General features: G+C 40.2%; 102 protein-coding genes and 2 tRNA genes (1 of these 104 running past the window's edge). 79 read left to right on the forward strand and 25 right to left on the reverse strand.

Features of this window, described 5'->3' with window-relative positions; genetic code table 11:
• Nucleotides 1-2,351, forward strand: a 2,351-nt coding sequence (locus EZJ28_RS10320) for a T9SS type A sorting domain-containing protein (RefSeq protein WP_207388457.1), incomplete at its 5' end; no start/stop codon positions are given.
• A 68-nt stretch (nt 2,352-2,419) separates the two neighbouring features.
• Here EZJ28_RS10320 and EZJ28_RS10325 read toward each other — a convergent pair.
• A complete protein-coding gene (locus EZJ28_RS10325) occupies nt 2,420-3,562 on the reverse strand; it encodes an acyl-CoA dehydrogenase (protein ID WP_131397567.1) in 1,143 nt (380 codons plus the stop codon).
• Nucleotides 3,563-3,663: 101 nt separating this feature from the next.
• On the opposite strand from EZJ28_RS10325, the gene EZJ28_RS10330 reads away from it, so the two are divergent.
• The 19 genes from EZJ28_RS10330 to EZJ28_RS10420 all read left to right on the forward strand — a co-directional run bounded on the left by EZJ28_RS10330 (nt 3,664) and on the right by EZJ28_RS10420 (nt 29,488).
• On the forward strand, nt 3,664-4,719 hold the full coding sequence (locus tag EZJ28_RS10330) for an anhydro-N-acetylmuramic acid kinase (RefSeq protein WP_347562591.1): 1,056 nt from the start codon (nt 3,664-3,666) through the stop codon (nt 4,717-4,719).
• Between the two features lie 65 nt (nt 4,720-4,784).
• On the forward strand, nt 4,785-6,011 hold the full coding sequence (locus EZJ28_RS10335; protein WP_131397571.1) for a Glu/Leu/Phe/Val dehydrogenase dimerization domain-containing protein: 1,227 nt from the start codon (nt 4,785-4,787) through the stop codon (nt 6,009-6,011).
• A gap of 114 nt (nt 6,012-6,125) precedes the next feature.
• Nucleotides 6,126-6,827 (forward strand): MotA/TolQ/ExbB proton channel family protein, encoded by a 702-nt coding sequence (locus EZJ28_RS10340; RefSeq protein WP_131397573.1) that lies wholly within the window; start codon nt 6,126-6,128, stop codon nt 6,825-6,827.
• A gap of 1 nt (nt 6,828) precedes the next feature.
• A complete protein-coding gene (locus EZJ28_RS10345) occupies nt 6,829-7,221 on the forward strand; it encodes a biopolymer transporter ExbD (RefSeq protein ID WP_131397575.1) in 393 nt (130 codons plus the stop codon).
• 1 nt (nt 7,222) lies between these two features.
• The gene (locus tag EZJ28_RS10350) at nt 7,223-8,047 is read left to right on the forward strand and encodes an energy transducer TonB (protein WP_131397577.1); all 825 of its coding nucleotides are present in this window, start codon (nt 7,223-7,225) and stop codon (nt 8,045-8,047) included.
• Nucleotides 8,048-9,268 carry a folylpolyglutamate synthase/dihydrofolate synthase family protein gene (locus tag EZJ28_RS10355; protein ID WP_242670103.1) on the forward strand — a complete coding sequence of 407 codons (1,221 nt, stop codon included), beginning with the start codon at nt 8,048-8,050 and terminating at the stop codon, nt 9,266-9,268.
• A gap of 177 nt (nt 9,269-9,445) precedes the next feature.
• Nucleotides 9,446-10,270 (forward strand): hypothetical protein, encoded by an 825-nt coding sequence (locus EZJ28_RS10360; RefSeq protein ID WP_131397579.1) that lies wholly within the window; start codon nt 9,446-9,448, stop codon nt 10,268-10,270.
• 242 nt (nt 10,271-10,512) lie between these two features.
• Nucleotides 10,513-10,587, forward strand: a tRNA-Val gene (locus EZJ28_RS10365).
• A 229-nt stretch (nt 10,588-10,816) separates the two neighbouring features.
• Nucleotides 10,817-12,952: a thioredoxin domain-containing protein gene (locus EZJ28_RS10370; protein ID WP_131397581.1), complete on the forward strand. Its 2,136-nt coding sequence runs from the start codon at nt 10,817-10,819 to the stop codon at nt 12,950-12,952.
• Nucleotides 12,953-13,255: 303 nt separating this feature from the next.
• The gene (locus tag EZJ28_RS10375; protein ID WP_131397583.1) at nt 13,256-13,873 is read left to right on the forward strand and encodes a DUF1080 domain-containing protein; all 618 of its coding nucleotides are present in this window, start codon (nt 13,256-13,258) and stop codon (nt 13,871-13,873) included.
• Nucleotides 13,874-13,902: 29 nt separating this feature from the next.
• Nucleotides 13,903-14,754, forward strand: a complete 852-nt coding sequence (locus tag EZJ28_RS10380) for an ROK family protein (RefSeq protein WP_131397585.1) — start codon at nt 13,903-13,905, stop codon at nt 14,752-14,754.
• 270 nt (nt 14,755-15,024) lie between these two features.
• Nucleotides 15,025-18,222, forward strand: coding sequence for a TonB-dependent receptor (locus EZJ28_RS10385; RefSeq protein ID WP_242670105.1), 3,198 nt, complete (start codon nt 15,025-15,027; stop codon nt 18,220-18,222).
• Nucleotides 18,223-18,227: 5 nt separating this feature from the next.
• Nucleotides 18,228-19,976, forward strand: a complete 1,749-nt coding sequence (locus EZJ28_RS10390; protein ID WP_131397587.1) for a RagB/SusD family nutrient uptake outer membrane protein — start codon at nt 18,228-18,230, stop codon at nt 19,974-19,976.
• Between the two features lie 188 nt (nt 19,977-20,164).
• Entirely contained in the window at nt 20,165-23,521 is a 3,357-nt protein-coding gene (locus EZJ28_RS10395; RefSeq protein WP_131397589.1) for a VCBS repeat-containing protein, read from the forward strand.
• Nucleotides 23,522-23,547: 26 nt separating this feature from the next.
• Nucleotides 23,548-25,275: a GMC oxidoreductase gene (locus EZJ28_RS10400; RefSeq protein WP_131397591.1), complete on the forward strand. Its 1,728-nt coding sequence runs from the start codon at nt 23,548-23,550 to the stop codon at nt 25,273-25,275.
• A gap of 53 nt (nt 25,276-25,328) precedes the next feature.
• Complete coding sequence (locus tag EZJ28_RS10405; RefSeq protein WP_131397593.1) at nt 25,329-26,210, forward strand: sugar phosphate isomerase/epimerase; 882 nt, start codon at nt 25,329-25,331, stop codon at nt 26,208-26,210.
• Between the two features lie 42 nt (nt 26,211-26,252).
• The gene (locus EZJ28_RS10410) at nt 26,253-26,924 is read left to right on the forward strand and encodes a gluconate 2-dehydrogenase subunit 3 family protein (RefSeq protein ID WP_131397595.1); all 672 of its coding nucleotides are present in this window, start codon (nt 26,253-26,255) and stop codon (nt 26,922-26,924) included.
• Nucleotides 26,925-26,976: 52 nt separating this feature from the next.
• A complete protein-coding gene (locus EZJ28_RS10415) occupies nt 26,977-28,509 on the forward strand; it encodes a TolB family protein (RefSeq protein ID WP_131397597.1) in 1,533 nt (510 codons plus the stop codon).
• A gap of 97 nt (nt 28,510-28,606) precedes the next feature.
• Nucleotides 28,607-29,488 carry a hypothetical protein gene (locus EZJ28_RS10420; protein WP_131397599.1) on the forward strand — a complete coding sequence of 294 codons (882 nt, stop codon included), beginning with the start codon at nt 28,607-28,609 and terminating at the stop codon, nt 29,486-29,488.
• A gap of 91 nt (nt 29,489-29,579) precedes the next feature.
• Here EZJ28_RS10420 and EZJ28_RS10425 read toward each other — a convergent pair whose 3' ends face one another.
• Nucleotides 29,580-29,981, reverse strand: a complete 402-nt coding sequence (locus EZJ28_RS10425) for a Dabb family protein (RefSeq protein WP_131397601.1) — start codon at nt 29,979-29,981, stop codon at nt 29,580-29,582.
• A gap of 180 nt (nt 29,982-30,161) precedes the next feature.
• On the opposite strand from EZJ28_RS10425, the gene EZJ28_RS10430 reads away from it, so the two are divergent.
• From EZJ28_RS10430 to EZJ28_RS10445, 4 genes are all read left to right on the forward strand, one after another.
• Nucleotides 30,162-31,112, forward strand: a complete 951-nt coding sequence (locus EZJ28_RS10430; protein ID WP_131397603.1) for a polysaccharide deacetylase family protein — start codon at nt 30,162-30,164, stop codon at nt 31,110-31,112.
• A gap of 381 nt (nt 31,113-31,493) precedes the next feature.
• The gene (locus tag EZJ28_RS10435) at nt 31,494-37,997 is read left to right on the forward strand and encodes a SusF/SusE family outer membrane protein (protein WP_165499065.1); all 6,504 of its coding nucleotides are present in this window, start codon (nt 31,494-31,496) and stop codon (nt 37,995-37,997) included.
• Between the two features lie 228 nt (nt 37,998-38,225).
• Nucleotides 38,226-38,570 (forward strand): hypothetical protein, encoded by a 345-nt coding sequence (locus EZJ28_RS10440; protein ID WP_131397607.1) that lies wholly within the window; start codon nt 38,226-38,228, stop codon nt 38,568-38,570.
• Between the two features lie 307 nt (nt 38,571-38,877).
• A tRNA-Val gene (locus EZJ28_RS10445) sits at nt 38,878-38,952 on the forward strand.
• Nucleotides 38,953-39,053: 101 nt separating this feature from the next.
• Here the strand turns inward: EZJ28_RS10445 and EZJ28_RS16025 are convergent.
• Complete coding sequence (locus EZJ28_RS16025; protein ID WP_165499066.1) at nt 39,054-39,197, reverse strand: hypothetical protein; 144 nt, start codon at nt 39,195-39,197, stop codon at nt 39,054-39,056.
• 120 nt (nt 39,198-39,317) lie between these two features.
• On the opposite strand from EZJ28_RS16025, the gene EZJ28_RS10450 reads away from it, so the two are divergent.
• Nucleotides 39,318-40,514: a CapA family protein gene (locus EZJ28_RS10450; RefSeq protein ID WP_242670106.1), complete on the forward strand. Its 1,197-nt coding sequence runs from the start codon at nt 39,318-39,320 to the stop codon at nt 40,512-40,514.
• Between the two features lie 128 nt (nt 40,515-40,642).
• The gene (locus tag EZJ28_RS10455) at nt 40,643-41,146 is read left to right on the forward strand and encodes a VOC family protein (protein WP_131397609.1); all 504 of its coding nucleotides are present in this window, start codon (nt 40,643-40,645) and stop codon (nt 41,144-41,146) included.
• 17 nt (nt 41,147-41,163) lie between these two features.
• On the opposite strand, the gene murF is transcribed toward EZJ28_RS10455, so the two are convergent.
• Both murF and gldJ read right to left on the reverse strand, forming a co-directional pair.
• Nucleotides 41,164-42,462, reverse strand: coding sequence for a UDP-N-acetylmuramoyl-tripeptide--D-alanyl-D-alanine ligase (murF, locus tag EZJ28_RS10460; RefSeq protein WP_131397610.1), 1,299 nt, complete (start codon nt 42,460-42,462; stop codon nt 41,164-41,166).
• 66 nt (nt 42,463-42,528) lie between these two features.
• Entirely contained in the window at nt 42,529-44,223 is a 1,695-nt protein-coding gene (gene gldJ / locus EZJ28_RS10465; protein ID WP_131397612.1) for a gliding motility lipoprotein GldJ, read from the reverse strand.
• Nucleotides 44,224-44,643: 420 nt separating this feature from the next.
• On the opposite strand from gldJ, the gene porV reads away from it, so the two are divergent.
• The 9 genes from porV to EZJ28_RS10510 all read left to right on the forward strand — a co-directional run bounded on the left by porV (nt 44,644) and on the right by EZJ28_RS10510 (nt 53,969).
• Nucleotides 44,644-45,795 carry a type IX secretion system outer membrane channel protein PorV gene (gene porV, locus EZJ28_RS10470; RefSeq protein ID WP_131397614.1) on the forward strand — a complete coding sequence of 384 codons (1,152 nt, stop codon included), beginning with the start codon at nt 44,644-44,646 and terminating at the stop codon, nt 45,793-45,795.
• Between the two features lie 82 nt (nt 45,796-45,877).
• Entirely contained in the window at nt 45,878-46,360 is a 483-nt protein-coding gene (cdd, locus tag EZJ28_RS10475) for a cytidine deaminase (protein ID WP_131397616.1), read from the forward strand.
• Between the two features lie 108 nt (nt 46,361-46,468).
• On the forward strand, nt 46,469-47,470 hold the full coding sequence (pdhA, locus tag EZJ28_RS10480; RefSeq protein ID WP_131397618.1) for a pyruvate dehydrogenase (acetyl-transferring) E1 component subunit alpha: 1,002 nt from the start codon (nt 46,469-46,471) through the stop codon (nt 47,468-47,470).
• Between the two features lie 3 nt (nt 47,471-47,473).
• Entirely contained in the window at nt 47,474-49,117 is a 1,644-nt protein-coding gene (locus tag EZJ28_RS10485; protein ID WP_131397620.1) for a pyruvate dehydrogenase complex dihydrolipoamide acetyltransferase, read from the forward strand.
• A 63-nt stretch (nt 49,118-49,180) separates the two neighbouring features.
• The gene (locus tag EZJ28_RS10490) at nt 49,181-50,149 is read left to right on the forward strand and encodes a M20/M25/M40 family metallo-hydrolase (protein WP_131397622.1); all 969 of its coding nucleotides are present in this window, start codon (nt 49,181-49,183) and stop codon (nt 50,147-50,149) included.
• Entirely contained in the window at nt 50,149-50,832 is a 684-nt protein-coding gene (locus EZJ28_RS10495; protein ID WP_131397624.1) for an SDR family oxidoreductase, read from the forward strand. The genes EZJ28_RS10490 and EZJ28_RS10495 overlap by 1 nt, the downstream gene beginning before the upstream one ends.
• Before the next feature lie 3 nt (nt 50,833-50,835).
• Nucleotides 50,836-51,435: a SprT-like domain-containing protein gene (locus EZJ28_RS10500; RefSeq protein ID WP_131397625.1), complete on the forward strand. Its 600-nt coding sequence runs from the start codon at nt 50,836-50,838 to the stop codon at nt 51,433-51,435.
• A 4-nt stretch (nt 51,436-51,439) separates the two neighbouring features.
• The gene (locus EZJ28_RS10505) at nt 51,440-52,528 is read left to right on the forward strand and encodes a mannose-1-phosphate guanylyltransferase (RefSeq protein WP_131397627.1); all 1,089 of its coding nucleotides are present in this window, start codon (nt 51,440-51,442) and stop codon (nt 52,526-52,528) included.
• A 4-nt stretch (nt 52,529-52,532) separates the two neighbouring features.
• A complete protein-coding gene (locus tag EZJ28_RS10510; protein WP_131397629.1) occupies nt 52,533-53,969 on the forward strand; it encodes a DUF389 domain-containing protein in 1,437 nt (478 codons plus the stop codon).
• Here the strand turns inward: EZJ28_RS10510 and EZJ28_RS10515 are convergent, their stop codons facing one another.
• Both EZJ28_RS10515 and EZJ28_RS10520 read right to left on the reverse strand, forming a co-directional pair.
• Nucleotides 53,970-54,734 carry an ABC transporter ATP-binding protein gene (locus EZJ28_RS10515; RefSeq protein ID WP_131397631.1) on the reverse strand — a complete coding sequence of 255 codons (765 nt, stop codon included), beginning with the start codon at nt 54,732-54,734 and terminating at the stop codon, nt 53,970-53,972.
• Nucleotides 54,735-54,736: 2 nt separating this feature from the next.
• Nucleotides 54,737-55,474 (reverse strand): ABC transporter permease, encoded by a 738-nt coding sequence (locus EZJ28_RS10520; protein ID WP_131397633.1) that lies wholly within the window; start codon nt 55,472-55,474, stop codon nt 54,737-54,739.
• A gap of 117 nt (nt 55,475-55,591) precedes the next feature.
• On the opposite strand from EZJ28_RS10520, the gene pafA reads away from it, so the two are divergent.
• Entirely contained in the window at nt 55,592-57,223 is a 1,632-nt protein-coding gene (pafA, locus tag EZJ28_RS10525) for an alkaline phosphatase PafA (protein ID WP_131397635.1), read from the forward strand.
• Between the two features lie 3 nt (nt 57,224-57,226).
• Here the strand turns inward: pafA and EZJ28_RS10530 are convergent, their stop codons facing one another.
• The 4 genes from EZJ28_RS10530 to gcvP form a co-directional block, all read right to left on the reverse strand.
• Complete coding sequence (locus tag EZJ28_RS10530) at nt 57,227-58,075, reverse strand: glycosyltransferase family 2 protein (RefSeq protein ID WP_131397636.1); 849 nt, start codon at nt 58,073-58,075, stop codon at nt 57,227-57,229.
• A 51-nt stretch (nt 58,076-58,126) separates the two neighbouring features.
• Entirely contained in the window at nt 58,127-58,648 is a 522-nt protein-coding gene (locus EZJ28_RS10535) for a methyltransferase domain-containing protein (RefSeq protein WP_131397638.1), read from the reverse strand.
• 1 nt (nt 58,649) lies between these two features.
• Nucleotides 58,650-59,708, reverse strand: a complete 1,059-nt coding sequence (locus tag EZJ28_RS10540; RefSeq protein ID WP_131397640.1) for a 3-oxoacyl-ACP synthase III family protein — start codon at nt 59,706-59,708, stop codon at nt 58,650-58,652.
• A 126-nt stretch (nt 59,709-59,834) separates the two neighbouring features.
• On the reverse strand, nt 59,835-62,684 hold the full coding sequence (gcvP, locus tag EZJ28_RS10545) for an aminomethyl-transferring glycine dehydrogenase (protein ID WP_131397642.1): 2,850 nt from the start codon (nt 62,682-62,684) through the stop codon (nt 59,835-59,837).
• A 131-nt stretch (nt 62,685-62,815) separates the two neighbouring features.
• Here gcvP and EZJ28_RS10550 point away from each other — a divergent pair, with 131 nt between their 5' ends.
• Nucleotides 62,816-63,655, forward strand: coding sequence for a hypothetical protein (locus tag EZJ28_RS10550; protein ID WP_131397644.1), 840 nt, complete (start codon nt 62,816-62,818; stop codon nt 63,653-63,655).
• On the opposite strand, the gene EZJ28_RS10555 is transcribed toward EZJ28_RS10550, so the two are convergent.
• From EZJ28_RS10555 to EZJ28_RS10575, 5 genes are all read right to left on the reverse strand, one after another.
• Complete coding sequence (locus EZJ28_RS10555) at nt 63,621-63,881, reverse strand: hypothetical protein (RefSeq protein ID WP_242670108.1); 261 nt, start codon at nt 63,879-63,881, stop codon at nt 63,621-63,623. The two genes, EZJ28_RS10550 and EZJ28_RS10555, sit on opposite strands and share 35 nt — an antisense overlap.
• Before the next feature lie 11 nt (nt 63,882-63,892).
• Nucleotides 63,893-64,444: a sigma-70 family RNA polymerase sigma factor gene (locus EZJ28_RS10560; RefSeq protein ID WP_131397648.1), complete on the reverse strand. Its 552-nt coding sequence runs from the start codon at nt 64,442-64,444 to the stop codon at nt 63,893-63,895.
• A gap of 97 nt (nt 64,445-64,541) precedes the next feature.
• Nucleotides 64,542-66,572: a M3 family metallopeptidase gene (locus EZJ28_RS10565; RefSeq protein ID WP_131397650.1), complete on the reverse strand. Its 2,031-nt coding sequence runs from the start codon at nt 66,570-66,572 to the stop codon at nt 64,542-64,544.
• A 206-nt stretch (nt 66,573-66,778) separates the two neighbouring features.
• Nucleotides 66,779-67,264 (reverse strand): 5-(carboxyamino)imidazole ribonucleotide mutase, encoded by a 486-nt coding sequence (gene purE / locus EZJ28_RS10570; protein ID WP_131397652.1) that lies wholly within the window; start codon nt 67,262-67,264, stop codon nt 66,779-66,781.
• Between the two features lie 4 nt (nt 67,265-67,268).
• Nucleotides 67,269-68,432, reverse strand: a complete 1,164-nt coding sequence (locus EZJ28_RS10575) for a 5-(carboxyamino)imidazole ribonucleotide synthase (RefSeq protein ID WP_131398025.1) — start codon at nt 68,430-68,432, stop codon at nt 67,269-67,271.
• 122 nt (nt 68,433-68,554) lie between these two features.
• Between EZJ28_RS10575 and EZJ28_RS10580 the strand changes: the two genes are divergently transcribed.
• The 3 genes from EZJ28_RS10580 to EZJ28_RS10590 are packed head-to-tail and all read left to right on the forward strand — an operon-like array spanning nt 68,555 to nt 71,262.
• Nucleotides 68,555-69,667 carry an adenylate kinase gene (locus EZJ28_RS10580; RefSeq protein ID WP_165499067.1) on the forward strand — a complete coding sequence of 371 codons (1,113 nt, stop codon included), beginning with the start codon at nt 68,555-68,557 and terminating at the stop codon, nt 69,665-69,667.
• 6 nt (nt 69,668-69,673) lie between these two features.
• Complete coding sequence (obgE, locus tag EZJ28_RS10585) at nt 69,674-70,681, forward strand: GTPase ObgE (RefSeq protein WP_131397656.1); 1,008 nt, start codon at nt 69,674-69,676, stop codon at nt 70,679-70,681.
• 59 nt (nt 70,682-70,740) lie between these two features.
• Nucleotides 70,741-71,262, forward strand: a complete 522-nt coding sequence (locus tag EZJ28_RS10590; RefSeq protein ID WP_131397657.1) for a DUF4136 domain-containing protein — start codon at nt 70,741-70,743, stop codon at nt 71,260-71,262.
• Nucleotides 71,263-71,353: 91 nt separating this feature from the next.
• Here the strand turns inward: EZJ28_RS10590 and EZJ28_RS10595 are convergent, their stop codons facing one another.
• From EZJ28_RS10595 to EZJ28_RS10605, 3 genes are read right to left on the reverse strand one after another with little or no spacing between them, the layout of a single operon-like run.
• Nucleotides 71,354-73,030, reverse strand: coding sequence for an OmpA family protein (locus tag EZJ28_RS10595; protein ID WP_165499068.1), 1,677 nt, complete (start codon nt 73,028-73,030; stop codon nt 71,354-71,356).
• Between the two features lie 12 nt (nt 73,031-73,042).
• Nucleotides 73,043-73,975 (reverse strand): type IX secretion system membrane protein PorP/SprF, encoded by a 933-nt coding sequence (locus EZJ28_RS10600; protein WP_131397659.1) that lies wholly within the window; start codon nt 73,973-73,975, stop codon nt 73,043-73,045.
• A gap of 24 nt (nt 73,976-73,999) precedes the next feature.
• Nucleotides 74,000-78,949 (reverse strand): gliding motility-associated C-terminal domain-containing protein, encoded by a 4,950-nt coding sequence (locus EZJ28_RS10605; protein ID WP_131397661.1) that lies wholly within the window; start codon nt 78,947-78,949, stop codon nt 74,000-74,002.
• Between the two features lie 180 nt (nt 78,950-79,129).
• On the opposite strand from EZJ28_RS10605, the gene EZJ28_RS10610 reads away from it, so the two are divergent.
• The 8 genes from EZJ28_RS10610 (at nt 79,130) to EZJ28_RS16030 (ending at nt 87,012) form a co-directional block, all read left to right on the forward strand.
• Nucleotides 79,130-80,008: a lipopolysaccharide assembly protein LapB gene (locus EZJ28_RS10610; RefSeq protein ID WP_131397663.1), complete on the forward strand. Its 879-nt coding sequence runs from the start codon at nt 79,130-79,132 to the stop codon at nt 80,006-80,008.
• A gap of 51 nt (nt 80,009-80,059) precedes the next feature.
• On the forward strand, nt 80,060-81,412 hold the full coding sequence (gene murC / locus EZJ28_RS10615) for a UDP-N-acetylmuramate--L-alanine ligase (RefSeq protein ID WP_131397665.1): 1,353 nt from the start codon (nt 80,060-80,062) through the stop codon (nt 81,410-81,412).
• 60 nt (nt 81,413-81,472) lie between these two features.
• Nucleotides 81,473-82,171 (forward strand): DNA repair protein RadC, encoded by a 699-nt coding sequence (gene radC, locus EZJ28_RS10620; protein WP_131397667.1) that lies wholly within the window; start codon nt 81,473-81,475, stop codon nt 82,169-82,171.
• A gap of 12 nt (nt 82,172-82,183) precedes the next feature.
• Nucleotides 82,184-83,473: a polysaccharide deacetylase family protein gene (locus EZJ28_RS10625; RefSeq protein WP_131397669.1), complete on the forward strand. Its 1,290-nt coding sequence runs from the start codon at nt 82,184-82,186 to the stop codon at nt 83,471-83,473.
• On the forward strand, nt 83,460-84,149 hold the full coding sequence (locus EZJ28_RS10630; RefSeq protein WP_131397671.1) for a YjjG family noncanonical pyrimidine nucleotidase: 690 nt from the start codon (nt 83,460-83,462) through the stop codon (nt 84,147-84,149). The genes EZJ28_RS10625 and EZJ28_RS10630 overlap by 14 nt, the downstream gene beginning before the upstream one ends.
• Before the next feature lie 76 nt (nt 84,150-84,225).
• Nucleotides 84,226-84,741, forward strand: coding sequence for a hypothetical protein (locus EZJ28_RS10635; RefSeq protein WP_165499069.1), 516 nt, complete (start codon nt 84,226-84,228; stop codon nt 84,739-84,741).
• Nucleotide 84,742: 1 nt separating this feature from the next.
• Nucleotides 84,743-86,152 (forward strand): DUF5723 family protein, encoded by a 1,410-nt coding sequence (locus tag EZJ28_RS10640; RefSeq protein ID WP_131397675.1) that lies wholly within the window; start codon nt 84,743-84,745, stop codon nt 86,150-86,152.
• A complete protein-coding gene (locus EZJ28_RS16030; protein WP_165499070.1) occupies nt 86,149-87,012 on the forward strand; it encodes a hypothetical protein in 864 nt (287 codons plus the stop codon). The genes EZJ28_RS10640 and EZJ28_RS16030 overlap by 4 nt, the downstream gene beginning before the upstream one ends.
• Here EZJ28_RS16030 and EZJ28_RS10650 read toward each other — a convergent pair.
• The gene (locus EZJ28_RS10650) at nt 87,006-88,280 is read right to left on the reverse strand and encodes a replication-associated recombination protein A (protein ID WP_131397677.1); all 1,275 of its coding nucleotides are present in this window, start codon (nt 88,278-88,280) and stop codon (nt 87,006-87,008) included. The genes EZJ28_RS16030 and EZJ28_RS10650 overlap by 7 nt on opposite strands.
• Before the next feature lie 79 nt (nt 88,281-88,359).
• Between EZJ28_RS10650 and EZJ28_RS10655 the strand changes: the two genes are divergently transcribed.
• Nucleotides 88,360-89,094: a rhomboid family intramembrane serine protease gene (locus tag EZJ28_RS10655; RefSeq protein ID WP_131397679.1), complete on the forward strand. Its 735-nt coding sequence runs from the start codon at nt 88,360-88,362 to the stop codon at nt 89,092-89,094.
• Here EZJ28_RS10655 and rlmB read toward each other — a convergent pair.
• The 5 genes from rlmB to EZJ28_RS10680 all read right to left on the reverse strand — a co-directional run bounded on the left by rlmB (nt 89,091) and on the right by EZJ28_RS10680 (nt 99,539).
• Nucleotides 89,091-89,825: a 23S rRNA (guanosine(2251)-2'-O)-methyltransferase RlmB gene (gene rlmB, locus EZJ28_RS10660; protein ID WP_131397681.1), complete on the reverse strand. Its 735-nt coding sequence runs from the start codon at nt 89,823-89,825 to the stop codon at nt 89,091-89,093. The genes EZJ28_RS10655 and rlmB overlap by 4 nt on opposite strands.
• Nucleotides 89,826-89,922: 97 nt before the next feature.
• Complete coding sequence (locus EZJ28_RS10665) at nt 89,923-91,293, reverse strand: SusD/RagB family nutrient-binding outer membrane lipoprotein (RefSeq protein ID WP_131397683.1); 1,371 nt, start codon at nt 91,291-91,293, stop codon at nt 89,923-89,925.
• A gap of 6 nt (nt 91,294-91,299) precedes the next feature.
• Nucleotides 91,300-94,512, reverse strand: a complete 3,213-nt coding sequence (locus tag EZJ28_RS10670) for a SusC/RagA family TonB-linked outer membrane protein (protein ID WP_131397685.1) — start codon at nt 94,510-94,512, stop codon at nt 91,300-91,302.
• Nucleotides 94,513-94,867: 355 nt separating this feature from the next.
• On the reverse strand, nt 94,868-96,292 hold the full coding sequence (locus EZJ28_RS10675; protein WP_131397687.1) for a SusD/RagB family nutrient-binding outer membrane lipoprotein: 1,425 nt from the start codon (nt 96,290-96,292) through the stop codon (nt 94,868-94,870).
• A 10-nt stretch (nt 96,293-96,302) separates the two neighbouring features.
• Nucleotides 96,303-99,539 (reverse strand): SusC/RagA family TonB-linked outer membrane protein, encoded by a 3,237-nt coding sequence (locus EZJ28_RS10680; protein WP_131397689.1) that lies wholly within the window; start codon nt 99,537-99,539, stop codon nt 96,303-96,305.
• 434 nt (nt 99,540-99,973) lie between these two features.
• Here EZJ28_RS10680 and rpsL point away from each other — a divergent pair, with 434 nt between their 5' ends.
• The 30 genes from rpsL to rpsD all read left to right on the forward strand — a co-directional run.
• Nucleotides 99,974-100,348, forward strand: coding sequence for a 30S ribosomal protein S12 (gene rpsL / locus EZJ28_RS10685; RefSeq protein WP_010230128.1), 375 nt, complete (start codon nt 99,974-99,976; stop codon nt 100,346-100,348).
• A 23-nt stretch (nt 100,349-100,371) separates the two neighbouring features.
• Nucleotides 100,372-100,848, forward strand: coding sequence for a 30S ribosomal protein S7 (gene rpsG, locus EZJ28_RS10690; protein ID WP_131397690.1), 477 nt, complete (start codon nt 100,372-100,374; stop codon nt 100,846-100,848).
• A 9-nt stretch (nt 100,849-100,857) separates the two neighbouring features.
• Nucleotides 100,858-102,969, forward strand: a complete 2,112-nt coding sequence (fusA, locus tag EZJ28_RS10695) for an elongation factor G (protein ID WP_131397692.1) — start codon at nt 100,858-100,860, stop codon at nt 102,967-102,969.
• Nucleotides 102,970-102,979: 10 nt separating this feature from the next.
• Entirely contained in the window at nt 102,980-103,285 is a 306-nt protein-coding gene (gene rpsJ / locus EZJ28_RS10700) for a 30S ribosomal protein S10 (protein ID WP_026915146.1), read from the forward strand.
• Between the two features lie 149 nt (nt 103,286-103,434).
• Nucleotides 103,435-104,046 carry a 50S ribosomal protein L3 gene (gene rplC, locus EZJ28_RS10705; RefSeq protein ID WP_131397694.1) on the forward strand — a complete coding sequence of 204 codons (612 nt, stop codon included), beginning with the start codon at nt 103,435-103,437 and terminating at the stop codon, nt 104,044-104,046.
• Nucleotides 104,046-104,672 carry a 50S ribosomal protein L4 gene (rplD, locus tag EZJ28_RS10710; protein WP_131397696.1) on the forward strand — a complete coding sequence of 209 codons (627 nt, stop codon included), beginning with the start codon at nt 104,046-104,048 and terminating at the stop codon, nt 104,670-104,672. The genes rplC and rplD overlap by 1 nt, the downstream gene beginning before the upstream one ends.
• A 9-nt stretch (nt 104,673-104,681) precedes the next feature.
• A complete protein-coding gene (gene rplW / locus EZJ28_RS10715) occupies nt 104,682-104,972 on the forward strand; it encodes a 50S ribosomal protein L23 (protein ID WP_131397698.1) in 291 nt (96 codons plus the stop codon).
• A gap of 9 nt (nt 104,973-104,981) precedes the next feature.
• Nucleotides 104,982-105,821 carry a 50S ribosomal protein L2 gene (gene rplB / locus EZJ28_RS10720; protein ID WP_131397700.1) on the forward strand — a complete coding sequence of 280 codons (840 nt, stop codon included), beginning with the start codon at nt 104,982-104,984 and terminating at the stop codon, nt 105,819-105,821.
• 3 nt (nt 105,822-105,824) lie between these two features.
• Nucleotides 105,825-106,103, forward strand: a complete 279-nt coding sequence (gene rpsS / locus EZJ28_RS10725; RefSeq protein ID WP_083643383.1) for a 30S ribosomal protein S19 — start codon at nt 105,825-105,827, stop codon at nt 106,101-106,103.
• 8 nt (nt 106,104-106,111) lie between these two features.
• Nucleotides 106,112-106,519, forward strand: coding sequence for a 50S ribosomal protein L22 (rplV, locus tag EZJ28_RS10730; protein WP_083643382.1), 408 nt, complete (start codon nt 106,112-106,114; stop codon nt 106,517-106,519).
• An 8-nt stretch (nt 106,520-106,527) separates the two neighbouring features.
• Nucleotides 106,528-107,244 carry a 30S ribosomal protein S3 gene (gene rpsC / locus EZJ28_RS10735; protein WP_131397702.1) on the forward strand — a complete coding sequence of 239 codons (717 nt, stop codon included), beginning with the start codon at nt 106,528-106,530 and terminating at the stop codon, nt 107,242-107,244.
• 19 nt (nt 107,245-107,263) lie between these two features.
• A complete protein-coding gene (gene rplP, locus EZJ28_RS10740) occupies nt 107,264-107,683 on the forward strand; it encodes a 50S ribosomal protein L16 (RefSeq protein ID WP_131397704.1) in 420 nt (139 codons plus the stop codon).
• A 10-nt stretch (nt 107,684-107,693) separates the two neighbouring features.
• A complete protein-coding gene (gene rpmC, locus EZJ28_RS10745) occupies nt 107,694-107,885 on the forward strand; it encodes a 50S ribosomal protein L29 (RefSeq protein WP_131397706.1) in 192 nt (63 codons plus the stop codon).
• 18 nt (nt 107,886-107,903) lie between these two features.
• A complete protein-coding gene (rpsQ, locus tag EZJ28_RS10750; protein WP_083643378.1) occupies nt 107,904-108,161 on the forward strand; it encodes a 30S ribosomal protein S17 in 258 nt (85 codons plus the stop codon).
• Between the two features lie 2 nt (nt 108,162-108,163).
• Nucleotides 108,164-108,532 carry a 50S ribosomal protein L14 gene (gene rplN / locus EZJ28_RS10755; RefSeq protein ID WP_131397708.1) on the forward strand — a complete coding sequence of 123 codons (369 nt, stop codon included), beginning with the start codon at nt 108,164-108,166 and terminating at the stop codon, nt 108,530-108,532.
• A 12-nt stretch (nt 108,533-108,544) separates the two neighbouring features.
• Nucleotides 108,545-108,856 (forward strand): 50S ribosomal protein L24, encoded by a 312-nt coding sequence (rplX, locus tag EZJ28_RS10760; RefSeq protein WP_131397710.1) that lies wholly within the window; start codon nt 108,545-108,547, stop codon nt 108,854-108,856.
• Between the two features lie 2 nt (nt 108,857-108,858).
• Complete coding sequence (rplE, locus tag EZJ28_RS10765; RefSeq protein WP_131397712.1) at nt 108,859-109,410, forward strand: 50S ribosomal protein L5; 552 nt, start codon at nt 108,859-108,861, stop codon at nt 109,408-109,410.
• Between the two features lie 2 nt (nt 109,411-109,412).
• Nucleotides 109,413-109,682 carry a 30S ribosomal protein S14 gene (gene rpsN, locus EZJ28_RS10770; protein WP_131397714.1) on the forward strand — a complete coding sequence of 90 codons (270 nt, stop codon included), beginning with the start codon at nt 109,413-109,415 and terminating at the stop codon, nt 109,680-109,682.
• A 56-nt stretch (nt 109,683-109,738) separates the two neighbouring features.
• On the forward strand, nt 109,739-110,137 hold the full coding sequence (gene rpsH / locus EZJ28_RS10775) for a 30S ribosomal protein S8 (protein WP_131397716.1): 399 nt from the start codon (nt 109,739-109,741) through the stop codon (nt 110,135-110,137).
• 19 nt (nt 110,138-110,156) lie between these two features.
• Nucleotides 110,157-110,699 carry a 50S ribosomal protein L6 gene (gene rplF, locus EZJ28_RS10780; RefSeq protein ID WP_131397718.1) on the forward strand — a complete coding sequence of 181 codons (543 nt, stop codon included), beginning with the start codon at nt 110,157-110,159 and terminating at the stop codon, nt 110,697-110,699.
• Between the two features lie 12 nt (nt 110,700-110,711).
• Nucleotides 110,712-111,068: a 50S ribosomal protein L18 gene (gene rplR, locus EZJ28_RS10785; protein WP_131397720.1), complete on the forward strand. Its 357-nt coding sequence runs from the start codon at nt 110,712-110,714 to the stop codon at nt 111,066-111,068.
• A gap of 5 nt (nt 111,069-111,073) precedes the next feature.
• Nucleotides 111,074-111,598 (forward strand): 30S ribosomal protein S5, encoded by a 525-nt coding sequence (gene rpsE / locus EZJ28_RS10790; RefSeq protein WP_131397722.1) that lies wholly within the window; start codon nt 111,074-111,076, stop codon nt 111,596-111,598.
• Between the two features lie 13 nt (nt 111,599-111,611).
• Entirely contained in the window at nt 111,612-111,794 is a 183-nt protein-coding gene (gene rpmD, locus EZJ28_RS10795; protein ID WP_207388458.1) for a 50S ribosomal protein L30, read from the forward strand.
• 10 nt (nt 111,795-111,804) lie between these two features.
• Nucleotides 111,805-112,257: a 50S ribosomal protein L15 gene (gene rplO / locus EZJ28_RS10800; RefSeq protein WP_131397726.1), complete on the forward strand. Its 453-nt coding sequence runs from the start codon at nt 111,805-111,807 to the stop codon at nt 112,255-112,257.
• Nucleotides 112,258-112,268: 11 nt separating this feature from the next.
• On the forward strand, nt 112,269-113,606 hold the full coding sequence (gene secY, locus EZJ28_RS10805) for a preprotein translocase subunit SecY (RefSeq protein WP_131397728.1): 1,338 nt from the start codon (nt 112,269-112,271) through the stop codon (nt 113,604-113,606).
• A 2-nt stretch (nt 113,607-113,608) separates the two neighbouring features.
• The gene (gene infA, locus EZJ28_RS10810) at nt 113,609-113,824 is read left to right on the forward strand and encodes a translation initiation factor IF-1 (RefSeq protein ID WP_072553873.1); all 216 of its coding nucleotides are present in this window, start codon (nt 113,609-113,611) and stop codon (nt 113,822-113,824) included.
• 116 nt (nt 113,825-113,940) lie between these two features.
• The gene (gene ykgO, locus EZJ28_RS10815) at nt 113,941-114,057 is read left to right on the forward strand and encodes a type B 50S ribosomal protein L36 (protein WP_010519235.1); all 117 of its coding nucleotides are present in this window, start codon (nt 113,941-113,943) and stop codon (nt 114,055-114,057) included.
• A 2-nt stretch (nt 114,058-114,059) separates the two neighbouring features.
• Nucleotides 114,060-114,434, forward strand: a complete 375-nt coding sequence (rpsM, locus tag EZJ28_RS10820; RefSeq protein ID WP_131397730.1) for a 30S ribosomal protein S13 — start codon at nt 114,060-114,062, stop codon at nt 114,432-114,434.
• 8 nt (nt 114,435-114,442) lie between these two features.
• Complete coding sequence (gene rpsK / locus EZJ28_RS10825) at nt 114,443-114,844, forward strand: 30S ribosomal protein S11 (RefSeq protein ID WP_131397732.1); 402 nt, start codon at nt 114,443-114,445, stop codon at nt 114,842-114,844.
• A gap of 84 nt (nt 114,845-114,928) precedes the next feature.
• Nucleotides 114,929-115,343: the 5' portion of a 30S ribosomal protein S4 gene (gene rpsD, locus EZJ28_RS10830; protein WP_131397734.1), read on the forward strand. Its footprint extends 191 nt past the window's final position; the window shows 415 of its 606 coding nt (coding positions 1-415); it begins with the start codon at nt 114,929-114,931; the stop codon falls past the right edge of the window.

Genomic DNA, 115,343 nt, shown 5'->3' on the forward strand with positions numbered 1-115,343 from the left:
AGTCTGATGACACGAGTGTAGCGACCATTAATAATGATGGTGTTGCTACAGGTGTTAAAGCAGGCACGGCTACGATCACTTATACAGATGCCAATGGATGTTCTGGTACGGCTACAATTACGGTTAATGCGAATCCTGTAGTGGCAAATAAATCGGTATGTGTGGGCTCGACGGTAGACTTTGGTCCGAGTGGAACATACCAGTCTGATGACACAAGTGTAGCGACCATTAATAATGATGGTGTTGCTACAGGTGTTAAAGCAGGCACGGCTACGATCACTTATACAGATGCCAATGGATGTTCTGGTACGGCTACAATTACAGTTAATGCGAATCCTGTAGTGGCAAATAAATCGGTATGTGTGGGCTCGACGGTAGACTTTGGTCCGAGTGGAACATACCAGTCTGATGACACAAGTGTAGCGACCATTAATAATGATGGTGTTGCTACAGGTGTTAAAGCAGGCACGGCTACGATCACTTATACAGATGCCAATGGATGTTCTGGTACGGCTACAATTACAGTTAATGCGAATCCTGTAGTGGCAAATAAATCGGTATGTGTGGGCTCGACGGTAGACTTTGGTCCGAGTGGAACATACCAGTCTGATGACACAAGTGTAGCGACCATTAATAATGATGGTGTTGCTACAGGTGTTAAAGCAGGCACGGCTACGATCACTTATACAGATGCCAATGGATGTTCTGGTACGGCTACAATTACGGTTAATGCGAATCCTGTAGTGGCAAATAAATCGGTATGTGTGGGCTCGACGGTAGACTTTGGTCCGAGTGGAACATACCAGTCTGATGACACAAGTGTAGCGACCATTAATAATGATGGTGTTGCTACAGGTGTTAAAGCAGGCACGGCTACGATCACTTATACAGATGCCAATGGATGTTCTGGTACGGCTACGATTACGGTAATTCCTTTACCAGTAGCACCACAAATCCAAACCCAGTTAGCTGATTGTATTGGAGGAGACGGTTCTGCGGCTTTTTCGTATGACGATCCTGAGATCACTCAGTTTTATTATAGGTATAAAGATGCAAACGACGCTGGGGCAGTATTTACAAGTTGGACACTATATACCGGAGTTGTTTCACTTCAACCTGGTTCCTATACTTTTGAAGTAAAATATACTGAAGATGGTTGTATAAGCGATGAATTTACTGTTAATATAACAAAACCTCAGGACACAGTGGTTACCCTCACTCCAAGTGTAACGCAGCCAGATTGTGCAACATTCCTGGGTACTATTGAGATTACTAATGCAGCTGCATTAGGTGATTTGAATTATACTGTGTATAACGAGGAAGTACCTCTTGCAAGTTATGATGATGTAAAATATCCTTCAGGCGGTTTTACTGGTTTGGAAGCTGGAGTTTACTTGATTACCGCAGTTAGTGATAATGGCTGTGAATTTGGTAGTGTGGAAGTTACACTGTTAGAACCACAATGTGTTGAATGCGGAACTGCTTTTGGTAAGGATGATGATGGAGCAGCCACCTGCTTTGAGGATGTCCCTAATGCTGAAACACTCATCCCAAATGAGAATAGATGGGGTTGGACTAATTATTATTCTTTTGGAGGTGGATCGGGTCAGGATGTTAATACTCTTGAGCTTTATCAAGGAGCTGCTCATTGTGAAGGTGGAACCTTTGTAGGAACCGTTACCTTGACTAGAGATGGAAACACCCTTAGTGCCAAGTTTGAGGCTGCCGGAAATTATTATTTCAGTACCATTCATCTTTATGTAGGTGGAGAACCATTTATGTATAAGGAAAAAGGTAAGAATTACGAATTCACTGTAGCACCTGGGCAGTATAATGAAAATCCACCAAGTCTCCCTTCAGAATATGTTACTGAATATACAATAAGCGATATTATTCTAACCGGAGATTACTATGTGATTGCTCATGTAGATGCCTGTACAAGTGAATTCCCGAATATCAATGAAGACAATATCAGTAGTGCAATAACTGGGTTCTATGAACCAAACAAGAGATTTGCAACTATGTTGCCAGCTATTGATGATGATAGCTCTAGTAAAATTTCTATTAGTAGTACCTCTTTGACTGAATCTTCAGACCCATTATTCAGTATTGCACCTGTGCCATTCAGCAATGAGTTGAATATTGGATATCTGTTCGATTATACTTCAGATGTGAACATTCAGGTCTTTGATATGAACGGACGCTTGTTGAGGACCTATTTTGATACGGCCGTTAACTCAGAGTCATTGTCTACATTTAGCGTTGACTTTAAAACAAGGTCGGGTCAGGTCTATATTGTTAGGATGACCACAGATCGTGAGATCTTTACTTCGAAGATTATTGCAGAATAATTATTAACCAACCAAAAAAGGAAGAGCAGCCAGTTGGCTGCTCTTTTTGCTTTATATTTTCCCGGAAGCTAGTCCTTAAGTATACTTCTGGAAATCACGATCTTCTGAATTTCAGAGGTTCCTTCATAGATCTGGGTGATCTTGGCATCCCGCATCAGTCTTTCCACATGATACTCCTTAACATAGCCGTTTCCTCCGTGAACCTGTACCGCTTCAATGGTCACATCCATTGCGGTTTGCGAAGCGTGAAGCTTGGCCATGGCACCTGATAGGTCGTAGTTCTGTCCCTGGTCCTTATCCCAGGCTGCTTTCATAACAAGGTGACGTGCTGCCTCGATTTGTGTATGCATATCTGCCAGTTTAAAGGCGATCGCCTGGTGATTGCAGATCTCAGTTCCAAACGCTTTTCTTTGTTTAGAGTAAGTTTTAGCAAGTTCATAAGCACCTGAAGCGATTCCCAATGCCTGGGCAGCGATCCCGATTCTTCCACCAGAAAGGGTCTTCATCGCGAATTTGAATCCGAATCCGTCTTCTCCTATTCTGTTCTCTTTAGGTACCTTTACATCGTTGAAATTCAGGGAGTGTGTGTCACTTCCTCTGATCCCGAGTTTTTGTTCTTTAGGACCTACTTCAAAACCTTCCCAACCTTTTTCTACAATAAAGGCGTTGATACCCTTGTGTTTTTTCTCTTTATCGGTCTGGGCGATCACAAGATAGAAATCTGCTGAACTTCCATTGGTGATCCAGTTCTTGGTTCCATTTAGCACATAATGATCTCCCTTGTCTATCGCCGTGGTGCGTTGAGAAGTGGCATCACTTCCTGCTTCGGGTTCAGAAAGGCAGAAGGCTCCAAGTTTTTCACCGGTAGTAAGTTTGGCAAGATATTTTTTCTTTTGCTCTTCAGTTCCAAATGTGTCAAGTCCCCAGCAAACCAGGGAGTTGTTTACAGATACCATAACTGAAGCTGAAGCGTCTATCTTAGAGAGCTCTTCCATTGCCAGTACGTAAGAAACGGTATCCATTCCACCACCACCGTATTCCGGCGATGCCATCATTCCAAGAAAACCAAGATCTCCCATTTTCTTTATAAGTTCCTTTGGAAATTCCTGTTTTTCATCTCTTTCGATTACTCCCGGTAATAATTCGGTCTTTGCGAAGTCCCGGGCCGCATCGCGTATCATTATATGTTCTTCGGTAAGTGTGAAATCCATCTGAAAAGAAATTTGTAAAAAATTAATTTTTGGATGCCAAAGATAGCTTTTTGATACCTATTTTTCAATTGATATTGTTTATTTTTACGAATATGAAAAAAATGAATTACAGAGTTATCGGTGTAATGTCTGGTACCTCTCTTGACGGAATTGATCTTGTTTTGACAGAGATCGATTTTCAAAATGATACCGATTTCAGGATAATAGTCGCGGAAAGCTTTCCGTATTCCCGTGAATGGCAGAAAAAACTGGAGGGTTCTATTGATCTGAACCCCGAAGACCTTAATAAACTTGATAATGAATACACGGTTTACCTGGCAGAGGTCATTCGGCGCTTTATTCAGAAATATGACATAGACCTTATAGACGCTGTTTGCAGCCATGGTCATACCGTAAAACACCGCCCGGATCTGGGTGTGACATTCCAAATAGGGAATCTGCCTAAAATTGCAAGCCTTATTAATGCTCCGGTAGTATGTGACTTCCGTGTTCAGGATGTGGAACTTGGTGGCCAGGGTGCACCACTGGTGCCAATAGGGGACAGGCTGTTATTTAATGAATATAAGTATTGCATTAATCTTGGAGGATTTGCCAACGTTTCTCTCGAGGATGGTTCTGAGAGAATTGCCTATGATATCTGTCCTGTGAATACCGTGCTCAACTATTTCATGAGGAAACTGGACAAGGATTATGATGAAGATGGAAAACTTGCCAGGACCGGAGAAGTAGATGAAGAGCTATTGAAGACTCTGGATTCACTCGGCTTTTATAAAAAGAAGCCGCCAAAATCGCTTGGGATCGAGTGGGTGAATAGTGAGATCATTCCACTTATAGAAAAAAGGGATCTGGAAATCCCCAATATCCTAAAGACGTATTCCGTTCATGTTGCCAGGCAGATAGCCATGTGTCTTGATAACGACCCCCAATCAAAGGTTTTACTCACTGGTGGCGGAACCTTTAATACTTTTCTGATTGAAGAGGTCAGGTCCCGATCAAAGTGTGACTTTATTGTACCTGAAAGACAGTTAATAGATTTCAAGGAAGCCCTGATCTTCGCGCTACTGGGAGTCCTTAAATTAAGAGGGGAAATAAATGTCCTGCATTCGGTTACGGGGGCACGAATGGATCATTCTTCCGGACGTATCTATGAGCCCTGAAAATTTTATCAAATTCGGAATATAGCCTCCTTTGTTTTTTATATTTGCTTCAAAATTTTCCAAAAATGAAAGAATTACTCAAATTATACGAGAATAAAGACCCTGAAATTGTATTCAACTGGAAAGATTCTGAGACAGAAGCTGAAGGCTGGACAGTGATAAATTCTCTTCGTGGCGGAGCTGCGGGAGGAGGAACCAGAATGAGGCAGGGACTGGATATGAATGAGGTACTTTCCCTGGCTAAGACCATGGAGGTTAAATTTACCGTTTCTGGCCCTCCTATTGGCGGTGCTAAGTCAGGTATTAATTTTGATCCGGCCGATCCCCGTAAAAAAGGAGTTCTGGAGCGTTGGTACAAAGCCGTTTCTCCACTACTGAAAAGTTATTATGGAACAGGAGGAGACCTTAATGTAGATGAGATAAACGAAGTGATCCCGATTACTGAAGATTGTGGGGTATGGCATCCACAGGAAGGCGTATTCAACGGACATTTCAGGCCTACAGAAGCCGATAAGATCAACAGGATCGGTCAGCTTAGACAGGGAGTTATCAAGGTTCTTGAGAATACTAATTTTTCACCTGATATCACCCGTAAATATACTGTTGCCGATATGATCACCGGTTATGGCGTTGCCGAGGCGGTTCATCATTATTACAGGATCTATGGAGGTGAGATAGAAGGAAAGAGAGCTATCGTGCAGGGCTTTGGGAATGTTGGTTCTTCAGCTGCCTATTATCTCGCACAAATGGGAGTGAAGATCGTGGGTATCATTGATCACGATGGCGGACTCATAAACGAAGAAGGCTTCAGTTTTGACGAAATAAAGGAAATGTTCCTGAATAAGAAAGGAAATACCCTTAGTCATAAGGATATTATTCCTTTTGAAGATATCAATGAGAAAGTATGGAAGCTTGATGCGGAGATCTTTGCACCCTGTGCTGCCTCCCGCCTTATTTCCAAAGACCAGATCACAAGTCTTATAGACCGTAAACTTGAAGTGATTTCCTGTGGGGCAAATGTTCCGTTTGCCGATAAGGAAATATTCTTTGGACCTATCATGGAATATACCGATGAACGTGTAAGCCTGATCCCGGATTTTATTTCGAACTGCGGGATGGCGAGGGTGTTTGCATACTTTATGGAAAGAAGGGTTCAGATGACCGATGAAGCTATCTTCAATGATACGTCCATGACAATTAAAAACGCTATTCAGAATACTTTTGATAATAACAGCAGTAAAACGAACATCAGTAAAACTGCTTTTGAAGTTGCTCTAAAACAACTTGTTTAAAAGTTTGTGTAAACATTCTTGAAATATTGCCATGAGCGTCCTGCTGATTATTTAAATTTGGTTTACAATTAAAATCACATTAGCACGTTACATTAAAAAACCTATTTAAAACATATGCTTAACTTTTTTCAGCAGGACGAGGTGGCTGATGCTGCTCAGGCAGCAGAGCCGGTCGTAGAGGAAAAGACACTGTCATTATTCGAACTCATGTTCAGCGGTGGTCTTGGAGGTCAGATCATTATTATTATCCTTTTTGTTTTATTATTTGCCGCGGTCTATATCTATTTTGAAAGGCTTTTTGCTATTAAGGCAGCCGGGAAGATAGATAAGAACTTTATGCTTCAGATCAAGGATAGCGTGCTTAATGGCAATATAGAATCGGCCAAAATAAGATGTGCGCAAAGTGATTCACCGGTGGCAAGGCTTACCGAAAAAGGAATATCCCGTATAGGAAGTCCTCTGGAAGATATCAATACCGCCATAGAGAATGCCGGCCGACTTGAGGTCTATAAACTCGAAAAGAATGTTAGTATTCTTGCGACTATTGCAGGTGCAGCACCTATGATTGGTTTCCTTGGAACTGTAATTGGTATGGTGCTTGCATTCCATGAACTGGCTACAAGCAGTGGTCAGGCGCAGATGGGAGCCCTTGCTGAAGGTATTTATACTGCAATGACTACTACCGTTGCCGGTTTGATAGTAGGTATTATAGCCTACATCGGGTACAACCACCTGGTGGTGAAAACCGATAAAATGGTTCATCAAATGGAAGCAACCGCAGTTGACTTCCTGGACCTTCTAAACGAACCTGCTTAATATGAATTTAAGAGGAAGAAATAAAATAAGTCCGGAGTTTAGCATGAGCTCGATGACAGATGTGGTATTCCTGCTGCTCATCTTTTTTATGTTAACCTCACCGGTGATCACTCCGGAGGCTTTGGATCTTATACTTCCAAAAGCAAAGGGAAAGACTACTACCAAGCAAACCCTTTCGGTAAGTATTACCAAGGATCTTCAATTTTATATTAATAGTGAAAGAGTAAGTAACAGCGCTTTGGAAAGTACCCTGAAAAGCCGTTTGGCAGGAGAGGAAAATCCGACTATTATATTGAGGGCTGAAGAAGGTGTGCCAATTGAGAAGGCTGTTAATGTAATGGATATTGCCAATAGAAATAAATACAAGATCGTACTGGCAGTAAAACCTGAGTAATATGTCGATGCTGGAAACAAAACATGAGAAGAAATCCTTTACTATCACGGTGGTACTACATGTGATACTGATACTTCTTTTGATATTTTTCGGCCTTACATATCTTGATCCACCGCCAGAGAGCGGGATTGCGATCAATTTTGGGACTTCTGAAGTAGGTTCGGGAAATGAGCAACCCAAAGAACCTGTGAAATCTGCGCCTAAACAGAGTACCGCTCAGCCTGTGAAGTCTGAGCCGGTGATAGAAAAAGAGGTGGTTACACAGGAAATTGAGGAAGCCCCGGTAATTGAAAAGAAGAAGAAGGAGCCCACTCCGGTAGAAACGAAGCAACCAGAACCTCCAAAGGAAGAACCCAAACCTGTAAAAAAACCAGAACCAAAACCGGATAAATCTACCAATGATGCTTTAAGCAGTATACTTAACGGACCGGAAAAATCAGGAACCGCTACCGGAGGTGAAGGGAATGATAATGTAGCAGGGGATAAGGGAAGCCCTGATGGCGATCCAAATGCAAGTTCATATTATGGACAGGGAGCTGGCCTTGATGGTGATGGTAATTACCGTCTTGGCGGGAGAAAAGCCCTGAATAAGGAAAAATTTGTTCAGGATTGTAATGAATCGGGAATTGTGGTTGTTCGTATTGAAGTGAACAGAGAAGGAAGGGTTATAAATGCTACTCCGGGGGTGAAAGGAACTACAAACAATGCCGCATGTCTTACAGATCCTGCCAGGAGAGCCGCTATGGCGACAAGATTTAATAGTGACTCTAATGCTCCTTCCAGACAGGTTGGAACGATCATTTACAATTTCAAACTTACCGAATAAGTGAAATCTTATAAAGAAACTGTTGACTGGATGTTTCAGCAGTTGCCCATGTTTCAGCGCATTGGTAAAGATGCTTTTAAAAAAGATCTTTCCAATACCCTTAAGCTGGCAGAGCATCTTGAGCATCCTGAAAAGAAATTCAGAGCCATACATGTCGCCGGGACCAACGGGAAGGGCTCTGTAAGCCATATGCTCGCTTCTATCTTTCAGGCAGCGGGATATAAAACAGGTCTTTATACTTCTCCACATTTAAAAGATTTCAGAGAAAGAATCCGGATTAACGGAGTGGTCATTCCGCAAGAACAGGTAATCTCCTTTATTGAGGAGAATCAGACCTTTCTGGGATATAACCGATTAAGCTTTTTTGAAATGACCGTTGGTATGGCCTTCGATTATTTTGCAAGGGAAGAGGTAGATATAGCTATTATTGAAGTAGGGATGGGAGGGAGACTTGATTCTACGAATATAATAAGACCTGAACTTTCAGTGATCACTAATATTGGGCTGGATCATACAGCTTACCTGGGAGATAATCTTGCGCAGATCGCCGGTGAAAAGGCCGGAATAATTAAAGAAGGGGTGCCCGTAGTGATTGGAGAAAAACAAAAGGAGACTACTCCTGTTTTTGAAGAAACCGCCAGAAGTATGAAAGCGGAACTTTTTTTCGCTCAGGATTATAAATTTCCTAAATATCATATCGATCTCAAAGGAGAGTACCAGAAGAAGAATTTAAGGACTGTTCTTACCTGTGTTAAGCTGCTTGGTGAAAATGGTTGGAATGTTCCTGAAGAAGCTGTAATAAATGGTCTGAACAATGTTAAGCTCCATACAGGGCTGCAGGGCCGATGGGATGTAATAAGGGAAAAGCCAAAAGTCATCTGTGATACCGCCCATAATACCGAGGGGCTTAAACTTGTTATGAAACAACTTAAAAAAGAGGAATTTCAGCATTTACATATTGTTTTAGGAGTAGTAAACGACAAAGACCTGACCACGATACTTCCTCTTTTTCCTAAAGATGCCTATTTCTATTTTGCAAAACCTGAAGTGCCCAGAGGTCTTGACGCCCAAATATTGCAGGAAGAGGCGGCGAAATTCGGTCTTGAGGGCAGGATTTATTCTACGGTGAGTGACGCTTTTTTAGCCGCTGAGGAGGAGGCTCTGGATGAGGATCTTATCTTTATTGGTGGCAGTAATTTTACTGTTGCTGAGGTTTTGTGAGCGAAAAAAGCTCTACTTATTTCCTAGATTAAAAAATTCACTTATCTTTATAAAGCTCTGAAAACGAGATTCTTTCAGTTGCCTCCCCTTTCTTTTGATTTTACCCCTTGCTATTCCCCAACATTATGAGTCAGCTATTTTGGCTATGATTTTTCATTAACTAAAAAACCAACTAAAATGAAAACAATTGCAAAACTTTTAGTCTTCAGCTTTATTATTTCTCTGTTCGGAGTAGTAAATGCTCAGGAAGAAAATCAACAATCACAGGAAGAGGCCTATGAGCCTGTTTATATTACCATGACTACCAATCATTGGAGTGGTGATCCTGATACCGATTTTTCAGATTGGCTGGAAACGGAAAAGAAGTATTTTGAAAATATAACAATGAAAAATGATCTCATCCTTAACTCCGGGGTCTATACTCATTATTTTACGGCAGATAATTCTGAAATAGTTCTGGTTAATGTATATAGAACCTGGGCCGATATAGAAAAAGCTGGTGAGATTAACCAGAAGTTAATCGAAGAAGCCTGGCCTAATGAGGAAGAAAGACGGGCATTTTTTGATAAACAGAGCAGTTATTATGCACCGCATCATAATGATGAGATATACCAGTCTGTTCAATATATGATTCCTACCGCAGAGGCTTCTACAGAACCCAGGATATACTATGTAAGAACCAGTGAGCTTGCTATGAATGGAGAGGGCTCTCCAGAAAATTTCAAGCAATATTTTGAAAAAGTAACCAAGAAAAGCAAGAAATTAAAAGGTTACTACACTCATAGACATTTATGGGGTTCTAATAGCAGGGAATTTGCGGAAGTATTCGTTTTTGATAAACTGGGTGAAATTGAAGAATTTTTCGAGGAACAGGATGAATTGTTATCAGCGTCATGGAAAGACGAGAACGAAAGGAACACTTTCATGGAAGGTATGAATAAATTATTTACGGGCTGGCATGCAGATTATGTATATCGCAATGTGCCGGAACTAATGAAATAACTAAATGGTTTAGGAGGCAGTCTGGAGGACTTTTAAAAGATCAGGTGACACATGTATGAACTTTCATATTTGTCTCAATGTTAAATTTGTTTTAGCCAAAAGATAATTTAATATGATTTTCAGTCGTTTAGATTGCCTCTTTTTTATGGTGTTTTTTAAGGGGAGAAAATAAATTTATTTTTTTCTGGAATTGTTTTGTGTAATTGAAAATGTAGTCTATATTTGCATCCGCAATCACGCAAGGGCGCGTAGCTCAGTTGGTTCAGAGCACTTGGTTTACACCCAAGGGGTCAGGGGTTCGAATCCCTTCGCGCCCACATAATTTTGAAAAAAGGCTTCCAGAAATGGAAGCCTTTTTTTTGTTTTTCATTTCTGGTTTAGCGAAAGATTCCCTCCATATTATGCTGGTCGTTTTCGGTAGTTTTTTACATAGTTTATAAACCGGTCAGCCTATGAATGTTTTTCTTTTTCCAGGTCTTATATCTTTTGAGAAATTGTTTTCTTAAAACTGTATATTGTAGCTCAAATTAGGAGTAAATCTATCATATGTTTTTAAGAGGGGCATTTCTTTTTCTCATGGGTGTTTTTTTGATTTCATGTAATTCAGAGGAGAAGTCTGAATCTTCAGAAGGATTTAAAAACCGTCTTTCTAAAGCAAGTAATCCATATTTAAAGGGGCATGCTGATAATCCGGTTGACTGGTATGAGTGGGGTGAGGAGGCTTTGAGGCGCGCCAGAGAAGAAAATAAACCAATAGTGGTAAGCGTTGGTTATTCGGCCTGTCATTGGTGTCATGTGATGGAAGAGGAGAGCTTTATGGATACTGCGGTGGCTGCTGTTATGAATAAGAATTTTATTTCCATAAAGGTGGACCGTGAGGAAAGACCTGATATTGATAAAATTTATATGGATGCAGCCCAGTTGTTAAATGGAAGCGGGGGCTGGCCTTTAAATGTTATAGCCTTGCCAGATGGAAGGCCTTTTTTTGCCGGAACCTATTTCCCGAAAGACCAGTGGATAAAATTGTTGAAGCAGGTAGCTCAAACCTATAATGAAGATAAAGAAGAACTGGTGAGAACGGCCGATGCTTTAGCTAAAGGAATACGTGAAGGTAATTCGCTTGACAGTCTTCAAAGCGACAGTTCAGAATTAAGCTCGAAGGAAAATTATTTAAACCTGATCCAGCCCTGGAAAGAGGAATTTGACACCTATAGAGGAGGGTATAAATCTGAACAGAAATTCCCTCTTCCTGTCTCCTGGGATGCTCTTCTTCAGTATTACTATTTAACAGGGGATCAGGAAGTCCTGGAATTTGTGGAAGCTACCCTGGGGAATATGGGCGAAGGCGGGATTTATGATCATTTGGGAGGTGGATTTGCACGATATACCACAGATTCAAAATGGTTAGTTCCTCATTTCGAAAAAATGCTTTACGATAATGCTCAATTAATAAGTTTGTATGCCCGGGCGTACAAGCTTACAGGGAAAAAGGAATATGCGAGTATTATAAGAGAAAGCCTGGATTTTGTGGAGAGAGAGCTTTCAAATGGAGAAGGAGGTTATTACTCTTCTATTAACGCCGATAGCGACGGGGAAGAGGGTGAATATTATGTGTGGACAACTCAGGAAATAAACGATGTTTTAAGCTCAAAGGAAGCCGATCTGATTCTGGATTACTATAATATTGAATCTTACGGTAACTGGGAGAATGGAAAGAATATTCTCTATCGCAATTACGATTTAAAGGAGTATGCAGATGAAAGGGCTCTGGATCTATCTGAGCTAAACAATATATTGTCCCGGGCAAAACAAAAACTCTTTACCTATCGTAATAATAGAAAAAGACCGAGTACGGATAATAAGATAATTACCTCCTGGAATGCCCTTATGATACAGGCATATATTGATGCTTTTACTGCCTTGAAAGATGAGCGTTATCTAAAAAGAGCAGAAAATACCGCGGGTTTTTTAATTAGTAATCTAGGCGATCCTGAACATGGTCTTAAGAGGAGCTATATGGACGGTGAAAAGGGTAAAGCGGCCTTTTTGGATGATTATAGTTATTTAGGAAACGCTTTGATTAACCTTTATCAAATTAATTTTGATAAAAAATGGCTTACTACTGCTAAAAATATTACAGATTATGCCATTACCCATTTTGAGGATGATAGTTCAGGGATGTTTTTCTACACCTCAGATAATGCAGATCAATTAATCACAAGGCAATTTGAAATAGACGACAATGTATTACCCTCATCTAATTCGGTAATGGCTTTAAACCTGTTTTTGCTCGGTGAATTGACCATGGATAAGAAATACTCTGAAAGGAGTGAAAGAATGCTTACAAAAGTTTTGAATCGGGTTAAGAAACAGCCTTCGCATTATGCTAACTGGACCAAATTATGGGGATATAAGGCATATGGTATTTATGAAGTAGCTATTTTGGGGGAGAAGGCGATTGAAAAAAATATCTTACTTCAAAGCGAATATTTCCCTACCGCTTTATTTATGGGAGGAACAGCAGAAAATCTTCCGTTGCTTGAAGGTAAGCTGGTTCCTGGCTCCACACTTATATATGTGTGTCAGAATAAAACCTGTAAGTATCCTGTAGAGGAGGTCTTGGAAGCTAAAAACATGTTGAATTCCAATCAGCAATCCTTTTCCGGCTTTACGAACTGGTAACTTTTCGCAGTCGGTATTGGGAGTTTACTTTTCAGTCTTTAATCTCCTCCGAATTATGTCTTCTTAAATATTTTTACGCAAGTATTGTTTTTAATCTAAAAAAATAGATAAAATTTTGTACATTAGGCAAAATTATTATCTTGTAAATGAAAAATTGTCCTCTACTTTAAAAAAAACAGGACTGGCCGGTGTATATTCTACAGGAGGTTTACAAGGTGGTGCCGCGACCATTTTTCTGGCGGTTATATAGGGTAATCATGGTGTGGATACAAGGATAAGAAAAAAATTAATTCACTGTAAATAATGAGAATATTAATTAGATTTTTTGTTTTGATGGGAGTTTTCCTTCAGTTAGGATGTAACGCTGGAAAAGAATTATTTAACGAGAACAATCTCGATGGGTGGGAGATATATGGGACCGAAAAGTGGTATGTTGAAGATGGTTTGTTGGTAGGGGAAAGCGGTCCTGATGAAGAATATGGATATCTGGCGACAGAGGATAGTTTTAAGAATTTTGAAATAGAGCTGGAGTTCCTGCAAAAAGCAAATGGTAACAGTGGTGTCTTTTTTCGTTCAGATATTGAAGGCACAAAAATTACGGGGTGGCAGGTAGAAGTGGCTCCTCCCGGTCATGACACTGGAGGGATTTATGAATCCTATGGTCGTGGCTGGTTAAAAAAGCCCGAATCTTCCAAAGATGATGTCTTGAAATTTGGAGAATGGAACAGGTTGAAGATAAGAGTAGTGGAAGATGTCGTTACAACCTGGTTAAATGGAGTGGAGATGGTAGAGTTGCAGGATGAAAAGATTGGAGATGCCAATGGAAAGATCGCCCTTCAAATTCATTCAGGCGGAGGAATTAAAGTCTACTGGCGAAACATCGTGATAAAGGAAATTTCTAACGATTCTTATTCAAAGTGAAGTAATAAGGCTTCTATCGGTTATCATTTATGAAAAAAACTATAATAGGTATGGATATAGGGGCCACCAAGATCCATATTGGTGCTATACAGGGTGGCCGGGTAATGCGTGATTTGGAAATACCAACTTCCGCTAATGCGCCGGAAGATCAGATTATAAAAGAAATAATAGAGGCTGTTGAAACTTTAGCCGGAGATGATTTTAAGGCAATCGGAATTGGAGTTCCGGGGCTGGTAGATGTGAAGAAAGGGATTGTGTATGATTTATGGAATATTCCATCCTGGAAAGAGGTTTTCTTAAAAGATCACCTGGAAGATCATTTTGGGAAACCGGTAAAAATTGTAAATGATGCAAATTCCTTTTCGCTTGGTGAAAATAAATATGGCAAGGGGAGGGAGTATGATAATTTTGTTGGTGTTTCTTTAGGTACGGGTTATGGTACCGGGATTATTATAAATAATGAACTTTATTCCGGTGTACTTTCGGGAGCAGGTGAATTAGCTAATATTCCTTATCTGGATAAGACCATTGAAGATTACTGTAGTAGTAAATTCTTTAAATCCCATTACCAGGAAGAGGGTCGTCAATTGTTTCTCAAAGCCCAGCAGGACGATCCTGAAGCCCTAAAGGCATTCAATGAATTTGGAGCGCATCTTGGGGAGAGCCTTAAGATGATCCTTTATATTCTGGCTCCGGAAGCTATTATACTGGGTGGCTCTATAAGTAAAGCTTATGTATTTTTTGAGGCTGCTCTTATGGAGAGCCTGGATACTTTTCCTTTTAAGAGGGTTTTGGAAAATATTAAAATACTTCCCTCCGAAATGCCTCATGTTTCTCTGTTAGGTCCTGCAGCTTTATTTGATGAAAATACTGAAGAGTAGCCTCTTTCTTAATAAAAAAAAAGATGTGATAGGGCGTCTTTATTGGGAAGAGGATGATTTGCTTTTTGGATAGACTGAACCGGAAATTATCGGGAAGTCCCAGCTATTTGTTAACGTGAGCTGTGAATAAGTAAAATATTAATTATTAATGATTTGTAAATATTTTTTGTATTATTGGATTTTTTATAACAAAAAATTTCAATCATCACTACTTTTTTAAGTCTTTTTAAGATTTATATATATTTAAGCTAAACTAAAACTAAATTAATTATGGATGTAAAAATTACTACTACTCGTGTAGGTTTCTCTCCGGGTTATGTGAAAAATATGCTCTTATATTTTTCCATGGCCTTCATGCTTTTTGCAGTTGGAAGTGGTCAGTCTGTGTATGCTGCTACAGATGGAAAGATTTATGCACAAGAAACGATTTCAGGGATGGTGACCGATGAAAATGGTGTGCCTCTGCCAGGAGTAAATGTATTTGTAAAAGGAACTACGGTTGGGACACAAACCGACTTTGATGGAAATTATAGTCTTGAAGCACCTGTGGGTGAAACGCTTGTCTTTAGTTATGTAGGATACAAAACTCAGGAAATAGTAGTGGGAGATCAGCAGGTGATTGATATTACCCTTCAGGAGGATGCCAGCCAGCTTGACGAAATTGTAGTAATGGGTTATACCCAGCAGACTCGTGGAGATGTAACTGGATCTGTTGCCTCTGTTGACGTTGAGGAAGCTACCAAGGCTCCTATAGTGAATGCTGCAGAAGCACTCCAGGGTAGGGTGACCGGTGTAACAGTTCAAAATGATGGAACTCCGGGTGCATCACCAATAGTGAGAATCCGTGGATTTGGAACCAGCAATAATAATAACCCGCTTTATATAATAGATGGTGTTCAAACTGATGATCCTTCTATTCTGAATAGTATAAATTCTAATGATATCGCCCAGATGAACGTTCTGAAGGATGGAGCTGCGGCTATTTATGGTGCAAGAGCATCAAACGGTGTTGTTATCATTACTACTAAAGGTGGTGGTTATAGCATGGCCGGACCACGTATCTCTTTGGACGGATATGTAGGCTTCGCTCGAGCTGCCAACCTGCCAGATCTTTTAAATCCCCAGCAACATGGAGAAATGATTTTCCAGAGTTGGCGAAATGATGGTGCTGTTCTTGATCATCCACAATATGGACAAGGGCCGGACCCAGTAGTGCCGGATATGATTAGAGGTGTGCCGGTAGATGTTACTGTCCCTCAAGGCGGTACTAACTGGCTTGACGAGATATTCCGTAATGGATTGACCTACAACACTTCTTTAAGTATGGAGAATGGGAATGAACATGGTAAATACCTATTATCTGTAAACTATCTTGACAGGGAAGGTATCCAGTTGGAGACCGGATATAAGAGGGCTACCACCAGGTTAAACTCAGAATTTAAAATAGGAGATAAGCTAAGAGTTGGAGAGCATCTTAATGTTTCTTTTAGTAATACCCGTGCCAATAACCAGATCAATTTTGCCTTAAGAGCTTCCCCGCTGTTACCGGTACGTGATGATAATGGTAATTATACCGGGGCTTATAATGCGGCTGCAGGATTAAGTAATCCTGAAAACCCGGTGGCCATTCTGGAGAGGGCTTCAGATAATTACAGCAAATCTCTTCGTTTATTCGGGGATGTCTACGCATCTCTTGAAGTATTTGATCATTTCAATATCAAAACTTCGATTGGTGCCGATATCAATACTTATGACGGGAGGTTCTTTCTTCCTAAGAACCCTGAACATTCGGAACCTCGTACTACAAACACCCTTACCGAACAGGATGCAACTAATTATGAATGGATCTGGACTAACACCGTAAATTATAATGATAATTTTGGAGAACACAGCATTAACGCAGTTGCCGGTATGGAGGCTCTTTCTCAAAGAGGAAAAGGAAAAGGAATAAACAGGAACGATTATTTATTCGAAACTCCAGACTTTTATCTACTAAGCAATGGGTCCGGAACACCGGTTGTTGATTATGCTTACGATGGCACTTCCACATTATATTCACTTTTTGGTACGGCCAATTATAATTTTGCTGGTAAATATTATTTGTCCGCAACGGTTAGAAGGGATGAATCTTCAAGATTTCGTGGAGATAACAAGAGTGATATATTTCCGTCATTTAGTGCAGGATGGGTGATAAGTAATGAAGATTTTTATCCTACAGACGCACTTGTGAACAGGCTAAAACTAAAGGCTTCCTGGGGGGAGTTAGGTAACCAGACCCTGCCCGCAGAGAACCCGACAATTAATATTTCGAGTTTGAGTGAGCAGTATGGTAATTATCCTTTTAATGGTAGTGGTACGCCTACCACAGGGGCTATTCTTACCCAGGTGGCGAATCCAAATCTGAAATGGGAGACCAGTGTAACCAAAAACATCGGTTTGAATGTCGGGATGTTTGATGACAGGCTGGATGCCAGTATAGAAGTATATGAAATCACTACCAAAGACCTTATTACAAGGGACAATAGTTTAATTAGTACTACGGCTATTGATGCCCAGGCGCCTCTTGTGAATTTGGGATCCATCCAAAATACGGGTGTAGATTTCAGTCTTGGTTATCAGAGTGAAGCTACTTCCGATTTTCAATATGGTATCAATCTCAATATATCACATTATAAGAATGAGGTTACCGATCTTATCAGTGAATTTCAAACCGGTAATACAGGTTTCAGAGGTGGAGCCATAACCAGGACTTCTGTAGGTCAGCCATTATCTTATTTTTACGGGAGAAAGGTTATCGGGATCTTTGCTTCAGAGGCTGAGGTTTCTGCAGCGGCAGATCAGGGCTTTGCCACGCCGGCTGAAGGTGTAGGCCGATTCCAGTATGCCGATGTAAATAATGACGGAGTGATTAACGATAATGATAGAACTGAAATTGGATCTCCTCATCCCGATTTCACCTATGGTTTGAATCTTACAGCTGAGTATAAAGGTTTTGATATGTCTGCCTTCTTCTCAGGTTCACAGGGGAATGATATTTATAATTATCAAAAAGTGTTTACAGATTTTCCACTTTTCTTTAATGCAAACAGAAGTACGAGAGTCTTAGATTCCTTTACACCGGATAATCCGGATGCTGCGTTACCGGCTCTAAGTGCAACCATTCGTAATAATGAAACCAACCCTAACTCTTATTTTGTAGAAGATGGTTCTTATTTAAGATTAAAGAACCTTCAGATAGGTTATAATTTTGCTGATAATATAATAGATAAATTAAGAGTTCAGGATTTGCGTATTTATGTTCAGGGAACTAACTTGTTCACTATTACCGGTTATGATGGCCTTGATCCTGAGATAGGTTCCTTTGATAGCCTTACCTTAGGAGTGGATGGTAATGTTGCTGGTGGCGGTCTTTTAACTGTCTATCCAGTATCACAGTTATATACATTAGGTGTTAATATTAAACTATAGTAATAATGAGAAAGAAAATATTTTATTATATCCTGCCTATTTTTGCTTTTATAGCATGTAGTGAGGAGTTTACAGAAAACCCGGCGGTAGGAGCTCTGAGTGATCAGGCCTTACAGAATGCTGAGGGAGTAGATCTTTTGTTAACCGGAGCTTATTCTGCGCTAACCGGAGCCGTAAATAATAATGGGGGGAATCAGTTTTCTGTGAGTCCCGATAACTGGTGGTTTGATGTAATGTCAGATGACGCTCATAAGGGTAGTACAGATGGTGACCAGGCAGATTTGTATAATCTTGAAACTTATACCTTCACACCTGCTAATCCCTATATACTGGGAAAATGGGAGGCCTTATATGGTGGTGTGAACCGGGCTAATGCCGTGATAACTGTGATTGAAGGTATTGAAGGTGAAGATTTTAGTGAGAAATTAGCTGAAGTACGATTTATTAGAGGATATCTGAACTTTGAACTTCAAAAGATATATGGAAATCCAGCTTTTATTTCGGCTGAGAATTACGCCAATAGTGAATTTAATCAGCCTAATCCGGGTCCTATATGGGAACAGATTGAAGCTGATCAGAAATTTGCCATAGAGAACCTTCCGGATACTCAGGATGATGCCGGAAGACCGACCTCCTGGACAGCCAAGGCCTTTTTAGGAAAGACTTATCTTTTCCAGGAAAAATGGCAGGAGGCCTATGATATCTTACAGGATGTTATCCAAAATGGACCTTATGGCCTGAATGAGGAGTTTGTGTCCAATTTTAGAGCGGGAGGAGAAAACAGTAAAGAATCTGTTTTTGCTATCCAGTTTGCCGCGGATGATGGTCTTTCCTATAACGGGAATGTTGGCGGGACATTAAATTTTCCAAATGAATCTAATGTTCTTGGCTGGTGTTGTGGGTTCTATGTTCCAACTCAGGACCTTGTGAATGCATACAAAACCGGTGCAGATGGATTACCGCTGTTGGATAACTACAGTGATACCGATGTGGTTAATGACTATGGTTTAAACTCCTATAAAACTGATGGTGATGGGAATGTTTTAGAAGATGCAAATGGAGATCCCATACCTACTGATTTTACACCGGAGACGGGTCCGCTTGATCCGCGTTTAGATTACACCGTAGGGAGACGTGGTATAGATTATAACGGTTACGGAATAAATCCTGGTAAAGCCTGGGTTCGTAATAGCTTTTCAGATCTTTCGGGACCTTACCTGCCTAAAAAGAATGTATATTATGCGGGTGAGGAGGTTAATATGGGAACCGGTTCCTGGGGTCAGCAACATTCAGGTATCAATTACAATGTGATGAGATTTGCAGGCGTTTTATTAATGGCCGCTGAGGCTGCGGTAGAACTGGATGATCTGGATACTGCCCTTGATTATGTAAATCAGGTAAGAGAAAGAGCAAAAAATTCATCATACGTACAGGCTGAAGATGGATCGCCAGCTGCTAACTATAACATTGAGCCTTATGATTCTTTCCCTGATAAGGAATTTGCTTTAAAGGCGGTTAGATTTGAGAGAAGACTGGAGCTTGCCATGGAAGGGCACAGATATTTTGATCTTGCTCGTTGGGGACCTACATTCATGAAAAATACGATTGATGAGTATGTTGCTAATGAAACGGAAACCATTCCAAATTTTGGTCCTAAAGTATCCCCGTTCAAGGAGTATATGGTTATAATGCCTATACCAACTACGGCAATAGATCTTTCGGGGAATGTTTTAGAGCAAAACCCACAATACTAGAATTACTTGAATCAAATAAGTTATACAACATAAGCTTGTATATTTTATAGAAATAAATAGAATAATTAAATGTTTAAGGGCTTGTCTAAAATAGGTGAAGACTTATTAAGGCGGGCTCTTAAACTTTATATCAAACAGTTTTAAGAATCAATCCCCTACCAGAATTTATGAAAAGGCAAATGTCGAAAATGAAAACAGCGAATTTATTTGTGTTGCTTTTGGGTTGCACAATTTCTTTACTTAGTTCGTGTTCATCGGATCCTGATGATACAGGACAGAATATTAAAAATTTTACCCGGTTATCTTCAGAAGATACGGGTATTGAATTTCAGAATGATTTAACAGAGAACGATAGTCTGAATTATTTTAGTTACTCGTACCTCTATATGGGTGGAGGAGTTGCTGCCGGGGATATTAACAACGATGGGTTAACAGATCTGTTCTTTGTGGGTAATATGGTACCCAATCGCCTGTATCTTAACCAGGGTGATTTAAAATTTAAAGATATTTCCGAACAGGCCGGAGTTAGTGGTGATAGCAGATGGTTTACCGGTGTTACCATGGTTGATATCAATGAAGATGGTTATCTCGATATATATGTATCAGCCTCTGGAAAATTTGAACCCCGGGACAATTTGTTATATGTGAATAACGGAGATGGCACCTTTACTGAAAAGGCAGAAGAATATGGTATTGCAGATAAAGGACATAGTGTTCAGTCTACCTTCTTTGATTATGATATGGATGGTGATCTGGATCTCTACGTAGCTAACTATCCTCCAACACGTTTTGATGCTCCTAACAATTATTACCTTTTTAAAACAAACAATGTTAAAGATATAGAAACCGATAATCTATATAGAAATGATCAGGGACGTTTTACGAAAGTTACCAATGAAGCTGGAGTAAGGTCCTTCGGTCTTTCCTTAAGCGCCACTGTGGGCGACTTGAATGAAGACGGATGGCCCGATATTTATGTTTCCAATGATTTTAGTACCCCCGATTATATGTACCTGAACAATCAGGATGGGACATTTACCAATGTACTGAAGACAGCTACCGAACAGACTTCCTTCTACGGGATGGGAGTTGATATTGCCGACTATAATAATGATGGCCTTCTGGATATCCTTCAAATGGATATGGCGGCTAAAGATAATCGCCGTGCAAAAGCGAATATGGCAAGTATGAATCCCGCAATTTTCTGGAGTACCGTTAACGCTGGTTTCCATTACCAGTATATGTATAACTCTCTGCAGACCAATGCAGGAAATCTGCATGGGGATACTCCGCATTTCAGTAATACTGCAAATCTGGCCGGTGTGCAGGCTACAGACTGGAGCTGGGCTCCATTATTTGCTGATCTGGATAATGACGGCTGGAAGGATATATTTATATCCAATGGTACGCGACGAGAAATTAACAATAAGGATTATTTCAATAAGCTTAAAAAGAAACCTGTTCAGAACGATAGTCTATTGGAAAGGTCGCTCGATATTCCATCTGAAAAGGTAGATAATTTTGTGTATAGGAATAAGGGAGATATGACCTTTGAAAAGGCCAATACCAAATGGGGTATTGTTTATGAAGGATTTTCCAATGGTGCTGTGTATGTAGATTTGGATAATGATGGTGATCTGGAGATCGTAACTAATAATATAGATGATAAAGCTTCTGTATTTAAGAATAATAATTCTGATAATAATAGTTATTTAACTATTGGTCTCAAGGGACCTGAGAAAAATAAATTTGGACTGGGAACCCGTGTTTATCTTAAAAATGGATCAAGATCCCAAATGCAGGAACTCAGTCTAACTCGTGGTTTTCAATCTTCCGTAGAGCCAAAACTTCATTTCGGGGTGGGTAGCAGTGATAAGATCGAAGAGGTAAAAGTAGTCTGGCCAGATAAGAAAGTACAGATATTGAAAGATGTTTCGGCTAACCAGCATTTAGTTGTTGATTATTCGAATTCAGAAGAACCTCTTGCTCCTTCATCTGATAACTCTCCGGAAAAGTTGTTCCTAACTGTAGCTTCAGATTCACTGAACCTTAATTATAAGCATACCGAGAACAGCTATGACGATTTTGAAAAGGAAATACTTCTTCCACACAAGACTTCCATGTTTGGCCCGGGAATGGCTACTGGTGATCTGAATGGAGACGGCCTGGAAGATCTATTTATTGGTGCAGCTTCGCAATATCGTCCTGGAATTTATTATCAAACCGGGAGCGGTGGTTTTGAGAAGAAAGAGTTTGATGCTATATACAATGATAACAAATATGAGGACCTGGGAGCACTGATTTTTGACGCTGATAATGATGGAGATAACGATCTCTATGTAGTGAGTGGAGGAAATGAATTCGATAAAGATTCAGAAATGTTACAGGACAGGCTGTATATCAACGAAGGAGGAGATTTTGTTAAATCGAATTCTGCGTTGCCAAGAATGATTACCAGTGGATCACGAGTTTATGCAAACGACTATGATAAAGATGGTGATCTGGATCTTTTTGTAGGAGGAAGACTGGTACCCGGGAATTATCCCGCTCCCGCTAATAGTTATCTGCTGGAGAATCAATCTGAAAAGGGACAACCCAAGTTTGTGGATGTAACAGCGAAATTAGCTCCTGATTTTGAAAAACTTGGATTGGTAACTAGCGCCAGCTGGGCCGACTTTGATAATGATGGTTGGACCGATCTGGTGATTGCCGGGGAGTGGATGCCTCTGAAAGTATTTAAAAACGATCGCGGAGATTTTATAGATGTTTCAAAACAGCTGGGACTTGGCGATACTACAGGTTGGTGGTTTAGTATTCAGCAAGGAGACTTTGATAATGATGGGGATATGGATTTCATTGCCGGAAACTTAGGCCTCAATTATAAATATAAGGCTAGTGAAGATGCCAGTTTTGATATTTACTATTCAGATTTTGACCGGAACAATACAAAAGATATCGTTCTGAGCTATTTTAATGATGGTGAGAAATTTCCTGTAAGAGGTAGGGAATGTTCTTCTCAACAAATGCCTGGAATTAAAAAGAAGTTTGAAGACTATAATTCCTTCGCCAATGCAAATCTGGAAGAGATCTATACCACAGATTACCTGGAAAACGCGCTTCACTATCAGGTGAAGTCATTCGCCAGTATTTATATAGAAAACAGGGAAGATGGATTTAAAATTCACCGTCTGCCTGTGGAAGCTCAAATATCCAATATCAATCAGATTTTAGTGGAAGATTTTAATAATGATGGAAACCTGGACGCTTTGATAGCCGGAAACCTATATGCTTCAGAAGTAGAAACTCCCCGGGCTGATGCCGGTATTGGACTTTTACTTGAAGGAAACGGGAAAGGAGATTTCAAAGCTGTGAAAGCAAGAGAGAGTGGCTTCTTTGTTCCGGGAGATGTAAAGGATATGGCTATACTCAATACCCCTACAGGGAAGTTTGTAGTATGTGCCAAAAATAATGACTATTTACAATTAGTAAGGTTGAAAAACCCTGCTGCAAATAATGACAACAACGAAATAGCTGCTACTCATTAAGCCTGTTTCAGAAAAATTATAATAATATGGAAGGCTCCGACTTAAAGAAAAAGTATGACGCTATTGTTATTGGCACTGGAATTACCGGAGGCTGGGCAGCAAAGGAACTAACCGAAGGAGGTTTGGATACCCTGGTATTGGAACGGGGAAGGATGGTAAAACATGTAGAAGACTATCCTACCATGAATAAAGACCCCTGGGATTTTCAGTTCAGAGGTCAGGCAACCTACGAGGACAGACAAAGACAATTAAAGCAGGCAAGAACTGGCTATACAACAGGGGAAGCCAGTAAGCATTGGTTTGTTGATGATATTAAGCATCCATATAATGAGGAAAAGAGGTTTGACTGGATTAGGGGTTATCATGTTGGGGGAAAATCCCTTATGTGGGCACGGATGTCTTTCCGTTGGAGTGAAATGGATTTTGAAGCAAACAAAAAGGATGGGCATGGAGTAGACTGGCCAATTAGATACAATGATCTGAAACCCTGGTATGAAAAGGTGGAAAAATATATTGGTATTAGTGGAAAGGCTGAAGGTTTACCTCAGTTGCCGGACAGTATATTTACGCCGGAGATGCCCCTTAATTGCGTTGAGCAGGAATTTAAGGATGGTGTCGATACCAAATTTGACGATCGAACAGTGATCAATTCCAGAGCGGCTAATTTAACAGATCCTGAAGGCCGTGAGGGCCGTGGACCCTGCCAGTATCGTAACCGATGTATAAGAGGTTGCCCATACGGAGCATATTTTAGTAGTAATTCCTCTACACTTCCTGCTGCCCAGAGAACAGGTAAAATGACTTTGAGACCACATTCAATAGTTCATGAAATAATCTATGACCAAAAGCAGGGGAAAGCTGTAGGTGTAAAACTTATAGACTCCGAATCTAAGGAGAAATTAGAGTTCTATGCAGATGTGATATTTTGCTGCGCGGGAGCCGTACCCTCAACCTCAATTTTAATGCAGTCTAAGTCGGAAAGATTTCCCAATGGCCTTGGAAATGATAGTGGAGAGCTGGGGCATAATTTAATGGACCACCATTTTAAGGTGGGTGCCACCGGAATATCTGATAATTACCAGGAAGATTATTATAAAGGAAGAAAACCTGCAGGATTCTTTGTACCCCGTTTCCGGAATATAGATGAAAAAAGCACCATGAAAAGCTTTGTAAGAGGTTATGGTATGCAGGGAGGAGCCAGTAGAACTGACTGGACTGAAGCTGTAGGGGAAATGAGTTATGGTAAGGAACTGAAGGAAGAATTGCTGAAACCGGGAGACTGGAGAATAGGGATCAACTGCTTTGGGGAATGCTTGCCTTACCACGAAAATAAGATGACCCTGGATTATGATAAACTGGATGAATGGGGCCTTCCTACGGTGACCTTTGATTGTGAATATAAGGAAAACGAAATGGCCATGAGAAAGGATGCGAAAGAACAGGCGGTAGCCATGCTTAAAGCAGCCGGGTTCAGGGATGTGGAAGGTTATGAGGATCCTTGTTTTCCTGGGAATGGTATCCACGAAATGGGTACAGCAAGAATGGGAAGAGATCCTGAAACCTCTATTTTAAATAAGAATAATCAAATTCATACGGTTCCCAATGTGTATGTTACAGATGGTTCCTGTATGACTTCTTCAGCCTCTCAGAACCCGTCATTAACCTATATGGCTATTACGGCCCGGGCTGCGAATCATGCAGTTAAAGAATTTAAAGCGGGCAAATTCAAGACGGGGGAGGTCAAAGAGGTCTAATCATCGGCCCTGGAGGGGGTATAGAAACTAATGTTTAACCTAAAACTGGCACAATGATCAAAAGAAGAACTTTTATTAAACAATCTGGTTTGGCACTGGCTGCCACCGCTGTTTTACCCAGTATTTTATATTCATGCGATAAGGATCACCCCTTAGGCCTTCAGCTCTATTCATTGAGAGAAACTATAGGAGATGATGTGCAGGGGACAATTCAGAAGATTGCCGGTGTAGGTTTTAAAGAAGTTGAAACCTATGGTTATTCTCCTAAGAATGGATTTTGGGGTTTAAGTGTTCCTGAATTCAAAAATCTCCTAAATAATAATGGGTTAAATTCTCCAAGCGGTCATTATGGGTTGGAAGACTTTTTAAGCAAAGAAGGTACAAAAAGTGATTTGACCTCTACCCTTGAAGTGGCAAAAGGTCTGGATCAGGAATATGTAATTATTCCTCATATTTCTAATAAGCTTAGAACTTCCATAGACGATTATAAGCGATTGGCAGACAAGCTGAATGAAGCCGGTGAAATGTGTAAGGATGCCGGATTGAAACTGGCATATCATAACCACGCTTTTGAATTTGATGATTATAACGGGCAGAACGGCTATGATATATTCCTTAATAATACAGATAAAGATCTTGTGGTTTTTGAAATGGATATTTATTGGGTCGTGAGGGCAAAAAAAGATCCAATAGCTCTATTTCAGGATAATCCGGGAAGATTTCCATTATGGCATGTGAAGGATATGAGTAAAGCTAACCGGGAATTGAACACTGAGATAGGCTCTGGCACCATCGATTTTCATAGAATATTTGAAATGGCAAAAGAAGCTGGAGGGAAACATTTTATCTTGGAACAGGAAAATTTTGAAATGGATCCTTATAAAAGCCTTTCCCAAAGTTACAGCTATATAAAGAACGACCTGCTTAATTCATAAAAAGCCAAATATCTTTAATCAGAATAAAAAATACATTAAGTTATGAATAGAAGACAGGCATTAAGAAGTATAGGGCTTGGAGCAGGAGCAATTGTGATTGGACCCACCACTTTAAGCTTACTGCAAAGTTGTAAGAATGATCCGGAATATGACTGGACCCCTGAATTCCTGAGTGCTTCTCATGGCATGGTTCTAAAGAACATTCTTGAAGTGATGATTCCTACCACTGATACCCCTGGAGCTAATGATGTTAATGTAGCCCAATTTATTGATGCATATATGCTAAAGGTTGCTTCTCCACAACAGCAGGCAGATTTTAAAAATGCGGCAAATGCCTTTGCCCAGGCCTTCGAAAATTTTATTGAAAAGAAAACGGACGATGGGGAGTCAGCAGACTTTGAAAGGATAGTAGAAAGGTTTTTACGTGCTACTCCGGCTGAAAAGGAAAACTTTGCAAAAAGAACCGGTGAAACCCAGGATCCAATGGATAAGGCTCCAGAAACCGATCAGGATGGAGAAAAGGTGTTTTCAGATGAAGAAGCTGATGCATTGGCTTTCGGATATTTGAAAAATGTTCGTGATATGGGAATCTGGGCATGGAAAACAAGTGAGGAGATAGGGGAAAATGTACTTTGGTATGACCCTGTTCCAGGTGAATATATTGCCTGTACTCCTTTAGAGGAACTGGGTAACGGTAAAGCAATGTCACTTTAGCCAATTCCATATTTTTTATAAAGTGAATTTATTCTAACCTAACCAGCCTTGTATGCGTTCTATAATAATTTTGCTTCTAATTTTTTGGACTAACCTGATCTTTTCCCAGAACACCAATCTGGGGATTTTTCAGTATAATGAGGATATTGGTAATCCAAAATTAGGAGGGGAAGCAGTATACGATGAAAACTCCCAGACCTATACCTTAACGGGATCTGGTTATAATATATGGTTTGAGAGGGATGAGTTTAACTACCTCTACAATAAGGTGCAGGGTGATTTTATTATTACTGCGAATTTCGAATTTACTGGAAAAGGGGTAGATCCACATCGTAAAGTAGGTCTTATGGTCAGGCAATCCACAGCCGATAGCTCAGCACATGTTAGCGCTGCCTTACACGGTGACGACCTAACTACCATGCAGTGGCGGAATACAGCGGGCCAGCCTATGAATAGTACTGATAACGAAATTTTATCTCCTAAATTCAATTATGAGATTCTTCAGCTGGAACGTAATGGAGACAGACTGATCATGAGGGCGGCGCATTGGGGTGAAGATCTTCAGGAAATAGGATCTCATGAAATGAAGGGTTTTGGTGAAGAGGTTCTTGTAGGCTTATTTATTAATTCTCATAATGAAGAGGTCAAAGAAACCGCCAGGGTATGGAATGTTAGACTGGATAAACCTGTACCCGATAATTACAATCCTAATGAAGAAGGATGGATAGGATGCAGGCTGGAAACTATAGATATTAGTAACGGAAAAAGAAAAGTGGTCTATAAAAAGAACAGTCGTTTTGAAGCTCCTAATTGGATGCCAGATGGAAGGAAACTGCTTTTTAATATGGATGGTTCTTTATATACTATTCCCGTTGAAGGCGGCGATATTGTTAAATTTGATACGGGCTTTGCAAATAACCTGAATAACGATCATGGTATCTCATTTAATGGAGAGCTACTTGCACTTAGTCATCACCGTGAGGATGTTTCCGGAGGAGGTTCTGCGGTATATGTGATGCCTATGTCTGGGGGTACTCCAGAGCTTGTTACGCCGGAAACACCCTCTTACTGGCATGGCTGGTCCCCAGATAATGAAACAGTAGCTTATGTGGCAACAAGGGAAGATAACCCTACTTATGATATCTATCAAAAATCCATCCGGGGCGGGGATGAGGTTGTATTAACAAATACCCAGGAGGGAGAACATGTAGATGGACCTGAATATTCTCCAGATGGAAAGTATATTTATTATAATGGCAGCTCTTCCGGAACTATGCAAATATGGAGAATGAAACCTGATGGATCTCAAAAAGAACAACTTACTTTTAATTCCCGTAATGACTGGTTTCCCCATATATCTCCAGATGGAAAATGGATAGCCTATATTTCCTTTCCTTCAGAAATACCTGTAAATGACCATCCTTCCTATAAAAAGGTAACATTGAACTTAATGCCTGCAGAAGGTGGGGCGCCAAAGGTTATAGCTTATTTGTATGGAGGGCAGGGAACCATTAATGTTCCTTCCTGGTCTCCGGATAGTAAATATTTTGCCTTTGTAAGTAACTCAGGAGAAAAGCCGGAATAAGAGATGTAATTTCTTTAAATGAGATAAAGTTTTATAGCAGGTAGTACAGAATTGTTCTTCCAGATCTTCCTGGGCATATACTTTGAAGTAAATTTTAATGAAAGTAAACGCACTTTTACTTTGGGTCGGAAGGATTGTCCTTTTGATCATTCTTTATATTCCTATATGGATGTTAGGGACTGTGGCTATAACCCAATTGGATCTTGATATACCTGCAGAGCCTGGTTTGGTCAGTCCGGAAGCAGGTATCCTTGTACTCAGCGTTGTAAATACGCTATTGATCGTTGCTTTAATTCGTATTTCAAAACTCAGGGGGCTACGCCTGGCAATATCTTTAGCTATTGCTTACTACGGGATATTCACTTTCCTTACACAAATTGAAACCTGGTATTTTCTCGGGGACATAAATGTTTCAAAAGAACTTTTGTTTGAATTATTCTTAATGGGGTTACCTGTTCCTTTTCTGTTTATACCTTTAGCGGTGGTTATTTGTAGGCGATGGAAAACCAGTCAGGAAACGAGTAAAAGGGTTGATCTTCCCTTAAGGCAGTTGGTCCTGAGGATCTCGCTCTTAGCCTTTATATATGTAATAATATACTGGTTGGCGGGCTATTTTATAGCATGGCAGATTCCTCAACTCCGGGAATTTTACGGTAGTCCCGGGGAAATTTCACCTTTCTGGGAGCATACATGGAAATCACTCAAAACCGATCCGGGCTTATTTGCGCTCCAGTTGTTCAGAGGTACTGTTTTCACCATAATAGTTTACAGTCTAATTCGCTATTTTAAAGAAAACTTGTTGGTGACTGCATTGCTGATAGGTTTTTTTCTTGCCGTCCCCCATTTCGGACATATTATTTCCAATCCATTAATGCCTTTTGCTAGTATTAGATTAAGCCATCTGATAGAGACAGCATCCTCCACTTTTCTGTATGGAGTCATTATCGTTTTAGTAATGCAGCCAAAAACAAATAAATAAGAAATAATTGAGTTTTTTGTTAGCCATCTAACTTATCAATTCTTTTGTTGCAGGTCTGAGGGAAAAACTGACCAGACTTTTAGTTTTATGATTATTTAATTCCTGCCGAATCGTAAACCAGTACTTTCTTCCATAAATGTTCAGACTCTTCTATAAATAATAAATGAGCAGATTCCTTTTGGTATAAATCCTGAATTTCTTTGGAAGGGAAGCTTAAAATTAGTGAATAGGTATAAGAATTATCAACCACCTCACGGGGAGTGTTTGCAGGGGTGCCTATAAATTTCGTCTGTGCATATTTACTATTCTTTAGAAACTTTTTTAATGAAACCTCAAAGTCATTGCGGTCCTCTGGGTTATCCGGGTTTTCCAGCCAGAAATAAACTACATGGGTGAAATTTTTATCAAGTTCCGTTGTATTCTGCTCCTGACTATAAAGAAAGGAAGTACTGAAAACGAAGATTATGAATGCTATTTTTAATGTCTTTTTCATATTTGAAGTTTATTTTTTCAATGTACAATAAATTACTATCGAGTTACAAATGCACTCCTAGTTAGTTTCTTGAAATTTGAACCTATTTATTCTGTTAAAGAAGTTGGACAAGGGGCAAGTCTTATTATTCCTTTAATCGAAAATTTTCGTTATCTTGAAATTATTGATAAAAACTTTAATATGAAACCTCTTACTTTTAAAATTATATTTTCGATTCTGTTCCTTACTGGTACTGTTGGTCTGGCTCAAACTAGTGATCAGACTATAGCTGAGAAATTAGGATATCCTGCCGAGGCCAAACTATTAATTATTCATGCCGATGATGCGGGAATAAGTCATTCAGAAAATATTGCGACAATTCAGGCAATGGAGGAGGGGGTGGTCAACTCGGCCAGTATTATGGTTCCATGCCCATGGTTTCCGGAAATTGCTGAATACGCCAGGGAGAACTCTGATGAAAAGGATTTTGGTTTGCATCTTACGGTCACCAGTGAGTGGAAGAATTACAAATGGGGACCCACCAGCTCAAAGAATGAAGTGCCCAGCCTTATAGATGAAAACGGTTACTTTTTTCATTTGGAAGACAGTATTCGGGTGAACGCCAATGCCGCAGATGTTGAGAGAGAGATTACCGCTCAGATAGAAAAGGCACTGGATTACGGGATTGACGTAACTCATTTGGATGCCCATATGGGTGCTATAAGGACAACTCCGGAGCTTATGGAAGTTTATATAAAAAAGGGCCGTGAATATAATTTACCTGTTCTGTTAAGTCATGATATGTCTACCCTTGAAGCAGTCAGAAAAAATATCGATTTCACCTCTAAAGATATAGTTGTAGATCACTATTATCAGGCTAATCCTGAGATATTCTCTAAGGGTATGGAAGAGTATTATGAAGAGATTCTTAATAATCTTAAACCCGGATTATCAACTATTATCTTGCACGTTGCCGAAGATAATGAGGAAATGAAGGCAGTCACTATTGATCATCCTAACTGGGGGAACGAATGGAGGCAGCAGGACCTTGATTTTTTTACAAGTGAAAAAGCGCGCGATTTGATCAAAAAGAATGACATCATTATGGTAACCTGGAGAGAAATTAGAGATAAAATAGTTAGAGCTGAGTAGGTTTCTTAAAACTGCCTATAGATATTTCCCAAGGGCTTCCATAGAAAGGAAGCCTTTTTTGGTACCCCAATTCTAATAGTAGCTAAATTTTTAATCTTAATTATATATTCAGTTTTATTAAAAGCTATGAACTAAAATACCTCTAAAGGGGTATTGTGGTTAATATATAATACCGATAGTTTTACCAATGTGATTTTTTCGTGTATCCTAAGTGTTTTGTTTTCAGGCTTATTACGAAGAAAAACCTCCCAAACTACTTTAAAGGAACGGGCTCCCTATAGTCAAGGTTCTTTAGTCGGCTTATCTGTTTGGCTTAACTATTAACCAATACTATACCTTATGATTACTCCCCCCGTTTTTAAGAGGAAAATCTTTCTCTTATTGCTAATTATTTTTTCATTTCAGGCAAATTCTCAATCTGTTTCCGAAACTGTAAGTATACCAGATCCAAATTTCGAACAGGCATTAATTGATTTGGGAATTGATAGCGATGGCACTATGAACGCAACAGTATTATTAAGCGACGTTCAGAATATTGAGGTACTCGAAGTTCAGAATAGAAATATCTCTAGTTTAGAAGGGCTTTCGGCTTTTTCTAACCTTAAAATCTTAAGAGCATGGGATAATCAATTGACGAGTCTGGATGTTTCTTCTAACCCAAACCTGGTACATCTGTCTGTGGCCAGAAATCAAATTACTGGTCTTGATCTGACTAATAACACGGCTGTAATTGAATTATATGCATATGAAAATAATCTCAGCAGTTTACTCATTCCTTCCAATGATCAGTTAAAACATTTGGCTGTACATAATAACCAGTTAACGACATTAGATCTAACCGGTAGTTCTGCGCTTGTAGACATTAATATAAGTGAAAATAATTTATCAGAAGTTAGTCTTGGGTCGCATCCTGATCTGGTAAATTTGCATGCGGGTGGAAATTCCATTAACGCTCTTGATGTTTCTAATGCACCTTCTCTCAGATTATTTCTGGTTTGGGGAAACAATCTTTCAGAAATTGATTTTACTAATAATCCTTTATTAGCAGAAATAGACCTAAACGTTAACAATCTTTCGCGCTTGGACCTGTCTAATAACCATAACCTTAAATTTGTTTTATGTAATTCAAATAAACTTGAATATTTAAATATTGCAAATGGAAATAATGCCCTAATGGCTTCCCCAGATTGGGGCGACCTTTCCTTGGATGCACACAATAACCCTGCATTAAGATGTATTAAGGTGGATTCCGACATGGAAGGAACAACTCGATCTGATTGGAAAGCAAATCCTGGAGTCCTCTTTTTACAGGATTGTACCAATCTTCCCACAGTTTACATCCCGGATGCTAATTTTGAACAGGCCCTTATTGAGCAGGGTATAGATAGTGACGGGATAATTAATCAAAGTATTTTGGAGGTTGACGCAGCAGTTACTACATGGCTGGAACTATATAGTCCGGAGAACGGATATGGCATTCAGGATCTAACAGGTATAGAGGCATTTGTGAATTTAACAGGGATTAATTGTAGTAACAACCAGATAAGTAATCTGGATTTTAGCGCAAATCCTAAACTTCAATATATATATGCCAATGAATCCGAAATACAAACGATCAATGTGGTAAACAATCCAAACCTGATAAACCTGCATTTATTTAACAACAAAATTTCTGAGCTGGATGTTCGTAGCAATCCTCAATTAAAAGAGCTAATAGTCCAAACAAATAATATCACCTCTTTGGATTTATCTGCCAATACAAACCTAACCATGGCCTATTGTGCAGACAACCGATTAAATAGCTTGAATATAGCTAATGGCAATAATCTAAATTTTGCACCTCCTGAATGGGGAAATTTGGCCTTTAATGCTGATGCAAACCCGAATCTTTTTTGTATCCAGGTCGATGATACTGTCCTGGGAAATACTCCGAGTGACTGGCAGAAAGATGCCCACGCTGTTTATAATGCTGACTGTGGTACGTTTGTTCCAGAAGTTACCTGGGGAATAGTTGGTAGCGCTACCCCTAATGGTTGGGAGGGGCCGGATATTCCCATGAAATATGATAAGCAATCCAATACCTGGTCTGTTTCCACTGAACTTAATAATGGTGAAATTAAATTCAGGTTAAACGATGACTGGAGTTTTAACTTTGGGGATGGAGAATGGGAGAATAGGATTCTGGATGGAATTCTTGATAGAGATGGAGCCAATATTCCGGTAACTGCTGGTCAGTACAATATCTCAATAAACCTGGATACATATGAATACACACTTACGAGATTAAATACAAATCCTTCAACTATAGCCGGAAAATGGATTATCGCGCCTGAACCTGGAGCATTAAAAGTAGGTCCCACACCTGGTTCTGATGGATGGTGGTACCTTGAAAAGGACGAAGGTGAAATTCTTAGAAGAGCATGTTATATGGATGATGTATATGAATTCTCTGAGGATGGTACCTTCAAAAATATTCAGGGGAACGAAACTATACTGGAACCTTTCCAGGGGGTTGAAACCCAAATATGTGGGGAACCTGTTTCTCCCCACAATGGATCCATTCCGGCCAACTACCAATACGACCCAGAAAATGGAACAATCACCTTGAACGGGAAAGGTTCATTTCTAGGGATTTCAAGTGGTGTAAATGGAGGATCGTTACCGAATGTTCCTATCCCGGAATCAATTACCTACAATGTTTCCTTTTCTGAAAATGGAAATGTTATGTATGTATCTCTGGATATCGGGAATGGCTTTTGGACATATAAGCTTGTTAAAGATGCAGTATTTATGCCGGATAGTAATTTTGAACAGGCATTGGTGGATCTTGGGATAGATAGTGATGGCATAATTAATCGAAAAATTCTAAGAAGTGATGCCGAGGCTGTGTCTGGTATGCTGAATGTTTCTAATAAAGGAATTTCTGATCTCACCGGTATTGAAGCATTTGTAAATATAACAGAATTGCAGGCCGGAGACAATGCTTTAACCTCTATAGATGTTTCCCAAAATTTGAAATTGGAAAAAATTTGGGTTTACTCAAACAGTTTAATTGAATTAGATCTATCTGCCAATGTCAATATGCAGCGAGTTTCAGCTCCAACTAATCAGTTGGAATATGTAAATCTAAATGGTTTAAAAAATGTTCATACTGTACTTTTAGCACAGAACAATTTAAAATCCCTGAATCTATCTGGCAATCCAGGATTAGTTCGGCTGGCTTTGAATGCAAATCCAATTGAAAGTCTGGATGTAAGAAATGGAAATAACAGTAATGTTGAATATTTCTATATGCCAGATACGCCAAACCTCACCTGTATAAACACCGATGAATCAATTTCCCAGGTGATGATCGATTCTGGGAAATCGTTTAGTAATGATTGTGGGGATTTTGTACAGATTCCAGATTCTAATTTCGAGCAAGCCTTAATCGATATGGGAATTGATAGTGACGGAGTAGTAAATCGAAGTTTGCTGAGATCCGATGCTGAAACTACTATTCAATTAGATCTCAGAAATCCAATATATTTTGAGTATGGAGAAAGCAACTCAAACATTATCAATGTTACCGGGAAAATTTCAGATCTGTCTGGTATTGAGTCCTTTATTAATCTTGAGAGTCTTTTTTTGGATCGGAATCAATTGGGGGTTTTAGACTTGAGTAATTTAAATAATTTAAAAGAAGTCTTCGCCAACGAAAATGAGATTTCTGAGTTAATTTTATCTCAAAGTGAAGTTTTGGAAACTATTTCGTTAAACAAGAATCAATTAACATCTGTTGATTTTTCTAAGACTTCTAATATCAAAGACTTACGAGTTTCCTATAATAATCTTTCCGAATTAAACCTAACCGCTAATTCAGTTTTGACTTCATTAAGTGCATCTGGAAATAATCTTTCACAATTGGACATCAGTGGTTTCCCAGATCTAACTTATTTAGGAATAGCTGATAATCAATTGACAGAATTGGATTTAAGCGTGAATTCCAAACTCTTGACCTTGACTGTTAATAATAATTTATTGACTGAGCTGGATATCTCTAATAATCCTGATATAAGTCAATTATCAATTGATGGACTCCCCTTAAGTACAATTGACCTTAGCGGTCTTACAAATTTGCAAAGATTTTGGGCAAGTAATACAGGACTACAAAAAGTAGATTTCACTAATAATCCAAATCTGATCCAACTATGGATGGATAATGCTCAATTTGAATCTCTAGATCTTAGTAATAATCCTAATTTATTTGCAGTTCTTCTTAGGAACAATAGAAATTTGAAGCATCTCGATATGAGAAATGGTTCAAATTCTAAAATTAATTTCTTTTGGCTTCATAATACTCCACAACTTAGCTGTATCAATGCCGATGCTAATGTTTCCCAGGCGATGTTAGATTCTGGGAAAAGTTTCAGTGAAAATTGCGGTGATTTTGTTTATATCCCGGATCCTAATTTCGAGCAATCTCTTATTGATCTTGGAATTGATACTGATGGAGTGATCAATACTTCGATTTTAAGAGAAGATGCTGAAGCTGTTACGGAATTGAACCTGAATAATCCAAAATTCGACGAATCTAACTTTGCTAATAAAGAGATAGTGAATGCATTCGGGAAGATCGCCGACCTTACAGGAATTGAAACCTTTGTGAACCTGGTTTCCTTAGAGGCTGCATACGGAACCTTAAGTGAAGTAGACCTTTCAAATAACACCAGGCTTGAAGAACTTTTTTTAAATGACAATCAACTTTCGGGTGTTGACGTTTCCATGCTTCCGAATTTGAAAAGGTTTGGAATTATGCGTAACCCGATCACTTCAGAAATTAATCTTGCTGGGAATCCCGCACTGGAAGAACTCTTTGTTCATTACACGGGAATAAGTTCTATAGACCTTTCTGCTAATCCTAATCTTTGGAATTTATTCATTCAGAATAACCAGCTTACGAGCCTTGACCTTTCAGCAAATAGGGTGCTGAAGAGAGTGAGCGCCCAGCACAATTTACTTTTGGAACTGGATATTACCAGCCTTTCATTAATTGAGAGGATCGATGCCCAGTACAATACAAGCATGACGCTTATAACCGGAGCCAACGGGAATCCAACCTTAACTTCCTTAAACCTTTCTGGAACCGGCTTAAGCAATTTCAACGGTGCTACTTATCCAAATCTCGAATGGTTGTTACTTAATGATAATAGTCTGAGCAATTTTAACGGGAATAATAACCTTAACCTTCAGAATCTTTTCCTTAATAATAATGCGATCACCAAGCTGGGGCTTGCAGGTAACACCCAACTTGCCCAGTTGCAGGTTATGAATAACGGAATGGAAGAACTGGATCTAAGAAATGGAAATAATTTTAATTTAATTACGATGAAGGCAACCGGAAACATTTTGACCTGTATCTCGGTTGATGACCCGGCAGATGCCACTATGCCTTATGGAGAATGGAATTTGGATCTAGGGGTTCAAATAAGCTTAAATTGTAAGCAGGCCGAAGAAGTGGTAATCATTCCCGATCCTGCCTTTGAGCGGGCACTTATCGAATTAGGTTATGATACAAATGGAGGTGATGAAATTACCGGGAATATCTTGTTGTCTGAGGCGGAGGCTGTTAATGTGCTCAATGTGGGCGGCAAGAATATCACCGATGCAACAGGGTTAGAGGCATTTGTGAATCTTAATGAACTTGATATGAGCAATAATGCCCTTGCAGAGATCAACCTTCAGGAAAACACAAATCTTGTTAGTTTGAATGTTTCAGGAAACGGATTGAGCGAGTTATTCATTAGTAACGGGAAGATCATGACTAATCTCAATGCCGCCAATAATATTCTTTCTGCATTGAATTTTGCCGACCTTACTAATCTTCAAACTCTTAATATTTCTGGCAATAATTTCCAGACTCTCAATTTCAGCGATTTTAGGGTTATTACCTCTCTCGATGTAAGTAATAACCAATTGGTAAGCCTTGATCTTAGGAATGGTAATAATTCGGCATTAAGCAATATGAATGCATCCGGAAACCTTCTAATTTGTATTGGGGTAGATGATGCAGCAAGTATTCCGGCAGGATGGTCCAAAGATGATAGTGCCGATTATACAGCTACCGGCGATTGTGAAGCGCCCTTAGTCCTCACCCGTGATATTACAGTTTACCTGGACAGGGATGGTTTTACAGAGATCACCCCTGCGGATATCAATAATGGTTCTTATGATAATGTAACCGAACAAAGGAATCTAATTTTCGAACTGGATATGGCGCAATTTAATTGCGATAACCTGGGGGAGAATGATGTTAATCTATTCGTAACGGATGAATCTGGAAATGTTGGTGTAAATAATCTGCCTGCCATTGTGAGGGTGGTGGATGAGATTGCCCCTGAAGCCTCCAGCCTTAGGTCCATCACTTTAGATCTGAATGGAGGTGCTTCCGTTCAGTTGGATCCAAGCGTTATTAATGATGGTTCCACCGATAATTGCGGAAACCTTGAGTTTGCAGTAGATCAGGCCAGTTTTAGTTTCCCTGGGAATTATACAGTTGAGTTTACTGTTTCAGATGCTTCCGGGAATTTTTCCTCTACTATGGTAGATGTTGAGGTGGTGGATACCAGTAAAGATCTTACTGCATTAAAGTTTAAAAAGAATCTTGTCGCTACGGTATATCCTAATCCATTCGTAGATTATTTTAGAATTGGATTTTCCAGGGACATTGATATGAATACGATAAAAGCAGAGGTATTCAGTTCGGGCGGTTCAAATACATCTTTAGAATTTGTGATTGAAGGGAATGAGCTTAAAAGCAATGGTACGTTACCAGTGGGTGAGTATTTTCTCATGCTCACCATTAATGGAGAAACACAGTCAACTATAATTTCTAGAGGTGAATAAGTTCATAGGAGTGATAACTTAAGGGGCTCTAGTAGCCCCTTTTTTAGTTGAAAAATTTGGTTAAATGCTTATAATTACCAAAGGGACGACTTTGATTGAAATAATTTGGGATAAGAATACAACAAAAAGGGTATTGTAATTACTCAAATAACCTCCTAGATTTACACAACCCTATTTATAGAGATTAATTGCCCCAAACAGAGCTTAATTAATTCACCTATTTAATTTATGATGAGAATAAAATCAATTTTTCTCTATGCAATTCTATTTGCAGGAGTTTTAAACATTTTAGGCTGTTCAGCTGAATCTGAAGATGAACTCGGGGTATCTGAACTAACTGCTACTGCATGTCCTGATTTTCAAAATAGCTTCCAGGAGGTAATGAAAGAGTATATGACCTACTCTCAAAACCCAAGTGAGGAAAGCTGTGAAGACTATAAGACCGTCTTGATGAAATTTTACGAGGATTATAATAAATGTCCTACATGGAGTATGCATTACCAGAAGTTCGTTGATGACGCTAAGATCCTGGATTGTTCAGAAGAATCCAGGGGAATAGTATTACCTAAGTAAACCAGGCCTTTTTTATACGAAAAGGTTATATAATAACTCCCAAAGGCTTTTTTTAGATATGTGTATGCATATTTAAAAATACTACTAAACTTTATAGCCAATTACCTTTGGGAGTATTTTTTATCCATTTTTCTTTCTTCCTTACTAATCTCTATGTTTTTTGATTTTCATCCTTGAATTTCGATAATAGACTTACTATAGGCTTTTATAAGATAATGGAGGTAAAGCTCATAGAGATAAGACTAAATTCTTATCAATAAAAACTGCTGACAGAAATTGTCTTTTTAATATATTAGCAGACTGGAAAGAGTGATTAGCTCAGTTGGTTCAGAGCACTACCTTGACAGGGTAGGGGTCACTGGTTCGAATCCAGTATCACTCACGAGAACATTTTATAAAACCCTACAAGCATTGAGTTTGTGGGGTTTGTTAATTTAAATAGTTCTGTTTTTTTTCTTTATGACTATAGTAGGGATTAAGAGGTTACAACTGAGCAAGAGCGAATGCTGCAAGGGACAGCGAAGCAAGGATAATGCTTACGATAAGTATCTTTTGTTCCGTTCTGTTTCTAATTGTTTTCAAATCTTTTTTACTTTCAGTATACAAGAGTACTGCTAATTTCATCATCTGCTTAACGTTTATGGTTCTATTCTTAACGAATTGCATATTTTACCAGTGATTTATCGTGCTGTATTTCAGCAGAATATAAAGATTTTATTTAATTTATATAAGGCAAAAGAGAAGGTTGTGAGGGCAATTTTAGCAGGTCTTATTTTTCTATATTTCTGCTGTGGGAATTCCACCTCTCAAAATACAAATATGACCATGAGTCAGCGGGATAACAGGCTTATTCTTTTCCTGGCAGGAGATGTGATGACCGGTCGCGGAATAGACCAGGCTTTGCCATATTCCGTTCCACCCATTCTGTATGAATCCTATGTAAAAGATGCCCGGGATTATATACATATTGCTGAAAGCGAGAATGGGAACATAAAAATTCCGGTTTCTTATGTTTATCCGTGGGGAGATGCCATGGAAGTTTGGAAAGAAGAAAAGCCCGACCTTAAATTTATCAATCTCGAAACCAGCATTACCACTCATTACGAGGCCTGGCCTCGGAAAGGGATCCATTACCGGATGCATCCTGCAAATATCGAATTACTCAAATCTGCAGGAATAGATCACTGCAGCCTTGCAAATAACCATATGCTGGACTGGAGCAGACCGGGGCTTGAAGAAACTATGAAAACTATTGGAAAGGCCGGGATCAGATTTTCCGGAGCCGGACTGGATAAAATAAACGCTGTTAAGCCGTCGATTTTTTATAAGAATGGGATTAGGATCCTGGTATTTTCTTATGGAGCAGCTAATAGTGGAATTCCTTCGGCCTGGGCAGCCGATCAATCTCAGTCCGGGATAAATTATATCAGTGGTTTTGGGGATAATGAAGTTGAAGAAGTAAGGAAGAATATTCTATCCTATAAAAAGACAGAAGATCTGGTGATCTTTTCCATTCATTGGGGTGGAAATTGGGGATATAAAATTCCAAGAGAGCATATGGATTTTGCCCATCATCTGATTGATGAGGCAGGAGTAGATCTTATCTTTGGTCATTCTTCACATCATCCTTTAGGAATGGAAGTTTATAAAGGAAAGCTTATAATTTATGGAGCAGGGGATTTTATTAACGATTATGAGGGTATCAGGGGGCATGAGGAGTATAGACCTGAATTAAGCCTGATGTATTTTCCGGAGATTGCCCCTCAAAATGGGGAACTTATTAAATTGAAAATTATTCCTATGGAGATAAGAAAGTTCCGTCTGAATCATGCAAAACAGGAACAGATCCGGTGGGTTCGGGAGGTCCTTACAAGGGAAGGAGAGCAATTTGGAAATAAAGTGGAGCATGGAGATGTAGAGAACCTGTTTCTAAAATGGAAATAAGAACCCTGAGCGGGAATTTTGGTTACAGTAACCCCAAATTCCGGGAGGCTTTCAGAATTACAGCAAAGCATAATAAGTTTTTTGGTATTTTCGCTATCTGGAGCTCACTCTGACAGAGCTTATAGCAAATGAATAAAAAGTCCTTTCTAAACCTGATCTTTCTGATCCTGGTGACCACCGCTTTCTCACAAGCTCCGGTAGAGAAACCTCACGATTGTTTTAATGAACTTAAATTTGAGTCGGGATTCATTGCTATCACCACTCATTATAATAGTGAACTTGCGAAATGGTATGAAGAAAGTTTTGGAATGAATTCCATAAAGGAATTTACATCAAAGGACGGCAGATCTTTCGGGATCATTCTGCGCAGGGATCAGTTCGTAGTTGAAATAATTCACGCCAAAGAACTAAAGGAAAACCAGGGGCCTTCTTCTGAAGTTAGAAGCGGTCTTTTGAAATTTGGAGTGTATGTTAATGCTGATCTTTTTTCCTTAAAAGACTGTTTGCTGAAAGAAGGAGTGAAGGCGGGGAGAATTTTCAGAGATGAAGAGCTGGGAGAAGAACTTTTACTTGTAAGGGATCCAGAGGGGAATATGATCGAGATAATCAGCCGACTAATGCCGGCTGAATAATAAAATCTTTATATTAATTATTTTCCTTTTATAATTGATTCCAGAGCTCTTTCCAGGGCCATTCCTCGTGAACCTTTAATTAGAAAATAACAGTTCTCAAAATTGGTTTCTTCCAGATGTTGCTTGAGGCTGTCCATACTTTTAAATTTAAAGATGAAGTCACTGCTGGTATTTGTTCTTTTGAAATTATCACCAAGGAGGTAAGTCTCAGAAAAATTACTGTTTTCCACAAAATTTGCTATCACCTGATGTTCCGTTTCTGCTGCGCTTCCTAATTCAAACATATCGCCCAGGATCGCTATCTTCTGCTTGCTGGTCTTAAGATCCTTAAAGTTTTGGAGGGCTGCATGCATACTGGTAGGATTCGCATTGTAGGCATCCATAATAATAAGGTTGCTTCCGCTTTCAATTACCTGGGAACGGTTATTTTGTGGACTATATTCCTGAATCGCCTGTTGTATTTCCTCGAATTTTACCTTAAAATAAAGGCCTATACATAATGCAGCAGCAATATTAGTAGTATTGTAGTCTCCCGTAAGCTTGCTTTGGAATTCGGTTTTGTTGTATAGCACCTGGGCAGTGGGTAGACCCCTTTGATATTTCATTTTAACATCGGCCAGTCGGCTTTCTCCAAAAGTGAAGGTGTGCTTGTAGTTATGATGTTTCTTCTGTATCTCATCATCCAGATTTAAAAAAATAAGCTTGTTCTTCTCCTGCAAATGCTTGTAGAGCTCTGTTTTTCCTTTAATCACGCCTTCCAGGCTGCCAAAACCTTCCAGATGGGCTTTTCCGAAATTGGTGATATAACCATAATCAGGATTTGCGATACTGCATAGAAATTCTATTTCAAGTTGATGGTTGGCACCCATTTCCACAATGCCAAATTCGGTTTCCCCATCCATGGAAAGGAGGGTGAGAGGCACACCAATATGATTGTTAAGGTTGCCTTTGGTTGCTATGGTTTTGAACTTTCTGGAAAGTACCGCCTGCAGCAATTCTTTGGTAGTGGTTTTACCGTTGCTTCCGGTGATACCAAGGATTGGTAACCCAAGGTAATTACGATGAAAAATGGCAAGTTTCTGCAAAGCTTCCAGCACATCCTTCACCACTATATAATCTTCCTTGTTTTCTGCGTATTTCTTATCATCTACCACAGCGTATCGGGCTCCTTTTTGAAGAGCTTCCGCGGCAAATTTATTGCCATTGAAGTTATCTCCTTTAAGGGCAAAGAACATACTGTCTTTTTTGATCTTTCTTGTGTCTGTGTCCGCGCCGGAACAAAGAAGAAAGCGCTGATGGAGTCGGGCTGAATTCATAAATTAAAACTATAAAAAAAGCCCTAAACAAGTTAGGGCTTTAAGTTTATTTTATAATGCTTCCTGCTAATTGTTGCTTCGAGCAGTCTTATTTTTATCAAGAGATTTTGAACCTACTCTGGACATCGCATTTCTAAAGCCGATATAATCGGTAGCCATATCCTGAGGGAAGTAACGTCGCTGAGCCGGATCTAACCAGTAAGCTCTGTCTCTCCAGCTACCCCCTTTATAAACTCTTACCTCATTACTTATAAGGGTGGTCCTTTTTTCCTTGTCATAACCTCTTTCTTCCAGTGTAGAGGTTGCACTGCTGTCACTATAAGTGAAATTATCATAAGTGGGGGAATTGTACATACGTTTTCCAGGATCGTCAACCTCCTGGAAAGGCTGGTAATACCTGCTTGAGCTCTTATCTCCGTCACGGTAGTCTCTTTGATCGCTTTCGGTGAAATTCGTTCTCATATAAGTGTCCTCATCTGTCACCGGTACCTGAGCTATTTCACCTGGAAGATTCCTTGCTACAAGTTTACCATTACTTAAGGTGTCGTATACAATATCTTCTGTTCCAACCACCTTCACTGTTCCGTCTTCTGTGATAGCATGTTTGGTGTAAACGTTACCACGGTAATAGTTGAAGTCGTTAAACTCGTCATCTACTATTGGTCGGTATACATCCGCTACCCATTCTGCAACATTTCCGGCCATATCGTAAAGTCCAAAATCATTAGGCTCATAAGATTTTACTTCGGCAGTAATATCTGCACCATCATCACTCCATCCGGCGATACCACCATAATCACCATCTCCCTGTTTGAAGTTGGCTAGCTGATCGCCCATTCTCTTAACGTCTCCATTTCGGGTATACTGACCATCCCATGGATATTTCTTTCTACCTCTGTAGGTGTTATAATTTCTAATTCCGGTAAGTCCAAGCGCCGCATATTCCCATTCAGCTTCGGTTGGAAGCCTGTATTCAGGATAGATTAGCCCGCTTTCACGTCCCGGGTATACATTTTTTATAGTTTCGCCGGCTTCATTGGTTTCATTCAAGCGGTCCTGAGCTTCATCTCCTCCCTGACTAATCTCGGTATTTCCACCATAGGCCTTGCTCGGGGTATGAATATAAGTTTCAGTATTAAAGGTAGAAGATGCATCAACATCTGTAAGGTGAGCGCCTTCCTTGATAAAGCCTTCGTCCTCCAGTCTGTATTCGTTAACACGATCTGTTCTCCATTTACTGAATTCCACTGCCTGGATCCAGCTAACACCTACAACCGGATATTCAGCGTAAGCAGGGTGGCGAAGATAGTTAGTGACCATGGTTTCGTTATAACCCAGTCTGTTTCTCCATACCAGAGTATCTGGCAGGGCTCCGTTATAAATATTCCTGTAATTCTCTTCACTTGGAGGGAAAACCCTTCTTAACCAGTCAAGATATTCGAGATACATCTTGTTGGTTACCTCAGTCTCGTCCATATAAAAGGACTGCACATGCTGCTGGGTTGGTGTATTGTTCCAGTCGTGCATAGGATCATCCTGCACGCGTCCCATGGTGTAAGTTCCTCCTTCTACAAATACCAGTCCCGGAGCAGCTTCCTGTTCTTTATAATCCGTATTATACTGAAAACCTCCTTCATCCGAATTGATATCCCATCCGGTTGCACGGGAAGTATTTTTGTAATTGTTGGATTTATTACAGCTTAGTAAGCTAACGCCACAAACAACAGCAATAACGGCTTTTAAAGCTACATTCAATTTCATATTATTTCCTTCTTTATGATAGAAATTTAGGCCTTGCAATATACTAATTAACGCTAAATGTACAAGATTATTTTGTTATTTCTAAAACGCTAAACAATTGTATAACTGTCTGATATGCTACTACCTGAGATAAATTTATATCGGTTTAAGTATTAGGCTTTTAGACTTTTTCCAGATATACCGATTTACTAACGGCGGCAATTGGCTTAAATTGTACAACCAATAGAGGTTTTATCGAATATTTATGTCTTTTGTCTGTTGGCTGCAATAAATTCGCCTATTTTAAGTTATATTCATTAACCCCTGGCCTTCTTGTAATCTTAAATTTTTAAGTTAAATCCTTATAAGAAAGCATTTTCATTAATTGCTTCTTTCTTAACAGGAATATTACTATATATTTGTTTATCATTAACTGCTATAATGAAAAAAATTACATTCTTTCTGATAGGGGCAATCATACTTGCCGATTTCTCCATGTTTGCCCAGGAGCAACGAGACAGGGTTATCACCACAGCAGTTCCTTTTTTATTGGTAGCTGCCGATGCCAGAGCGGCGGGACTGGGAGATCAGGGGGTTGCGACTTCACCAGATGCTTATTCACAACAATGGAACCCGGCAAAATATGCTTTCTATGAATATAAAAACGGTGCAGGAGTAGGTTATACTCCTTACCTAAGCCGAATAGTTAATGATATTTTTCTGGGGGGTCTTAGTTATGTGCAAAAGCTTAATGATAGAAGTGCATTTGCTGGTAGCCTGAGGTATTTTAGTATTGGATCAATAGAAATACGAGACTCTTTTGAACAGATTCAACCTCTTATTGCTAATCCCAACTCCTTTACATTAGACCTTTCATATTCACTTAAACTGAGTGAAGATTTTTCAATGGCTGTAGCCGGGAGATATTTAAGATCTGATTTGGATACCGGCGGTAATGATGATGTGGCGGGGTCTACTTTTGGAGTGGATGTGGCTGCTTACTATCAAAGTAAACAAATAACCTACAGTTCTTTTGACGGTAGATGGAGATTGGGTGCGAATATTTCCAATATAGGGCCTAAAATTAAATATGACGATGCCGGCCAGGAAAACTTTATACCCACCAATCTGAGCCTGGGTGGTGGTTTTGATTTTATTTTTGATGCAGAAAATAAATTAGGGACTTATCTTGAGTTCAATAAATTACTGGTTCCTACACCTCAGGATTTTAATGGTGATGGAGAGATTAATAATTTGGATGATGAAATTTATAATGATATAGGTTCCATAGAGGGGATTTTTAAATCTTTCGGTGATGCGCCCGATGGCCTTTCGGAAGAAATGAAAGAGATCACCGTGGCTTTGGGTGCCGAATATTGGTATCAGGATAAATTTTCGCTCAGGGCAGGATATTTCAATGAAAGTGAAGAAAAGGGCTTTAGAAGGTTCTTCTCTTTAGGAGCAGGTTTCGCTTATGAATCTGTAATAATTGATGCATCCTATTTATTTTCAACCTCTTCTGTTCCAAGTCCGCTGGAGGGAACGCTTCGATTTGGTTTAAGTTTTAATTTTGGTGATAATTTCAGCAATTAAACAGTTCTAAATTCTTAAAACTCTCTTATTAAGGTTTGAAACCGCTATGGTTTCTCTTACCTTGCCTTTCCAATAGAAATATATGAAGCCACTTACAATTACTTCCCGGCTGGAAGTTTATGATACACCGGAAGAGCTTCCGGAGGATGTACAGCGATTAATGGAAACCGCCGCTGAAGCACGAGAAGCTGCATATGCTCCTTATTCGAGTTTTAAAGTTGGCGCAGCCATATTGCTGGAGAATAAGGAAGTGATAATTGGTAGTAACCAGGAAAACGCTTCTTATCCCTCAGGCTTATGCGCCGAAAGAACCGCGGTGTATGCTGCAGGTGCCAAATATCCGGATGTTCCCATTCTTAAGGTGGTGATAACTGCCAGATCTATGAGGCATCAGGTGGTTTCTCCTGTGCCGCCATGCGGGGCGTGCCGGCAGGCGCTGGTAGAATATGAAGTGAAACAGGATAGCCCGATGGAAGTCTATTTTATGGGTGAGACAGGAAAGGTTGTTAAAGCAGATTCAGTAAAGGATTTGCTGCCTCTTGTTTTTGATAATTCCTGCCTATAAGGTTTTCGTATTTTTGCCAGAAAACAGTTTTCGTTTCTTATTGAAAATAGTATTTTTGTTATCCGCTTGGCAAAACCAATCTGTCTGGCCTTAAAATATAGATTTTAAATGAAGAAAATAACAAAAGCCACCTACTTGAAGTGGTACGAGGAGATGCTGTTCTGGCGCAAATTCGAAGATAAACTTGCGCAGGTTTATATCCAACAGAAAGTTAGAGGATTTTTACATTTATATAACGGGCAGGAAGCCATTTTGGCAGGAGCACTGCATGTAATGGACCTTGAAAAGGACCGTATGATCACGGCTTATCGTAACCATGTTCAGCCAATCGGGATGGGAGTTGATCCAAAACGAGTAATGGCCGAGCTTTATGGAAAAGGTACCGGGACCTCTCAGGGGCTTGGTGGTTCCATGCATATATTTTCAAAAGAGCATAGATTCTATGGTGGTCATGGGATCGTGGGAGGACAGATCCCTCTTGGAGCCGGGATCGCTTTTGCAGATAAATATCACAAAAGAGATTCGGTAACCTTAACTTTTATGGGTGATGGTGCTGTAAGACAGGGTTCTCTTCATGAAACTCTTAATATGGCGGTAAACTGGAATCTTCCGGTTGTTTTCTGTGTTGAGAATAATGGTTATGCTATGGGTACTTCAGTGGCACGTACCTCTAAGGACCCTGAAATATGGAAATTAGGTAAAGGCTATGAAATGCCTTGCGGACCTGTAGATGCTATGAATCCCGTGAAGGTGGCCGAAGCATTTGACGAGGCGATCAAAAGAGCGAGAAAAGGTGATGGTCCTACTTTCCTTGAACTGAAAACATATCGATACAGAGGTCACTCTATGAGTGATGCCCAAAAGTACAGAACCAAGGAAGAAGTGGCAGAATATCAGAAGCTGGATCCAATTACTCAGGTTCTGGATGTTATTAAGGAGAAGAAGTACGCTTCAGAAAAAGAAATTAAGGAGATAAATAAAAGGGTTAAAGACAGGGTTGCAGAATGTGAGAAATTCGCAGATGAATCTGATTTCCCTGAAAAAAGCGTAATGTACGATGTGGTTTACGAACAGGAGGATTATCCTTTCCTATCACATAAATTAGATTAGACTATGGCAGAAGTTATCAAAATGCCACGTTTGAGCGATACCATGGAAGAAGGTACGGTTGCAAAGTGGCTTAAACAAAAAGGAGACAAGGTAGAAGAAGGAGATATTCTTGCCGAGATCGAAACCGATAAGGCAACGATGGAATTCGAATCCTTTTATGAAGGAACTTTGCTTCATATTGGTATTGAAGAAGGTGATGGTGCACCAGTTGATGCCCTTCTTGCCATAATTGGAGAAGAGGGAGAAGATATTTCAGATCTTTTGGATGGCGGAGCTGATGATTCTGCTGAGAAAAAAGAGGATAAAAAAGAAGAGTCTGAGAAGGAAGAATCTAAAGAGGATTCTGATTCTGACGAAGAAGATAATGATGGAGAGATTCCTGAAGGTGTAGAGATCATCAAGATGCCTCGTCTTAGTGATACCATGGAAGAAGGTACCGTGGCCAGCTGGCTGAAGCAGGAAGGTGATAAAGTGGAGGAAGGAGATATACTTGCCGAGATCGAGACCGATAAGGCTACTATGGAATTCGAATCCTTCTATGAGGGTACACTTCTGAAAATTGGTATTCAGGAGGGTGAATCGGCCAAGGTAGATAGTCTTCTTGCTATTATAGGTCCTGAAGGAACCGATGTTTCCAAGATCGATGTGTCCGGAGGATCTTCTAAAAAAGCGAAGAAATCGGAATCTAAGGAAGATAAGAAAGACGATACTAAAGAGCAGAAAGAGGAAACCGGGTCTCAGGCCGAAGGAAAAGACGGTGGAAGGATATTCGCTTCTCCTTTAGCGAAAAAGATGGCTGAGGATAAAGGTATAGACCTTGCTGATGTAAAAGGCTCTGGTGAGAACGGAAGGATCGTTAAGAAAGACATCGAAAACTTCAAAGGAGCAGAAAAACCTGCTGCTAAAGAGGCTGAAAAGGCCGAAGAGACTACGGCTTCTTTGCAGCCGTACGTTCCTGCGGGAGAAGAGAGCTTCGAGGAGCGCAAGAATTCGCAAATGCGTAAGATTATTGCCAAACGACTTGGTGAATCCAAATTCACGGCGCCACATTATTATCTCACCATAGAGGTGGATATGGCAAACGCAATGGCTTCGCGTAAACATATCAATGAGATGCCAGATGTTAAGGTGTCTTTTAATGATATGGTGATAAAGGCTTCAGCTATGGCACTTAGAAAGCATCCTCAGGTAAACAGTCAGTGGACCGGAGATACGATGAAGCTTGCCAAGCATATCCATATGGGGGTTGCAGTGGCGGTTGAAGAAGGACTCGTGGTTCCTGTTCTGAAATTTGCAGACCAGATGTCGCTTACTCAAATTGGAGGCAATGTGAAGGACCTTGCCGGTAAGGCGCGAAATAAAAAGATTCAACCTTCTGAAATGGAAGGTAGTACCTTTACGGTATCTAATCTTGGAATGTTTGGGATTGTTGAGTTTACAAGTATTATAAACCAGCCTAACTCGGCTATCCTTTCAGTAGGAACTATCGTGGAAAAACCGGTAGTAAGGAACGGTGAGATCGTGGTAGGTCATACTATGAAGCTTACACTTGCTTGTGATCATCGTACAGTAGATGGGGCAACTGGAGCTGCATTCCTGCAAACATTAAAAACCTATCTTGAGAATCCGGTAACCATGCTGGCATAATCAAGATATCTGATAAATATTTCGAATCCCGCCTAATCGCGGGATTTTTTTATCTTTAGCAGTATGAGAAAAAAATTGCATTTACCGGTTTTAGCCGGATTCTTCATGATGATTCTTTCATCTCTTCCTGTTGGTGCCCAGAGGGCTCAGCATCCCGAAATTGAAATTTCCCGAAATACGATCCGAGAGGCCATGGAATACCTGGCTTCAGATGAACTTGCAGGCCGGAATACGGGTTCTGAAGAGATTGATATGGCTGCCAGTTTTATTGAAGGTAAATTCAACGAATTCGGTTTGAAGCCTTATTTCAAAACATACCGTGACAGTTTTGCTATAGGTGAGCTTCAGGCATATAATATAGTAGGAGTAGCAGAGGGGATCGATGAGGAGCTTAAAGATGAGTTTATAATTATAGGTGCTCATTACGATCATGTGGGGAAGATTAAATCGGTAAATGGAGATGAGATTGCCAATGGAGCAAATGATAATGCTTCAGGTACAGTTGGGGTCATGGAACTTGCTAAATATTTTGGTGTCCTCAGAGAGAATAAACGTAGTGTAATGTTTGTTCTGTTCTCCGGAGAAGAAAAAGGGCTCAGGGGCTCTAAGCATCTGGCAGCAAAACTTAAGAAAGATGGTATTGATCTGTATGCTATGGTGAATCTGGAAATGATAGGAGTTCCCATGAAGGATAAAGATTATCTTGCTTATGTGACCGGATATGAGAACTCTAATCTTGCAAAAAAGTTCAATGAATATTCCTATGAAGAGAATGTTCTGGGATTTTTTCCCCAGGCTAAACAGCTCAACCTTTTCAAAAGAAGTGATAATTATCCTTTCTACCAGGAATTTAAAGTGCCCGCTCAAACCATTTGTACCTTTGATTTTTCGAATTATCCCTATTACCACCACGTAGATGATGAGGTGGGCCTCATGGATTATGAACATATGGCAAATCTCGTGGAAAATCTTCTGCCAGGACTTATGAAAATGTCTACAACTGAAATAAAAGAAATAAAACTGACTGAGTAATGAAGAATGTCGTAATTACAGGAACGAGTAGGGGAATAGGCTTTGAAATGGTCTCGCTCTTTTCAGAAATGGGGCATAATGTGCTTGCCTTATCACGAAATAAGAAACCCGTAAAAGATAGAAAACTGGCAAATGTAAATTCCTTTTCCTTTGATATTACGGACGAGGACAGTCATTTAAGAGCCATAAAGTTTATTGAAGACAACTGGAATTCTAAAGTGGATATCCTGATTAATAATGCAGGAGCCCTTTTAAACAAGGCTTTTGGAGAAACCACCTCAAATGACTTCAGGGCGATTTATGAAGTGAATGTTATTGGGGTGGCTGCTGTTAGCCGTAAACTCCTTCCTTTTATGAGCAAGGATTCACATGTGGTGAATATAAGCAGTATGGGAGGTATTCAGGGAAGTTTGAAGTTTCCGGGCCTTGCCGCCTATAGTTCCAGTAAGGGAGCTCTTTTAACCCTAACCGAATTACTCGCGGAAGAATATAAAGAAACAGGCCCTTCTTTTAATGCTCTTGCACTTGGCGCGGTACAGACCGAAATGCTTGAAGAAGCATTTCCCGGATATAAGGCCCCGGTTACAGCCGAAGAGATGGCTGAATATATAGTTGATTTTAGTCTTAAAGGACATAAGCTTTATAACGGAAAAATCATGCAGGTTTCGAATAGTACTCCCTAACGAATGAAGGATATTCTTAAAAAATATTTACCAGTAAATTCGGTGGAGCCGGTGTCTGCACTTATTAAAATGAATGGGGTTCATTTAAAGATCGTAAACGAACGCGTGACACGGCATGGGGATTATAGAAGAATGCCTGACGGTTCCCAGCAAATCACCATTAATGCCAACCTTAATAAATATAGATTCCTCATAACCACTATTCATGAAATTGCACATTTAGTGGCATTTCAGAAATACGGCAGGCATATAAAGCCACATGGTGATGAATGGAAACACTGTTTCAGGAGTTTGATGCTGCCGTTCATAAGGCCCGAAATATTTCCGAATTCTCTGCTTCCTTTGATCGCGAATCACTTCAGGAATCCCAGGGCAAGCAGTGATACCGATGCCAGATTATCTGTCGCTTTAAAAGAATTTGATCCTCAGAATGATAAAAACTATATTTTTGAAATCCCTTTTGGTAGTCTGTTCAAGATACATAATGGGAAAACATTTAAAAAGGGAGCCAGGAAGATCAAGCGTTATGAATGCCTGGAAGTAGATACTGGCAAGATCTATCTGTTTCAGCCAAACGCTGAGGTACATTTATTAAAGATTTGAGTCTATGATTGGAAAGAAAAAGGATAATTATTATGCGATATTAATGGCTGGTGGAGTGGGATCCAGGTTCTGGCCTTCCAGCAAAGCTTCCAGTCCCAAGCAGTTTATCGATATTCTGGGTGTTGGCGAAACCCTTTTCCAAACCACTTTCAAGAGATTGTCCAGGCTAATTCCTATTGAAAATATCTATGTGCTTACCAACGAAAAGTATGTTGAAGTGATAAAGGAGCAGGTTCCCAAGATAAAGGATGAGCAAATTGTTCCTGAACCGGATATGAGGAATACAGCTCCCAGTATTCTGCTTGGCGCCATGAAGATTTTTAAAAAGGATTCCAGTGCAATTACGCTGGTAGCTCCAAGTGATCACTGGATTAAAGATGAGGATGAATTTTTGGAGACTATTCAGTTGGCCTTTGAAAAAGCAGCAGAAGGTAATCGACTTCTTACTTTGGGAATAGAGCCGGACTCACCTAACACTGGATATGGATATATAAAATATAATAAGGCGGAAAAGTCTACTATTAAAAAGGTTGAAAAATTTACTGAAAAACCAAATCTTTCACGTGCTAAAAAGTTTATCGAGGCTGGTAATTATGCCTGGAACGCCGGTATTTTTATCTGGAGTGCGGGTTTTATAATAGAAAATTTCAAAGAACATCTTCCAGATATGTATGCTCTTTTCAAAAAAGGTGAAGAAGTTTGGAATACCAGGCAAGAGAAGGAGTTTCTTGAAAAGAACTATGGAAAGGCCAGTAACATCTCTATAGATTACGGGATCATGGAAAAGGCTGATTCGGTTTATGTAATGCCTGTGGATTTTAGCTGGAACGACCTTGGGACCTGGACTTCTGTTCAGAGCGAATTGCCTTCTGATGAGAATGGAAATACCCTTGTAAATACAAGGTTGCACAGTAAAAATGCCAGCGGAAATATTATTTCAAGCAATAAAAAGATCGTGGCCCTTATGGATATTTCAGATTATATAATCGTTGAAGATAAAGAGGTGCTGATGATAGTTCCAAAATCAAAGGAACAGGAGATCAAAAAATTAAGGGAAGAGGTGATGGAGAAATTTGGAGAAGAACTCGGGTAAAAATATGGCAGAAACAAATAACAATAAAAATGCTTCTAATGCTAATTCAGACAGGGATAACCTGGCCGAAGATGCCAAACAGATGCGTGATCACGCAAGAAGCTTTTTTAGTCGCTTGCTGGATATAAGACCAGATACCGACCGGGAATCGACTCTTGAGGCGGTTCAAAAAGATATATCATTTAAAGGCCATAATGCCTGGATTCTGATATTTTCCATTTTTGTAGCTTCCATAGGCCTTAATGTTAGTAGTACGGCAGTGGTAATAGGCGCCATGCTTATCTCTCCGCTTATGGGGCCTATTGTGGGTGTAGGGATGGCCGTTGCCATCAATGATGTGGATACCCTTAGAAGGTCCTTTGTTAACCTTGGGATTATGGTTGGCCTAAGTGTACTCACCGCTACCGTATATTTCTTTATTTCTCCGGTCAAGAATGAAACCCCAGAGCTGGTGGCCCGTACCTATCCTACTATTCTGGATGTGTTGGTAGCCATTTTTGGTGGTCTTGCTCTAATAGTCGCCAAGACAAAAAAAGGAACTATTGCCAGCGTGATTCTGGGGGTTGCCATAGCAACCGCCCTTATGCCTCCATTATGTACGGTAGGATATGGAATTGCAACTGCGAAATGGCAGTTCGCCCTTGGAGCACTTTACTTATTCTCAATTAATGCGGTCTTCATTGCCCTTTCCACTTTTGTAGTCGCAAAACTGCTAGGGTTTCCATTGGTAAGATATGCTAATAGCCGAAGACGTCGGAAAATTGCCCAGGTAGCCTCTACCATTGCAATTATTGTGATGATCCCCAGTGTAATCCTTTTTGTGAATCTGTTAAGACAACAGGTTTTTGAAAGTAAGGCAGATGAGTTCTTCGATGAAACCGTTCAGTATGCCGGGGCCGAAACGATAAAGGCAACCAGGGACTATAAGACCAGAACACTGGAAGTATATTTAATAGGTAACCAGGTTCCGCAAGGTACTATCGAGACTTGGGAGCAGCGAATGAGGGAAATTGAAGCACTAAAAGAATCTCAGCTCATCGTGCACCAGGGAAAGGACCAGACCCAGGATATAAATCGCCTGTCTACGGAGCTTAGAAGTGGGATCCTGGAGGATCTCTATGTAAAGAATCAGGAGGTACTTGAAAATAAAGATAAGCGAATTGGACTTCTGGAAACCGAACTGGCCAAATACAGAGGTGATCAATTCTCCTTTTCAGATCTTAGCCGGGAAGCCAAGATCAATTATGAGAATATTGAAGAAATAGGATATTCTAATTTGATTACTACCAATTTCCAGAAGCAGGATACTATTCCAACTTTTACAGTAACCTGGAATTCCGACTTAAGAAATTCTGAGTTAAAAGAACAGCAACAAAAATTTGAGAGCTGGATGAAAGTTCGATTAAAACTTGATACGATTGCTATTAAGAATGTAAGGTGATCATTGTCCCTGCTGCTGGGCGTCTCTCACTTTCTGGAAAAGGTCCGATGAATAAACGAAATCGGTCACCGCTTCGTCCTTGGTTTTGAAGATTTCATGTTTGGTACCCTTCCATGCCAGCACACCGTCTTTTAAGAAAGCAATACGCTCTCCTATCTCCAGTACCGAATTCATATCGTGCGTAATAAGAACGGTAGTGATATCATTTTCATGGGTTAGATCCTGTATAAGATTATCTATCACCGTGGCGGTCTTTGGATCCAGACCGGAGTTAGGTTCATCACAAAAGAGGTATTTTGGTTTATTTACGATGGCTCTTGCGATGGCCACTCTTTTCTGCATTCCCCCACTTATTTCTGAAGGCATCTTTTTTCCGGTTCCTTCCAGGTTGACCCTTTCCAGAACTTCATGAACACGGGAAAGCATTTCTTTTCTTCTTTGTTTGGTAAACATTCTAAGCGGAAACATAACATTTTCTTCCACGTTCATGGAATCGAACAGCGCTCCGCCCTGAAATAACATGCCTATTTCTTTCCGGAGTTCTCTTTGTTCCTCGTCTGAAAAGGAAGAGAAGGGTTTTCCATCATAGGCAATGGTTCCTCTGTCAGGTTTAAATAAGCCCAGCATACATTTTAAAAAAACACTCTTTCCTGAACCTGACTGGCCAATGATAAGGTTAGTCTTTCCTCTTTCAAAGACATAGTCTATTCCTTTTAGCACCTCCTGCCCTTCAAATCCTTTATATAAATCCTTTACTTCGATCATCTTTAGCTTAATAAGAGTTGTGTTACAATATAGTTCGTAACAATAAGCACTACGCTGGTCCATACAAAAGAGGTAGTGGCGGCTTCACCAACCTCCAGGGCTCCGCCTTTCATATAGTAGCCATGGTAAGCGGGTACCGTGGCAAGAATAAAGGCGAACATAAAGGTCTTTATAAAAGCATAGGTGAGGTGGAAGGGTGTAAAATCCTCCTGAAGACCGGTTATAAACTGGTCTGAAGTTACAAAACCTCCAAGCACGGCAGCAGTATAGGCACCACTCATTCCCAGGAACATAGATATCGCAATAACAAAAGGGTAGGTGAGCATAGCTATGATCTTGGGAAAGATGAGATAATTCTTGGAATTTATCCCCATTACTTCCAGAGCATCTATCTGTTCGGTTACCCGCATGGATCCAATACTGGAAGTTATATATGAGCCTACTTTACCGGCCATGATTATGGAGATGAAAGTAGGTGAGAATTCCAGTATTACCGATTGTCTGGCGGCATAGGCCACAAGCGTTTTTGGAATAAGAGGATTGTTGAGGTTAAGTGCTGTTTGGATTGCAACTACTGCCCCGATGAAGAAGGATAGAAAAGCGACTATCCCCATAGATCCCATTATCAGATCATTTATTTCTTTAAGGATCAGATTCCGAAGCACAGAAGTTTTCGTCATTCGGCCAAAAACTCCTTTAAGCATTAAAAAATATTCCCCAATGGAGTGCAGGTAGGTCATTTATTGCAAATTGAAAGGCTAAAATACTAAAATTTCATTCGAAAGTATTTAACGTCTAATTAAAGTTTAGCGTTTCAACTTTAGTATTTTTGACCTGAATAAATAAAATTTTGATTAATGAAACGATATTTTTTGGCTTTTATAATGCTTATAAGCTTCTTCAATTCAGAGGCTCAAATTGAAGAAGATAAACCTAAACTCGTAGTGGGAATTGTAGTGGATCAGATGAGATACGACTACCTTACCCGTTTCTGGAATAAATTTGGTGAAGATGGTTTTAAAAGGTTAATCAATGACGGGTTTTCATTTAAGAATAACCATTTCAATTATATTCCTACCTACACCGGTCCCGGTCATGCCTCCGTTTTTACGGGAACTACACCAGCCGCTCACGGCATCATTAGCAACAGCTGGTTCAATAAGTTTGAGGATAAGGTAGTGTACTGTGCGGGAGATGATTCTGTGGAGTCAGTGGGTACAGAGAGCCCTGTTGGTAAAATGTCGCCTCACCGGATGTTGTCTACGACCTTTGCCGATGAAAATAGACTTCATACTCAAATGAAGGGTAAGACCATAGGAATAGCCTTGAAAGATCGGGGTGCCATACTTCCGGCGGGCCATACAGCTAATGCTGCTTACTGGTTCCATGGGCAGGATGAGGCTAAATGGATCACCAGTACTTTTTATATGAATGAATTACCCCAATGGGTAAAGGATTTTAACAATTCTGGAAAGGCTAAAACCTATTTGAAACCCTGGAATACCTTGCAGGACATCACTGCTTATACCGAAAGCGGTGATGATGAAACCAATTTTGAATTCGGTTTTCAGGGTAAGGAGACCGCCACTTTTCCTTATAACTTGCCAGAACTGGCCTCCAAAAATGGCCAATATGAGATCATTAAAGCTACTCCCTTCGGAAATGATCTTACTGCCGAATTCGCAAAAGCAGCTATTGAGGGAGAAGCCCTGGGACAGGATGGGATCACCGATGTACTTACTTTAAGTTTTTCCAGTACCGATTATGTTGGGCATAACTTTGGCGTGAATTCTAAGGAGATACAGGATACCTATTTACGACTTGACCTGGCTCTGGCCGATTTTCTGAAATATCTTGATCAAAAGATAGGAGAGGATGAATATACGGTCTTTCTTACTGCAGATCATGGGGGAGTGGATGTTCCGGCTTACCTTAATACTCGCCGTATTCCTGCCGGTTATTTCAATGATATCAAGGCAAAGGAGTTATTGGAGGCTTATGTGAAAAATGAATTTAAGGCAGATAGCCTTATTCAAAATGTCTCCAACACCCAGGTATTTCTGGATTATGATGTGCTGGCGCAAGAGGATCTTGATTGTGATAAAGTTCAGGAGAAGATCGCTCATTACCTGCTTCAGCAGCCTTATATTTCACGTGTTTATACGAGGGATCAATTACAAACCGGCGCTTTCACTAATGGGATTGGTTATCTAATACAGCAGGGTTATCACCAGAAACGCAGTGGAGATGTACTGTTTGTGCTGGATCCGGGTTATATAATTTATCCTGAAAAAGGGACTACCCATGGTAGCGGCTTCCTTTATGATACCCACGTGCCGCTGATATTCTATGGGAAAGGGATTGAAAAAGGAAGTACTTATGAGCGTTCCGAAATTCCGGATATAGCTCCTACAATATCTTCTTTCCTGGGGATATCTTTTCCTAATGCAGCTACGGGTAAACCATTAACTGAAATTTTAGAAAAATAAGATTCAGGCGAATTTCTTTCTGATATTCGCCCAGCGAAGTTTTCTAATAAAACGGCCTTCTTCTTCAGAAACGAGAAAAGGTCGTTTTTTATTTTTAGCTTTAAAATATCCTGCCATATAATGCAGAAAAGCAAACGGATTGGCTTTCATTGCTGCAAGTTTTGCTGAAGCGATAAGGCTCAGTAGAGTCCCGTATCTTAATCGGTAAAATGCTTCTCCCTGTTTCCGGCCGGAATGCTCAAAATAATTCATCCCTGTGGGACGCAAATGTTTTACAAGCAGGCGTTCGTCAGTTATCACCTTCCAGCCATGGAATCTTGCCAGTAATTCATCAGCAGTATCCCAACCCATAGCCGGTTTAAGTTCCCCAATCTGAATGAAACAATGTTTGCGATAAGCCTTAAGGGCTCCCCGTATATGGTCTTTCCCGGTAAGGTTTTCAGGTGTCCATTTATTCTTTCTCTGTACACTGCAAAATCCTCCGACCATGCCTGCCTGTGGATCTTTTTCGAAATAGGCTGCAATACTTTCCAGGTAGTTCTCTGGAAAAATAAGGTCCGCATCAAATTTACAGATCACATCAAAGTCATCATCCAGCTGGTAATAACCTTTGTAAAAAGCATTAATAACTTTACTTCCCGGCGCATGCTCGGTAGAAGAATGGTTTTTTATAACCTGAATAAAGGAATGTTTTTGCGCATATTCCTCTGCCGCAGCAAATGTTTCATCGGTAGATCCATCATCCACAACTACCAGTTTATCTGGCTTAAGACTTTGTCGGCTTAAGGAATTCAGGGTTTGGCCAATAAAGCGGGCCTCATTGTGAGCGGGTATTACAATATAGATCTTCAAAGGAACTATTATTCTTGAACAGGGCTAAGATATGGTTTTGGCAATAGAAGCCTATATTCTTTCGGCATAAACCGCATAATATCGTGGAGTGAATTTTCTTAGAACAGGTCTTACCCCCAATTTGTTTACGGGATTAGCCCATTTTATACTTCTTTTGATTTCCCATCCGCTTTTTTCCAGTAGCCAATCGAACTGCCAGTCTTCGAATTCGTGATAATGCCGGTCCCATTCATCTGTTTTACTCCTGTATGCGGAGGAGAACCATAATTTGAGTGGCACACTCGCCACTAGTTTTTTGGCTCTTATTTCCTTCAGGATATTATAGGGAGCGAGAAGGTGTTCGAAAATCTCGAAAGCGGTTACCAGATCGAACTCTCCGTTTTGAACCGCGGTAAAATCCTCATCCAGGTCTTCTCCGGTAGTGTTATGCACATTGTAACCCTCTTCTTTCATGAGGTAAGTGAAAGGGTTTTTAACGCCCAGATCCAGTACTTCTGCCGGTGGAGGAGCTACTTCTTTTAAAAAATCCAGTGTCTTTTGATAGCGTTTTTTAGGAAAGCTCTTCTCGTACATTCTAGATCTGATAGGTGATCGCATTAATATTCATTCCCGCACCAACACTCGCAAACATTACAATGTCTCCTTTATTTAAAGTCTGATTTTCAATTTTACCTCTAAGAACGAGATCAAATAATGTTGGGACGGTTGCTACACTGCTATTCCCCAGTTCGTGAATCGTCATGGGCATTACATCTTCAGGAGCTTTCATCCCGTGAAGTTTGTAAAATCTGTCTATAATTGCCTGATCCATTTTTTCATTGGCCTGGTGGATAAATACCTTTTTAAGATCTTGTACAGATTTACCGCTATTTTCAAGACATTCTTTCATGGCTTTAGGCACATTCATAAGAGCAAATTCATAGATCTTGCGGCCGTGCATTTTTATATATTTTACATCTTCAGGCGCGGAAGAATGATTCGATTTTCCAAAATAGATATATTCAGCTTCCTGAAATGAATAGGTAGCCGATTCATGAGAGAGGATGCCTCCTTCTTCATCGCTTGCCTCAAGAATTACTGCTCCGGCTCCGTCTGAAAAGATCATTGAGTCACGATCATGCTTATCTATCACCCTGGATAAAGCTTCGGCACCAATTACAAGACATTTTTTTGCCATACCGGCCCTGATGAAAGCCTGAGCCTGTATCATTCCTTCTATCCAGCCGGGACATCCAAAAAGCACATCGTAGCCAACACATTTAGGATTTTTGATTCTTAAATGGGATTTGATCCTGGTTGCAAGGCTGGGTACGGTATCGCTTTGAATGGAACCATTTTTAACATCACCGTAGTTATGAGCTACAATGATATAGTCCAGGGTTTCAGGATCAATACCGGCACTTTCAATCGCTTTTTGGGCTGCGATCACAGCGATATCTGAAGTATTGAGATTTTCATCCAGGTATCTTCTTTCCTCTATACCTGTAATGGCTTTGAATTTTCTAATTGTGGTTTCATTGTCGTGAGGAAATGAGGAACCATCAAGATTATAGAATTCATGCTGATCAAAATCGGCATTTGTAGTAACGACATTAGGAATATAACTTCCCGTTCCGGTAATTTTGCAGTTCATGGGCTCTTCTTTCTTGGCTCACAATTTAATTAATTAGTCACAAAATTCCTTTTAAATCCTGAAAATATTAATCCAAAAAAAAGACCGGCAATAAGCTGGTCTTTTTTTACAGGATTTAATAAGTTTCTAGGCTTCAGCATATTCCTCGGTAGGAGGGCAGGTGCACATCAGGTTTCTGTCACCAAAGGCTTCATCCACTCGTCTAACGCTGGGCCAGAACTTATTTTCATGAAGATGACTCAGTGGATACGCAGCTTTTTCCCTTGAATATGGCAATTTCCATTCATCTGAGGTCAGCATGTGAATAGTATGCGGTGCATTCTTCAATACGTTGTTCGCATCGTCAGCCGAAACTTCATCTATCTCTTCACGAATAGAGATCAAAGCATCACAGAAGCGATCCAGCTCAGCTTTGCTCTCACTCTCGGTGGGTTCTATCATAATAGTTCCTGCCACCGGGAATGATACCGTTGGTGCATGGAAACCATAATCGATAAGTCTTTTGGCGATATCGGTTACCTCAATTCCTTTTTCCTTGAATGGACGACAGTCAACGATCATTTCATGAGCGGCGCGTCCTCTTTCTCCTGAATACAAGGTTTTGTAATGGTCCTTTAGTCTTTCCTTAATGTAGTTAGCATTCAGAATTGCATATTCAGTGGCCTTCTGAAGCCCGCCGGTTCCTAGCATCTTTATGTATCCGTAAGAAATAAGACAAACCAGGGCAGATCCCCATGGAGCCGATGAAATAGCCCCAATAGCTTTTCCTCCGCCGGTTTTTATAACCGGGTTACCGGGAAGGAATGGTTTTAGCTGTTCAGCGACACAAATAGGCCCAACTCCGGGACCACCCCCTCCGTGCGGAATGGCAAAAGTTTTATGAAGGTTCAAATGACAAACATCGGCACCAATACGTCCCGGATTGGTTAATCCAACCTGCGCATTCATGTTAGCCCCATCCATATAGACCTGACCTCCATTCTCGTGGATGATATTTGTGATCTCACGAATGGCTGATTCGAATACTCCGTGGGTTGATGGATAAGTTACCATCAGTGCGGCAAGATTATCTTTATATTTTAAAGCTTTTTCCTTAAGATCTTCAACATCAATATTACCGTTCTCAGAAGCTTTAGTTACAACTACCTTCATCCCGGCCATTACTGCAGAAGCAGGATTGGTCCCGTGAGCTGAAGATGGGATCAGACATACATTTCTATGTCCTTCACCATTAGCTTCGTGATATGCACGAATTACCATCAGTCCGGCATATTCTCCCTGCGCACCAGAATTCGGCTGTAGGGAAGTGGCAGCAAAACCAGTGATCTCGGTAAGCTGATGCTCGAGTTCCTTAAGCACAATTTGGTAACCTTCGGCCTGATCAACCGGCACAAAAGGGTGTAAATTCCCCCATTGTGGATTGCTTAATGGTAGCATTTCCGAAGCAGCATTAAGTTTCATGGTACAGGATCCTAATGAGATCATAGAATGATTCAGCGAAAGGTCCTTGCGTTCCAGTTTCTTGATATAACGCATTAATTCGGTTTCCGAATGATAAAGATTGAAAACCTCATGTGTAAGGAACTCAGTTTTTCTCTGCAGTTCCTGCGGAATTGCGTTTCGTGTTGAAAGCTCGTCAATTTCAGTCTTGTCTTTTCCCGCCAGTTCAGTGAATACGGCAACGATGGCATTCAGATCGTCGGTGGTAGTTGTTTCGTTTATTGAAATACAGGCACTTTCTTCATCAGGATAGTAGAAATTGATCTCATTTCTTTCAGCGATCTCCTTCAGTTTATTGGCATTGGCCTTAACATGTAAAGTATCAAAATAAGAAGAATTCAACTGCTCGAATCCAAGATCCTTGAGTTTGTCCTCCAGGCTCACGGTTGAAGCGTGAACTGTATCTGCAATGTATCTTAGGCCATTGGGACCGTGATAAACCGCATACATTCCGGCCATTACTGCAAGCAATACCTGTGCTGTACAAATATTGGAAGTAGCTTTATCTCTTTTTATGTGTTGCTCCCTGGTTTGAAGAGCCATACGTAGTGCATTGTTACCGTCAAGATCTTTAGTAATACCAATAATACGCCCTGGAAGGTTACGCTTGTATTCTTCTTTGGTCGCAAAATAAGCGGCATGCGGGCCTCCGTATCCAAGTGGTATTCCAAATCTCTGGGTAGTTCCTACTACCACATCAACGCCCAGTTCTCCCGGGGCCTGCAGCTTAACAAGACTAAGGATATCCGCGGCCACGGCTATTTTTATATTAGCATTCTTGCAGCTTTCTACGAAGTTTGAATAATCAAATACCTGTCCGAATTTACCGGGATATTGTACCAGGGCTCCAAAATATTCTTCTGAGAAATCAAATTCTTCATGGTCTCCTACTACCATGTCAATTCCCAGGAAGTTGGCCCGGGTTTCCATTAGAGAAATGGTTTGTGGGAGCACCTGTTGAGAAACAAAGAACTTATTCACATTATCTTTCTTCTGCTTTCTGTCGCGTACTGCATATAAAAGAGCCATGGCTTCTGCTGCTGCGGTAGACTCATCAAGCAAAGAGGCGTTGGCGATTTCCATTCCGGTAAGATCGCTTACCATGGTTTGGAAGTTCAGTAATGCTTCCAGTCGTCCCTGAGCAATTTCAGCCTGGTAAGGAGTGTAGGCAGTGTACCAACCTGGGTTTTCCAGAATATTACGCTGGATCACAGCTGGTAAAATGGCCTGATGATAACCCAGCCCTATATAGGTCTTAAATACCCTGTTCTTTTCTGAAAGCTTTTTGATATGTTCTGCATACTGATTTTCGCTCATTGCTCTTGGAAGATCAAGCGGCTTGTGAAGGCGAATATCATCCGGAATAGTTTCGTATATCAATTGCTCAATAGACTCGACGCCGATTGTGTCCAGCATTTCCTGTAAGTTTTCTGCTTTAGGGCCTATGTGACGTAATGCGAAAGAATCTGTTCTCATTAAAATATAGTTGTGTTTTAGTGCTGCGAAAATACATAATTTCATACTAATTTTTTACAGTTTTGTAGCATACAGTTGTTAAGATTTGTACTCCCAAATCCATAAAGGGATATTATATGTAATTTAGCAGGATGAGGTATTTAAAAAATGCTTTTGAACTCTACATAAATAGCAGTATTCATGTCTCCCTTGCAGTGGTCGCATTTACGCTGATCACTTTTTTTCAATATAATGGGAAGATAGATATAGAGTTAATTCTATTCATTTTTTTTGCCTCTGTTACCGGTTATAACTTTGTGAAATATGCAGGAATAGCGAAACTTCATCACCTGAGTCTAGCAAAGAATCTGCGCTATATTCAGGTTTTCTCCTTTATCTCCTTTATTGCTCTCATTTATCTTGCATTCCAGCTGGAAATGAGGCTTATTATTGCCTCCGGGATATTAGCCATTCTAACCCTTTTCTATGCAGTACCTTTTTTAGGGGAAAATAAGAATCTTAGGAGCCTGCCTGGTATCAAGATTTTTATAATTTCTATAGTATGGGCTGCAACCACAGTCTTTTTACCGCTTATTCAGGCTAAAGAATATCTCGAAACCGATATTCTTGTGGATTTTATTCAGCGATTTATGCTGGTGATCGTTCTAACTCTTCCGTTTGAAATAAGAGACCTGAGATACGATGATGAAGGCTTGGGAACGATTCCTCAAAAATTGGGTGTTTATAAGACCAAAGTATTCGGGTTTTCGCTTTTAGGTATTATATTCTTTGCAGAACTTATTCTGAGTTCATTCAGCACCAGTAATTTTTTGTCTTTGACACTCATTTTGTTATTGAGTGGGATGTTACTTTGGAAATCGAGGAAGCAACAGAAAAAGTACTACTGTTCTTTCTGGGTGGAGGCGGTGCCGGTATTCTATTTAGGGATTTACTGGGTTATTGAACATTGTCTTCCGCAAATTCCTTTTTAATCTGTTCGCGCCAGGCTTGTTTTTGTTCTTCGGTGCAGGATTGGAGATTTGATTTCTGGATAGCCTCGGTAAGCTTTGAATTTTTGGTAGAAAATTTTCGACATGCCCTGCAAAATGCCAGGTGAAAAAACAACATCATTTTTTCCATGGGCCGGGCTTCTTTATATTGAGACTTGTTGCAGCATTCGGCCGCCTTGGAACAATCGATAAAAAAAAGTTTACTCATCCTACTCATAATTAGAACCAATTTTTTTCCAAACAGGCAGCGAGGGCAGTTCGGGCTCTGTGGATAATAACCCAAAGGTTAGACGGGGTGATATCAAATTCATTACAGATAGCTTCAGTATCTGCATCGTCAATCGTTTTTCTTTTGAAAATGGCCGCATGCTTTTCGTTGATACTGTCCAGGCACTCCAGGATGGCAAGCCCCAGTTCATTATTTTCCATTTCATCTTCTGCAGTGCGGTCAAATTGATCGGCTACTTGTTCCTCCAGCCATTCACCATCATTGTAGTCGTCAGAATAGTTTATCTTGACTTCGGCCTGTCCCTTGCGGGAATTAATTTTACGATAGTAATCTATTATTTTACGCTTTAAAATGGAAATCAGCCACGTGCGCTCACTTGCCTCTCCCTTGAAATATTTGGCTGATTTCAGGGCTGCCAGAAATGTTTCTGATATAAGATCGTTGGCCACCTCGCGATCATTTACTCGAACAATCGTGTAATTGAACAGGTAATCTGAATATTTATCAACCCATTTATTAGGATCGAGTTCGTTGGCTGGCATGATCTAGATCTATACGGTTCTAATCAAAAATAGCAAAAGAAAGGCTATCAAAAGTTATAGAAACGATAAGATTTGCACCGCCAGCCTTTGATTCTCACTATTTTGAAATCAATCCCGCCCGTCTTAACAGGGCCTCAGGTTTTGGTTCCTGTCCACGGAAGCGTTTATATAGATCCATAGGATGTTCGGTTCCTCCTTTGGAAAGGATGTTTTCCCTGAATTTATCAGCAATGTCCTTACTGAAGATGCCATGTTCGCTGAAATATTCAAAGGTGTCGGCATCCAGAACTTCAGCCCATTTATAGGAATAATATCCTGCAGAATAGCCACCCTGAAATATATGGGAGAATGCAGTGCTCATACAACTGGAAGGAACATCAGGATAAAGTTTTGTAGGCTCAAAAGCTTTTGCCTCATGTTGCTTTACATCTTCAATATCTGAAGGATCAGTTGCATGCCAGCTTAGGTCCAGCATTCCAAAACTTAATTGCCTGATAGTGGCCATTCCTTCAAGAAAATTCGCAGATTCCTTTATCTTATCAATATACTCCTGCGGAATCGCTTCTCCGGTCTTATAATGCCTCGCGAAAAGCTCAAGGGATTCCTTTTCATAACACCAGTTTTCAAGAACCTGACTGGGTAATTCCACGAAGTCCCAGTATACATTTGCTCCAGAAAGGCTAGGATAGGTCGTATTTGCAAGCATACCGTGAAGAGCATGACCAAACTCATGAAATAGGGTGGTCACTTCATTGAAAGTAAGAAGCGAAGGTTCTTTTTCAGTTGGTTTAGTGAAATTACATACTATGGAGATATGTGGTCTTTCATTTTTACCCTTCTGAACATACTGTTGTTTATAGATAGTCATCCAGGCACCATCCCTTTTTCCAGGGCGGGGATGGAAGTCAGCGTAGAACAGCGCAACCGTTGCGCCAGATTTGTCGGTTACCTGAAATGTCTTTACATCTGGATGGTATTTATCAATATCATGAACTTCCTCGAAATGGAGTCCATATAGTTTCTGAGCAACAGTGAATACTCCGTCGATGACGTTTTCAAGTTTAAAGTATGGTTTTAGTTTCTCATCGTCCAGATTGAACAGTTTCTGCTTTAGCTTTTCACCATAAAAAGCAGCGTCCCATTTCTGGAGCTGGTCTATGCCATCCAGATCTTTAGCGAAATTCTCCAATTCCTTGAATTCCCTTTCGGCCGCCGGTTTTGCTTTCTCCAGCATTTCATTTAGAAAAGAATCAACTTTTTCCGGAGTTTCCGCCATTCTTTCTTCTAATACGAAATGAGCGTGAGAGTCAAAACCAAGCAGTTTTGCTCTTTTGTATCTTAGTTTTGCAATTTTCAGAACATTCTCCTGGTTGTCCAGTTCATCGTTATGGAAACCGCGGGATCCAAAGGCAAATGCCAGTTCCTTTCTCAATTCTCTGTCTTCAGCATATTTCATGAAAGGAAGGTAACTTGGGTATTCCAAAGTAAATATCCAGCCATCCTTGCCTTTTTCTTTAGCTACAGATTTAGCTTCATTTTTAAAGCTTTCAGGTAGACCTTTTAAGCGTGTTTCATCGGTAACCAGTAATTCATAACGATTGGTTTCAGCCAGTACGTTTTCTCCAAATTTAAGTTTGAGTCTGGATAGCTCCTTATCTATTTCCCGGAGTTCTTTCTGCTTTTCTTCCGGGAGGTTGGCCCCGTTTCTTGTAAAGGCTTTGTATTTTTTCTCAAGCAATGTGCTCTGTTCCTTGTTAAGATCAAGTGAATCTTTTTGCTGAAAGACATTTTTGATTCTTTCAAAAAGAGCTTTATTGAGTATTACATCATTCTTGAATTCGGAAAGCACCGGAGATACTTCCTGTGCTATCTTCTGAATTTCTTCGTTGGTCTCTGCCGAATTTATATTGAAAAAAATACTGGTAACCCTATCCAGTTTTTGACCTGAATATTCAAGGGCTTCAACGGTATTTTGAAAGCTTGGCTTCTCTGCGGAATTTGCAATTCCGTCTATTTCCTTCTTCGCAAGCTCCACGCACTCCAGAATTGCCGGTTTATAATCTTCGGTCTTTATCCTGGAAAAAGGAGCATAATCAAACTCTGTTAATAATATATTCTGAGAATCCATTTAATAAATTTAGTTAACGTTATCGACAAAATTTTTTAACGCAAAAGCGGGGTTTTAAGTTATTTTAACTATTTTAGTCGTTGATTAATAGGTAATTAACTTAAAATTCACATAGTAGTTTACAAAGTTCTGGTTTTATATTTAGAATGGTTAATAAATAATAATACCGATTTAAACTACTAGAAGGGCCGCTACTGCGGCCTTTCTTATTTTTTCAGGGATTTTGCGCCTTCTATGACTTTTTCTTTCAGGCCTTCCTTGTATACCAGTATTTTATCCAGCACACATTTATCTGAAGAACCTATTATCTGGGCGGCCAGAATACCCGCGTTTTTTGCTCCATCAAGGGCAACAGTAGCTACCGGGACACCGCCGGGCATTTGAAGAATGGATAGTACAGAGTCCCATCCGTCTATTGAATTTCTTGATTTTACGGGAACGCCTATAACCGGTAGGGGAGACATGGATGCAACCATTCCGGGTAAATGAGCAGCGCCACCTGCTCCGGCGATAATAACCTTAATACCCTTTTCGTGGGCAGTTTTGCTGAACTCAAAAAGCTTTTCAGGGGTTCGGTGGGCCGAAACTATATCGACTTCAACTTCAATATCAAAACCTTTTAAAATATCTATGGCTTCCTGCATTACGGGCATATCGCTTGTGCTGCCCATTATTACTGCTACTTTTCCCATTCTATTATTTATTGTCGCTTATTACTTTAATACTGTTCTTTACCTTTTCGGCAATCTTTCTGGCTTCTGCCAGGTCCCTATTCACAATGGTAACATGTCCCATTTTTCTGAAGGGTCTTGTGATCTTCTTTCCATAAATATGCGGGGTGACTCCCTCCATTTTCATGATCTCCTCGATATTCTCGTACACGACATTCCCTTCATGATCTTCAGCGCCTACCAAATTTACCATAATTCCGCCTACTTTACTATCTGTATTTCCTAACGGAAGATCAAGAATGGCTCTTAAATGTTGCTCGAACTGATTGGTATACGAGGCTTCAATACTGTAATGTCCACTGTTGTGTGGTCGCGGGGCGACCTCGTTAACGAGGATCTCATCATTCTCTGTCTGAAACATTTCTACCGCCAGTAATCCAACATGCTGAAATGCTCTGGAAACATTTTCTGCTGTTTTTCTGGCTTTTTCGGCTACTTTCTCTTCTATTCTCGCCGGGCAGATTACATATTCTACCTGGTTTGCTGTGGGGTGAAATTCCATTTCTACCACAGGGTAGGTTTTTACCTCTCCGGAAGGATTCCTGGCAACTATCACTGCAAGTTCATTCTTGAAAGGGATCAGTTTTTCGGCAATGCATTCCCCTTCAGAGAGTTCATTGAGATCTTCCTGTTTTTTGATAACAGAAACTCCTTTCCCGTCGTAACCGCCCGTGGCACTCTTCCAAACGAAAGGGATAGTTAGACTTCCATCCTCGATCGCAGTTTTAAGATCAGAGATAGAATCAAAAACTTCAAATTCAGCCGTTGGAATTTCATTCTTTCTGTAGAATCTTTTCTGAGTAGCCTTATTTTGAATTTTTTCGAGTGTAGCAGCTGAAGGATAAGTTCTGACTCCTTCAGACTCCAGTTTTTTGAGTGCATCTACATTCACTCCTTCGATCTCAAAGGTCACCACATCAGCCTTCCGGCCAAAATTGAGAACTGTACCATAATCCATAAGGTCTCCCTGCTCGAAGTAATTGCAGGCGATCTTGCATGGGGCTTCCGCACTGGGATCCAGAACAAGGGTGTGAATATCATATTTTCGGGTGTCGTATAACATCATTTTCCCGAGTTGTCCTCCACCAAGGATTCCAAGTTTAAAGTCTGAAGAAAAATAATTTACCATAATTTCGATAGGCTTTTCGCAAAAATAACCTATTCGTAATTCCTGCAATGCATAATCCATAAGAAATCGGGATGGGAGGCTTATGTAGATTCCTTATCTTTGCCACTTTAAATCTGGAAATTTTGATAAAACTGCATGATCTTGAATTTGAACCTTTTATTTCTGAAGGAGAAATTACAAGCACGATAGAGAAGATTTCGGAACAACTTAACCGGGATTTTGGAGATAAAAAACCGGTATTCCTTGGGGTACTGAATGGATCTTTCATGTTCGCTTCTGAAGTGATCAAAAGATTCAAGGGAGATTGCGAGATAAGTTTTGTAAAAATGGGTTCTTATGAAGGTACAGAAAGTACGGGCAAAGTTAAAACTCTGCTTGGCCTCAATCAGGAACTTAAAGGCAGAACTGTGATCCTGCTGGAGGATATTGTAGACACTGGAAATACGCTGGTAGAAATTGATCAGATTTTAAAACAGGGCGAAGTTAAGGATTACAAGGTGGTTACCTTGTTTTACAAGCCGGAAGCCTATAAAAAGAACATTCCTTTAGATTATATAGGAATGGAGATACCTAATAAATTCATTGTAGGTTACGGGCTGGATTATGATGGTCTTGGACGTAATCTTACTCAAGTTTATAAACGCAAAGAAAGTAAAATGACAAATTTAGTATTGTTTGGGCCTCCCGGCGCAGGCAAAGGGACACAGGCAACAATTCTTAAGGATAAATATGATCTGGTACACATTTCTACAGGGGATGTCTTCAGGTTCAATATTAAAAATCAGACTGCACTGGGGCTTAGTGCCAAATCATACATAGATAAAGGTCAGCTGGTGCCAGATGAGGTAACCATCAATATGCTGAAGGCTGAAGTTGAAAAGAATGAAGACGCCAACGGTTTTATTTTCGACGGATTTCCACGTACCGAAGCTCAGGCCGACGCGCTTGAGGAATTCCTGGAGTCTAAGGGGACTATGGTGCATGCGATGATAGCTCTTGAGGTGGAAGATAATATTCTGGTTGAGCGTTTGCTTGAAAGAGGAAAAACCTCGGGAAGACCCGATGATGCTGATGAGGCTGTTATAAGAAATAGAATTAAGGTTTATTACGATGAAACTGCTATTTTAAAGAATTACTATCAGAAGCAGGATAGGTATTATGGAGTTGACGGAGTAGGAAGTATTGAGGAGATCACAGAGCGTTTGAGCGTTGTGATCGATAAGCTAATGAAATAAAAGAGAATGACTGAAGGGAATTTTGTTGACTATGTGAAGATGCATATTTTTTCCGGAAAAGGAGGGAAGGGTTCTGCTCATCTCCACCGTGAAAAGTATATTGCTAAAGGAGGACCGGATGGAGGTGATGGTGGCCGTGGAGGGCATGTAATTGTGAAGGGCAACAAAAATCTCTGGACCTTATATCATCTCAAATTTCAAAGACATGTTAAAGCTGAGCATGGAGGCGATGGAGGTAAACAGAGAAGTACGGGAGCAGATGGTTCAGATGCCTATATAGAAGTTCCACTTGGAACCGTTATACGGGATTCCGAAACAAATAAGATCATTAAAGAGATTACCGAGGACGGTCAGGAATTTATTGTGGCTGAAGGTGGAATGGGAGGACGTGGAAACTGGCATTTTAAAAGTTCTACCAACCAGACACCTCGCTATGCACAACCGGGAATTGACGGACAGCAGCTCGATATCACCCTGGAATTAAAAGTTCTGGCTGATGTAGGACTGGTTGGATTCCCTAATGCCGGTAAGTCTACCTTGCTTTCTGTGATCACAGCGGCTAAGCCCAAGATAGCCGATTATGAATTTACTACGCTTAAACCTAACCTGGGAATCGTAAAATATCGGGATTTTCAAACTTTTGTGATTGCCGATATTCCTGGTATAATTGAAGGTGCTGCAGAAGGAAAAGGACTTGGTCATAGATTCCTAAGACATATTGAAAGGAATTCCACACTTCTGTTTCTGATCCCGGCAGATGCACCAGACATCAAAAAACAGTACGATATTCTTCTGGATGAACTGAGGAGGTATAATCCTGAATTAATGGATAAAGACAGACTTATCGCTATTTCCAAAAGCGATCTTCTGGATGCTGAATTGAAAGAAGAGTTGGCCAATGAACTGGACGAGAATTTAAAGCTTTCTTATTTATTTATTTCTTCGGTAGCCCAGAACGGTCTTACCGAATTGAAGGATAAATTATGGCAAATGCTTAATAAAGAGCCTGTTTAATTCCTGTTAAACCACTCAAGTCTGGAACTGATTTTGCGTAATTTTAGTAAAAATCAGTTATGCGACTACTTAAATATTCTTTCTTTTTATTGTTTTTAGCAGCCTGTAATACTCCTCAGGCTGTATACGATTACGATCAGCAGGTTAACTTTTCTAATTACTCAACCTATGCGCTCTTTCCGGAATTTCAATCCGGCCTCAGTCAGTTAGACGAAAGCAGGTTGATCCAAAGTCTTAATAATAAGATGCAGGCAAAAGGATTCTCTAAGGCTGATGATGCGGGAATCTATGTTAATGTCTATACTGAAAGGTTTGAGCAGGATAACAGAAGCCGTGTAGGAGTTGGTATTGGTGGAGGCGGCGGAAATGTTGGTGTAGGGGTTTCTGGTGGGATTCCAGTTGGCCAGATGGATACTTATCTGAAACTCACATTTGATTTTATTGACGTTGAAAAGGACGCGCTGGTCTGGCAGGCGGTTGTTGAAAGTCCTTTTAATATAAATGCGGCTCCGGAGCAACGGCAGGAACGATTTGATAAGATAGTTGAAAAGGCCCTGGCAGGATATCCTCCTAAGAAATAGAATTTATTATTTCTTCTAAATAGAAAAGCCCCGGAATAAAAATTCCAGGGCTTTCACTTTTTGATTGGTTAGTTAGTATCGGTTAGAAAACTTAGTTTTCTTCCTCATTTTCCATTTCTGAACCTTCTTCCATTTCGGTGTTCTTAGAAGATCCATTATTTGATACAACGAAGGTACTTCTACGGTTCTTAGCGTATTGTTCTGCCGTACATCCGGTTGGCTCAGTACAGTCATTTACCGGTCTGCTCTCACCAAATCCTTCAGAAGTTAATCTGCTTCGGTCAATACCGTTTTCTACAAGGTAGTCAACTGTGGCAGCAGCCCTTCTTTCCGATAGATCCATGTTGTATTGGTCGGTACCTCTTGCGTCAGCATGAGATTCAACCTTCACTCTAATGTTAGGATAGTCGTTCATATAAGTAACAACAGAATCAAGTACCGGCTTAGACTCTGGCTTGATAGTAGCCTTGTCAAAGTCGAAGTAGATCTTGCTTCCATCGATAGGAATGATATCCTGACCGCTAGTCTCGTCGGTTACAGTAGGAGCTTCAATGATTTCGTTCTCTTCTCTAACGAACTGGTAAAGATTATCTGTGCCCCTTCTGTTAGAAGCGAAGAATCCTTCTTCTTCTCCTTCTTTGATCACAAAAGCGAAGTCATCATGACCGCCGTTGATGGAGGCTCCCAGGTTTTCAGCTTCAGAGAAATCACCTTCGGTTCTGTAGATATCTAGGTTTCCGAATCCCTGATGTCCGTCAGAAGCAAAATAAAGAACATCTTCTTCACTAATAAAAGGGAATTGCTCTCTGTGAGGAGTGTTCACTCCAGGACCAAGGTTCTGAGGAGAACCGTAGGTTCCATCTTCATTAACATCTACCACGTAGAGGTCAAATGAACCACTTCCGCCTGGCATATCACTGGCAAAATAAAGTTTGGTTCCATCTGCACTAAGGCTTGGATGCTCAACCGAATATTCTTCACTGCTAAAAGGCAGTTTTGTGATATTTGTCCATTCGCCGTCTACCTTTTCGGCACGATAAAGACTAATATGTGCTATACGAACATCATCTTCATTCTTAACTCTATCTTCATTAGTCCTGTCAAAGAACATAACATTTCCGTCCTGGCTAAAAGTAGCAGAACTTTCGTGCTGATCTGTATTGATCGCATCAGAGAAAAGTACGATATCGGTCATTTCACCTTCGTCGTTCATTTCTGCACTATAGAGATCAAGAGTAGGAAGTTTGTTCCATGGATAGATTGGACGCTCCTGGTTTCTGGTAGAAGCGAAGGCCACTCTGTCTCCATAGAATGCAATCCCGAAGTCTGAAGAAGACTGATTGTTCATTACCTGATCATATTTGAATTTGTGAGGAACAAGAGTGTCTAATGTTTCTGCAAATTCTTCATGGTTCCAGTTTTTACCAGTTACCTGGTTCATGTACTCATCAGCTTTTACATAATTCCCGGCAGCCATCAAAGCATGCGCATAACGGAACTTGTATTCGTCTGCTACGTTCTCAGAATGTCTCAGGAACAATAATTCATATACCTCAGCTGCGTTCTGCATCTGATTTGTATAGAAGTAAGAGTCTCCCAAATTCTGAAGAACTTGCTGGGACTTGTCGTTTACGTTTTCATAAGCGTCTGCCGCATCTATGTATGCTGCCTGGGCGAAAAATTTATTTCCGTCCCTGATGTCTGACTTCTGTGTAAAGGCAGAAACGCTTATAGAAATTATTAAAAGTGTACTATATAATTTTTTCATGTTAGTCGGGTTTTAGAAGAATCTCGGTGATTTGTCATATCCTTTTTTAAGTCCAAATAGATCAAGATCAAATAAAAGCATGATCTCATGTGACCCATCGTCGCTTAAATCGTAGGTCGGATAATCGTAAGCATACCCTATCCTTAAAGAAGGACTGATTCTGAAATTGATCAGGCCGGTAATGCTTTCGTCAAATCTATATCCAACACCAGCTTCCAAACGATCGTAAAGAAGAACGTTAGCATTCACATCTACCGAAAGAGGTGATCCTTTAACTCCTCTGGCCATGAAAGAAGGCTTGAGTTTAAAGTTTTCACTTAATCCGAAGACATATCCCCCAGTAAGGAAGTAATGCACTTCCTCTGCTCCAAGATCCTGAAGTCCTGAACTGTTTTCAATATGTTTTGAAGTGAACAGGTTAGGGGCTGAAACACCAAAGTAGTGTTTATCTCCAAACCAGAATGCACCCACTCCGAAAACCGGAAAGATCTCGTTCTGGTCTTCAAACGCTGGATCTACAGGCGTGTTAAGCGGAATATTTGAAAGATTAGCATCCCAGGTAGTTAAACCGGCCTTTGCTCCAAATGATAGTTTGGTAGTTTCACTGGCTGGAATTACATAAGCAAAATCGGCAGTTATGTTATTTTCCTTTACCCAGCCACCAATTTCATCATGGACAACTGTTAGGCCTAACTCTACACGCTCACTTACCGGAGTATGGGCGAAGAAGTTGAGGGTGCGTGGCGCACCTTCAACATCTACCCACTGAGCTCTGTAGATTGCTCCCATATCCAGCATACCGGGTTCATCGGTAGCATAGGCTGGATTTATTACACTCATGTTATACATATACTGAGTGAAGAGCGGATCTTGTTGAGACATACCTTTTATGGAGAAAAGGATAATGCCTGCGAATATTAGATATTTTGTGATTATTTTTTTCATTACTTTCTCGTGTTTATCCTTTTATTATCTACTTAAGTATACTTTTCCTTTTCTTGGAGCAGTAACCCCGTCATTGAAATCTAGGAGATAGAAATAAACTCCAACAGGCAGAACATCGTCACCTAAAGAACCTGACTGGTTGGCTGATCCATCCCAGTCCGGAGTGTTGGCGTTTCCTTTGTATACTACATCTCCCCAACGGTTGTAGATCTCAATAGTATAATTAGGATATTCTCTTTCTATGTTTTCGATATCGAAAGTGTCATTTCTACCATCGCCGTTAGGTGAAATACCTTCAGGGAACAACAGTGGACAATCTTCGATAGTCACGGTCACCGCAAGTCTTTCAGAGCTGTCACAGTCGGTCTCTACATCATACAGGGAAGCATAATAAGTTACGCCATCCTGTAGGGCAGTTCCGGTGCTAAGAGCTTCAGTACCATCAGCGGAACTGTACCATGTTACATTTGATGTTTGATCTACTGCATCGTTAAGATCGGCGATCGTAGGATCATCGTACTCGCAGAAGCTTGGATTAGCATCATCTATAGTTGGTGTGCCTGGATCTGAAATAGTTACATCAATCGCAGTTGCGTCAGACTCACATCCGGCGTCGTTGGTTTGAGTTACATAATAAGTTCCAGCAACAAGTTCTTCCTCAGCTGTTAGCATCATAGAAAGATCTTCATCTGTATAGAAAGTCAGGTTATCGTCATCTCCCATAAGATCTGCTCCTGTTGGAGATTGGATAGCGCAGTATGAAACTGCAGTCGCTACATCTGGTGCATCCGGAGTTTCCTGAACAGTTATATTAAATGTTGCAGTGTCATCCCCACAATCATTAATAGCTGTTACAGTATAAAGGACTTCGTAATCCCCTGCATCGAAAGTAGAAGGATCCATCATTCCGTCTGTGATCACATTACCATCCAGAGTAAATTCACCATCAGTATCTGCATCTGCCGAAAGGAAATCAAACAGATTTTGAACACCAGCGTTCATACAAACGCTGAGATCCATATCAGATCCTGCAAAAGCAGCATCGGTCACAGTGATAGTGAAACTAGCTTCACCAGCGGCACAATTTCCAATATCCATTACTGAATAGGAGATGTCAAATGAGCCTTCTCCCTCAACAGCAGGATCGAACATCCCATCAGTATATCCATCAAACTCTCCCGTCATATCTGCTCCATCAGGAAGTAAAGTGAATAGATCAAGTGCATCGTCACTTACACAAACGCTTTGATCAGCGATAGTTCCGACGTTAATTACGTCTGCTGGATACACAGACGCTGTTAAGAAAGCTGAATCAGAGCAATCACCTGAAGTTAAAGTATAAGTAGTTGAGAAGTCGCCAATTCCATCTTCATCTGCATTGTAAATAGTTATTATTTCCTGAATAGAAGGTGAGAAGGTACCATTGGTAGCTACTCCGTCTTCAAGCAGACCTAAGAAAAAGTTTCTTACACTTGTGTTATCAGGGAATAAAGTTTGAACTTCTAGTTGACATATATCCAAAGTCTGATCTGCTCCTGCATCAGGTCCGTCAGTACAATCTGGGTCGGAAGTGATGGTTACTGTTACGGTAGCGGAATCAGAACATGCACCGTCTGTTACGGTATAAGTAAATACCCCCGGTGTATCGGTTGCCGGATCAAAAGTTCCGGCCGGATCCCACGTTCCATCTTCATCAGGAGTTCCCCCAAGGTAATCGAAAAGGTTTATTGGATCTGCATCGGGAGCTAATTCCACCGTAGCATTTTCTCCAGCGTCTGCATCGCCTTCGTTCACTGTAATAGTGAAAGTAGCAGTGTCTGTAGACCCTGATAGTACACATGAGGATGAATCATCTACAGTGTAAGTAATACTGTAGGTTCCTGCACCCTCAGTGGAAGGGCTGAACGTTCCCTCAGAATAACCATTAAAGGTTCCATCCATATTAGCTTCTGCAGAAATATAACCGTAGAGGTTAACATCCACATCTCCTGTACAGAAAGTCAAAGCCATATCTTCTCCTGCATTGGCTTCTTCCGGAGCAATAACTCTAGCAGTAAGCTCTGCTGAATCTGTACATCCGTCAATGGTAACGGTATAAGTCGTAGTGAAATCACCAAGTCCGTCGGCATCAGCATTATAGATATCGACCATTTCTTCGATTGTTGGATCGAAAGTTCCATCGGCCGGTACTCCAGAGTCTTTAAGGCTTAGGTAATAATTTCTAACGGCGTCATATGACGGGAATAAAGCAGCCACTTCATCTTCACAAATGATTCCGATATTATCGGCTCCCGCTACAACATTCGTACAATCGTCTGAAGCGATAGTAACAGTTACTGTAGCCGAATCAGAACATGCGCCATTTGTTACGGTGTAAGTGAATACTCCTGGTGTATCTGTTGCCGGATCAAAAGTTCCTACCGGATCCCATGTTCCATCTTCATCAGGAGTTCCTCCAAGGAAATCATAAAGATTGACTGGATCGGCATCGGAGGCTAGCTCTACAGTAGCATTTTCTCCTGCATTTGCATCACCTTCGTTAACGATTATAGTGAACGTAGCAGTGTCACTGTCACCCTCAATAATACACGAAGTAGAATCATCCACTGTATAAGTAATAGTATAAGTGCCGTTTCCTTCAGTTGATGGACTAAAAATTCCTTCAGGATATCCAGAGAAGGTTCCATCTGTTTGAGCACCATCTGCTATATAATTATAAAGATTTTGATCCTCATCCCCTGTACAGAATTCCAGTTCTACGTCATCCCCTGCATTTGCTGCTTCACGGGCAATTACTCTAGCAGTAAGCTCTGTTGAATCCGTACATCCATCTATTGTTACTGTATAAGTCGTAGTAAAATCACCTAACCCATCTTCATCAGCATTATAAATATCAACCATTTCTTCGATTGTTGGATCGAAAGTTCCATCGGCTGGTACTCCAGAGTCTTTAAGGCTTAGGTAATAATTTCTAACGGCGTCATATGACGGGAATAAAGCAGCCACTTCATCTCCACAAACAATCCCCACATTATCAGATCCGGCTTCATTACCAGTACATTCCGAGTCTACAGTAACAGCAACTACTGCGGAGTCTGAGCATCCATATTCGTTAGTGATACTGTAAGTATAGTTTCCAGAAGTGCCAGTAGAAGGATCAAAAGATCCATCAGTATTACCAGGACTCCAGGTTCCTCCCGTGTCCGGAGTTCCATTTAGATAATCAAATAAATTTACAGGAGCATCGGAAGAACTTAAATCAGCAGTTCCGTTTTCTCCGGCATCAGGAGAAGGATTTACTGTAATATCAATAGTAGCTTCATCTGAACAACCTGGCTCTCCCACGAAGTAAGAAGTAGAATAAACTTGTGGAAGTCTATCATTAGCAAGATCATCTTGATATTGAATATATATGGCATTTAAGTCGTCTGTAAATACCCCATCAGTATCTCTTCCATCTGCTAAATAAGAATTTAATGTTGTAATAAAATCGGTTGGATTCTCAAGGTCTGAGCTACATACCGTTTCGTTAATATCTGTTCCAGCATTAGGTTCCTCAACAGATATAAAAAATTCTGTGAAATCAGTTCCGTTTATACAGTCTCCTGAAGTGTCGTCGACCGTATAGGTGATGGTATAAGTGCCTTCCCCAATAGCAGGATCGAACATATTTTCTGAAACACCCGTTCCAGAAAATGTACCTCCGGATTGTGCAGCCGAATTGTTGTTTGAAAGGCTTGTTAGATCGATCATTGATGCGCTGGAACAAACCCCAGTAATATCATCAAAGTCTCCGGCTTCAGCATCACTGTTTGCGATTACACTTGCAGTTAACTGAACAGAATCTTCACAACCTGGTTCTCCGATCGTATAGGTAGTAGTAAAATCTCCAAGTCCATCGGTATCAGCATTATAAATATCTACCATTTGTTCAATGGTAGGATCGAAAGTACCATCTGAAGGTACTCCCGGATCCAATAATGATAAATAAAAATTTCTAACGGCATCATAGGATGGAAATGTGTCAGTTACATTTTCTTCACAAATAATACCCGAATTGTCCATGCCAGCATCTGGCCCAGGAGTTAATGTAACCACAACAGCTGTTCTATCTGCCATTGGCGTTTCACAAGGAGGGAATGGGTCATTACGGTCGTTTACAACCTGACCGGCAAAATAATCTTCTCCATCAATTAAAGCAACGTTGTCTGCCAATGGGGTGCTGGAATTTCTATTTCTATACCATCTGATGGCTTGAGTGTTTGGTTCTGTTCCGTTAGCAACTAAATCAGCTACCGTGGCGCTTTCACAAAAAGTTTGATTAGCATCTGCGGTAGGACCCGGTGCCTCTGTAGGATCGTATCCAACAGCAGCTCTGGTAGAAGGACAGTTCCCTGAGACAGTTGAAACCTGTCCCACAAAATAGCTTTCCCCTGGTGTAAGCTCAGCAGTATCGTCAGTTAGGGCATCTGTTCCAGATTCACTGTCGTAGACCTCAATTTGGTAATCTAAATTATCAGCATTAAATAAATTCCTTAGTTCTCCTACTGTAAATCCGGAAGATACACAAGGTGATAAAGTAAAGTCGTCTCGACTGTCGGTTATAGTATTCTTTGGTGTTAAAGCTGCCTTTACAGTAATAAAGACAGCTACTCTGTCACAATCTTCGGTTGTGCTTCCTACATAATAAGTAACTTCATTTGTAAGTAGTTCAGCTGAATCGATAGGATCAGTGTCATTAACAGTATCCGAAGTTTCAAAGATCGCAGTATTCGTACCACCACTGGTACCATTATTGATTAGATCTTGAATTGTCTGTAAGTAGCAATACTCTTGCTGATTACCAGCAGTGCCGGTATCATCATCTGCCACTGTCGCGCAGTCCTGCCCAAAGGAGGACAAGGTTCCGATAAGAAAAAATGAGGCAAGGAGGTAAAAGATTTTCCCCTTAAACCTCAAAGTAAAATTTTGCATAGGCTAGGTGTTAATTTCAATTAGTATTAGGTTAAAACTCATTAAAAGTTGCACAAATATTAAAATAATTTTTAATATGCCGAGTTGTTTTAAGTAACATCTTAACAATTATTAGCATATTAACCCAATTAGATTGGTAAACAGGGTCTTAATTGGATTAAATTTAAGAAAAATTTATCTATGTTAACAAACTTTAAGCACCTCGTCGGTTTATTTTACCTTTTTGTAGGTATGTCATTCGCTCAAACCAGTATGGCTGATGGGGAAAGCAAGCTCAACAATGGAGAAATCGATGAAGCTAAAAAAATATTTCAGAACCATGAAAATAAGCCGAAAGCTATAGAGTTTTTGGGAGATATCGCCAGTTTTAATAAAAACTGGGATGAAGCCATAAAGCATTATAAAAACCTGGTGGAAAAAGATCCCGAAAATGCCATGTATAATTTTAAGCTGGGAGGTGCAATGGGAATGAAGGCTTATTATGGTTCTAAATTCCAGGCCGCATTGCTCCTCGGTGATATAAAAAAGTATTTGAAAAAAGCCGCTGAGCTTGATCCGCAACATACCGAGACAAGGAGAGCTCTGGTTGAGCTGTATATGCAGATTCCCAGTTTTATTGGGGGAAGTAGAGCAATAGCGGAAAGCTATGCTTCTGATCTGGATCGCTTAAATGAAGTTGATGCGCTTTTGGCTGACGCTTACATCTATAAATTTGAAAAGTACAGGGAACTTGCAGCTAACAAGTATAACGAAGCTATTAGGGCTGCCGTGAGAAAGCCTAATTTACTTACCAGGAATTATCTTAAATACGAATTGGGAGAGGCTGCGGCTATCTATGAAATACAGCTGGAGGAAGGAAAAAGGTTGTTGACCGAGTATATCCAAAATTACGGTTACAAAGACCTTAAAAGCCCTGCCTGGGCATACCTCCGTCTTGCTCAAATTGAAAGAGCGCAGAATAACCGGCAAGCTGCCTTAGATCATATTGAAAGATCTCTTGCCATAGATCCTGAATTCGAAAAAGCACTGGCTGAAAAACAAAAAATCCAAAGACTCTAATAATAGTCCTCTCGGCTCTTTCAAAATTTTATCTTTGCACAAATTATTTCCATGAAAATTCACTTTATTTCTATTGGAGGGAGTGCCATGCATAGTCTGGCCATCGCCTTGAAAAAGAAAGGTCATGAAATTACGGGCAGCGATGATGCCATTTTTGAGCCTTCAAGATCAAAACTTGAAGCAAATGAATTGCTGCCGGAAAGTATGGGTTGGTTTCAGGAGAATATCACTTCGCAACTAGATGCAGTGATCCTCGGGATGCATGCGAAAGCCGATAACCCGGAATTGGAGAAAGCCAAAGAATTAGGTCTTAAAATATATTCCTACCCTGAGTTCTTATATGATCAGTCCAAAAACAAAACCAGGGTTGTAATTGGAGGTTCACATGGAAAGACCACAATTACTTCTATGATTCTTCATGTGATGAATTATCATGAAAGAGAAATCGATTATATGGTTGGGGCAACGGTGCAGGGACTGGAAAACCCTGTTAAGTTGACCGATGAAAATGACTTCATCTTAATAGAAGGGGATGAATATCTTTCTTCAGCGATAGACAGAAGACCGAAATTTCATTTATATAAGCCTAATATCGCCCTTTTAAGTGGCATTGCCTGGGACCACATAAATGTTTTTCCCACTTATGAGAATTATGTAGAGCAGTTCAGGATTTTTATAGATTCGATTGTGAATGGTGGGATTCTGGTTTACAATGAAGAGGATCCGGAGGTAAAGAGGCTGGCTGAAGAGTCTCAAAATCCCATCAGGAAACATCCTTATCACACACCCGATTATCATACCGAAGGCAATGAGACAATTCTTGATGTGCCGGAAGGTGAATTGCCACTGGAGATATTTGGAAGACATAATCTTAATAATCTTGCCGGGGCCAAGTGGATCTGCCAGCATATGGGGATTGATGAAGATGATTTCTTTGAAGCGATTGCTACATTTAGAGGTGCTTCCAAACGTCTTGAAAAAATTGTCGAAACCGGGTCTACTATTGTTTTCAAGGATTTCGCACATAGTCCATCCAAAGTTGCTGCAAGTACCGCCGCAGTAAGGGAGCAATACCCTGAAAAAAAGCTTGTAGCCTGTCTGGAATTGCATACATACAGCAGTCTGAATTCGGAGTTTCTGAAGGAATATAAAAATAGTCTGGAGCCGGCAGATGAAGCACTGGTGTTTTATTCACCAGATGCGGTCGCCATTAAGAAACTGGATCCCGTCACTATAGATCAGATCAAAGATGCATTTAATAAAAATGGTCTCAAGGTTTTTACTACCTCCGAAGGCTTTAAAGAAGAATTGAATAACCTTTCACTGGAGGATACCGTTTTATTACTGATGAGTAGTGGTAATTATGGAGGTTTGGATCTGGAGGAATTAAAATCGGTTATTTAGTTAATTCATTTTCAATAGGTTTTGCTTCAATTTCGATCCATTGTTTATCTTTAGCATAAGATGAATAATGAAAGAATAAACCTCAGTATTAAGAAATGGGCCGAGGATGACCGGCCCAGGGAAAAGTTGCTTCAGAAAGGAAAAGCCAGTCTCAGCGATTCGGAATTAATAGCTATTTTACTTGGCTCTGGGAGCAGGAATGAAAGTGCTGTTGAATTAAGTAAAAGAATTCTATCATCAACCCACCACAACCTGAATGAACTCGGAAAACTTTCCGTTAACCAATTGTGTAAGTTTAAGGGGATTGGACCTGCCAAAGCGGTAACAATTGTAGCAGCTCTTGAATTGGGAAGGCGCAGAAGACTTGAAGAAACTCTGGAACAGAAGAAAATAACTTCCAGTAATTCTGTGTACGAGATCATGCTACCTATTCTGGGAGAATTGCCACATGAGGAATTCTGGATCATCTACCTCAATAACAGCAATAAGATTATTGAACAATTTCAGGTGAGTAAAGGAGGTATTACCGGGACTTTGGTAGATGTGAGGATAACGCTTAAGAAAGCTCTGGAGCTTGGGGCTGTCTCGCTTATCCTGGTGCATAATCATCCGTCAGGGAATTTGAAAGCCAGCGAAGCAGATAAGCAGCTTACAAAAAAACTAAAAACTGCGGCAGAAAGTCTGGACATCAAAGTTCTTGACCATCTTATTGTAACTGAAAAATCCTACCTTAGCTTTGCCGATGAAGGTATGCTTTAAGATAGCTGTTGAATGTTATTAATCTACACCCAGAAAGTTACACCCAGAATTATGTATGTGTTCAAACATATTTGTACACATCTTTTGGGTATTCCTATTAAGTTCACTTCAAAAATTGAAGAATTTATCGCTCATGATGGGGCGAAGCTTTCTTACGGCAGGCAGGCTTTGGGTAACGAATTCTTTATACAAAAGGTAGACCTTTTGATGGAACAGGGCTTTTCAGAACTGGAAATTAAAGTGCAGCCATGGGATGACACCCTATGTTTTTTCCCTGTTCCCGAAGCCAGTGATCTTCCTTTCGATATTTTTGCTGCTTCTTTTTATTTATTAAGCAGATATGAAGAATACCTACCCCATGTGAAAGATGAAGCCGGACGCTTCCCGGCTGCTGAAAGTCTGGCATTCCAGGAAAGTTTCCTGCACAAGCCGGTAGTAGATATCTGGGCTCAGAAGTTCAGTGAGATATTATTAGATCGTTTTCCTAACCTCCAGGTGACTCAAAGAAAATTCAAATCGGGTTCCATTATAACCTGTGAAAACACATTTGTCTTTAAGAACAAAGGGTTTTTGAGAAGTTTTATCGGGATGCTCCTTGATCTCGTCAGTCTTAATTTAGGCAGGGTGATTGACAGACTTCAGGTATGGTCCAGGCTAAAAGATGATCCTTATGACATTTTTGATGATCTCATAGCTCTAATCAAAGAGCATAAGGTATATATGATGTTCATGTTTCAACTGAGTGACTTTTCGATTTACGATCGCAATATTAGTCATAACCGTATCCCTCACAGAGCGGTGATCAAATCGGTGGCAGATTATACCAAGGTAGGACTGCTGATGGGTTACTATGCTATGGAAGAGATAAAAAGCCTTAGAAAGGAAAAACTCAGGATGGAAGAGATTGTGCATAGTCCTGTGGAGCATGCCATGAACTCAAAATTCAATCTAAGGTTGCCAGAAAATTATAATGACCTTATCGAACTTGAGATAAATAATGATCATTCAATGGGTTATCCTGATGTGCCTGGTTTCAGGGCGGGGACCTCTACACCCTTTCTATTTTACGATATAAATATGGAAATCACCACACCCTTAAAAGTGCATCCGTATGCATTTCACTCATCGGTGGTCCAAAGCATTCCGGAAAATAAACTGCGCGAAGACCTTAAACGAATGCTCCTGGAAGTAAAACAAGTAGGAGGAATTTTCAGGGGTGTATTTTTAAATCACGATTTTTCCAGTTATTCCAATAAAAATTTATATTATTCCTATTTAAAGCAGATTCATGAAATTGAATGATATAGAACATATTTTTTTCGACCTGGATCATACTCTGTGGGATTTTGACCGGAATTCTGCGCTTGCCTTCAGGGAAATATTTAAGAAGCAATCCCTGGAGATAGATCTGGAGGGTTTTCTGGAAGTCTATAAACCAATAAACTTTAAATACTGGGAGCTATATCGTAATAATTCGGTAAGTAAGGAAGCATTGAGATACGGGCGGTTGAAAGAAAGTTTTGATTCCCTTCGGTTTGAAGCCTGCGATACAACTATCAATTCCATTGCCGACGATTATATAGAATATTTGCCAAATAATAATCATCTTCTTGAAGGTAGTATTGAAATTCTGGAACATTTAAGCAGAATCTATAAACTTCATATTATCACCAATGGTTTTGAGGAGGTTCAGCAAAGAAAGATGGTAAACTCTGGTATATTCGATTTTTTTCAGACTGTCACCACTTCCGAAGAGGCCGGAGTGAAAAAGCCACATCCGCAGATCTTTGAAAAGGCCTTGCAGAAATGTGAAGCTTTACCTCAAAAATCGGTTATGATTGGCGATAATCTTGAGGCCGATATTGTAGGGGCCTCACAATTCGGTTTGCACGCTATTTACCTTGATATCACTGATCAAGTTTCTCAAAATCAGTTTCCCCAGATCAAAAAGTTAAAAGAGCTCCTTAATTATTTATAACAATAAAGAATGGGTATTTTCGTTTGGCAAAGAAAGCCTGATGTTACCCCATAGACTGAAAATCATACCAATATTAGTGGCAGGATTGAGCCTTTCACTGATTTCCTGTTTCAAGGATGTTGATTTTGGTCAGGCTAAGGATATAGAACTGACACCCGATCTGGATGTCGATCTGCTCTTTTATCAGCTTAATGAAAATGATTTCCTTGATTCTGAAACAAATGCATATTCCCCTGTAATTCGTGATACCGTAAGACTTGAATTTCTTGATGACGACTATATTCAGGATGGTCTTATGTATGCTGAATTCCATTTTCGGCATGAAAATAGCTTTCCGAACGAGATAAAAAGTAAAATCCGGTTTTTAAACAATAATGGCCGCGAACAGTTTAGTGTGAATTACACTATTCCTGCGGGGGCTACAGATTCTATCGCGGTGATGGATACGATACATGTCATGGAGGGAAGCAATATTGTTAAGGTGAGGCGATCTATCCAAATGCTTGTGGAACTGGAGATGATAGATGGAGGAAAGGATATTGAAGGCAAACTTGACTTTTCTTCAAAAGGTCTGTTCAAGTTTGAATTTTAATATGCGGAATAAGATCCTGATATTATTTCTTTTTACTTCAGTTTTGTGTTTTGGTCAGAACAGACCCTTGCTGTACAATGTAGATGATCTTCCTCAGGCTCTTTTGCAAAATCCAGGTACCAGAATTGACTTTACAAGGCATATAGGAGTTCCTTTTTTTTCCCAGATCCATATTTTTGCCGGTTCAACTGGGGTCACTGCTCATGATATTTTTAGTGATGAAAACCCCAATGTTAACCAGCGGGTTCAGAATGTAATGCAGAGGATAACTGCTGGAGATTACTTTTCGGTTAACGAACAGTGGGAGATCCTTTCCTTTGGATGGAAGGTGGGAGAAAGGGGCTACGTATCAGCCGGGTTGTATCAGGAGCTGGACGTATTTGCCTATTTCCCTAAAGATCCGGCAGTACTCGCTTTTGAGGGAAATGCGGATTATATAGGGCAGGACTTTAATTTTTCTGATGCTAATTTTACGGGTGAAGTGCTTACTACTTATCACCTGGGCTATAATTATAAGGTGGATCCCAAACTTTCGGTAGGAGCACGGGCAAAGTTATATTCAGGAATCTTTAATGTGGAAAGCACAAAGAATGACGGTGCTTTCAGAACAATTGAAACTCCCAATGGGCCAAATTTTTACAGGCATGAGCTAGATGGCCTTGATGTTCTTGTGAATACGTCTGGATATGCCTCTTTAAAGGAACGGGATAGCATGACGGTAGATCAGGCGGTAGCAGAACTTTTGAGTCGGTCTTTTTTCGGACAGAATGTTGGAGTGGGAATAGATCTTGGCTTCAATTACAGGGTCACCGAGCAGTTTGCAATCAACGCATCTATTCAGGACCTTGGTTTAATGTTTCACCAGAAGGATGTTGAAAATTACCATTATTTCGGATCCTATGGCACCAATGGTCTGGAACCTTTATTTCCTGAGCTGGACAGCAATCAGGCCACAATTCCGTATTGGGAGGTATTTGAAGAGCAACTGGATGCAAATCTTAAGGATGAGACCACCTATACCGAATATAACACCTGGCGCCCTCTTAAGTTCAATGCTTCTTTTGAGTTTGGTACCGGAAAGTCCATCCTTCCCTGTGATTATCTTATAAGTAAGAAACCGCGGTATATGAACCTTTTTGGGATGCTTATATCCGGCGTGAACAGGAGTAAAGGGCCTACCTATGGTGTGACGGCCTACTGGGACCGAAAGGTCAACGATAATCTGCGCTTTCGGCTTGCCTACGGCGTAGATGATTATAGTCTCACTAAACTGGGCTTAATGGTATCTTCCCGTTTTAAGAATTTTAATATTTATCTTTCGGCCAATGATATTATTGGTTATACTAACTTAGCAAAAGCAAACAGTGCTTCCCTGCAATTGGGGATGCAATTTATATTTAAAGACCTATGAGAAATTTACTTGTGGCATTTTTCAGCTTCGGAATAATTTTTATTTCATCAGCCCAGAGCCTGGATCAGTACAAATATATTCTGATCCCTAAAACATATGAATTCACTGGGGATGTTGACCAATACCGCCTTAATTCACTTACAAAATTCCTTTTCGAAAAGGAGGGTTTCAATACATATATGAAAATAGGAGAGAAGCCTGAAGATCTTAGAAAGGATCCCTGTCTTGCCTTGGATACCAAAGTTGAAAATAATTCAGGTCTCTTCGTTACAAAATTAGTGCTCATACTTGAAGACTGCTATGGCAATGAGGTATTTCGTTCCGAAGAGGGAAGGAGCAGGGAAAAGGAATATGAAGTTGCCTATAAGGAAGCCTTGAGAGATGCTTTCAAGTCAATAAAAGAGCTTGATTACGCATATCAACCATCTGCCATTGATAAAGGTGAAAGTATTTCCGCAAAGCTTTCCCTGCCGGGAAAAATAGAAGTGGACGAGGAGGAGATGGAAGAAGAAGAGGTGGAAGAAGTTATTGAGGAAATTGCAGAAAAAGAGCTTGAGGAAGCTGAAGAAGAGGAAGGGGAATTATCTGATTTACAGATCGAAGGAACCAAAAAGTATCTGTATGCAGGCAAAACTTATTCTTTAAAGGAAACTTCAGAGGGATATGGTTTATACCCGGAAAATACTTCCGAGCCTATTGCTATTCTTATAGAGACCGAAGGAGGTAAAAGCTTTATCTATAATTCCCTTACCAATCAGGGGATAGCCTATTTTGATGCTGATAATAATCTAATCGTTGAATATTTCAGCAGACAGGAAAACAAAAAGGTAATGCTCAAATACGAATTAGAGAATCAATAACCGTATTTCTTTTTCCATCTTTTTCTAAGGAATTCTCTTTGGGCATTTTCTCTCTGATTATTGCCTGGTTGGTATAATGTTGTGTTCTTAACTTCTTCAGGCATAAATTCGGCTTCCACAAAATTGCCTTCATGGTTATGAGCATACTTGTAATCTTTTCCGTAGCCTATATCTTTCATGAGCTTTGTTGGCGCATTTCTGATAGCCAGCGGAACAGATAGATTGCCGGTTTTCTTTACCAAACGCTGAGCTTCATTTATAGCCATATACGAGGCATTGCTTTTTGGAGAGGTGGCAAGATAGGTTACACACTGGCTAAGGATGATCCTTGCTTCCGGATAACCTATGGTGTTTACAGCCTGAAAGCAATTGTTAGCGATTACCAGAGCGGTTGGATTTGCGTTGCCTATATCTTCACTTGCTAAAATAAGAAGCCTTCGGGCAATGAATTTTACATCCTCACCGCCTTCTATCATCCTTGCCAGCCAGTACACGGCAGCATTGGGGTCGCTTCCCCGAATGGATTTGATAAAAGCTGAAATTATGTCGTAATGTTGTTCTCCTGTCTTGTCATATAAAACTGTGTTTTGCTGTACTTTGGAAAGCACCAGATCGTTGGTGATCTCAGTATTCTGACCTTCTGAAGTTACTACCAGTTCAAATATGTTAAGTAGTTTTCTGGCATCACCGCCGCTTAGACGGAGAAGGGCTTCAGTTTCCTTCAACTTTACTTTTTTTGCCGAAATGATTTCATCATCCTTCATAGCCCTCTTGAGCAAAACGATGAGGTCTTCTTTTGAAAATGGTTTCAGAATATAGACCTGACACCTAGAAAGCAATGCTGAAATGACCTCAAAACTGGGATTTTCAGTAGTTGCTCCAATCAGCGTTACCCAGCCCTTTTCAACCGCGCCTAATAATGAATCCTGCTGCGATTTACTAAAACGGTGTATCTCGTCAATAAAAAGAATTGGGCTTTTTGTGGTAAAAAGCCCTTCGCTTTTCTTCGCTTTTTCAATGACCTCCCTAACATCCTTAACTCCACTACTTATAGCACTTAGGGTATAAAATGGCCTGCCAGATTCATTGGCGATAATATTTGCCAGAGTGGTTTTACCAACACCGGGAGGACCCCAGAATATCATTGAAGGAATCATTCCCTGTTTGATCTGTTTTCGTAGGGGTCCGTTTTCTCCAATAAGATGTGGCTGACTAAGATAGTCGTCTAAGGTTTTTGGTCGAAGTCTTTCAGCCAGAGGTTGATTCATAGAAGAGTTTTAAATGACAGTTTTACACCCATACGAGTTTGGATGCTTTTTTGTAATATTAATTAAAATTGAAGAAAATTTGAAAGCTTCCACACCTTTTGTTTTTACTACAGGTACCATAGGATATCCATTGCTATTTGTACTGTTAATCTGGATTGTATTCTGGGCTGAGGTTCGGTTTGGGGTAAGTTTTAATAGCTTCGGAGTCAGGCCTGGTGAAATAATAGGATTGAGAGGTATAATTTTCTCCCCTTTCATACACTCTGATATTGAACATCTTTTTAATAATACCATCCCATTATTCATTCTATCGTTAGCTCTATTCTATTTTTACCGGCCAATTAGCTGGAAAATTCTGCTTATAGGACTTATTTCAACCGGTATACTTACATGGCTTATTGGCAGGCCATCAAATCATATTGGAGCCAGTGGAATAATATATCTGCTTGCTTCATTTTTATTTTTCAAGGGAATATTTTCTAAATATTACAGGCTGGTAGCTCTTTCATTAATAGTTGTGTTTATATATGGAGGTCTTGTATGGTATGTTACTCCAATAGATCCTACGATTTCCTGGGAAGGGCATCTTTCAGGGCTTTTAAGCGGATTGGGGTTAGCCCTGATCTTCCGGAGAAATATTGCTGAACCACCAAAATATTCATGGGAGCAACCGGATTATTCTGAAGAAGATGATCCCTTCATGCGTCATTTTGATGAAGATGGGAATTTTATTGAAAAACTACCCGAGGATGAAGTGGAGGACGAGGAGATGGAATATCGTTATATCTACAAAGAACGTCCTAAGAAAGATTAAAGTCTTTGTCTTACCACTTCATACAGGAATGCACCGCAGGCTACCGATACGTTAAGGGACGCAATACTCCCCAGCATTGGTAATTTCGCTTTATGGTTTACTGATTTCAGGATAGAATTGGAAACTCCTTTAGCTTCATTTCCCATCACGATGGCCACCGGCTTTTTTAGGTCCAGATCGTAAATCACATCATCGGTTTTTTCTGTGGCCGCAACTACTGAGATATCATAGGTCTGTAGATGGTATACAGCATCCAAAATATGGTTTACCTTGCAGATCGGGACTTTGAATACGGCTCCGGCTGACGTCTTTACCGTGTCCGCATTTATAGGAGCTGAACCTTTTTCAGGGATAATAATACCTGAAACTCCACAGCATTCAGCAGTTCGAATTATGGCGCCAAAATTCCTTACATCCGTTAGTCCATCCAGTAATAGAAAAGTGGGAGGAGTAGAGGAGTGGTTAGCCTGTTCTACAAGTTTTTCAAGGCTGATATAGCTTACGGGTGAAATATTTGCTACTACACCCTGGTGATTACCTTTACTAAGCTTATTGAGTTTTTCTACCGGAACATAAGAAATATTATAGTTTCCGCTTTTTAGATGTCTGTTCAACTCATGGAACAGTGAACCGGACAAGCCTTTTTGTATAAAGATCTTATCGATCGATTCTCCACTTTCAATAGCTTCAATAACGGCTCTAATCCCAAAAATTCGTGTAGTTTCTTGCATGGGGCAAAGTTAGGAATATTAATTTTCCGGATGATAGGGCATGTTGCAAAAAAAAACACCTTCGACCGAAGGTGTTTTTTTACTTGTTAATTAACAACTAGTTGCTTGGGAAAGCCCAAATGTCATCATCTAGTAGATGACCACCCTGTGCCTGAATTGCTGCTTCATAATTTTCCAGATTAGCCTGTCGTTCAGAAATAGGATACAGGAACCTTCTAGGAATAATTCCCGATGGGTTTACATTAGGAACTGCATCAGGATTAGGTGTTAAATCAGGATAACCGGTTCTTCTATAATCAACCCATGCTTCGAGTGGGGCATTACCGTATAGGGCCACCCATTTCTCATTAATGATCGTTTGGATTTTATCACTTTCAGAGCCCGATAAGCTTAAACCATTAACATAATTATCAACTTCTCCTTGCTCAACTCCAATGTATAGCATGTTAGATGTGACTGCCTCTTTTAAAGCATCCAAAGCTTCCGTATCTGATCCTCCTGTCCTTACTAAGGCTTCTGCTTCAATAAATTTAACTTCCCAATATGAAATTAGTGGGGTTGGAGAATTTGCCTGACCCCAGAAAAGTCCTTCAACTCCTGCGAAATTCTCTCCGTCAGTGCTATAAAAAGGTAATCTAGGATCATCATTATTAGTCATTTCATTGTATAGTACTTCAGAAATACCAAGTGTACTAGGTCTGTCGTTATCAAATAGATACCATGGATTTGCATTCTGTGCAGGCGTACTGTAAATGAAATCTGGTTGCTCTGCAGTACTTTCAAAAGCCTGCTGAACTTCAGATAATGCATTTTGAGCAGCAGAAACACCATTAACAGAAGTTAAATGGAGGTAGAATCTTGCCTTTAAGGCATGTGCTACCCCTTCCCAATCTACATTGTCAGCGCTTCCGGCACCGGCGAAAGCTCCAATTCCAGAATCTACACCTTCATCTATTGCTTCACTCAATAAAGACTGGATTTCCGAATAAATTGACTCCTGCGAGTCATAGGTAGGGTTCAAGTTTCCCTGATCTCCAGTAAAGGCTTCAGAATAGGGAATATCACCCCATGCACTGGTTGCCACTCCAAGATTTGCTGCCATATATAATTTAGCTAAAGCACTAACCTCTCCTTCATTATTCTCAATAATTACAAAGGCATCCTTCATTGCTCCTGCATATAACCCAAAATCCCAGAGGTCGTCAGTGTCACTTTCACCAATATTATACTGGTCATATGCAATTTGTTGAGCATCAAGACCATCAAAATGTTGAACAAGAATCCCGGCTATTCTTCCCCCTAGTGCTACCGAGTTTCTGTGAGTCTGTGCTATCATTCCCGGGTAAATCGCTCCTGCGTTTACCAAATCAGCTGATGGATTATCTGGATCTATATTAGCATCTGTTATTTCACATGAAATAAAAATACTTATCAATAATATCCAGACTGATATTTTTATCGTTTTCATATTTTTCTAAAAATTTAATTGAACGTTTAAACCATAACTTTTGGTGTTGGGCTGGTTGAAATAATCCAATCCTAAACCGTTGCTATCCCCGGTAAGGTTGGTTTCTGGATCTACACCTGGATAATCTGTTTCTACCCAAAGATTTCTACCAAAGGCTGAGAAAGAAATTCCATCAAAGAGAGTATTTCCTAGCCATTTCTCCGGAAGGGAGTAGGTGAGGGTTACTTCTCTTAGACGAATCCAGGAAGCGTCATAAACATTACCTTCATCAACATCTCCAAACCCATATCTTCTCCAGTAATTGTTATTCTCGCTTATGCTGGGATCTGAATAAGGGACTACTTGGGTGTTAGGCTGTCCAGTAGATTCTACCACGCCTTCAAAAACGGTAGTTTGATCTCGTAACAAAGTTTCTTCAGACATTCCAAAATAATCCAGGATACCGCAGGTTCCACACCATACATCTCCACCTTGACGAATATCTATAAGGAATGATAAGCCTAAATTTTTATACTGAAATTGGTTGTTGATTCCACCAAGCCAATCAGGGATAGGGTCACCTATCACTCCATCAGTTGATGCTAAAAGAGGATATCCATCGTCATCAATCAAAATTTCTCCTGCATCATTTCTCGCATAACGGTTTCCAAAAATTGCACCATAAGATTCTCCCACAACAGCACGTGAACTTGTTCCAGAAAAACCGTTTAATGTTACAGATTCCACTCCTTCTACCAGTTCTTCCACTACATTCTCATAAGTGGTCCAGTTTGTACTGATGTTCCATTCAAAATCTTCTGTCCTTATAGGAGTTCCGCTAAGACTTACTTCATATCCTGTGTTTGTGACCAATCCTACATTTTCGAATCTATCTATAAATCCAGAAGATGGAGCTGCGTCTACAAAAATTATTTGATCTTCAGTTTCCTTGTCATAATAGGCAAAATCAAACTTTAATCTATTATCTAGCATGGCCAATTCAATCCCTACTTCAAATTCAGTTGTTTTTTCCGGAGTCAAAGTCGGATTACCTGCTCTGGATGATCTTTCGAATGATGTGGCGTCGTAAGCTGGAAATGTTGTGCTTTGAATAAAACCATCTCCACTCACCGAAGTTCCTCCAAAGTTGGTAATAGTGGCATATACAGGGGCGTCATTACCTGCACTTCCCCAGGCACCTCGTAACTTACCATAATTTAGAAAATTACTGTTCATTAATTCTGAAAATACAAAACTCGCTCCAATCGAGTAGGATTGGAATGTATTATCTCCAACTGGTAGAGTAGAGGACCAGTCGTTTCTAAATGAAGGTGTTATGAACAATGTGTTGTCATAGCTAAAAGTAGCTGTTGCAAATGCCCCAATAAGCTCTCTTCTGGAAGATAGTTCTTGAGCCTGTGTAGTACTTACGTTTGAAAGATTAAAGAAACCGGGAATGGTCATTCCGTCTCCTATAACTGTTTGTCTATTAGTCTTATTATAGTAACCATCATAACCGATGTTGGCATCTAGTGCGAAGTTATCGGTAAAATTATATAGTATACTAAAAATCCCACTCCAGTTTACATCCTGATTGGCAATTACATCATTGATAACCCGGCCATTACCAAATGAAGCATCAATAATATCAAATCCAATTTTTCTAGTATCCGTATATCGGTCAATCGATCCCGAGGCTTTAAAACTTAACCACTCGGTAATATCATAATTTAAACCTAGTTTGCCGATTGTTCTATTTACATCATCTAGATTAATATTTCTTGCCACTGTAAAATATGGGCTATTATATATTCCATCACGATAACTTCTTTGACCAGGTAGTTCTGAGCCGGGAATATCATAAAAATAGGTATCCGGATCGTTTGCTGCCGCTTGTCCTTCTTTTCCATTCCCCATGTCAAAGGTAGGTGTGTTTCTTAATAGTCCTAACATTACTCCAGAAATATTGGAACCTCGTTGAACTCTATTACCGCCAGAATTTGTGTACTGGCCGGAGCCATCCATAGTTAAATTCTCAGTAAGGTCAGCTCTTAGGTCCACCCTGAAAGTTTTTCTTTCAAAAATTTCATTAGGGGAAATACCTTCTTGGTTTAATTTACCGATTGAGGCTCTATAATTGACCTTTTCAGAGCCGCCACTGATTCCTACAGTTATATCAGTGGTTTGGCCAGTTTTGAAAAAATCGTAATTATCGTATGCTCTTGCCGGCATTCCATTTCCTGTGCCTGCAGGTACTAGTCTTCCATTTCTATCAAATGGGTAATCTGTCGCGCCATCGAATTCCAGGTCTGAAATTAAAGGCCCCCAGGAATCACCTTCAAAAGTTTCTGGTCCTCTATATTGTAGAGCTCCTTCAAAATGTCTACCCTGAGCATATTGATTTTGTAAATCCGGCACCTTATTATATTCAGCAAAGGATATGGTTGAATTAACTGAAACTCGGGTATTGCCGGCCTGACCTTTTTTGGTTGTTATTAAAACAACCCCATTAGAAGCTCTAAGCCCATACAATGTCTGTGCAGCAATTCCCTTTAATATGGAAATAGATTCAATATCGGCTGAGTTAATATCAATCGCTCGGTTAGAAAAATCACTTCCTCCCAGACTTGCATTGTTGGAAGATGTTGTTGGATCTTCTGCGAATGATGAATTATCTATTGGTACTCCGTCCACTACAAACAGTGGTGAATTGGATCTTGTAATGGAGGTGTTACCACGAACTCTGATGTTTGCGGAGGCACCTACAGAACCAGAAGAGGAGGTTACCTGTACTCCGGAAGCTTTTGAACTTAATGCAGAAACCAGGTTGGTTTCTCGTGATTTTTGAACATCGTCAGCTTCCACCGATTCCAGTGCATAACTTAGTGAACGTGGTTTGGCTCTAATACCTTGAGCTGTTACAACTACTTCTTCCAGTTCTGCAGAATCGGCCGTCATAGTCACATCTATGTTGGTTCGTTGCCCTACTGTATATTCTACAGTTTCCATTCCTATAAACGAGAATACCAGAGTATTATCTGGACTCGCTTCTATAGTATAATTCCCGTCAAAATCGGTTTGGGTACCTGATGAAGTACCCTTAATCAATACATTAACGCCAGGAAGTGGCATGCCATCTTCCCCAGTAACTGTTCCTGTTACTGTTTGGGTTTGAGCAAAAATGAATTGGCCCAGGCATACAAACAACAGCGTAATGATACGTGGTAATTTTCTTTTCATTTTTAAGTTTATTTGTGTTAGAGCCTTAAAATTGCTAAAAAACTGTTAATCAGTAAGATAAAAAATGTTAAAAAATATTATGTGAATGAATAATTAGCACTATATATGTATAAATATTATTAAAGACATTATAAAAAGCGTAAAAAATTATAAAAGTATTAGTTGAAGCTATAAAAAATTATTAAATCATAAATTTGAAAAAGAAGAGATAGTATGACTCTAAAAAAAACCACCCGCCAATGGCGGGTGGTTTTATAAGTATGATTTTGTGGCTTATTCTTGTCTAATAATGATAAAAAGATTCAATATGCATCATACTTTCACTACTTGGTTAAAAGAGTGTTTCATTTTAAAATTAATCCACATCCCAGAAAATGGTTGAAGTAGTATTGTCTCCTCCCATAGCAGAAGCTGCTTCTTCATAATTGGCAGTATTGATCAATACTTCCTCCACCGGGTAGATCATTCTGTTAGGATTAGCTAATCCGGTTGACGGAGCTGTAGCCAATTCCGGTACTCCTAATCTTCTGGCTTCAGTCCATGCTTCATGTGGATTGAAGAATAAAGAAATGTACTTTTGAATACCAATAGACATTTCCCAGTTGCTGGAGTCATATGGGTGAGCAGCTATGTAAGCATCAGCCTGATCACCAATTCCCAGGAATTCGAAGTTGGCTTCGATCGCCATTTCGTAATATTCCTCTGCATTTCCACTTATGAAACCTCTTTCAACTGCTTCTGCTAATTCAAAAAGTACTGTTGAATAATTAGCCAGAACAGTAGGGTGGGTGGCATTGTCGGTAAATTCCGGATTAAGATGGGTAAGTTCGCTGTAAGCATTCCCTGCTGCACCATAAACTCCACCAATCATATCACCATCAAGGTTGTCATCATAATATATATCAACTCTAGGGTCATTTTCCTCGTTAAGAAGAGCCAGGAAATCTTCAGTAGCGACAAAGTCAGTATTACGACTATCAACTACGAAATATTCATAAATCGGGTTAATGTATGGCTGAGTACCGGTATAATCGAAAGTTGCATTGTCTGCGTTACTTTCAAATACACCTCCGTCAACAGCTGCATTTACCCATTCTGAAGCTACACCGGGGTTAGACTCAGAAAGACGTATACCCATTTTCAACTGAATAGAGTGAGCAAACTTTTTCCATTTTGCTACGTCACCTCCATAAATAAGATCTGCTTCTCCAAAAGAAGGCTCTCCAACAGTTAATTTGTCAATTGCATCTGTTAAACTGTCTCCGATGGCCATGTAGATGAATTCATCATCATCGTAAGCGGGAGTTACATTATCTATGTCTAATGCTTCTGTAAAAGGTACATTACCAAAGTTGTCTACAAGATACTGGTATGCAAAAACTTCCATGATCTTGATCATTGCAAGCTTGTTGTTCTTAGTAGCCTGTTCTGCTTCTCCAACCTGGGTGGCACGCAGGTCCTCTTTTGCTTTTTTAAGCTCAGAAAGGCCTTCTGTATAAATGTTATCCCAGATACTTCCACCTATATCACGGTTTGTTGCATCATATCCTGATTCCTGGATATAGGTTGTTTGAGTTGCATAGTTAGCCCAGAAGATACTAACGTTTGAGTTATAATTGTAGTCTCCTATCTGTCTGGCTATTCTCCACTGACCGTAGGAAAACATGTACTCGGGAGCTACACTTTCTGGATTTTTAGGATCTACGTTATATCTCTCCAGATCGTTACCGCATGAAGATAAAAACGCGACCGCTCCAAGTAATATTAATATTTTTTTCATTTTCTTCTATTTAAAATTTAACAGTTACGTTTAAACTTACATCTCTCGTAGATGGTAAAGTACCATTCTGAATACCCTGTAAGTTTCCTGAACTCGGGCTGGCTTCCGGATCGCCGTAAGGAAGATTCTTGTGGATAATCCACAGGTTTCTTCCAGTTACTCCAATGTTAGCTGAAGTCAGGGAGAATTGTTCAACAAGGTTTTGTGGCAAATCATAACCTAATCTCACCTCTCTAAGTTTAACATAAGAAGCATCGTAAACTAAAGACGCATCTGGAGCATATACTCCTGTGTCAGCAGAACCACCATAATATCCAAATGGAGTTAGGTAGGTACTTGCATCAGCTCTTGTTGTGTTTGGCTGACCGTCTTCGGTTACACCATCAAGGAGAACACCACCACCTTCAGATACAGGATCACGTTTTGGGTTTCCAAGCTCGTTAAGTCCAGCAGTTTCTGCTAAAAGACCGGTTGCTCCACCAAAGGCCATGTCGTAGTTTACAAGATCACCACCTTGTTGAACGTCGATAAGGAATCCAAAAGAAAGTCCTTTGTATCTAAAGGTATTATTAACACCTCCTGTCCAGTCTGGCTGGATGTTACCGATGATTTCTGTGGTAGAAGCTGTTCTAAGGTATTTACCATCGCTACCAACCACTCTCTGACCAGTTGCTTCGTCAAATACATAATTGGTACCGGTAATAGTTCCGTATGGTTCACCTTTTCTGGCATTAACCGCGGTAGACCAGTTAGAGAACAATAGAAGGTTTTCACCGTCCTCGAATAGAGATACAACTGTGTTCTCATTCTTAGCCCAGTTAACGTTGATGTTCCATTCAAAGTCATCAGATTTTATAGGAGAACCGTAAAGAGCAAGCTCGATACCTTTGTTCTCCATTTCACCCGCATTCACATATTTAAAATTGAATCCACTTGCAGGAGAAACCTGTACTGGAAGAATCTGATCTGTTGTATTCTTCTTATAGGCAGAAATGTCTAAACCTAATCTTCTGTTGAATAATTGTGCTTCAAGACCAATCTCAGCTTCTTCTGTTGATTCCGGTTTCAAATCCGGATTTTGAGAAGTGTCGCTGATGAAATAGATTGGAGTGCTTCCAAATGGATCGCCGGCAGATACTGTATTGTTTACAGAATATGCCCCGGCATCATTAGTAACCTTAGCCCAACCTGCACGTAATTTTGCGAAATCTAACCAGTCGTTATTCAATAGTTCACTGAATACAAAACTTGCAGAACCTGCAGGATACGTGTAAACATTTTCGCCGGCAGGTAGGGTAGATGATTCATCTACACGGAAAGATCCGTCAAGGAACAATAGGTTGTTAAACCCTATAGAAAGCTGTGCGTAGTGACCTAGTTTTCTTCTTTTAAAATCAAACTCGCTAGGAGGGCTTAATGCACTCGCGGAGTTGCTTAATGCCCATAGACCAGGAACAACAAGCCCACCATTGGTTACAGAAAGTGTTCTGTTAGTCTGCTGAGTAAGAAGGCTGGTACCTACTAAACCATTAAGGTTAATTGTTTCACTGATGTCTTTATCAAAGTTTACGATAAAGTCATAGTTATATTGCTCAAACTGATTTTGGTATTTGCTATAGAAAGGCTGATCAACACTTCCGATATTTTTTCTTTCTTCCTGAAGATCGGAATAGGTGTCAACACCAAATCTGGCAAAGGCAGAAAGCCAGTCATTGAATTGGTAGTCTAACTGAGCTCTACCAATGAATCTGTTTCTCAAGTCACTCTGATAGTTTTCATAAAGAGTGAAGTAAGGGTTGTCAAAATAGTGAGGAGTAAGATCGTCAAGGCCATTTGGGTTCCATGTAATGTTTTGACCAGTTGCAAAATAAGCGTCTTTCTGCTCTTGAAGATCAACGTTTGTCTGGAACCACTGTCTCATCATCTGGACAACGTTACCGCTGTCATATCCTGTTCCATAACGACCTCTACCCGAAACTCTTGTGTAAGTTCCTTTTGCTGTTGCCGATAACTTATCTGTGAAATTGTAAGTACCGCTTAGGTCAACAATATCTTTCTTTATTAAACTGTTTGGGATGATACCCTGTCTGTCATCATTGGTGTATCCAAATCTGAAAGTACCATCTTCATTACCTCCGTCTAAAGAGATATTTGTGTAGTTTGAGATACCTGTTCTGAAAAGAGTTTCAGGTCCGTTCTCAGCTGCCGTCCATGGACGTGCCTGCTGATAAGAATCTAATTGAGGATAGATTCCAGACCAGTCGTACACCATTACAGATGGATCAAATCTCCCACCAAAACTTGCATCTTCTCCCACAGGGATTAAGAAATCATCCTGACCATCTCCATTTACATCTACATCGTAGAAATCTCCGGTAGAGCCATAATATGGTCCATATCCTGCACCGTACTCATCCTGATATTCAGGGAAAGTCTCTTTGTCGATGGTGCTAAAAGTAGTTGAGTTGTTGATTGTAACACCAATTCCTTTACTCTTGCTACCTTTTTTAGTTGTAATAAGGATCACACCGTTCGCAGCGTCTGAACCATAAAGAGCGGCAGCTGTCGCACCTTTAAGTACCGAAATGCTTTCGATGTCTTCAGGGTTGATGTCTGATGCGGCGTTACCATAGTCGAAACCACCACCGTTGCTTCCTTGTCCGCTTCGGTTTTGATTAGCGTTACTAATTGGCACTCCATCAACTACGAAAAGAGCCTGGTTGTTCCCGGTAAAGGAGTTTGATCCTCTTAATACCGCATTTACAGAGCCACCTAAACTGTTACTTTTCTTGATTTGAAGACCAGAAACCTTACCAGAAAGAGAACTTATAAAACTTTGATCTTTAGCGGTGCTTACTTCTTCACCGCCAACTTCCTGTACCGAGTACCCAAGAGATTTTTTCTCTCTTTTAATACCAAGTGCGGTTACAACTACCTCGTCAAGCTGAGCAGCGTCAGCAGACATAGTTACATCGATGGTTGTGTTGTTTGCTACAGTGTACTCTGCAGTTTCCATCCCCACAAAAGAGAATACTAGAACATCTCCCTGGTTTGCTGCAATGGAGTAATTACCATCGAAATCAGTTTGGGTTCCTGAGGATGTGTCCTTAATTAAAACGTTAACGCCTGGGAGTGGCAGACCATCTGTGTCTGTCACCGTACCGGTGATTGTTTGTTCTTGGGCAAATGTTAATTGCGCCACTAACACCAGTATTAGCGTAAAAATACTACTAAACTTTGTTTTCATTTTAAAATTTGTTTGAATTAGCCAGCGTCAAATGTGAGTAGAATTAGGCTTTAATGCAAGAATATCAGCAGGTTGGAAAGGCGTTAACATTTTATTATACTGATAGGCATATAAATATCCCAAATATTTTAACTTTTCATAAAAAACCGGGGCTACGGTGGGAGATAAAACTTAAAAAACTAAATAAATTTTAATTAGCATAGTTGACCGTAAAAGTCTTATTAGAATTATTTTTTGTTTGGGTGTTAAAATTTGAGAATTATTAAAGAATAACTGTTGCATTTCTTTTCCTACAGATCAAGGATCGGTCCCTGTCTTCTAATTTTCTAAAAAATAAATACTTCTATGTTTGAATAATATTTTTTTATTTCTACCTTTGCAAACCCTTAAAAATAAGGGAGTAAATTTTATTAATAATTAGTGTATAGGAAATTATGCCAACAATTTCACAATTAGTACGAAAAGGAAGAGCCAAAATAACCAAGAAGAGTAAATCGGCTGCTTTGGATTCGTGCCCTCAAAGGAGAGGGGTTTGTACACGTGTGTACACTACCACTCCTAAGAAACCGAACTCTGCTATGAGAAAAGTAGCAAGGGTTAGGTTAACTAACGGAAAAGAGGTTAACGCCTACATTCCGGGAGAAGGACACAACCTCCAGGAGCACTCGATAGTATTGGTTAGAGGTGGAAGGGTGAAGGATTTGCCTGGTGTTAGATACCACATTGTTCGTGGTGCGCTTGATACTGCCGGAGTAGAAGGTAGGACTCAGCGTAGATCTAAGTACGGTGCAAAACGCCCTAAGAAGTAATTAAAAACTTTTAATGTAAAGAAATGAGAAAAAGACAGGCGAAAAAAAGACCTCTTTTACCAGATCCAAAATTTAATGATCAGCTTGTTACACGTTTTGTGAACATGATGATGTGGGATGGTAAAAAATCCGTTGCCTTTAAAATTTTCTACGATGCTATCGATATCGTGGAGCAAAAGAAACAAGACGAAGAGAAATCTGCTTTAGAGATCTGGAAAGATGCTCTTTCTAACGTTATGCCTCATGTTGAAGTGAGAAGTAGGCGTGTAGGGGGTGCTACCTTTCAAATTCCTATGCAGATAAGACCAGATCGTAAGGTGTCTACCGCTATGAAGTGGCTTATTAGTTTCTCCAGAAAGAGAAATGAGAAGTCTATGGCTGCTAAACTTGCTGCTGAAGTTCTAGCTGCGGCTAAGGAAGAAGGTGCGGCAGTTAAGAAAAGAGTAGATACTCATAAGATGGCTGAAGCTAACAAAGCATTCTCTCACTTTAGATTCTAAAAAAACAACATGGCACAAAGAGATTTAAAATTTACTAGAAATATAGGGATCGCGGCTCATATTGATGCGGGTAAAACCACAACAACTGAGCGTATCCTTTATTATACGGGTATCAGTCATAAGATTGGTGAGGTGCACGATGGTGCGGCTACCATGGACTGGATGGAGCAGGAGCAGGAGCGTGGTATTACAATTACCTCTGCGGCTACTCACTGTACCTGGCCTTATAGAGACCACGAATATATTGTTAATATTATTGACACTCCAGGTCACGTTGACTTTACTGTAGAGGTAGAGCGTTCACTACGTGTGCTTGATGGTGTTGTTGCATTGTTCTCTGCGGTAGACGGGGTTGAACCTCAGTCTGAAACCGTTTGGAGACAGGCAGATAAATATAGAGTACCACGTCTAGGTTTCGTTAACAAGATGGACCGTCAGGGTGCTGATTTCTTTAACGTTTGCCGTCAGGTAAAAGAAATGTTAGGAGGAAATCCAGTACCTCTTCAGGTGCCAATTGGTGACGAAGCTGATTTTAAAGGTGTGGTTGATCTTATTTCTAAGAAAGCGATTATCTGGAACGAAGAGGATATGGGTATGACCTATGATACTATCGATATTCCGGAAGAATTGAAGGCAGATGTGGATAAGTATCGTGCGGAGCTTGTTGAGGCTGTAGCTGAATATGATGAAGCCTTGATGGAGAAATTCTTCGAAGATGAGAATTCTATTACCGAAGATGAGATCATCGCTGCACTTAGAGCTGCAACTATAGACATGTCTATCATCCCGATGATGTGTGGTTCTGCATTTAAAAATAAAGGTGTTCAGGCTATGCTTGACGCAGTTATGCGTTACCTTCCTTCACCTGTAGATGTAGATGCTATTAAAGGTGAGAATCCTGAAACTGGTGAAGAAGAAAGCCGTAAGCCAAATGTGGACTCTCCATTCTCTGCGCTTGCGTTTAAAATTGCTACCGATCCTTTCGTAGGTCGTCTGGCATTCTTCCGTACGTATTCAGGTACTCTTGAGGCTGGTTCTTATGTATTGAACGTTCGTTCAGGTAAGAAAGAGCGTATTTCAAGAATTTACCAGATGCACTCTAACAAGCAGGAGCCTATCGATAAGATCGAGGCAGGAGATATTGGAGCTGCAGTAGGATTTAAGGATATTAAGACCGGTGATACTCTTACAGATCTTAATCATCCAATCGTACTCGAGTCTATGACCTTCCCTGCACCGGTAATCGGTATTGCTGTTGAGCCTAAAACTAAGGCTGATGTTGAGAAAATGGGAATGGCTCTTGGTAAGCTTGCTGAAGAGGATCCAACTTTTACCGTTAAGACTGATGAGGCTTCTGGTCAAACGATTATCTCTGGTATGGGTGAGCTTCACCTTGAGATCATTATAGACCGTATGAAGCGTGAATTCAAGGTTGAAGTGAACGTAGGTGAGCCTCAGGTGGAGTATAAAGAAGCTATCACTAAAACTGCTGATCACAGGGAGGTTTATAAGAAACAATCTGGTGGTCGTGGTAAGTTTGCTGATATTGTATTCGAAATGGGACCTGTTGATGAGGATTTCGAAGGAACCGGTCTTCAGTTCGTAGATGAAATTAAAGGTGGACGTATTCCTAAAGAATTTATTCCTTCTGTTCAGAAAGGATTCCAGGAAGCTATGAAAAATGGCCCGCTAGCCGGGTTCACCATGGACTCTCTTAAAGTAGTTCTTAAAGACGGATCTTTCCACCCTGTGGATTCTGATCAACTTTCTTTCGAACTGGCTGCTAAGATGGGATATAAAGCTGCTGCTAAAAAAGCTGGAGCTATCATCCTTGAGCCAATTATGAAAGTAGAGGTTGTTACTCCGGAAGAAAACATGGGTGATATTGTTGGTGACCTTAATAGAAGAAGAGGTCAGGTAAACAATATGAGCGACAGATCTGGAGCGAAAGTGATCAAAGCTGAAGTGCCGCTTTCTGAAATGTTCGGTTATGTAACTACGTTAAGAACACTTTCATCAGGTAGAGCAACTTCAACTATGGAATTCTCTCACTATGCTGAAACTCCTTCTAATATTTCTGAAGAAGTGATCAAGGCAGCAAGAGGAGCAGCTAACGAATAATCTTAAGGAAATGAGTCAAAAAATCAGAATAAAACTAAAATCTTACGATCATAACCTGGTAGATAAATCTGCTGAGAAGATCGTAAAAACCGTAAAGACTACGGGAGCTGTTGTTACCGGTCCAATTCCGTTACCAACAAATAAGAAAATCTTTACTGTTCTTCGTTCACCTCACGTGAACAAGAAATCCAGAGAGCAGTTCCAGTTAAGCTCTTATAAGAGATTACTGGATATCTATAGTTCTTCTTCAAAGACGATCGATGCGTTGATGAAGCTTGAATTGCCAAGTGGGGTTGAAGTAGAGATCAAAGTGTGATAAAAAAAACTTCCGTGCACTTCGGTGCACGGTTAACATGTCCGGAGCGTTTCGCGAAGGAAAAACGGTGAAAAATACAATTCAGGGCTGAAATGTGTTTTTCGGCCCTAAGTTTTTTAAATAAGTAAACAATTAATAATTAATTAAATATGTCTGGGTTAATAGGAAAAAAGATCGGCATGACCAGCATCTTCGACGAGAATGGGAAAAACATCCCATGTACCGTGATCGAAGCTGGACCATGCGTGGTTACCCAAGTCAGAACCAAAGAGGTTGACGGGTATGAAGCACTTCAACTTGGTTTCGATGACGTAAAGACTGCAAATAAAGCTGCTGAAGGGCACGCTAAAAAAGCGGGAACCGTTGCAAAACGTAAGGTCGTTGAATTCCAGGGTTATAATGAAGATTACAAATTAGGTGACTCTGTTACCGTGGAGCATTTCAAAGAAGGTGAATTTGTGGATATCGCAGGTACATCTAAAGGTAAAGGTTTCCAGGGTGTTGTAAAGAGACACGGTTTTGGAGGTGTTGGGCAGGCCACTCACGGTCAGCACAACCGTTTAAGAGCTCCCGGTTCTATTGGTGCGGCTTCTTATCCTGCGAGAGTTTTCAAAGGAATGAAGATGGCCGGAAGAATGGGCGGTGAGAGAGTTAAAGTTGAAAACCTTAGAGTTTTAAAAGTAGTGGCCGAAAAGAACCTTCTAGTAGTGAAGGGGTGTGTGCCAGGACACAAGAACTCTTACGTAATCATTAGTAAGTAATGGAAGTAGCAGTTTTAGATATTAAAGGAAAAGAAACAGGCAGAAAAGCGAAGCTTTCTGATGCTGTTTTTGCTATAGAGCCTAATGAGCATGCTGTTTACTTAGATGTAAAGCAGTACCTGGCTAATCAACGTCAGGGAACTCACAAGGCTAAGGAAAGAGCTGAGATCGCGGGAAGTACCCGTAAGATCAAGAAACAAAAAGGTACTGGTACAGCTAGAGCTGGTAGTATCAAGTCTCCTATCTTTAAAGGTGGTGGGCGTGTGTTTGGTCCAAGACCAAGAAATTATGGTTTCAAACTAAACAAAAACCTTAAGCGTCTTGCTAGAAAATCTGCGCTTTCTATGAAAGCAAATGATAAGGCGATTATGGTTGTTGAGGATTTTTCATTTGATACTCCAAAGACCAAGAATTTCATCGAAGTTCTTCAGGCTCTGGGTATTGAAACTAAAAAATCTCTTATAGTGTTGGGTGACGCAAATAAAAATGTATATTTGTCGTCGCGCAATTTGAAGACCTCTGAAGTTATAAGTAGCTCAGAATTAAGTACTTACAAGATTCTGAATGCTAAAAATATTGTGTTTTTAGAGGGTTCTTTAGAAGGAATTGAGTCGAAATTAAGTTAATAAACCGTTATGAGCATCTTGATTAAACCTGTTATTACAGAAAAAGCTACCGCAGATAGCGAGATGAACAATCGCTTCACTTTTGTGGTAAGTAACAAGGCAAATAAGATTCAGATCAAGGACGCGATCGAATCAGCTTATGGCGTGTCTGTTACTAAAGTTCGAACTATAAATGTCCGTCCAGATCGAAAGACTAAATATACTAAGTCTGGAATGATCACTGGTAAAACTAGTGCTTATAAAAAAGCAGTAGTACAGGTGGCGGAAGGTGAAACAATTGATTTATACAGTAATCTTTAAGATTAAACAATGTCAGTTAGAAAATTAAAACCAATCACACCTGGTCAGCGTTTTAGAGTAGTTAACGGGTATGACGCCGTTACTACTGATAAGCCGGAGAAAAGCCTATTGGCGCCGATAAAAAAATCAGGTGGTAGAAACAGTCAGGGTAAAATGACCATGCGCTACAAAGGTGGTGGTCACAAAAGACGTTACCGAATTATCGATTTTAAGCGTGACAAGCAGGGGATTCCTGCTACTGTTGCTAGCATAGAATACGATCCGAACAGAACGGCCTTTATCGCATTATTGAATTATCAAGATGGTGAGAAAAGGTATATTATTGCTCAGAATGGGCTTCAGGTAGGTCAGAACGTGGTTTCAAATCACGAAGCTGTAGCTCCTGAAATTGGAAATGCAATGCCATTGGCAAACATTCCTCTTGGTACGATCATTTCTTGTATAGAGCTTAGAGCTGGACAGGGAGCTGTAATGGCTCGTAGTGCCGGTGCTTTTGCTCAGTTACTTGCAAGAGAAGGAAAGTATGCTACCGTTAAATTGCCTTCAGGTGAGATTAGAAGGATTCTTTCTACCTGTATGGCGACTATAGGAGCTGTTTCTAACAGTGACCACCAGCTATTGATTTCCGGTAAAGCCGGTAGAAAACGCTGGTTAGGTATCAGGCCAAGAACAAGACCTGTAGCGATGAACCCGATAGATCACCCAATGGGTGGTGGTGAAGGTAGAGCTTCAGGAGGTCACCCACGTTCTAGAAAAGGTCTTCCTGCTAAAGGATTCAAGACCCGATCAAGAACTAAAGCGAGTAATAAATATATTGTAGAACGCAGAAAGACTAGAAAGAAAAAATAAGATATGGCACGTTCATTAAAAAAAGGACCTTTCGTTCACTATAAGCTTGAGCAAAAAGTTGCTCAGAATGTGGAGTCTGGAAAGAAAGCCGTGATCAAAACCTGGTCTCGCGCTTCAATGATTACTCCAGATTTCGTTGGGCAAACCATAGCTGTACATAATGGGAAACAATTTGTTCCTGTTTATGTAACTGAGAACATGGTAGGTCATAAACTAGGAGAATTTTCACCAACACGTTCCTTTAGAGGGCACGCTGGTGCAAAAAATAAAGGTAAAAAATAATTGAAGCTATGGGAGTTCGTAAAAGAGAAAGAGCAGAGCAAATAAAAGAAGCCAAGCAACAGGTAGCTTTTGCTAAGTTGAATAACTGCCCTACTTCGCCAAGAAAGATGCGCCTGGTGGCAGATCTAGTAAGGGGTGAAAAAGTAGAAAAAGCGCTTCATATTTTGAAATTCAGCAAGAAAGAGGCGTCAAACCGTTTAGAAAAGCTTTTGCTTTCGGCTATCGCTAACTGGCAGGCTAAAAACGAAGATGCAAGTATTGAAGATGCTGAGTTATTTGTGAAAGAGATTCGTGTAGACGGAGGAAGTATGTTGAAAAGACTTCGTCCTGCTCCACAGGGTCGTGCACACCGAATTAGAAAGAGATCCAATCACGTTACATTAGTGCTTGGAGCAAACAATAATACACAAAGCTAAGAGATAGTATGGGACAAAAAACAAATCCAATCGGAAATCGCCTTGGTATCATTAGAGGTTGGGAATCCAACTGGTACGGAGGTAATGACTACGGCGATAAATTAGCCGAAGACGATAAGATTAGAAAGTATATCCATGCTCGTCTTTCTAAAGCGAGTGTATCGCGTGTAATCATCGAGCGCACGCTTAAGCTTGTAACCGTTACTATCACCACTGCAAGACCTGGTATCATTATCGGGAAAGGCGGCCAGGAGGTAGACAAGCTTAAGGAAGAGCTTAAAAAGATTACCGACAAGGAAGTTCAAATCAACATCTTTGAGATCAAAAGGCCAGAACTTGACGCTCACCTTGTAGCGGCAAGTGTTGCAAGACAAATTGAGAATCGTATCTCTTACCGTCGTGCTATCAAAATGGCTATCGCGGCTGCTATGAGGATGAACGCTGAAGGAATCAAAATTGAGATCTCCGGACGTCTAAACGGTGCTGAAATGGCACGTTCAGAATCATACAAAGATGGTAGAATACCTTTGTCAACTTTTAGGGCTGATATTGATTATGCTTTAGTAGAAGCTCACACTACCTATGGTAGACTGGGTGTTAAAGTATGGATCATGAAAGGTGAGGTATACGGAAAAAGAGAGCTTTCGCCTCTAGTTGGCCTTGCTAAGAATCAAGGTAAGAAATCCGGTGCCGGACGTGGAAACAAATCCCGTCGTAGAAAGTAATTTTTTAAAGTAAAAGAAAATGTTACAACCTAAAAGAACAAAATACCGTAAGCAACAGAAAGGTCGTATGAAAGGGAATGCTCAAAGAGGGCACAGACTTTCAAACGGTACTTTCGGTATCAAATCACTTGATGCCAGCTTCGTTACTGCGCGCCAGATTGAAGCTGCGCGTATCGCCGCTACCCGTTATATGAAAAGGGAGGGGTCTATCTGGATCAAGATTTTCCCGGATAAGCCTATCACTAAAAAGCCTCTTGAGGTACGTATGGGTAAAGGTAAAGGTAACGTAGAGTACTGGGCAGCCGTTGTTAAACCAGGAAGAATCATGTTTGAAATTGGTGGTGTGCCAATGGAAACTGCTAAAGAGGCGCTTCGCCTTGCAGCACAAAAACTTCCTGTGAGAACTAAATTTGTTGTAGCTAGAGATTATCAAGAATAATTTTTGAATTATGAAACAATCAGAAGTAAAAGAATTGTCTGTTGCAGAATTGCAAGAAGAGCTTGATAAGTCTCGTAAAGCGTATGCAGATTTAAAAATGGCTCACGCTGTATCGCCGCTTGAGAACCCAATCCAGCTTAGAGCTGTGAGAAGGAACATTGCAAGACTGGCTACAGAGTTAACTAAAAGAGAACAACAATAATTGTTATTCTGCTGAAAGATGGAAAAAAGAAACTTAAGAAAAGAGCGTATAGGTGTTGTTACAAGTAACAAAATGCAGAAATCGATCGTGGTTTCTGAGGTGAAAAAAGTAAAACACCCTATGTATGGAAAATTCGTTTTAAAAACGAAAAAATACGTAGCACACGACGAAAATAACGACTGCAACGAAGGAGATACTGTAAAGATCATGGAAACAAGGCCTTTGAGTAAATCCAAGTGTTGGAGATTAGTAGAAATAATTGAAAGAGCGAAGTAATCATGGTACAACAAGAATCCAGACTAAAAGTAGCAGATAACACCGGTGCCAAAGAGGTTTTGGCTATCCGTGTGTTGGGAGGTACAAAGAAAAGGTATGCATCTCTTGGTGATAAGATCGTTGTGAGTGTAAAAGAAGCCACTCCAAACGGTAACATCAAAAAAGGTGCGGTATCAACAGCTGTTGTTGTTCGTACCACCAAAGAAGTGCGTAGACCTGACGGATCTTATATTCGTTTTGATGATAATGCATGTGTTCTTCTAAACCCACAGGGGGAAATGAGGGGAACTCGTGTATTTGGACCTGTAGCACGTGAACTTCGTGATAAGCAATTCATGAAAATTGTATCATTGGCACCTGAAGTGCTTTAATACATTAAGAAAATGACAAAGCTTAAAATAAAATCAGGAGATACTGTTCGTGTAATTGCCGGAGACCACAAAGGTCAGGAAGGTAAAGTACAGAAGGTTCTTCGTGATAAAAACAAAGCCATTGTGGAAGGGATCAATATGATCTCCAAGCATGAGAAGCCTAGCGCTCAAAATCCGCAAGGTGGTATAAAAGAGAAGGAAGCTCCTATCCATATTTCTAACCTTTCACTTATAGATAAGAATGGTAATGCTACCAGAGTAGGTGTGAGAGAAGAGGATGGAAAGAAAGTAAGATTTTCTAAAAAATCTAATGAAGTAATTTAGTTATGGCATACGTACCAAGACTTAGACAAGAATATGATGAGCGTGTGAAGAATGCGCTTACAGAAGAATTCAGCTACTCCAACGTAATGGAGGTGCCAAAACTTGAGAAGATCGTCATCAGCCGTGGTGTTGGTGGTGCTGTAGCAGATAAAAAGCTAATTGATCATGCTGTAGATGAGCTTACAGCCATCAGTGGTCAAAAGGCAGTTGCTACAATTTCCAAGAAGGACGTTGCATCGTTTAAGCTTCGTAAAGGAATGCCTATTGGTGCTAAAGTTACTTTACGTGGATATAAGATGTATGAATTCTTAGATAGATTAATAACTACCGCTTTACCGCGTGTACGTGATTTTAGCGGTATCAAATCTAACGGATTTGATGGTAGAGGTAACTATAACCTTGGGGTGACTGAGCAGATCATCTTCCCTGAGATTGATATTGATGCAGTGAACAGAATCGCTGGTATGGATATCACTTTCGTTACTACTGCCGATACCGATAAAGAAGCTAAAGCGTTGTTAACCGAACTAGGATTACCTTTTAAAAAGAATTAATTATGGCTAAAGAATCAATGAAAGCCCGTGAGGTAAAGAGACAAAAACTGGTAAAGAAGTACGCCAAGAAACGTCAGGAGCTTAAAGAAGCTGGTGACTGGGAGGCTCTTCAAAAATTACCAAAAAACTCTTCTCCTGTGCGTTTGCATAATCGTTGTAAACTAACCGGAAGACCTAAAGGCTATATGAGACAATTTGGAATATCTCGTGTTATGTTCAGAGAGATGGCCAATCAAGGGTTAATTCCAGGAGTTAAGAAGGCTAGCTGGTAAAATATGAACTGGATGAAGGTTCAAGAAATGAAAACCACATCCGCAAATTAATATAAATGAATACAGATCCTATTGCAGATTATCTAACAAGAATCAGGAACGCTAACGCGGCGAATCACCGTGTAGTGGAGATTCCTGCTTCCAATGTTAAAAAAGAGATCACTAAGATATTATTCGATCAGGGATACATTCTTAGTTACAAGTTTGATGATAGTACCGCTCAGGGAACCATCAAGATCGCTCTTAAGTATGACAAATTGACTAAAGAGCCCGTAATCAAGAAAATCCAGAGAATAAGTAAACCTGGTTTACGTAAGTACGCCGGTGCCAGCGAGATTCCAAGAATCCTTAACGGTCTGGGTGTAGCTATCGTTTCAACTTCTCACGGAGTAATGACTGGTAAGCAGGCCAAGGCAGAGAATGTTGGTGGAGAGGTACTTTGTTACGTATACTAATACTTAAAAGACTAAAGAAATGTCAAGAATAGGAAAAAGCCCAGTTACAATTCCTGATGGTGTGACAGTAGAGCACAAGGATGGTGTTGTAACGGTAAAAGGAAAACTTGGAGAGCTTCAGCAGGAGGTTAAGGATATCGATGTGAAGATCGAGGATAATACGATCTCTTTTGAGCGCTCTTCAGAGAAAAGCGACCAGAAAGCAAAGCATGGTCTTTACCGTGCGTTGATCAACAATATGATTGAAGGAGTTACTAATGGCTTCACTAAGGAACTGGAATTGGTTGGTGTTGGTTATCGTGCCAGCAACCAGGGTAACAAGCTAGATCTGGCTGTTGGATATTCTCATAATATTGTAATAGATTTGGCTCCTGAAGTTAAAGTGGAGACTGTCTCAGAAAAAGGTAAGAATCCTGTTGTGAAACTTACTTCTCACGATAAGCAGCTTGTAGGACAGGTTGCTGCCAAAATACGTTCTTTCAGAAAGCCTGAGCCTTACAAAGGAAAAGGTATCAAGTTTGTTGGAGAGCAGTTGAGAAGAAAAGCAGGTAAATCAGCTTAATAAAGTATAGTTATGGCAGTGTCAAAACAAGATAGAAGAAATAAGATCAGAAAACGTATCCGTCAGGATATCGTTGGAACTGAAAGTCGTCCTAGATTATCTGTTTTTAGAAGTAACAAAGAGATCTATGCTCAGATCATCAATGATGTTGAAGGGAAAACCCTGGCATCAGCTTCTTCAAGAGATAAAGATATCGCATCAGCTTCAAAAGATAAGAAGGAGCAGGCTGTTATGGTTGGAAAAGCCATCGCCGAAAAAGCGAAAAAAGCCGGAATAGATACTATTTCTTTTGACAGAGGTGGTTATCTGTATCACGGAAGAGTTAAATCATTAGCAGAAGGTGCTCGCGAAGGAGGACTAAAATTCTAGAAAATATGTATCAAGACTATAAAAACGTAGAACATGTAAAGCCGGGAGGTCTGGAATTGAAAGACCGTCTGGTAGGAGTACAACGTGTTACTAAGGTTACAAAAGGAGGTAGAGCCTTTGGATTCTCTGCTATCGTGGTTGTAGGAGATGAAAACGGAGTAGTTGGTCAAGGACTTGGTAAATCCAAGGAAGTTGCCGATGCGATCTCTAAGGCTGTAGAAGATGCCAAGAAGAATCTTGTGAGGATTCCTTTGCATAAAGGCACCCTTCCGCATGAGCAAAAAGGTAAGTACGGAGGAGCTAGAGTAATGCTTCTTCCTGCTGCTCCCGGTACAGGGATCATTGCTGGTGGTGCGATTCGTGCAGTATTGGAGTCTGTGGGAGTGCATGATGTACTTTCTAAGAACCAGGGATCTTCCAACCCTCATAACGTTGTAAAAGCAACCTTTGATGCTTTACTACAATTAAGAAGTGCTGAAACTGTTGCGAAGCAAAGAGGTATTTCTCTGGAAAAAGTATTTAAAGGATAAATCAAGGAATAAGATGGGAAAGATTAAAGTCACAAAAGTAAGAAGTGCCATCAACCGTACTCAAAATCAGAAACGTATTCTTGAAGCTCTTGGGCTGAAGAAAATGGGTCAAACGGTTGAGCATGAAAATACGCCAAACATCCTTGGTATGGTAAATAAAGTTAAACACTTGGTTTCTGTAGAGGAATCAAAATAATAAGTCTCTCATGGATTTAAGTAACTTAAAACCTGCAGAAGGTTCAGTTAAGAAAAATAGCAAGCGTATAGGACGCGGGGAAGGTTCCGGAAAAGGAGGAACTGCGACCAGAGGACATAAAGGTGCTAAGTCACGTTCTGGATATTCCAAAAAGATCGGTTTTGAAGGTGGGCAAATGCCACTTCAAAGACGAGTTCCTAAATTTGGATTCACCAACAGAAACCGTAAAGTTTATCAGGGAATCAACCTTGATACTCTTCAGAGTCTAGTTGATGAAGGAAGAATTAAGGATACAGTAGATATGAATGTTCTTGTAGAGAACGGTCTGGCTGGAAGAAACGAACTTGTTAAGATATTAGGTAGAGGTGAATTAAAGGCAAAGTTGAAAGTATCTGTTCATAAATTTACGGCCTCAGCGAAAGAAGCTATCGAAGCTGCCGGAGGTGAAGTTGTTACTTTATAATAGATAATCAAATGAAATTCATCAATACGATTAAAAATATTTGGAAAATCGAGGAACTAAAAAACCGAATTTTAGTTACCCTCGGTTTGCTTTTGGTATATCGTTTCGGTGCGCAGGTAGTACTGCCGGGAATCGATGCTGCTCAGCTTTCAAACCTGGCATCTCAAACTGATAGCGGTCTTTTAGGGCTTCTTAACGCCTTTACGGGTGGAGCATTCTCTAATGCATCAGTGTTTGCTTTGGGAATTATGCCTTATATCTCTGCATCTATTGTGGTGCAGTTGATGGGGATCGCGATTCCTTACCTTCAGAAATTACAGAAGGAGGGTGAAAGCGGACGTAAGAAGATAAACCAGATCACGCGTTGGTTAACCATCGCGATCACACTTGTTCAGGGACCAGGTTATATATATAACCTGTTCGCGACATTGCCGTCTGAAGCTTTTATGTTAGGTGATAATATCACTTTCGTGGTTTCATCGGTGATCATCCTGACTACAGGTACGATCTTCGCGATGTGGCTGGGAGAGAAGATCACAGATAAGGGTATTGGTAACGGTATTTCATTATTGATTATGGTGGGTATCATTGCTACATTGCCACAGGCCTTTATACAGGAATTTGCTTCAAGAGTATTTGAATCGAACGGTGGTCTTGTGATGATACTTATTGAATTAGTTATCTGGTTTGCTATTATTCTGGCTTCGGTTATGCTGGTAATGGCTGTGCGTCAGATTCCGGTTCAGTATGCCAGAAGGTCTGCCTCAGGCGGATATGAAAAGAATGTTTTCGGATCAAGACAATATATTCCGTTAAAACTGAATGCATCAGGAGTAATGCCGATCATCTTCGCCCAGGCGATCATGTTCATACCGGTAGCTCTTGCGGGACTTTCTGACTCTGATACGGCTCAGGGAGTAACGGCTGCATTTCAGAACATATTCGGATTTTGGTATAATCTGGTGTTCGCATTATTGATCATTGTGTTTACATATTTCTATACTGCGATCACAGTTCCAACAAATAAAATGGCTGACGATCTAAAGAGAAGTGGTGGATTTATTCCTGGAATTCGTCCAGGTAGTGAAACTGGCGAATATCTTGATCGTATTATGTCCCAGATCACGCTTCCAGGATCTATATTCCTGGCCATTATTGCAGTGTTCCCTGCGATCGTTGTTCAACTGTTGGGTGTACAACAGAACTGGGCGTTGTTCTTTGGAGGTACCTCGCTTTTGATTATGGTTGGAGTTGCAATAGATACTATGCAGCAGGTGAATTCTTACTTGTTGAATAGGCACTATGACGGATTAATGAAAACAGGTAAAAACAGAAAAGCAGTAGCTTAATTATGGCAAAACAACCACCAATTGAACAGGACGGAACTATCATTGAAGCATTGTCTAATGCGATGTTTCGTGTGGAATTGGAGAATGGTCACGTAGTGACTGCCCATATCTCCGGGAAGATGCGTATGCACTATATAAAATTGCTTCCGGGGGATAAGGTAAAACTGGAAATGAGTCCTTACGATTTAACTAAGGCTCGAATAACTTACAGATACTAAAAAGTAATTTTCAGGCTTTTATAAATTTTTTATACTTTTGCACTCTGAAAAATTTATGATGGCTTAGAATTTCACAGAAAGGTATAGTACTTGCCTGTGAATAAAAAAACGATAAGATGAAAGTAAGAGCATCAATAAAAAAGAGAAGTGCCGACTGCAAGATTGTACGCAGAAAAGGGCGCCTTTACGTAATTAACAAAAAGAATCCTAGATTTAAACAAAGACAAGGCTAATTATGGCAAGAATTGCAGGGGTTGATATACCTAAACAAAAGCGAGGAGTTATAGCGTTAACCTATATCTTCGGAATTGGCAAAAGCAGGGCTCAGGAAATACTTGCGCAGGCCAAAGTTGATGAAAGCAAAAAAGTCTCAGATTGGGACGATGATGAGATCGGTAAGATCCGTGAAGCTGTAGGTCAATATACAATCGAAGGAGAATTACGTACTGAGGTTCAAATGAGTATTAAGCGTTTGATGGATATCGGATGCTACAGAGGAATCCGTCACAGAACGGGACTTCCTTTAAGAGGTCAAAGAACCAAGAATAACTCCAGAACCAGAAAAGGAAGAAGAAAAACAGTTGCTAACAAGAAAAAAGCAACTAAATAGTAAGTAGTATGGCAAAGAAAGCAAATCCAAAAGCTAAAACTCAGAAAAAGCGTAAAGTAATCGTTGAATCCAACGGTCAAGCGCACGTGACTGCTTCTTTCAACAACATCATTATTTCCCTTACCAATAAGAAGGGAGATGTTGTAGCATGGTCGTCTGCAGGGAAAATGGGCTTTAGAGGATCTAAAAAGAATACTCCTTACGCTGCTCAGCTTGCTGCTGAAGATGCTTCGAAAGTAGCTCATGAGGCTGGTCTGCGTAAAGTAAAGGTTTATGTAAAAGGTCCTGGAAACGGTAGAGAATCTGCTATCAGATCTATCCACAACAGTGGAATAGAGGTGACAGAGATCATCGATATTACTCCGCTTCCACACAACGGTTGTCGTCCACCTAAGAGACGTAGGGTTTAATTAATTTTAATAATTAGGAGAGGAATTAGATTATCGAAGGACTAATGCCTTAATTCATAATCCCTTTCTAAAACAACAATAGTAATGGCAAGATATACCGGTCCAAAGACTAAAATAGCACGTAAGTTTGGTGAGGCTATTTTTGGTGACGACAAATCTTTCGAAAAAAGAAACTATCCTCCGGGACAGCACGGTAACAACCGTCGTCGTGGAAAAAAATCAGAATACGCTATCCAGTTAATGGAGAAGCAAAAAGCCAAGTATACTTATGGTATTCTTGAGCGTCAATTCCGTAACATGTTCGAAAAAGCAACCCGCGCTCAGGGAATTACCGGTGAGGTGCTTCTTCAACTTTGTGAATCCCGTCTAGATAACGTAGTTTACCGTATGGGTATTGCCCCATCCAGAAGATCTGCCCGTCAGTTAGTGGGACACCGTCACATTACCGTGAACGGGGAATTGGTAAATATTCCTTCATACCACCTAAAACCAGGTGATG

Origin of the sequence: Gramella sp. KN1008 (genome assembly GCF_004332155.1) — a bacterium.
Classification (GTDB): domain Bacteria; phylum Bacteroidota; class Bacteroidia; order Flavobacteriales; family Flavobacteriaceae; genus Christiangramia.

Coding starts and splice junctions, on each gene's coding strand:
- murF (WP_131397610.1), bottom strand. CDS start 42,462: ATGAATTCAGCCCGACTCCATCAGCGCTTTCTTCTTTGTTCCGGCGCG.
- EZJ28_RS10340 (WP_131397573.1), top strand. CDS start 6,126: ATGCTTAACTTTTTTCAGCAGGACGAGGTGGCTGATGCTGCTCAGGCA.
- EZJ28_RS10370 (WP_131397581.1), top strand. CDS start 10,817: ATGTTTTTAAGAGGGGCATTTCTTTTTCTCATGGGTGTTTTTTTGATT.
- EZJ28_RS10535 (WP_131397638.1), bottom strand. CDS start 58,648: ATGTACGAGAAGAGCTTTCCTAAAAAACGCTATCAAAAGACACTGGAT.
- EZJ28_RS10540 (WP_131397640.1), bottom strand. CDS start 59,708: ATGAACTGCAAAATTACCGGAACGGGAAGTTATATTCCTAATGTCGTT.
- gcvP (WP_131397642.1), bottom strand. CDS start 62,684: ATGAGAACAGATTCTTTCGCATTACGTCACATAGGCCCTAAAGCAGAA.
- EZJ28_RS10680 (WP_131397689.1), bottom strand. CDS start 99,539: ATGAAAACAAAGTTTAGTAGTATTTTTACGCTAATACTGGTGTTAGTG.
- EZJ28_RS10665 (WP_131397683.1), bottom strand. CDS start 91,293: ATGAAAACGATAAAAATATCAGTCTGGATATTATTGATAAGTATTTTT.
- rpsH (WP_131397716.1), top strand. CDS start 109,739: ATGAATACAGATCCTATTGCAGATTATCTAACAAGAATCAGGAACGCT.
- rplC (WP_131397694.1), top strand. CDS start 103,435: ATGTCTGGGTTAATAGGAAAAAAGATCGGCATGACCAGCATCTTCGAC.
- rplV (WP_083643382.1), top strand. CDS start 106,112: ATGGGAGTTCGTAAAAGAGAAAGAGCAGAGCAAATAAAAGAAGCCAAG.
- EZJ28_RS10675 (WP_131397687.1), bottom strand. CDS start 96,292: ATGAAAAAAATATTAATATTACTTGGAGCGGTCGCGTTTTTATCTTCA.
- EZJ28_RS10630 (WP_131397671.1), top strand. CDS start 83,460: ATGAAATTGAATGATATAGAACATATTTTTTTCGACCTGGATCATACT.
- rplE (WP_131397712.1), top strand. CDS start 108,859: ATGGCATACGTACCAAGACTTAGACAAGAATATGATGAGCGTGTGAAG.
- EZJ28_RS10590 (WP_131397657.1), top strand. CDS start 70,741: ATGCGACTACTTAAATATTCTTTCTTTTTATTGTTTTTAGCAGCCTGT.
- EZJ28_RS10650 (WP_131397677.1), bottom strand. CDS start 88,280: ATGAATCAACCTCTGGCTGAAAGACTTCGACCAAAAACCTTAGACGAC.
- rplB (WP_131397700.1), top strand. CDS start 104,982: ATGTCAGTTAGAAAATTAAAACCAATCACACCTGGTCAGCGTTTTAGA.
- rplP (WP_131397704.1), top strand. CDS start 107,264: ATGTTACAACCTAAAAGAACAAAATACCGTAAGCAACAGAAAGGTCGT.
- gldJ (WP_131397612.1), bottom strand. CDS start 44,223: ATGAAATTGAATGTAGCTTTAAAAGCCGTTATTGCTGTTGTTTGTGGC.
- EZJ28_RS10330 (WP_347562591.1), top strand. CDS start 3,664: ATGAATTACAGAGTTATCGGTGTAATGTCTGGTACCTCTCTTGACGGA.
- porV (WP_131397614.1), top strand. CDS start 44,644: ATGAAAAAAATTACATTCTTTCTGATAGGGGCAATCATACTTGCCGAT.
- rpmD (WP_207388458.1), top strand. CDS start 111,612: ATGGGAAAGATTAAAGTCACAAAAGTAAGAAGTGCCATCAACCGTACT.
- rpsQ (WP_083643378.1), top strand. CDS start 107,904: ATGGAAAAAAGAAACTTAAGAAAAGAGCGTATAGGTGTTGTTACAAGT.
- EZJ28_RS10360 (WP_131397579.1), top strand. CDS start 9,446: ATGAAAACAATTGCAAAACTTTTAGTCTTCAGCTTTATTATTTCTCTG.
- pafA (WP_131397635.1), top strand. CDS start 55,592: ATGAAACGATATTTTTTGGCTTTTATAATGCTTATAAGCTTCTTCAAT.
- EZJ28_RS10420 (WP_131397599.1), top strand. CDS start 28,607: ATGAAAGTAAACGCACTTTTACTTTGGGTCGGAAGGATTGTCCTTTTG.
- fusA (WP_131397692.1), top strand. CDS start 100,858: ATGGCACAAAGAGATTTAAAATTTACTAGAAATATAGGGATCGCGGCT.
- EZJ28_RS10350 (WP_131397577.1), top strand. CDS start 7,223: ATGTCGATGCTGGAAACAAAACATGAGAAGAAATCCTTTACTATCACG.
- EZJ28_RS10415 (WP_131397597.1), top strand. CDS start 26,977: ATGCGTTCTATAATAATTTTGCTTCTAATTTTTTGGACTAACCTGATC.
- EZJ28_RS16025 (WP_165499066.1), bottom strand. CDS start 39,197: ATGATGAAATTAGCAGTACTCTTGTATACTGAAAGTAAAAAAGATTTG.
- rlmB (WP_131397681.1), bottom strand. CDS start 89,825: ATGCAAGAAACTACACGAATTTTTGGGATTAGAGCCGTTATTGAAGCT.
- infA (WP_072553873.1), top strand. CDS start 113,609: ATGGCAAAACAACCACCAATTGAACAGGACGGAACTATCATTGAAGCA.
- EZJ28_RS16030 (WP_165499070.1), top strand. CDS start 86,149: ATGAGAAATTTACTTGTGGCATTTTTCAGCTTCGGAATAATTTTTATT.
- EZJ28_RS10505 (WP_131397627.1), top strand. CDS start 51,440: ATGATTGGAAAGAAAAAGGATAATTATTATGCGATATTAATGGCTGGT.
- rplO (WP_131397726.1), top strand. CDS start 111,805: ATGGATTTAAGTAACTTAAAACCTGCAGAAGGTTCAGTTAAGAAAAAT.
- EZJ28_RS10500 (WP_131397625.1), top strand. CDS start 50,836: ATGAAGGATATTCTTAAAAAATATTTACCAGTAAATTCGGTGGAGCCG.
- EZJ28_RS10490 (WP_131397622.1), top strand. CDS start 49,181: ATGAGAAAAAAATTGCATTTACCGGTTTTAGCCGGATTCTTCATGATG.
- EZJ28_RS10555 (WP_242670108.1), bottom strand. CDS start 63,881: ATGAGTAAACTTTTTTTTATCGATTGTTCCAAGGCGGCCGAATGCTGC.
- rpsC (WP_131397702.1), top strand. CDS start 106,528: ATGGGACAAAAAACAAATCCAATCGGAAATCGCCTTGGTATCATTAGA.
- EZJ28_RS10625 (WP_131397669.1), top strand. CDS start 82,184: ATGTTATTAATCTACACCCAGAAAGTTACACCCAGAATTATGTATGTG.
- rplX (WP_131397710.1), top strand. CDS start 108,545: ATGACAAAGCTTAAAATAAAATCAGGAGATACTGTTCGTGTAATTGCC.
- EZJ28_RS10600 (WP_131397659.1), bottom strand. CDS start 73,975: ATGAAAAAAATAATCACAAAATATCTAATATTCGCAGGCATTATCCTT.
- rpsN (WP_131397714.1), top strand. CDS start 109,413: ATGGCTAAAGAATCAATGAAAGCCCGTGAGGTAAAGAGACAAAAACTG.
- murC (WP_131397665.1), top strand. CDS start 80,060: ATGAAAATTCACTTTATTTCTATTGGAGGGAGTGCCATGCATAGTCTG.
- EZJ28_RS10325 (WP_131397567.1), bottom strand. CDS start 3,562: ATGGATTTCACACTTACCGAAGAACATATAATGATACGCGATGCGGCC.
- rplW (WP_131397698.1), top strand. CDS start 104,682: ATGAGCATCTTGATTAAACCTGTTATTACAGAAAAAGCTACCGCAGAT.
- pdhA (WP_131397618.1), top strand. CDS start 46,469: ATGAAGAAAATAACAAAAGCCACCTACTTGAAGTGGTACGAGGAGATG.
- rpsE (WP_131397722.1), top strand. CDS start 111,074: ATGTATCAAGACTATAAAAACGTAGAACATGTAAAGCCGGGAGGTCTG.
- EZJ28_RS10335 (WP_131397571.1), top strand. CDS start 4,785: ATGAAAGAATTACTCAAATTATACGAGAATAAAGACCCTGAAATTGTA.
- rpsM (WP_131397730.1), top strand. CDS start 114,060: ATGGCAAGAATTGCAGGGGTTGATATACCTAAACAAAAGCGAGGAGTT.
- rplR (WP_131397720.1), top strand. CDS start 110,712: ATGGCAGTGTCAAAACAAGATAGAAGAAATAAGATCAGAAAACGTATC.
- EZJ28_RS10400 (WP_131397591.1), top strand. CDS start 23,548: ATGGAAGGCTCCGACTTAAAGAAAAAGTATGACGCTATTGTTATTGGC.
- rpsG (WP_131397690.1), top strand. CDS start 100,372: ATGAGAAAAAGACAGGCGAAAAAAAGACCTCTTTTACCAGATCCAAAA.
- EZJ28_RS10605 (WP_131397661.1), bottom strand. CDS start 78,949: ATGCAAAATTTTACTTTGAGGTTTAAGGGGAAAATCTTTTACCTCCTT.
- EZJ28_RS10380 (WP_131397585.1), top strand. CDS start 13,903: ATGAAAAAAACTATAATAGGTATGGATATAGGGGCCACCAAGATCCAT.
- rplD (WP_131397696.1), top strand. CDS start 104,046: ATGGAAGTAGCAGTTTTAGATATTAAAGGAAAAGAAACAGGCAGAAAA.
- rplN (WP_131397708.1), top strand. CDS start 108,164: ATGGTACAACAAGAATCCAGACTAAAAGTAGCAGATAACACCGGTGCC.
- EZJ28_RS10550 (WP_131397644.1), top strand. CDS start 62,816: ATGAGGTATTTAAAAAATGCTTTTGAACTCTACATAAATAGCAGTATT.
- rpmC (WP_131397706.1), top strand. CDS start 107,694: ATGAAACAATCAGAAGTAAAAGAATTGTCTGTTGCAGAATTGCAAGAA.
- rpsL (WP_010230128.1), top strand. CDS start 99,974: ATGCCAACAATTTCACAATTAGTACGAAAAGGAAGAGCCAAAATAACC.
- rpsJ (WP_026915146.1), top strand. CDS start 102,980: ATGAGTCAAAAAATCAGAATAAAACTAAAATCTTACGATCATAACCTG.
- EZJ28_RS10565 (WP_131397650.1), bottom strand. CDS start 66,572: ATGGATTCTCAGAATATATTATTAACAGAGTTTGATTATGCTCCTTTT.
- EZJ28_RS10410 (WP_131397595.1), top strand. CDS start 26,253: ATGAATAGAAGACAGGCATTAAGAAGTATAGGGCTTGGAGCAGGAGCA.
- EZJ28_RS10440 (WP_131397607.1), top strand. CDS start 38,226: ATGATGAGAATAAAATCAATTTTTCTCTATGCAATTCTATTTGCAGGA.
- ykgO (WP_010519235.1), top strand. CDS start 113,941: ATGAAAGTAAGAGCATCAATAAAAAAGAGAAGTGCCGACTGCAAGATT.
- obgE (WP_131397656.1), top strand. CDS start 69,674: ATGACTGAAGGGAATTTTGTTGACTATGTGAAGATGCATATTTTTTCC.
- radC (WP_131397667.1), top strand. CDS start 81,473: ATGAATAATGAAAGAATAAACCTCAGTATTAAGAAATGGGCCGAGGAT.
- EZJ28_RS10455 (WP_131397609.1), top strand. CDS start 40,643: ATGAATAAAAAGTCCTTTCTAAACCTGATCTTTCTGATCCTGGTGACC.
- EZJ28_RS10485 (WP_131397620.1), top strand. CDS start 47,474: ATGGCAGAAGTTATCAAAATGCCACGTTTGAGCGATACCATGGAAGAA.
- EZJ28_RS10390 (WP_131397587.1), top strand. CDS start 18,228: ATGAGAAAGAAAATATTTTATTATATCCTGCCTATTTTTGCTTTTATA.
- EZJ28_RS10595 (WP_165499068.1), bottom strand. CDS start 73,030: ATGAAAAAATTATATAGTACACTTTTAATAATTTCTATAAGCGTTTCT.
- secY (WP_131397728.1), top strand. CDS start 112,269: ATGAAATTCATCAATACGATTAAAAATATTTGGAAAATCGAGGAACTA.
- EZJ28_RS10375 (WP_131397583.1), top strand. CDS start 13,256: ATGAGAATATTAATTAGATTTTTTGTTTTGATGGGAGTTTTCCTTCAG.
- EZJ28_RS10610 (WP_131397663.1), top strand. CDS start 79,130: ATGTTAACAAACTTTAAGCACCTCGTCGGTTTATTTTACCTTTTTGTA.
- cdd (WP_131397616.1), top strand. CDS start 45,878: ATGAAGCCACTTACAATTACTTCCCGGCTGGAAGTTTATGATACACCG.
- EZJ28_RS10425 (WP_131397601.1), bottom strand. CDS start 29,981: ATGAAAAAGACATTAAAAATAGCATTCATAATCTTCGTTTTCAGTACT.
- EZJ28_RS10495 (WP_131397624.1), top strand. CDS start 50,149: ATGAAGAATGTCGTAATTACAGGAACGAGTAGGGGAATAGGCTTTGAA.
- EZJ28_RS10345 (WP_131397575.1), top strand. CDS start 6,829: ATGAATTTAAGAGGAAGAAATAAAATAAGTCCGGAGTTTAGCATGAGC.
- purE (WP_131397652.1), bottom strand. CDS start 67,264: ATGGGAAAAGTAGCAGTAATAATGGGCAGCACAAGCGATATGCCCGTA.
- EZJ28_RS10670 (WP_131397685.1), bottom strand. CDS start 94,512: ATGAAAAGAAAATTACCACGTATCATTACGCTGTTGTTTGTATGCCTG.
- EZJ28_RS10575 (WP_131398025.1), bottom strand. CDS start 68,432: ATGGTAAATTATTTTTCTTCAGACTTTAAACTTGGAATCCTTGGTGGA.
- EZJ28_RS10395 (WP_131397589.1), top strand. CDS start 20,165: ATGAAAACAGCGAATTTATTTGTGTTGCTTTTGGGTTGCACAATTTCT.
- EZJ28_RS10510 (WP_131397629.1), top strand. CDS start 52,533: ATGGCAGAAACAAATAACAATAAAAATGCTTCTAATGCTAATTCAGAC.
- rpsS (WP_083643383.1), top strand. CDS start 105,825: ATGGCACGTTCATTAAAAAAAGGACCTTTCGTTCACTATAAGCTTGAG.
- EZJ28_RS10430 (WP_131397603.1), top strand. CDS start 30,162: ATGAAACCTCTTACTTTTAAAATTATATTTTCGATTCTGTTCCTTACT.
- EZJ28_RS10560 (WP_131397648.1), bottom strand. CDS start 64,444: ATGCCAGCCAACGAACTCGATCCTAATAAATGGGTTGATAAATATTCA.
- EZJ28_RS10405 (WP_131397593.1), top strand. CDS start 25,329: ATGATCAAAAGAAGAACTTTTATTAAACAATCTGGTTTGGCACTGGCT.
- EZJ28_RS10385 (WP_242670105.1), top strand. CDS start 15,025: ATGGATGTAAAAATTACTACTACTCGTGTAGGTTTCTCTCCGGGTTAT.
- EZJ28_RS10515 (WP_131397631.1), bottom strand. CDS start 54,734: ATGATCGAAGTAAAGGATTTATATAAAGGATTTGAAGGGCAGGAGGTG.
- EZJ28_RS10640 (WP_131397675.1), top strand. CDS start 84,743: ATGCGGAATAAGATCCTGATATTATTTCTTTTTACTTCAGTTTTGTGT.
- rpsK (WP_131397732.1), top strand. CDS start 114,443: ATGGCAAAGAAAGCAAATCCAAAAGCTAAAACTCAGAAAAAGCGTAAA.
- rplF (WP_131397718.1), top strand. CDS start 110,157: ATGTCAAGAATAGGAAAAAGCCCAGTTACAATTCCTGATGGTGTGACA.
- EZJ28_RS10520 (WP_131397633.1), bottom strand. CDS start 55,474: ATGACCTACCTGCACTCCATTGGGGAATATTTTTTAATGCTTAAAGGA.